Below are 115343 nucleotides of genomic sequence, written 5' to 3'. Positions count from 1 at the left end.
GCATTTCGCCCCTGGTAAGAAAATTTGATGAGTATCCCCCACCCCTAAAATAACCGAGGTTTGCAGGATACCAAGTGGTCGCCTTCAAACTGGCGTCCACCTCCCGTTGTTCAATTTCCCAAAAGGGTTTCATCACAGGCCGGCCGTTCCTTTCCTGCCTACCCGTTCCATCAAGGGTGGCGGAACCCGAATTGATCAAATGAATGAACCCCTCAGAGGCCATCCCGTCGGGCTTCCATCCGGTCACCCGTCTCACGGCATCCGGGCTCCAATAGGTCCTGACGTCGGCAAAGATCTGTGCCGTACCGGTCAACAGATAATTGAACAGCATCGAAACCCCATTGAGCGCATCGTTTTCCGTTGCGACCATATAAGGCGCCCGAATGCCGTTCCAATCAAAAGAAGAATTGAGTATGGCTTCGGAAAAATCCCCATTGGGCAAAAAATCAGTCCATTGGCGCTGCCCTTGAAAACCGGAAACGATGGCATCATGCCCCATGGCTTCCTCCCCATGGCCCATTTCCTTCAATTTTGGATTGCCCACCATCAAATCCCGGATAATAAGAGTCATCTTCACGACAAATTCCCAATCCTTGTCCTTTTGTTCACGGGATCTCTGCCTTTCCGCTTCGTTGTAATCCTTTCCCTCCTTGCAATTGGCCTTTGTCCATTCCAATGCCCTTTGAAATTCCTCCTTATCGTAGATTTCCTGTTCGATGCGCCTCAACACTTCCGTAGAATCCACATACGCGTTCCGCATCCCAAGATAGTCCTGAAAAAAGTCGGGATCGATCATCGATCCCGCTATGCCCATGGATACACTTCCGATGGCCAAATAGGAACGATTTTTCATGATGGATACCGCCAATCCAGTCCTGGCGAACGACAATAATTTTTTTTGGACATCAGGAGTTATCCGTGAGTCATCCAAATCTTGGACATCTTCCCCATAGATTCCAAAGACGGGCAGTCCTTTTTGGTTGTGGGCGGCCAAAGTGGCCGCCAAGTATACAGCTCCCGGGCGTTCCGTGCCATTGAATCCCCATATTGCCTTGGGCAAATGTGGCTCCATATCCATGGTCTCTGTACCATAGCACCAGCATGGGGTGACCGAAAGCGATACCCCAACATTGTGCAGTTTGAAGTATTCTCCGCAGTCCCCTGCTTCTTTGACTCCCCCAATACAGAAATCGGGGATCACACATTCAACAGGACTGCCATCCGGATATTTAAGTTTTTCCCCAAAGAGCTTGGCCACATTCTTTGCCATATTCATGGTAGTGCCTTCAAGGGATTCCCGTACCCCTCCCAATCTTCCGTCTATTATCGGACGTATCCCTATTTTAGGATATGTAGGTTTTTTTGTCATTGTTTGTTTATAAAGAGTTTGTGATTTCTTCGATCGTTGTTCCAAAAACTTTTCCAACGACCTTATCAAGATGTTGGGGCCCTCCTGTGAAATGCAATACCGTGTGGTCATGCGACAACGATTCCATTGGGGCCAAAAAAGCTGCTGGCGAAACGCTTTCCAGTTCATAGAACGGGCCCATTTGTGCCCCATCCTGCAAAGGGCCATCATTGTATGCATTGATGGCATCCCCTTTGAACGGATCCGATTGTATGTTCCATTCCTGGTTCAGATAAACAGCATTGGGATCAATATCAAAAACAGTGATGGTCAATACATGGTTCACAGCGTCATAGCTGCCGGCCAGATGGGTTGCCCTTATCGGTGGAATCCCCAATTTTCCCCTTGACTTGCCATCCGCCTTGAAAAAGAGCATTCCACGGTCATAGCTGATCCGATCATTCGGTATTTCACCAAAATAATCGGTTGTGGCCACCTTGCCCCCAACCCCATCTTGATAGGGTATAAAGATCATGGTATCATCAGAAGGGGGAAACATGTCCAACATCCAGATGCATGGCGCTCCTGTTTCTTTGGTCCAAGGCCCTTTGCCCATATTGGTTATCTTGTTTTCTGTCTTGTAACCGACAGATTGGAGCCCATCCACTTTAACTTCCAGCAAGTCTTCAATTTCCGCTGTGGAAAGCAAGGCCACCCTTCTTTCCGCTTTGATCTTAAAGTCATGATCGGCATAATTTTTCAGTTCCATTTCCAGTTCCATGGCCACTTCGGTCCCGGTCAGTTCCTTCAAATTCCACGGCTCACTATCTATGGGTGGGGGGGTTCTCCAATTCTCAAAGGAGAACTCCTTGCCCGGGCTGAAATAAAAGGAGAAAGCATTGCCTTCCGGGCCCAACCAAAACCGGTTCTCCCCCCCATAAGCATTCATGTGGGGGTCTTTTTTGCCAAAAGCATCATAATTGATCCAGCCCAAGCTTTTGCCATGGTCTCCCGATGCCGTGGATGTAAACACTTTTGCCTGATACTTGGGGGAAACCGCCACTTTGGCATCATTGGAATGCAATATGACCATATCCGGGTCCCACTGGGTCAAAAAGGCCACGTCCCTGCCGAAACTGTCTTCCTGAGAAGTAATGGTTGATTTCATCTTATGGGCATCATCTGGTTTGGGATCGTTCTTTAGTCTGCACGATAGTATCGTTCCAAACACTAGTACAAGTACCGTTATTCTTGTTTTCATGGATGTAATATCTAATTGACCTCAAGGTCATTCTTTGAGGGAAGTTTTGGAAAATGGGCATGGGGTTCGGTCTGGTACCAAAACACCACTGAACTTATATCGGATTTCTGTTGTAGATACCTGTGGTCGCTCCTCCATCCCAAATCCTGTATCGTGATCTTTAAATCTTTATCGAACCGTATGGGATCTTGTACATGCCATCGATAAAGTCCAAAACGTTGTTGGGAATCATAGAGACCATCTGGCTTTATGATCTGGTGGAGTCCTGCATAGGGCGTGGAGTAGCTTTCATACGCTTTTTCCCTCTTGTTCTCAAAATTGTACGACCCCAAAAAATAATCTTCGGTCCCGGTTCCCGCAATGGTCGGGAACTTTTTATCCCCGTCCATATAAAATTTGATCTCCCCTTCTCCCCACCAACCCCTGTTGTTGACCTGCCATGCCATATAGGTGCCCACATAATGCCCTTTCCCCTTTATACCATCCACCAAGGTATGGATGGAACCCACCGTGGGGCTGCTCCTTCTAAATTGTGCATGGAAGTACGCCGCATCTTTTGGCACCTTGGTCAGTGTGTAATCTACCTGGTAGTACAGGTACATTTCTTCGGTGCCAATATTCTCCATTGTGATCCTGCACTTTTTTCGAAAGGGCATGGGCCAATAGGAATTGAAAGCGCTTCCAGGGTTCACCGTTATGGGCAAGGAATTCAAAGGGGCATATTCTCCCCATCCCATTCCGAAAAAATCCCCTACCGGAACTTCCACCGAAGGCTCTTCCTCCCCGTCCCAGTAAAACCGCAATATCGAAAAACGCCAGTTTCCAGTAGGGGTCATCCAAATATGCTGTATGGCCCCCTCCTCTTCTATTTCCGCCAAGGTAAAGGTCTCCCCCGGCCCTATCTTTACAGAGGGACTCACTTTCCAACCTTGGCCCAGTTCCCGGGCCGCATGGCTTCCCGTGCCATCTCCCAATTCAGCCATACCGCCCTTACCTGGGGTACCGTCAAAATTTTCAGGGCTTATGGATCGTGTTTTTGCATCGGACAATCTATATATATTGCCCAAATTTGGATTCAGGCCATTGTACGAATCGTTGGTCTGTGCCATTGAAGCCATAGAAAGAAAGGATAGGGCCAAGGTCAGGGAAAGATTAATAACTCTGTATTTTTTAATGGTCATTGGTACGGTTTTGTTCAATAATTCAATAAAATATTATCAATGTCGCATTCAAATATATTATTTAAACGTTTAAGTAACAAATTATTTTTTTATAATTTGATTTTAACATAGGGTATTTATTGAAGATTGATCGGGATCAAGCGCAGGAATCGCCCAGTACCAGCTTTGCTCCCAACTTGATTTTATGGAATCCCTTGTTGGGATCGGCAATTTGTTCCACCAGTACCTCGACCGCTTTTTTCGCCATATCATGGAGAGGTTGCTTTACATAGGTCAATGGGCAATAAAAAAAGTCGAATGCCTCGCTTTCATCAAATACGATCACTGAAACATCCTTTGGTATGGATACTTTCAATCTGTTCAGATATTTCAATCCTATGATTCCAAGTGTGTTGGTGGCAAAGAATATGGCGTCTACAGGGTCGTTCATGTTCAGCATTTGATCGACCGCCCCCTCCACTTCACTTTGAATGGCAGAAAACTTGATTTCATGTACAAATGTATCTGATATACCATCTTGGGCCAGGGCATCCCGATATCCCCTTATACGTTCCTGCATGTGCTGCATTTCAGTTGCATAGGCCACCATCCCGATTCTATTGTTCCCATTGGCCAATAATCGTCCGGTCGCCTCAAAACTTGCCAAATAGTTCTCTATAACCACATAATTGGTCTCAAGCTTGGGAAAATAACGATCGATCAAAACTAGGGGTACATTTTGTGCCTTCAAATATTCGATTTGGTCTTTGGATCCTTCAGCAGGTGCAATGATAAAACCATCCACTTGACGATTGAGCAAAAACTTGATCAGATCGGCAGATTTGGAAGCCTTTTCATCAGAACTCCCAAAGATGACGGTATAGCCGTGCTTCTTGGCCTCGTCCTCAACAATCCTGGCAATCAGTGCGAAAAAGGGGTTCGAAATATCCGCAACTATCAATCCTATGGTATGGCTCTTGCCACTTTGGAGACTTTTGGCAATCTGATTTGGCCGGTAATTGAGTTCTGCGGCGATCCGTTTTATCCGTTCGGTGACCTCACGACTGATTCCCGTGTTGTTCTGCTTGGAAAGAACGTAGGATACCGTAGCTATGGACACTCCTGCTTCTTTTGCAATATCTTTTAAGGAAACCCTTTTTTTCATGCTACGAATATAAATATTTAAACGTTTAAAATTATTTTTCCCTCACAAACTGTAAGAAGTCCGTGAATTGGAAAGGTCCTGCATCCCCTAGTTGAGGGCGTACCCCCCTCTCTACAGATTGTCAATTTCCGTTATCCGGGAATCTATGGTCCCTGTCCCTATCTTCCATGACAGTTTCCGGTGATATCCATAATCAAGGTAGGGCTTTTGGACGGGATACAGTATCGTCGTCACCTGATTGTGCTACTTCAACTAAAAGTATACTATTTAATAATAAATCAAGAAGCACTTTTAACTTGGAAATGACTATGGAAATTAATCAGTGCATAAAATCTACATACTGGCACCCTTCGGGTGCTTTTTTGTGGAAAGGGAGAAAGAAAAAAGGGGTGATATTTCTCCCTAAACTTTATCATAAATCGTATAATCTCGAGACCCAATCATCATAGTGTGAACAGGTACGGCTAACCAAAATCATTTCTCCCACCTTTCGTAAATAAGATCACGGAAGTATGGGCGGACATTTATTTCCTACAAACAGACCCCTTATTTATTCGGCTCAATTCATGTGAAAGGAACATTGCTAACCCTGCATCCTGCACCAATGTTCCATGCTCCCCAATTCCGGATTACCCTTTGATAGACTGAAAGTCCATATGGCCAATTCAAAAATAACATTGGAACAGTGTAATTGTTTATAAATAATTACATATTCATAGGTTTATACGATCGTACATTTGTACAATCATACATATATATGTCCATACGAATGTTCATTTGTTTAAATAATCCTATTTATAGTGGAAATGGACATAGTCTTTAGCGAAATCCACCTAATAACCGAGTATACCAATTACCTACGTAGAATCAAGGGGCACTGGTGTTTGGCCTGTCCATTTCATCTTAGTTATCATGGCATACTATGATATGGAATATACTGATCAAGGATGGATCATATCATTGCTTTAAAGATGGTAAAGATGTTTTGAGTTCTGAACTGCGGTATTTGACAAGTTTGAAAGCAAGTCTTTTTGGATCTGTGTTCCGCCACGGTTTTGGATAATGACAAATTTTCACGTTTCCTTTCACCCCATTTATATTTTTCTCCCTTCCCATTTTTGGTCCATACGAAAATTAAGATTGTCTCGGATGAAATAATTCAGAGTCTATCACTGTCAATATATTATTCATTTTGCTTGATCAAGACAAAAATTGGACCGTCGGCACAATAAGGCAAAACCTTGTAAATAGGAATGTATTGGCCGTTTTTTCGACTTTCCCCGGAAATCCCTTGGTTCGTTTACTTTAGTTTTTAGATTTTTCCTTCTGAAAATGCCCTCCGATGATTTGCCGTACATAAGACCGTGTACGGCAAATCCCTTGCAAACAAACCATAGGCCATAGGTTTGTCATATAATTAATCGGAGGTCACGAAGCAAGTTGTGTTTTTGTAAACAAAAACTGCGCACTTCGTTTACAAATGACCTTTTGAGCAATACCAAATTCATGGAAAATGGCAAGACCTAAAAAGGACATATCAAAACAAAGGACGATTGTCATCGCCTTCAGGGTTTCACAAAGCGAACACTTGATCATTGGAAACAATGCGAAGACAATTGGATTGTCCATAGCCGAATATATCCGAAGAAAATGTACAGGAAAACCCCTACCAAAGAAAAAGGTAGATCCGTTGGACCGGAAACTGTTTGTCGAGCTGAGTCGGATGGGAAACAACCTGAACCAACTCGCTAGGGTCTCGAACTCAGGTATCCGTGACCCTTTCAGCATCCATATACAATTGGAGGAGGTAAAAATGTTATTGAAACAGCTCAAATCAAATATCTCGAACAATGATAGGTAAGATAACAATAGGGAAGGATTTTTATGGTGTTCTGGTCTACAATGAAAAAAAGGTAAACGAAGGAGTAGGATATGTCATCGATTCCAATATAGAGCATTCCACAGCGGTAAACATGACACAGGAATTCAATTTGATCAGGCAATTGCGTCCGGGACTTGGGAATGCGGCCCTCCATGTTTCCTTGAACTTGCCGTACTCTGACCAATTGGACGATAAAGAATTTGCTTCATTGGGATGCGACTATCTGATGAAAATGGGTTTCGATAACAACCAGTTCATTATGTACCGCCATACCGACACAGAACACGAACATATCCATATAGTGGCCAATAGGGTAAGGTATTCGGGTAGGATAACAAATGATAGTAACATTAAAAGAAGAAGCCGGGAAGTGCTCAATGGTCTGGAAAGGAATTATGGACTGACCCAAATTTCAACAAAAGCCAGTGCAAAAAAATCACTTGATCATAAGGAAATAGAGAAAACCCTTAGAACAGGCGATGTACCTATCAAACTTATCCTACAGGAGCGGATTGGTTTGGCAATTTCAAGGGCAACGGATACAACTGAATTTGTCAAATTACTGCAAGAGCTAAGTATATCGCCAAGATTCAACATTAGCATAACCACAGGAAGGGTTTCGGGCATTTCATTCAACTATCAGGGCATAGTATATAAAGGCAGTACCCTTGGTAAAAATTTTTCATGGAACAGTATCGTAAAACAAATCGATTATGAGCAAACAAGAGACCGTTCAGTTATACTGTCGGCTAATGGAAAAGAACGAGGAACTGATAAAATTGGCGAAGGAAACGATGATGGAACAGTCAAGGTTGAACCAAGAAATAATGGGATTGCAAAAAGCACTGAAAATTCTGCTCAACAATCAAAAAGTTATGTGGGAGAAATTAAAGGAAATGGAGTAGTCGAGCCTTTATTGGAAGAAGCTGAGTGGAATCCTTTCAAACTGGAACTCAAGGATGATATTAACAAGAAAAAGTCCAAAAGAACAAAGAAAAAGAAAGGGTTGAACCGGTAGAATTTAGGCATATGAAAAACATAAATAAACAAGAATCATTAGAACTGGCCCCCTCCGAGATCCAAGTGTTGGAAATGATACGGAACAAAAGGTTCATATCCATCAAACTGATTATCAAAAATGGAGAGGTAGATGTTATTGAAGGTCTTGAGAGGATGCATACAGGAGAGCGAATTATAGACCTGTTGAAGCAACATGATTTTCAGAACTTGGAAATCAAACAAAGCAATGGTAAGATTGTTTGTGTAAACAGGATATTCAGGAAAAAAGTCTCCCCTTCAGGAAAAACTAAAAGAAGTTAACCAACCATTAATATTCAATGGATAAAATTGTCATCCGATACTGGATTTAAATAGTTTAAAAAGGTAAATTAAAGCCTGCTTATACAAATACGGTAGTGACCATACAAGATAAAGGAGCTACTGCTATTTAATGGAAATGTCCAACACAATCATTGAACAAAGGCAGAAAAACAGAACATTCAACAGCACATGGCTCAAGACATTTAAAGGGTTTGAGGATTATTCGGAGGAAGAAGCGGAAAAAATCTTGGAGCAACTCAGGGAACTCGCCAACATAGTTTGCCGCCATGTCCAAAAAGGGAACATATGAACTTAGAGGTATTCAGTCAATTTGCCAAAAGGGAAAAGGGAAGGATTATAGGGAAAAACAATACGGCCGTTATCTACACCCGTGTTTCTAGTAAAGAGCAATTTGACAAAAATGCCAGTCTCAGCACCCAACTTAAATATTGCCAGGAGTATGCACTTCGAAAGGAATTGGAAGTTCTGGAATATTTCGGGGGAACCTATGAATCCGCAAAGAGCGATGAACGTAGGGAATTTCAAAGGATGTTGAAATATGTCAAAAGGAGAAAGAACATTGGCTATATCATTGTCTATTCCTACGATAGGTTTTCACGTACGGGAGCGAACGGAGCCTATATCAGCGAACAGTTAAAAAAGCAGGGAGTGGCCGTTATTTCGGCCACCCAGGAAATCGATGTAACCACGAGTGCTGGGACCTTTCAAGAAAACCTATACCATATGTTCTCCCACTTCGACAATCAGGTTCGTAGGGACAAATCCATTACGGGAATGCGGGAGAAGCTACGAAGAGGGCATTGGACGGGAGCCTACCCATTTGGATATACCAATACAAATCCTGGGAAAGGAAAGGTCCCGAATTTCGTAATTACCGAAGAAGGAAAATTGTTGAAGCAAGCTTTTTTATGGAAGGCTAATGCCAATATGTCCCATGTCGAGATTGCAAAACGGCTCAAAGAAAAGGGCCTGGACATACATGCAAAGAAATTGACCGATCTTTTTAGAAATCCATTCTATTGTGGACTTATTGTCAATAGCCTAATTCCTGGAGAAGTGATTCAAGGAAAACACGAGGCCCTGATATCGAAAGAAATCTTTTTAAAGATCCATAATCTACTTCACGAGGGAGATACACCCAAGAAATATTCGTACGACGATGAAAATCTGCCATTAAAACAGTTTGTCAGATCTTCGGTTTGTGGGACACCTTATACTGGGTTTATCGTGAAGAAAAAGGGGCTATATTATTACAAGAACAGGCGTAAGGGAAGCAGGGAAAGCAGAAGTGCAAAAAAGCTTCATGAAGAGTTTATAAATGTTTTGAACAGGTATACCATAGCCGATAAAAAGTATATCGAACCTTTGACCGATATCATACACGATACCTTGTTGGCTAACAATCAAGAAGCACTTAACGACCAAAAACGATTGACCAAAGAACTCGCTCAAATCGGAGAGCAGATAAATACATTGGAAAGAAGATTCGTTTTGCTGAACGAAATCACAAAGTCCCAATATGATCTTTTTATGCCTGAACTGAAAGCTAAACAAAGGAAATTGGAGATGAAATTGGAGAATAGCGGGATAAATAGTTCAAACCTCAAAAAGTCAGTAAAAATGGCACTCGATTACGCTTGTAACTTACCGTATTTATGGAAGTTAGGGGATTTGGAAACAAAAAGGGCTATACAATATATGGTGTTCCCCGACGGGATTGTGTATGACTTCAAAAACAAAGCAGTTCAAACTTTTCGGGTCAACAAAATTTTTGGCGCAATCAATTCGTTTTCAGGTAATTTGAAGGAAATAAAAAACGGGAATTTCCACTCAATTTGTGAAAAATCCCGTTTAGTGAACGATATGGTACAAAACTCGAACCAATTAATAGAGGATTTAAAGCTTTTAGCTGATATACTAGCTGCTTAAAAAATCAAACCACTTATTTACAAATGGTTTAAGAAGTAGTTTTGTTAAATTGCTTCTTTATTGCCCCTTTAAAGGCGTTTTTGCCCCTTTATTGCCCCTTTGAAGAATTATAGTATGTTCTTTCAATGAACTCTTTATGGACTTCATATATTGGACTAAAGAATATTTTATCACAATTTACTACTATCAGTATTAATCTCATTGTGCCTGGTATCTACACTTGGAATGGAACAATAATTTGATGGACAAGATTAATTGACATTATTTATCATTCCAAGGTTGGGCAGATATTAAATCTTTGGATTTCCATTCTTCTAAAACGGTTATTGCATTTTTGTCGGGCACATATAAGAAATTAATTTTACGCTCATTGGCACTTTTTCGTAATTCATCAAATATAAATGTATCATCAAACCCAACTTTAGCGGCATCAGCATTTGTATTCGCATAATAGACTTTGTTAATTTTTGCCCAATAAATAGCACCTAAGCACATAGGACAGGGTTCTAATGTAGTGTACATTTGGCATTCAGATAATTGAAGATCATTGATATTTCTGCAAGCCCTTTCAATAGCGACCATTTCTCCGTGTGATGTTGGATTGACCCGCTCAAAAATTTCATTATGTCCCTCTCCAATAATTTTACCATTTCTAACAATTACACAGCCAATTGGAAGACCTTTGCCGCTCTTGTATGCCATTTTCGAAAGCTCAATTGCTCTCAACATAAATTTAGGATGATAATCCTGATCCATAATTTCGTTCATTACTTTAGCATTTGAGTTGCAAATTTATTCAATCCTTGCAGGTATTACTCTACTATAAATGAATTTTCCAGTTTACAAAAGGTATTTACCAACACCACAAACATACCTTGCGTGAGCGTTTGGATTTTGGAAATCGGAACAAAGTAATTACCTGTGTGGAGACAGAAGTAGATTCAATATATATAGTTTTTGTACAATTGCTCCTTTATTGCCCTTTTGGAGACTATTTTACCCCTTTATTTCCCCTTTGGAGAATATAGTAGGTTCCCTTTCCTGTGGAACCTATTTTGGTTATAAAATTCCTATCAACAAGCATTTGTAAATCATAAGACACCATCCTCTTGGAGATTTCAAAAAATTCCTGGTATTGTTTATTATTAATTCGACCATTCTCTTTTATAAACAATAAGGCCTTTATATGTCGAGATTCAAGATTGTATGTTTTCAGAATTTCTTCAGTATAAATATCTTTTAGAAAAATAACACTTACTCCACCTTGATCTTCCTCAATAATCGGCTCAGGCAATCCTGCCTCTTTACAGGCATCTATGATTTTATTTATCCCTCGCCCCCAGGATTCGATATAACCAGCTTTAAAAAATGCATTGGCTATATTTCGATTTCGGGGATAGGATGAATGTTCTTGTTTTAGTTTATCAATTGTCAATTCCTCTGGTAAAGTTCCCGGATTCCATAAATGTAATCGGTCATCGTACACTCGAAGAAAGGTATATGTGCTGGAATAATCCTTATGAATAATAGCATTCAAAACCGCTTCCCTTAATGCCGTTTCCGGATATTCCAACGGTTCCATACGTTCCAATCCTCTATAGGAAATAGGTCTAACCAAATATTTGGTTTTAAGCATTTCGATTACCTTATCAGCCATCTCAAAAATATTGGTTTCAACGATGTCTTGAAACAAAAGATCATGGCTGGATTTTCCGAATCGTCCAATCTTGAAACTTGCCGTTACCGATACCTTGATTAGATTTTCCCCAAATAATAAAACGGCGGCATTTGTTAGCTGCCCTTGTTCCGTAAGGAGTCCGAGGTTTTTGAATAGCGTTTCTTTGCTAATGTTTAGTGTATTTGGAGGAATACGATCTTTCTCAATTGCCTTAATAATAAATGCTTGAATGCTATTACCATTAAGGTCGGAAAAGGTTATTCCTTCAACAGCCATATCCTCCCATTTCTTTCCCATTTTATTGAGCAACAGGTTTTGTAAAGCAATTCCTTTAAGTTCTTGTTTGGTGCTTCCGCTTCGGTAGTGATAAACTCCATGATAAGCAATGGGTATATTACTAATCGGAACAATAATTTCAAGATAGTTTTTTCCTTCATCCGCATGTAGATTTACATCAACCACAAGTCCTAAATGATTTACAGACTTATTTGGAATGTCTTCCATCAGCTTTTTATAATTATCTACACCGGTAATATTTCCATTATCATCAATGCCTATATAAATATGGCCCCCTTTTGCATTGGCAAAACCACAAATCCATTTCAGATATTCATCTCTCCAAACTAGCTTGTATTCAATATTCTGAGTTTCTCCTCGCTCCATTTTCGCTCTGCATTTTCTCAAATACAAAGCTACCTATTATGTGCTTTTCCATCCTACTCAAAATATGGTGGGGAAATAAGATCATATTAATTTAATAAAAGCCTAATTTTCTATAATGTTTATTATACGATTGATAAACTCTTGCTCTTTAATCGATGGATTTTGGTCTTTTTCATTCTCTTCTAATTCTATTCCATCAATAATGAAACTTATGTTAGCTCCTTTCTCATTAATTAGATATGGGCTTTTATAATCGTTAAAATTTGGATGGTTAGAAATTGGATATAATAACCCTCCAACTTTAACAGTCTTATAATTTAGAAAATTTTGAATGTAAGTATGTATCTGAAAGAAATCAGAACGATCAAGGTCAAAGTATCTACCTAGCATTTTCTTATATTTTGCATCCCAAATAGCAATTTCATCTCCTTTTTGAAACATAAGATCAGGTATTAATTCTCTTTTATAAAAATGATTCGGATAAGCTATTTGTTTCTCATTTATATAATGCCAACCAATTTTAGCTAGATTTCCTTTTAAAATAGTTCTTAAATATTGTTCCCAGACTTCTGCCATATCTATAAAGAAACCAAATCCATTTTGATTTTTGTCTTGTTTTAGGCTGATTTGTTTCCGTTGGATAATGTCCCAAGATAAATCCACAAAAGGTTTCCAACCTAGATAAATCTCTTTATAACTTATTCTTCTATAATCGTCATAGCTTATATGTTCTTTGCTTTGTATTGCGCTATGCACTTGATTAATTGCCTCTTGAGCAGAATCAGGAATATTTATTTGACCAATTGCAAATTCTGTTTTAAGGATATTATGCGCTTGAAAAATAATTTGTGCAATTGTTTTGTCAATTTCCCTCTCTCTATATATTGAAACAATTTCTTTACTTTGACAATACGGCTTTATAGACTTTCTTACATCTAATCTGCCTCTTATTATTTCTCCCTTATGTTTCTTTTTTACATGAACTTTAGGTAATCCGTGTAAATTGGCATTCGCTAATTTTTGTAGCCAAATAAAAGCAATGATACGTTTGATATAGTGTTGCCAATCATTATCTTTATTTGCCTGACTTATGGAAGAAGTGATGCGAATATTAAAGATTTCTTCTAACATTCTAAAAAGCATTTTTTCTCCAAATCGAGGTTTGATAGTGATTTTATAGTCCTGATCTTTAATAGAGAAAAAAGCCTCTCCCACGAATCTTCCTGCTATCCAGCAATGATTTCTATAGTCGTATTCAGCTAATTTTGAATCTTCATCAATACGGTACTTTTTTGAAAACCAAAATACACTTTCACTTTGTGAAGCGATAAATGCCTGTAAAACATTAGCAGATACTTCGTTTTCTGGAAAAGGTAAGCAATCAAAAGCTTCAATATGAATGTAATCATTAATCATTAATGAATACTTTTTGCAATTGGTTTATCTTTTGGTTCTTTGAATCAGCATCCATATTTCCTAAAAATGCTTGTAATATTGGCTTAATACTAACTTCCCATAAAATATTTACAGGTTGATTTAGGAAATAACGTCTGCCTGAATGAATATTCTTAAAGGAATTGAATATATCGACTATCTCCGCAAAAAAAGTATGGCCTATTTGATAATTTTCTCCTAATTCAGGAATTTTAGAAATTTCATTATTTAACTGCTCACATTTATTTATAAATGTCACTATTTCCGTGTTATTAATGCCAATTTTTAATGAGTTTCTTTTCTCGTTGATTATCTGCCATAATATATTTCTATCAAATCCCTTAAACTGCCATAAGAATCTTCGTCGTAAAGCAAAATCTACTCTTTCCAATGAAAAATCAATTTCATTCATTGTTCCAATGAAATATAAATTATCGGGTAGAGCGATTTCAAAGTTGCCCACTGAAAGTTTAATTTTTTTATTTCGATATTCTAACGCAGAGAATAATTCTCCAAACAGTCTGGATATATCTGTTCTGTTTATTTCATCTAATATCAAAATATGAGGTAAATCATCTTCACGGACTTTATCAATAAGATTCAGCAAATAACCAGGTTTTGCTATACTTTTGCTCTCTTCAATATGAAGACCTACTATAAAATCTTCATAATTGTAATTGCTATGTAATTGCAAGTGATGTATCTGTTTTTCAAAAATTTGATCTGAATTTTCAAAATATTCTTTGATGTTGTGTTTGTTCCTGAAATACTGCTTGGTGATGATTAATTCTGCCAACCGAGTAGCTGAATAAGTTTTCGACGTTCCTGGAGGGCCATAAAAAATCATTGCTTTTTTGTATTCAAATAAAGTTTCGATAGAAACAAAATCATTTTTATCTTCTCCAAAATTCCAAGCGTCTTGAATTTTTTTGTCATAAAAGCTAAATTCATTTCCTACATAATCTTTCAACTCTTCTCTGATTAACAAAATGCTTCCATCAATATCACCCCATAAACCGTCAGTATTTTCTTTGTCCAGTAAACTGAAAAAAGTATTTATGATAGCGTCTTTGTGTTTTTGAGCTGCGATGGCTTCATACTTCTGTGGATTACACAAATGCAAGATTATGTGATGTAAAGCAAGAAATTCTTTGCTTACCTTTTTTAGCCTTTTATCTGTTGTTAATTCTGTATCATCATTCTTATAATACAATTCCTTACAAAGGGATTCAATATATTCCTTTAAAGATTGAATATCATTTATCTCATTAGATAATAAATTGATTTTTACATCTCTAAATAACAAAAGCAAATATGAAATCTCAAAGGGCTTGTTCAGTTTATGCCGTTGTCCGGCTGACCCAATCCCACCATCCACAAATACATCGGATAATAAATCATTATATTCCTCTCCTAAAAAGCGAATAACGGCACTTTGTTTGCCCCAACTTCTCATATCTGAAGTAGATAAACCCCATAGCCATATAAAATGGGCAAAAACTTCTTTTGTTTCTTTAGAAGCATTTGCAAATTGATCTTTTGATTTTTCGTCAAAATTTCGCGCACTTGTGTCAGGATTATCGACAAAGGCAGATACACAATTATTTAAGTTTTCAATTGAAAAAATTCCACTACCCTCTGTTATAAAACTATTATTGCTTAGAATGCTTTGCTCTAAAAATGAATCAAAGTAATCGTATACTTCTTGTTTAGCCCAATGTGGTTTCATTTAATATTTTTGATTAATAATTTGTTACCATTAGCCCCCTCTAGTTGGTTTAGGCGCTTGTTATTACTTTGAGGTTAATATCAGCAAACTCTTTGATATAAGTAGCCGTAACACCTAACAAAGCTAAAATATCATTTGATGCCTTTGCTTTTGAGAGACCTGGTTGGACAATCAAAATTTCATATTCTACAGGAATTTCATTTTTTAATATTCCTAACAATTTTACCAAATCACTTCTTTTACCCTTTTCAAGTCGGGAACAGGATAGGCCCTTTTTTGATTTAGTTTCTCGCCTAAGGAGGTGGTTGATAAATTCTTTGCCGGATTTATGTTTCCAATGCACGGATTTTTGAGCTTGTCCACAAACCTCATAAAAATTCTTAATCTGGTTACTTACTACGCCATCCAAAGCGAACTTCAAGTGATAGAGTTTAATCTCAATTTTATCACTATGTGCTTTTATAGTAACAACATCGGCGATTTCCCCAGAATAGTCATCATCGTAGATGATATCAAAATCTTCTTGCTTTAATTGTTCAATGACTTTGTACTGAATAGAATCAACATTCTTAGGTTGTATACCTTGTGCTTCATTTCTTAGATTCACACCATCCCAATTCCAAGATATAAGTTCATCTTTCGGATAAATGCCTATTTGCTGTTTGAGTTCATAGTATTCATTTCCTGTAAGCGCAGAACCGTCAGCATACCAAACAGTGGGGATGAATTTTTCAAAGAAAGTAACTCCATCTATTTTAATACGCCCATACTGAACTTCTATCTTTTCTTTTGATTGTTGAGTTATTTTAAAGTCTGCAAATGACTCATCACCATCTTTTCTTTCAAATAGTTCAAGCTTAAAAACAACTTCTTTTGTGTCAGATTTAAGTGAGAATAATAAATCCCCGCCCACAGAAGGATTGACCAAACACAATTCTATGTTAGATAAATCATATTTTATTCCATCAATAATGAAATTATATTTGGTTTCAACATCTAAATAGATATCTGTGTCCCAATCTATCCATACCGGAAAAACAGTCGGAAGGTCAGTTTTAAGTGTTGGTATTAATGTTTCTCTAAGAATTTGATTTGGATCAATATTTTCATTTACTAATTTATCTCCTAAGGCTGTACACCAGTTTTTAAATTGTTTTAAATCTCCCTGAAGTTTTGTCCATATCCTACCTTTATATGAAGCTCCAATATTCACGGGGTTACCAACTTCAAAACCAGTTCCCATTACAAAGGCTTTTTCACCACGTTGTTTTTCAGCTAGGCTCAACGCTTCCCCAACATCACTTCCCACCATCATCCTGAAACGTATGTTCTTGCCCAAAAACTGTCTCAATCCGACATTTTGCAACTTTACTCTTTTGATGTTATGAAAGGATTTAAAAACGTTTATTCCTCGGACTAGTTCAGCTTTATCGCCAATAATTGACTCAGCCAAATCTGCATAAAGACTTCCATTATCCGAACTATTGATAAATAATAGGTTGTTTTCAGTTTCCCAATAGACGATAATAATATCCCATTGGATATTATAAATCTCCCTTTTGTCATGTACCCAATCTACTTCAAACCTTTTGCCCGTTACAATAACAAGCATATTATGATCCCTATTAATATCGTGGAATTTAAATTCAAGATTATCATAACCTGAGATTCCTTTTTGAAAATTTTTTGGGTACCAAGAATCGGTTTTATTCTTATAGACAACTGTACTTAATTTAGGTCTGATATTTTGAAAAGGAATGTTAGCATTGCTCAACTTCTTAAAACCACTCATAAAATCTTTGAATTCTACCTGTTCATTTACCTGTTCTGAGCTCGCATCTGATAGAATCTCATTCCAATCGGCATCCGAAGCATATAAATCAGCCAATTCCGCTCTTACCTCCAAATCAGCAATATTGGCAATAAAAGATGCGTCACCAAGCTCTTCGTCAAATTTGGTTCTTGTGAAACGTCCAGCTAATTGTAGCGTAATAGGTAGACTTTTTCTAATATCATGAAATGCTGCAATTTTTAGTTCCGGTAGATCGAAACCTTCCCCAAGCATATCTACACAAACAATTATTCTCGCTTGTTTTTGAAGTATTTTGTTATATGATTCTTTAAAACTAGGTACTCCAGAATAGATTAAAACAGGATTAAGGTCTGTATTCTCTTTATACAATTTAAAGATTTCATCCGCTCGGTTCTTTGTGGCACAACGAGCCATAAGGATATGATTATAAGATTTTGCCATATCTGAACGTAAGCGTTCAACAGCCACATCAGCAATTTTTTGATCTGCTTTATTTTTGTCATATTCTCGAATGGAAATGAATTCAATCTTTTTATAATAGCCTTGTTCTTGTGCGTTTTTTAAGGGAAAGTTCGAAATAATTTTTCCATCCAATCTTTTCCCATCATTTCTAAATGGGGTTGCTGTAAACTGAATTATTTTTTCACTATCGAATTTATTTCGAAACTCATTCCATGAAGAGGCTTTTATGTGATGAGCCTCATCAATAAAGATATGACTGAAACTTTTTGCAAATAGTTCTTGAGTCGCATTATCCTGATTAGTAAGCCAACTCATGGTAGTTACTACCACATTACATTTTTCTAAAAATCCAGTAATCTCCTCTATATTTTCAAATCTATTTTTGATAACACCAATAATCGGGTATAGCGACTTTTCCCCAACAACTCCAAATTCTTTCAATAATCCCAAGCTAAAGAACTTTCCAGCTATTTGATTGCGTAAGGAATCAGATGGAACGGTAACCAATAGCTTTTCACACCTATTAGCTATAAGTGTAGCCAACATTGTTTCTGTTTTACCTGTACCTGTTGGCATTACCACTGTTGCCGCATCTAGAGGAAGTTTCAGATGCCCCATAATCATATGTAAAGCAGCTATTTGCGGTTGTCTTAATCCAGGGTTACCCGTTTCCTCTTCTTTATATATGAAATCATTCTTCCAGGATTGAATAACGTCTGAGGTCTGGCACTCTTTCAATTGAGGATGCTGAATCCATTTCTTTATTACTATCTTACCATCTTCAAAACGTTGCTTACTCGGTAGAATATTTGTTATAAGTGCATACTCTATTCCACGTGGCAGATACTTTTCCTTGGTGGTGAAACATATTTTTCTTTCATTATCTTCTATTACCAAGTAAAAGCGATTAACTTCTGAAATATTAAACTCAATTGATTGTTCAGGAATAATCAATTGTTTTATAATATTCTTACTTTTAATTTTCTCATAAACTATACGTTTTAAAGACGGTAATGTTATTTTCATAATGTAGATGTTTAACTTATTTTGTAAGGATTCAAATAAATAACATTGTAGATACCTCAAAAATCATGGCTCTTTGTTTATATTAACCCTAGTACTATTATCAAAGCATACTTCCCATAAATTTCATTTTATAAATCTCTTAAAATCATATCAAAGACGTTTCAAGTCTTTCTTTCCATTTTTTCCAATCTGGCATGATTGCTTCTTGTAAAGCATAAAATGCTCGGGTATGATTATGATGAACCAAATGGCATAATTCATGAATAATGACATATTCAATACTTCCTTTAGGAGCCTTTATCAATTCAGGGTTTAAAATTACTTTGCCTTGAGAGGTACAACTTCCCCAGCGAGTGGCCATTAGTCTAATTTGGAGCTCAGGTTCATCAATCTCAAATCGTTTAAAAAGTGGAATTGTTTTTTTTAATGTTTCCGCAAAATGAACGAATGCTTTTTCTCTATACCACTCAGACAATAGACTTTTAGCGGATGTATTATCCTTTTTCAACACTAATAATCTTCCTCTAAATAACTTTACTTCATTAGTTTCCGACTTCTCTATTCTAAGTTTATATTGCCTACCTAAATAAAGATGAGTTTCTCCATTAACATATTTTCTTGGTGGTGTTAATGGATGATAGGATAAAAATTCAAGCTGCTGTTTAATAATCCAAGGTGCTTTTTCCCGAAGTTTGGCATCCAGTTTTTCCTCTGTGGTATTATATGGAGCAATCACCCTTACTTTACAATCAGGATACACCTTAATACCAAGGGTTTTACGATTCTGATAAGAAAGCTCAAAGGTGATTTTTCTCGAACCAAAATCTATAGATTGTATGTTAAGTGTTTCAGACATATTTCAATTTAGCTACTTTAATTCCTTCTTCAACCAATTCATCTATTAGATCAAAGGGCAATTCTATACCTTGCTGCGTCTTTAAATCGAATAAATAATCATCAATATCAATTTTTATTCTTCCTTCAATATCTGATTTATTTACCCAATCAATTATTGGCTTCCCGTTTTCAAAAACAATAGACTTAATAACTTCGTCAATACCTTCAGCCATCAATGCTGCAATGTTTTGTGAGCCTTCCGAACGCTTTAAGTTTCCTTTAAAAATCTCATTCACTAAATTGTAAATGGCAATACCTGTATCATTTCCAGTAAGGTTCTCTGGTACATTGTCCTGTCTACCATTATGAAATCGATCTTCATATTCTCTCGCTTTATTTAAATAGTCAGCTTCTGAAATACGATGCTGGTGATAGTCTTCAATAGTATCTCTAATAAGTCTTGAAAGTTTTTTATAGTAAACTGGGTCTTCATTTATTTTCACATTGATAGCTTTTATAGTCCTGCTAGCAATATGATCGGCTTTGGCTGCCTTACTTGTTATCTTCTCAACTTCTCGATCCCTTTCTTCTTTATCGAAAATATTGACCATTTCAGTAATACGAAGAATTTCACCTTCTGTGGTAATATGCTTGTCAATGAGTTTCTGAACTTGTGGCTCGTATTCCTTATATTCCAGATCGTCAAAGTATCTTCGTTTGACCGCAATTCTTAATCCAAGGAAAAATTTAGCATCCTGTTTGTACTTATTTATTTGCTGCTCCGGAGTTTTACTGATAAACTCAAAACTCGATAGGGCTAGCTTTAACAAGCGAGAAAAAGCCGATACTTTTTCATAAAAAATGTGTCGAATAGCTTCATCTTGCAATAGTTCTTCGTAAGCAGGTTCGTCATACTTATTTTTCACTTCCTTGAAAATATCCCATACTTCTGAGTGAGCCTGAGGTAATCTCTTTATTTCTTCACTAATATTGGTTAATGTCCCTTCCAAATCCGCTGCATCATAGTTATCTGCTCCAGAGTAGGTCTCTAATGCCATATCCAGATTTTCCAAATTACCATAATAATCAATAATCAATCCATGCTCTTTGCCTGGAGCTAAACGATTCACTCTAGCAATAGCTTGAAGTAAAGTATGCTCTTTAAGTTGTCGGGTGAGATATAAAACGTAGTTATTAGGAGCATCAAATCCAGTAAGTAATTTATCTACTACTATGATGATTTCTGGTTGATCTTGCTTCTTAAATGAACTTATTAGTGACTTTTCATAATTCTCAGGACTACCATATTTATCCATCATGGCCTTCCAAAACTTTAATATTAAGTCGTCACTTTCTTCAAAGGCATCTTCGTAATTCTCTCGAACATCAGGAGGGGAAATGAGGACTTCACAGGTTATTTTGCCTATTTGCCTGATAAACTCACGGTATCGTATAGCCGTCGTCTTATTTGGAGCTACTAACTGACCTTTAGCCTTTAAACTTCCAAAAAGTATGTCTTGAACATTTTGCTCGTAGTGATCTGAAATATCCCAAGCACGGGCGTAGATAATCTCTTCCGCTTTATTAAGCTGATTGGTGGAACTAAACTTTCTCTTGAGAGCAGCTTTACCGTAAGGGGTTAGAGGTTCGGATATTCGATCAAAATAATTATCCAAAGGCTTTTCATTCACTTCAATTAAGTTGTGGCGACCTTCATAAAGTAGGGGGACTACTGCTCCATCTTCAACTGCATCGGTAATAGAGTAAACATCTATCAAACCTCCAAAGCGATTTGCAGTACTTTTCTCTTTCTTCATTAAAGGGGTTCCTGTAAAGGCTATAAAACAACCTTTAGGAAATACCTTTTGCATTTTGATATTGAATGTACCATATTGACTTCTATGCCCTTCATCTACCAAAACAAAAATGTCGGGTGAATCAAACCCTTCTTTGGCCTGATTAACAGCCGCTTCAAATTTATGAATCAAAGTAGTGATAACTGTATCACCTGTGCCGGAAAGAAGCTCTACCAAGTGCTTGCCTGTTTGAGCATTCTCTACTGGTATTTGACATTTTTTAAACGTCTCTGTGATTTGATCGTCCAAATCAATACGGTCAGTAACTAAGATGATTTTAGGATTCTTGATTTGAGGATGCGTAGCAATCAGTTGAGCCAACATGACCATAGTGAGAGATTTGCCACTTCCCTGAGTGTGCCAGATTACACCGCCTTTTCTTAATCCTTCGCTATCTGTTTTTACAACCTTATCCAAGGTATTGTGAACGGCAAAGTATTGCTGATACCTAGTGACTTTCTTGATGCCATCATCATAGAGAGTGAAGTTGAAGAATAGGTCTAAAAGTCTCTCTGGCTGACAAATGCTAAATAGTAGCTTGTCCTGCTCTGTTACCGCCTGTTCTTCCTTTTCGAGGTTCTGGAAGAAAGTCCAAACGTTTTTATACCGTTCTTGAAAAAGCGTTGTTCTTTCGTTGGTAGGTAGTGGCTGATTTTTTAAAGCTTGGAGCTTATCGAGCCAAGCAGTTTCTTCCGCTTTTGTTTTAAAGAGTTCTTTCCAAAAACTCCAAAACTCTTTCTGAGTGGCAGTTGTGGCGTATTTGGCTTCATGGGTGGCCAGTCCCATGGCCAAGTTGGAGTATTGATATAATGCACGTATTCCATCTTCCTGCTGATTCCTTAGATGTTGCTCAATTGATTTGTCGATTGGGTCTTTGATCTTTGGACTCTTACACTCAATAACCACAACTGGAATACCATTGATAAACAATACAATATCAGGGCGGTAATGTTCACTGCTGCCACTTCTGAGCACACTAAACTCTTCTGATACGTGATAAGTGTTGTTTTCAGGATGTTTCCAATCTATATAATGAAATGAGAAACTTTTTTTGTCTCCTAAAATAGATTGCTCAAAGCTTCTGCCTAATGTGATCAGTTCATAAAAGGCTTTATTCGCAGCGATAAAACCATCCTGAACCGGTAGGTCACGAATGGCGAGAATGGCGTTGTTTACATTGGCATCAGAAAAGGGGAACTCTTTTCCTTTATATTCAATGGTGTTGATAATTTGAAGTTGATCCTTCAAAATGGTCTCCAACAGCACATTGGATGTCCTACCTCCACGGGCTTCTAAAGCCTGCTCGGGAGAGAGGTATTTCCAGCCCATATTAATAAGCAGCTTAAGTGCGGGAAGCTGCGATATATGGTCTTCTTTGAATGATGGTACTGTCATAGTTTTACTTATTGAGATGTGGTTTAAACCATTTTGCGAGTCTGGAGTCAATGACCTTGTTTTTGTAGGTAATTGCTGGTGCACTATCTTTTGCTTCTATGTATTCGTTATCTGGTAACAAGGGATTTACTAGAATATCGAACTGTAAATTATCAATATTACCAATCTTCAATGCAAACCCTTTTTCTGCTTCATTATGAAGCCTAATTACAAAACGAAATTCTTTCTCATACTTGAATGCGTATTCTTTTCTAAAAACAGACCTTTTCATCAGGTTTTGTTGACTAAGATCAGGGCTTTGAGTTATCATGTTTTTATATCGAACTGACCCATGCATGAACTCATCAATTTTTATATTTGGGTATTTGCTAGATGAAGTGGATGTTACATACTGTATTAGCTGGTCTTTCTTAAATCTAATGGCATACCTTCTTCTCCCTTCTTTAGATACTGAATATGTGTCCCACATGGCGACAGATTCATAAGTAGCTTCATGCCAGCAGCTTACTAAATATTTCTTCTTTCTGGAATCAACTTTCTTAAAGTCAATTCCATATGATTTAAGATCATGAGCAGTTATACATTCTAAAGGGTCTCCAAAATCAATGGCTCTTGGAAACCAAATAGATCCGGATTTTAAGAATAAATTCAATTTCTCCTCTGATAAGAATCTTAGGAGATACTTACTTTTTGGATTTGATGTGTTATATGCTTTCCAGTTACTCATAGAAACACTTTTGTCAAGTTATTTAAAACCGATTACCAAATATTTTTCGCCACTTAGTTGTGGCTTTTAATTTATTAGGAGCACTAACAGCATCTGCTGCCAATGAAACCATTTCGCCTATTTCCTCATAAAATGCGTCCTTCTGAGATGAAGTAAGACGATGCATAACGTCATCACCTGGGGGGACAGGCATAATTGCATTCCAGGTCTTCTTATTGTGTAAATACTCCATGATCGCTGATGACGTATTAAAAAATGCTACATCATCACGACCGTTTTTTTCATAGCACTGTATAGCCCAAAGAGTCAATGCAAGACCACTCGGGAACTTTTTCCCAGTTTTAGCTTTAGTGTGATCAGACCATGCTTTCAAGTAGCGAATGATCCGAATTAGCTGTGGCTTATTGCTGGTCTCTTTTTTAAACCATTCAATAAAAGCCTTCGGCTCAGAATGCTCCCATTCATATCCCCTTGACCCAAAGTATGTTTTGTTTGAATAGGCATCTATATAGTAGATAGGAAGATCTATGTGAAAGTCTCTAACGTAGTTTAATCGTACACAATTCGTTTTAATGGTCACCCCTTTGCTGGTATGCCCTATGAGAGCTTTTTTTAAGTGATTTTGAATAGTTTCAACATTCATATTTGGGTGTTGGGGAAAAAACACACCGAGATCGACATCACAAATTGTGCTTCTATTTTCAATGACAGTTCCCATCTTATAAGAACCTTGTATGTAGAAATTTGGGATTGGAAGGTTTGTATACTTTTCAAAGTAAGCACTCACCTTTGAACGGATTGTATTGTGCGCACGTCTTAGATTGGCCACTTTATCAGGATGTATGGTTATGGTATGATTAAACTTTTTGAACAAGTCATCACAATTGGAGTCATCTGTTATCTCGAATTTTTCATCAGATTTAAATACCTCTTTACCAATCACGTAGGCAATTCCTAGAACTATAAGTCGTATTAACCAAGGATTCATTTTTTCTCGCCTTTTTTGTGTCGTACTTCAGGATGCAACCATTTACCTGTGAACTGGTACAGTTCGTAAAAAACGAACCACTCGTGAGTCCAGGGAATTATAGTATCATACAAGTGATGTGAAGAGCAATTCCAAGTCATATCTTCAGGATAATAAAGACATAAACTTGTGTCGGTATACATGTGTATATCGTCATTGTATGCAATTAAGGGGCTAGTAACCGTAACCTTTGGCTTACTTAATGGGGCATACTTTATTCTGTAGGAATAAGTGATCGATTCCTCAGTAGGCTGATAATTTCCATAACAATAAAGGATGCCGTTGTTGATCTTGCAGTCTAGAAAATCATAATGCTTTTCAATGAGCTTTTTCTCGACATTGACAATTACAATTGGATTAGGGCGATATTTTTGGTGAAAAGCCATTTATCCTCCGTAATTTCTATGTGGTTTGTGATCAACTCCTTGTGATTCCTGAATTTTACCATCTCTATCCGTTTTGGCACGCTTATCCAGTATGCTCGTTGCAAGGGCGGCCAATGAATTGGCTTGCTTGTCAACATCTTTATCCTCACCATCAGGAAAGTATGAACCCAAATGTTTTTGCCATAGCTTACTTGCCTTCAATTGGTTTGTTTCTTTATCAATTGCTTTATCTGCATCCTCGATAAACGCATCAATCGCTTCAAAAAAGTAGTCCTTGTCTCCGGTGTAGTTTTCAAGAAGATCGTCTTTTGGTGTTGTTGGCATTATGCATGTCCAAGACGATTTTAATGTGCTTCTAATTTCTTTGAGAGTGTCTCTCAATGCAATGTCGTCTCGATCATTGTATTTGATATGGTTGCTTGCCAGAACAGTCATAGTTAGTCCATTCGGCATCTTCTTAGCCCTATTATCACACCATGCTTTTAGGAACCTAACAGTTCGTACAAGCTGACCTTTTGTATCTTTCTTTTTACTGAACCAATCTTTAAACTCTTTCGGATCACTTTTTGACCATCCGGTATTTTTAACCGCCAGATGTGGATTTTCGGTATCATTAGTTTCGCTTTCCTTGTAGTAAACTGGAAGGTCAATATGATAGTCTCCTTTATAAATGACTCTTATGCATTTTGATCTGTGCTGAGGTTTTTCAGATGTTGCATCTTCCACAGCATCCCAAATCCAATTCTGCATAGTAGTTGCGGTTTCTTTGGGCTTGGGAAAAAAGTAAACGCCATTATCCAGGTCACAAGTGTCCTCCTTAGTTCGGATCATTGTACCCATAGAATATGAGCCCTGTCCTCGAAATTTTGGTGTGTATTCAGGATGATTTTTCTTAAAATGATTCCGAATCTTATCCCGTAACGTATTACGAGAAGTCATGAGTTTAGACTTCTTGGTAGAAGTGATATTCAGATTACCATTAAAGGTTTGAAAAAGATTGTGGCAGTTTGACATATCTTATTGGGTTTTGTAAAGTTTCTCTTCATTGAAAAATTCCAGAATTTCATCTTGGATGGCGTAGTGATAGCCATCTTGATCGCCCATTCCTTTGAGGGTCTTTAATGCTTTTTGGTCGGTTCTATCCATGTCGATAATTCCGATGTGTTCTTTTGAGAGTTTGGGTGACGGGATTCGATAATATTTACCTGGCGGATTTATGTTTTTAATGACTTTTTTCAGAAAGAAATCATTAAAGAAGGCTTGACCATCCATTGATGCTTGAAAGAGTTTATTTCCCCAGTGTCTAAAAGATCTTGATTTTTTCGAAGTAGACGCCCAGCCACTCGGTTGTTCAACGCTTGCTACTGAAAGTATGCTGAAGCTATCAAATGCTTTTCCGTCACCCACAAAATGGTCTAATGCCTCAAGAAGGCCACATAAGGAAGGATTATTAGCCCAAATACCACCATCAGCATAGAGAATATTATTTAACTCATGAATGGGCAGATATGTGGGCGCAGCAGATGTAGCCAATGCTACATCTACCATTGGAATGTCCTTATCCATGAAAAATTTTCCTTCTTTGTGAGGAAATTTGAAAACTCTTGGTTCGCCTTTGATTAGGTTGAAACTTGGGATACATAATAGAGTTTCAGCTTGCCCCATTGTTTTATTTTCAAAAACCTCCTCAAGAATGCGTCTTAATGCATGGTTAGAAAACTTACCTCTAAGTATAAGTTGTTTGATAAACTGCCATTTACGCTGGATAAATCTTACTTGTCTTACATTAGAGACAGGGAATATTTCATTCCCTCTTTTGTAGTACAGGTCGGCTAATTGTTGAGCAGAAATACCAATACTAAGTCCAAGTGCAATTAATCCTCCTGTTGAAGTGCCACAAATCATATCAAAGTGGTCTTTTATCTGCTTGCCAGTCTTCTCTTCAATACGAGCAAGTACCGAAGCACTATAGAGACCTTTAATCCCACCTCCGTCTATGGACAATATTTTAAAATTCTTCTTATCCATCATTCATTACCGGGTTTAACTCTAATCTCACCTGTCAACAGCTTTTGCATTAAGCCTTTCTTTTGCTTTTTCAGGGTATCTATTTGTTGTTGCAGTAGTTCTATTTCCTTGTCTGCTTCTGAAAGTACTGCCACTATCTTCTTTTGCTCTTCGATAGAAGGCACAGGTATTTTTAACTTGGCAAACTCTGATTGCCCCAAGGTTTTGTTTCGTCCTGCTCCGCCAGGAGAGGCTAAACCTAATAGGTGCTTTCCTCTGGCTGTTTTGAAGTAATAAAGCAGGTAGTCCAGATCAAGAACTCCTTTCTTGGGCTTGTACATAGGGAAACGATGTGAGGCGATCATGCCAACCTCTGCTTCTGTGGTTTTGGCAATGGCGTGTTCCCATGCGAATACAATATTGACAACAAAGCAGTCGGGTTGAATCCAGAAAACGGATTTGTTACCAAGACTTGCTCCATTGACTTCTTCTTTATGAAAAATCCCTTTGCAATGAGAGCGTATGCCGATTTCTCGATACAACTTTTCAAGTTCAGGCTTAAATGGTTTCCTGGCACGCTGAACTATATCCGATATGTGCTTTAGTTCCCAATCTTCTGGCAATATACCCACAGGTGTTTTAACAGAAGTCTTGCTTTTTACAAACTCACCAAACCTTACTTTGCCAGATAGTAAGTGTTGCTCTAATCCTTTCCTATTTTTTAGTGATTCTGATAAAAGAGATTGATTTAGATTAATTGCTTCATCCCAACAGATGAATATTTGAGAAATTTGTTGTTGTTCAACTATTGAAGGGAGAAGAATCTGTTCTTTTAAGAACAGATTCTTGGAGAGATTGTATCGTGTTGCTCCTTGGGCAAGTCTAGACATAAATCTTCTGCCCAATGAACTTCTGAAGTAATAACTTAAGTATTCTGGTGTGGCAAGCTTAAAATCATGCAATCGAAACCCAAAGCAAAAACTATTTAAATAAAGTTCTTCATTATTTCCTAAATATGCAGATGACATCCCAACTTCCTTTGGTGTTTCTGAAGAAGTGGTGAAGAATAAATCACCATAGGAGACTTTGTTTTGATTTTTCTCTCCATTAACTCTGACATAGTCAAATGATTCATTGTCAATTATAGCATTTCTGAAAATATTTAAATAGGGTATATATGGCTTTCCTCCTCCAAAATCTTCCTTAGTCTTTCCTGTTAATCCATTAAATGGATTGCCTAATTTGTTTAGCTTGTATAGCTTCCAATCTGACGGGAATTGATTTGATTTAAGTTTATCCATTTTCAAAGTTTTGTATATCAAAATCCGAGCTGTTTTAAATAATCGTTCATTTGTTTTTCAACTGCAATCAACTCCTTCTTTAGATACAAAATATTACTCTGAGTAGTTGGAATATCAATTTCCTCATCTTCTTCAAACGTATCTACATAACGAGGAATATTAAGGTTATAGTCGTTTTCAGAGACTTCTTGGATGGTTGCTCTATAAGCAAACTTTTCCTCCAACTCTTCACCTTCATCAGTATTCAGAGGAGCCGCTTCTTGAAATGCTCGGTAGGTACTGACAATCTTGTCAATGTCTTTATCACGAAGGCGATTCTGATTTGTGCTGGATTCATATCCTACACTAGCATCTATAAAGAGAATGTCTTTATTCTTTCCCTTTGCTCTATTAAAGATGAGGATAGTAGCAGGAATACCAGTTCCATAAAACAAATTAGCTGGCAATCCAATCACAGCTTCCAACAAGTTTTCTTCAATTAACTGCTTTCTTATTTTACTTTCACTGCTTCCTCTGAAAAGCACCCCATGAGGCAGAATAACACCAACCCTACCTACGTCATGATAGGTAGACTCTATCATATGAGAAACAAAAGCATAATCTCCCTTGCTCTTAGGTGGAGTTCCCCTATGAAATCTGTTGAACTGATCAGAAATAGCGTTGTCAGCTCCCCACTTATCTAATGAAAATGGAGGGTTTGCTCCTACTATATTTCCTTTAAGTAAGCTATCTTCTTCCAGTAATTTAGGATTGTTTAAGGTGTCACCCCATTCAATAGTAGCATCATCTATCTCATGTAAAAACATATTCATACGGGCAAGAGCCCAAGTGCTACCGTTGATTTCCTGACCATAAAGGGAATAATTTTTATTCCCTACCTCTTTAGCAAGTTTAATCAACAAAGAACCTGAACCACATGTCGGGTCAATAATACGATCACCAGGCTGGGGATTAAGTAGCTTGGCTAAAAGTTTTGAAACTTGAGCAGGCGTATAAAATTCCCCCGCTTTCTTTCCGGCATCACTGGCAAATTTTTCAATTAGATATTCATATGCATCACCAATAACATCATTATCCTCTAAATGGGAAGGCTGTAAATCTAACGCAGAAAAGTCAACCAATAGATTTTTGAGTCTTCTGTTTCTATCTTTAGTCTGACCAAGATTTGCTTCTGAATTGAAGTCAATATTTCGGAATACACGCTCCAGTTTACTTCGGTTGGCATCCTCCATGCTTTCCAGTGCAGTGTTGATCAATTCTCCAATATTTGCCGCATTCCTATTCTCAAACAAATAGTCGAAAGTACAGGTATCGGGCAATTGGAAACGCTCATTCCTCAAAGCTCTTTGCACTCTGATTTCATCACCGCTATACTTTTCTGCATAGAAATTCTTTTTATCTTTCCATACATCTGATACATATTTCACAAAAAGCATAGTAAGGATATAATCCTTATACTGTGATGGATCAATAACCCCTCTAAAGGTGTCACATGCCTTCCAAACAATATTGTTAATCTCGTTTTGTGTAATTGGTTTTTTACTCATGCTTTTTTATAAATTATATTTTTAATGATAGCTTGATATACTTTTTGTTTTTCTAAAATGATCTGTTTTGATATTTCCATATCTCTATAATGCAAGGACTTAATAGCTATTGCTTTTTGTTGTAACTCCAAAGGAGGAAGTTTCACTGCAAAAGCCTCCAATTCAGACTTACGAATGGAAGGAATAGAGCTCCCTGCACCAAGAGTCTGAAAATAAGCCTGCGTTTGTGGCATATTAAATAGGGTAGTCAAGAATTCAGGTATTACTTTTAAAGGATCAGGTTTGATAACAAAAAAAATTGAAGACGCTATTGCTGGACCGAATTCTTTATTATAAGTCCAAGCAAAGTTCCTCATTCCTTTTCCAACCAACAGAATATCTCCATCTTCAAGAAGGTGAGCTTTCTTTTTTTGATCTATCTGAACAAAAGTGTCAACCTCATCCGTTTGATTCCCCCAATCATCAAAATGCTTAGCCTGCAAATAGACCGCATCACCAATACTCTTAGGCTTCACGTATAAACCAAATTGTAATTGAGCGATATCCCCTAATTTTACCTTCATTTAATTTGTAGCTTATTTCAAATTTGATACAAATATATAAAAAATACCCAATATTCATTAAAATTACTTTGTAGAGTTTTTCAAATATGAAAAACTCTACAAAGTAATGATTCTTACCCAAGGATAAAAAAACGAATATGCTATTATTTCCTTACCACCAAATGGCTCAATCCCGGATCATTCAGTAGCCGCTCCATTTCTGACTGTATAATGTCCTGAATATCCTGTTTGATTTGGAAATAGTTACGCTGTACCATACCTGAATCCAACTTTCGGATGATTTCAATGTCCTTATAATTTTGTTCCTCACGCTTAAGGCTATCATGGTCATTAATGATCTCACAATGGAAAGCTTTTAAGTCAATTTTACAATTGGGATTATCGGCCACCATACCTACAAATTCACCGGAACTTAACCCTGATATTTTAGAAGGTGGTATTGCTGCTTCCAATTGTTTGGATCGGCTGATAGAAGTGTCCCCACTATTAATGGAATAACTCTCCCTGTCCTGCATGATTTTCCCAAAGCGTTCCGATAGTTGTTTGGCCGTATCACCTGTAACCTGACCGCTAACGATATTCCCCGTAATATTCATAATCACATCTGCCTGCTCACGTCCATAATCTTTACGGAGCTGACTAAAATCCTGAATACCCAAACAGGTAGAAACTTTATTGCTCCGGGCAGTAGCAATCAAACTATCCATATTGTTCAGGTAGATGGTTGGGAACTCATCAAAAATTAGGCTGCTCTTTAACTTTCCTTTTTTGTTCACCAGCTTAATTAACCGGTTTACATAGAGGGATAATACCGCTCCGTAAATCTGTATTTTTTGCGGGTTGTTCCCCATACATACAATCTTAGGATTATCTGGATTATTGATGTCCAGATTAAAATCATTACCCGATAACACATAATATAATTGTGGGGATGAAAGCCTTGCCATTGCCACTTTTGCCGAAGCGATCTGACCTTCCAATTGCTCCATGACATCATTTAGGTATGCATTAACAAAAGGATTAATCAGTACTTCAATTTCCTTCTCGGTTCGTAATAATGAAAACAGGCTATCATAATCTACCTGCATCAATTCAATTACATGTGGTAAAGTGCAGAATTCTCCATCCTTGTATTTTTTTAGATACCAAATAATAGCGGTTAAAAAATTAATTGGGGATTCCACAAAGAAATCCCCCTGACGTTTAATCCATTCCCTGTTTAACCCCATCAAAATAGTGCGGGCACTTTCTGCTGCATCGGTAATATCAGTCATAGCAGAAGGCTCCAAAGGATTGCACCGATGACTGCGGGTAAGATCATCGAAATTAATCACATAAAATGCCGGGGGCTTGGTATAGCGGTGTTGGTTTTTCAGCCAGGTGTTATAGGCTATTTTAGAAAGGTCATCAAACTTAAAGTCGTACACAAACATGGTAAATCCTTTTCGAATATGTTGGGTAATCACATGACGTATCACAAAATAGGATTTACCGGAACCGGGTGTTCCCAATACCATAATCGCCCGAAACGGATTAATGATATTGACCCAACTTTTCCGCTGCTTATCTTTTAATTGGTATTGGGCAGGAAGATTAATGGAATATTCATTTTCCAGCAATCGTTCTTCCTGTGGAAAGGTTTCATTTTCCTTATTAAAAATATCCTTGTTATTAATTCTATCCCTGATAATTCGGGAAAGCAAGGTGCCTCCTGTCAATACCAGCAGAAAGCCTACTCCTGTAAATGCCATATACAGAATAGCAGTCGTTATTAAAGGTGTATTCAACTCCATACACAGATAACTGATAAAATATATAAGCAATCCGGTAATCAAGTAGGCAAAAGCCGTCCTATGGTTCAGTTTTTCATCCTTTTTCCCTTTAGCTCCTAAAAGGGATATTCCTAAAAAACCAAGTGCAATTAATTTCGATTTATGAAAATTGCTGAACAATCCCGTCTTATAAATATTGCTTAAAATACGGTCACTAAAAGTGCTTTGCCATCCCCATAGTTCAAAAGCACTGTAGCAGTAATAATAGAAATGGATGATTAATATGGTAATACTGATAAGCCTGGTCATATCCAGTATTTTTCTCAACGCCTGTTCATTTTCTCCGGTATGCATTGCCATAGCTTTATTTTTTTACTGATTATTATTCAGATTTCTTTTTTTCTTCTTTTTGCGTTTCTTTTTAAGCTGATTGGGTAAATAATCTGAGGTGTTTTCTGCCTGGGTTAAAACCTCCAATACGTTTTCTTTTCCTGTTAATATGGAAACAAATTGAAAGTCTTTATCAGCTTCTTTGGTTTCTGCCGCAGTGGTAGCCTGTGGCTGTAACCCAATGATCTGTTTCGGTTCGGGATGCCTTAGCAAATCCTGTCCCGAAACTCCTTCCGGCAAACACCTTTCCTGAATAGCTTTGGCACTATAGGCTTTACCCAAAGCACTTCCGTTAAAAACACATTTGGTTTGGTGATCCACATAGGTAATGCCATATAAAATTCCGTTAGTGTTTTGCCTGAGTACAACATAAATCCCTTGTTTTTCTAATGCTTTTATTAGTTCTGGAATGGATATCTTTTTTGACAACAATTCCTTGTCCACCACATTTTTAACCCGTCTTTTAAAAGGTGTTCTTTTTGCTACATTTTCTTTGAATTTCTGCTCTAGAAATTTCAGGGTAGGTTTATTATAAAACAAGCTGGATTTGATAGGGACGCCTACCGGATTACCATCAGTATCCAATACCCGATATAACAATCCGCCAGTCTGATAAACTTTTGAATTTTCTGTTCCCCGTTCTGCCTTTACATTGTATTGATTGAGTACTGCATTCAGCTCCGGAAGACTGGTATATTTGTATGGATTCAACACATTTTCCAGAATGTTTTGGATAGCCATTTTAGTTTGCGATTTACCATACATTGCCTTGCCGACGGCTATAGATTTTAACTTATAATTTTCATCCTTTTTTTGAGCTTCAGCCTGCACCAAACCAAACTCTTTTTCCAATGCTTTACGAGCGGGTTCAGATTTACGGATACCCAAATGGTGCAAGTCAATTCGTTTGCCATCCGCTTCAATATTGGTAGTTACCAAATGGATGTGCGGATGTCCTGCATCATGGTGTTGATAGACCAGATAAGGTTGTTCACCAAAACCGATTTTATCCAGATAACTGTCGGCAATTTCAAGCAGTTTTTGCTTTGATAAATGGTGCTCTGAAACATCAAAATTGAGTGAAATATGGACGCTATTCCGCTTTGTTTTTTCATTTAATTCCATCTGTTTCAAGAAGCGGTTTAGCTTCATGGTAAAACTCATTTTATCCGGATCAACGGGATAATTTCCTGCCCCGATACATTCCGCAACTCCTTGTTTTACCTTGTTCTCATTGTAGTTTAAAATGCGTTGAATGGAGTTTCCTGTTTTAATTACTGCAACCATTTTTCTGCCATTTTTTGGATGTGTTTTTTAATCTCATCCACCTTATTGAACAGGGTTCTTTTTTCTACTTCGTAGGCAATCAGCCAGCTTTTAAATTCTGTAACTTTTTGAAGTGTATGGAGCTTTTTTACCGCCTGATTAAAGTTGTTGCCTACGTGGTTAAGTTCTTTTCTAAGCTGAGCCATTTCTGCCATAAAATCATCGGCAGATTGGTTGCGATATGTAGTTACAATAGTCTTTTCAAAAAGACTGTGACGAACATATTCGCTTAGCTTTCGGCAGGTGCTGTGTTGCCATTTCTTTTCGATTTTCGCATACTCATCGGGTGTTAAACGCAGCCCGATAATGCGTGTTCTGTTTGATTTTTTTCCTTCCATCTCATTTTCCTTTATCCTGTTATCAAACTCAAAAAATTCATTCTATACGCCCTGCCCACGAGTTCCGAGTGATAGGCAGCAAGATGTCGGTTGTTTAACAACCGTTCATCTTGCCGTTTGCAGGAACGTAGCAAACTCATCGTTTTGCCAAAGTCTCCCAGAGGCTTATTATGTACTTTCAGGGATTCTGGCGATTTACTAAATAGTGAAGTTTTCAAAAATGCTTAGAAACACTATTACAGTTTATTCCCTAAGCGTTTCTTCTGCTGCTTTCCAATATGCACCAACCATTCATTAAGGTCTTTGTGGTTTTGGTAAAGCTTGCTATAATCGTTATATTTTTTGCTAATAGACAATGCTTCCCTGGCAACTTTTTTCCCGGCAGCATCATTGTCCAAATACAGGTTTATTGACTTGTGCGATTCCAGAAATGGACGTGCTTTTTCGAACAGGGAAAGGGAATTTAAAATGACAAAATCAGGAGTCTTATTTAGCTCATTTCTACTGATACATTTGAACGAAAGAAAATCCATAAAGCCCTCGAATACGGTCACCTCATCGGAAGCATTTTTTACTTTGGTAATGTCCTTTGGAGAACTGCTTGCTTTGAAATAAGGATTACGTATTTCAAATCCACCGGAATCATTTTTAAAACCAATCCCATAATAGTCTTTTGCATTCAATTCATAATATACTTCCCGGCAATATTGGGTTGCAATTTCAACAGGGATTTTTCGCTGTTCCAAATAGTGAATCAATGCATATGAATTGAGCTCATCATCCTTTACAATTTTAAGTGGATGCTCCGGTTGATTTTCTGTTTTGGAGCGATTTTTAAATGGCTTTTGAAAAGAAATACCGCTATCCAATTTTTTTAGAAATTCTCCAACGGAACAACCAAAATATGCAATCCCAAAATCGATAATATTGCCTCCTTCACCAAGGCCATGATCGTACCATCGGTTCAGCTTTCGATTTACCTTAAATGAGGCTGTATTTTCTTCCCTTAACGGAGAATGATACCAGTAGTCATTGTTCCTGATTTTCGAAGGTTCATGACCTAATGAGGACAAGTACTGAACCATGTCCATTTCTTTTGCTTCCGCAATGGAAAGTTTTTGTTTCCTGAAATCCATAACCACACATTTTCACCTTCACTATTCAGTTTACTGACGTAAAGTTAAACAAGTGGTATGGCTTCTACCTATCCTCTCTATATTTTGAATGGGATGGTAATCAATAGGTTAAAAGATAATTAAGAATGAATTTTGCTCTTTTTAAAACTGTAGTTTTAGGCAATTCAACCAATTCATATCCCAAGAAAGAATAGGTTTCCTTCATTATATGATACGTGGCAACCGCTTCTTCAAAAGTCTGTTTTCTCTCGGCATCATTAACATAAATTGATTTCCAAGGTGGGGTAATAAAAACCTTAGGATAGTATCGCTTTTCTTCCGCTGCCTGCCACATTGTTTCAGGAGTGGAAATATTGCACAATTTTAGGTATCCGATAACATCGGGAATACCACGGTCAAAAAATGTTAATCCACACTTCTCCGACACATTCTGAAAATCTTTGAGGGATTGCTGAAACATAGCCATTGCAAACCCTTCTTTATCAAACCAAGGTAAACGATTTCCATCTGTTTTAAGTTCTTTTTGGATAATGCTTCTACCGGTTTCTTCAACGGAATGATATCCCATAACTGAAAGTTGTTCTATCACGGATGTCTTTCCCATCCCAGGACCTCCGGTAATAATAACGTTTGACTTGTTTTCCATAGTTCTTATAATTATCTCCTTCATATTTTGATGAGGATGATTTCTTTTACTCTTAATACTTTTGTTATTAATGTTGAATGATTTAAAACGTGTGATTATGTTGACAACAAATGATGTAGCCAAAGTTTATGATACGATCTTAAGTATCCCTGGCATGAATGACACAGTGAAGATTGATTTGAGGATCTCACGTAAAAATGTGCTATTACTAAACCATGTAATTGAGCGTGGATTGGTCGTGAAAGATGATGAGAAAAATGATGGACTTCTATCTAATGTACCCGAAGAAAACCTGGTAGAATTGAAAAGTATTGCCGGTCAATATCTGGAAAAAGCCGGACTTATTGAACTCAAAGAAAAGTTGAATGAGTTAGGAAAAGGGAAGTAAAGTATTCAGGCTGGTCATTCGGTTATCCAGCCTTCTTCTTTTCTGATATTTTGAACCTTATTTGCTATGAGCCAATCTTCAAATAATGAATCGTTAATAGGAGTAAATTTAATAAATTCTCCTGAGGATAGCATTAAAGTAAAATCTTTAGCTACGGTAATGTATTTGAGGAGTTCTGAAGCTGAATAATGAAATCCGGGAAAATGCTGGGCGGCTGCTTTCATATCAATATTTTTATGGATTAATACCGCCTGATTTAAAATAGCGCAGGCAGCAACTTATAGCACTGAGGTCTTAGGAAACCCAACAACAATAAGTGCGCCCACGCAATAGCATGAGCGTTCTTCACTTGTTGTCCTGCTGTTATCGAAATTTCCTAAGTTTCAGTGCCGGACTCAAAGCAAAACGCTTCAAGAATATTTTTTACAAAGATAGCTTTTTGGGTTCAAACTTTATATAAAAAGATGTCCTTACAAATAGCTATCTATACCTAGTAAATCATAGAAGAGATTATTTAACAATTACGACATTCTTTTAGCTATTCTTCCTAATTGTTTTAGTTTGTCTTCTATATGTTCTGACCAACGTTGTCCATAGCTTAGACGCATACAATTATTAAATTGATTTTGTAAGGTAGACATCCTGCCCGGGGCAATGCTTATATTTTGGCGGATAGCCTTTTCGTATAGTTCTACAGTATTTATTTTTTCTTCCAATTCTACCCACAACATGAATCCTCCCTGAGGGTTGCTGATTTTGGTTTTCTCCGGAAAATATTCTGCTATTGCCCTGGCATAGTGCAAACTATTGGAGTGTAATGTTTTTCGCAACTTTCTCAAATAATTTTCATAACGTCCTTTCTCCAGAAAGTTGGCGATTGCTTCTTGTGTTATGGTTGTGGAAGAAACGGTATGGATTAATTTCTGATGAATGATTTTTTCTTTGAATTTTCCGGGGGCTATCCAACCTACCCGGTAGCCTGGAGCAAGAGTTTTAGAAACCGATCCAATCCATAAAACCAATCCTTCTTTGTCAAACGCCTTACAGGGCTTAGGGCGGTTGCTTCCAAAATATACATCTCCATACAGATCATCTTCTATCAAAGGAATTCCATACTTGGCTAGCATAGAAACCACTTCCTTTTTATGTGCTTCAGGCATACAACTGCCCAAGGGATTATTAAAATTAGAAATCAGGATACAGGTTTTTATTTTAGGAATTACTTTTTTTAAAGCTTCCAGTTCCACGCCGGTTATAGGATTTGTAGGAAGTTCAATAACATGTAGCCCTAAACTTTTTGCTAATTGTAATATTCCGAAATAAACAGGGCTTTCTACTGCAATGGTATCTCCCTTTTTGGTAAGTGCCATCAATGCAAATGAAAGGGCATTCATTGCTCCTGCGGTAGTAATAATGTCTTCTTCCTGTAAATTACCATTCCAAGTATAGGTGAACCGGGCAATATCCCTGCGTAGTTTCTGGTTCCCCTGTATATTTTCATACTCAGTTCCACCTCCTTTAAGGTTTCGCATGGCATTCACCAGTTCCTTGTTCAATTTTGCTATAGGCAACAATTCATTCTCCGGTACTCCTAAAGAGAATCGGGTAATCCTGGTATCATTTAATGAGGTATATACTTTAGCGATTAGGCTTTCCACACATTCCGGCTCCTCAATTCCTTCTGGATTACTGGTTGAGGGTACAGATAATTGATTGGGTTTGTAATTAACAAAATACCCTGATTTAGGTCTGGAGATAATTAACCCTTGTGATTCCAGTTCCAGGTAGGCCTGAATAACCGTGTTCATACTAACCCCATATTCTCTCTTTAGATCTCTAAGAGAAGGCATTTTTTCCCCGGTCTTTATAGTGCCGCTTTGAATCTGATCTGATAATGTTTCGGCAATTTTTTGATATAGTGTAGTCTTCATTATAAAATCTGTATCCGTCAAAATTAATAAAATTGTATCTGTAACCATTCATTTTTTCTGCTTTATTTTGTTATAAAAATTACCTACTTGCTATGAATAAAAATCTATTAGCATATTTATCTCTTATTATCGTATGCTTAGTATGGGGCTCTACCTACTTTGCAATCCGAATAGGCGTAGCCACTTTTCCTCCCTTTCTATTTTCTGCTATTCGGCAAATCATGGCAGGAGGCATCATGCTGGTCGCATTAAAAATCATTGGAAAACTTCAGCTTAGAAGATCGGATTTACTTAATCAATCCATTACCGGTATTTTAATGGTCACTTTAGGCAATGGCGTAATTGGTTGGTGCGAACGTTACATTACCAGTGGACTGGCCGCATTGATATTATCACTTATTCCTGTATTTGTGGTAGTAATCAGCTATCTGTTTGGTTTTGATAGAAGAAGACCGCATATTTTGATCTTATTTGGATTGATATTGGGTTGTTTGGGAATCATACTCATTTTCAGGGATAATCTAAAAGATATTGCCAATCCTGAATATTTTCTAGGAATGCTTATTGCATTTGGAGCCTGCCTGGCATGGGCTTCGGGAAGTGTCTTCAGTAAGTTCAAAATTTTAAATCATAAAAATGTTTTCCAAAATGCAGCCTTACAACTGCTCACGGGAGGGATTGCATTAGTGCTTCTTAGCCTCTTTTTAGACGACTACACAGAACTAAAAGTAATTTCAGGCAAAAGTATATGGGCATTGGCATACCTTGTCGTATTTGGCTCTATTATCGCTTACTCCAGTTTTGTATATGCCCTGAAACATTTACCCATTGGTGTATCCTCTTTATACGCATACATCAATCCATTTATAGCCATTATGCTAGGGTATTTTTTCCTGAATGAACCCCTTACGGATATAACGCTATTAGCTTTAACCGCTACACTTTCCGGTGTGTATTGTATTAACAGAGGATATCGAAAAATGGTAATACAATGAGAATAGAACAAACCATCATAACAGATATTTCCATTGTTGAAAAAATATACACAGAAGCAATTGCATATCAACATCATCAAACTGGTTACAGTTGGTATCCATTCAGCTCATCTTTCATAAAACAAGAGATTGAAGAGAAAAGAAATTTTAAGGTAGTGACTGACGAAGATGAAATTGCAGGCGTTTTTTCCGTAATGAATGTTGACCCCATCATTTGGAATGATGATAAAGGAAAGGAAGCCATCTATCTACATCGAATGGCAATTCTCAACAATTACAGAGGGAAAAATATAGCTAAAAGAGTTGTAGAATGGGCTATGATTGAAGCCTTTAAATGCAAAAAGAAATTTATAAGAATTGATACCTGGGCCAGTAATAAGAAATTGATAACCTATTACCAAAACTTAGGGTTCCGGTTAATCGGGAAAAAACAATTGCCCCCTAAAAGTAATCTTCCTGCCCATTACAACAATATTGAAGTCAGCTTATTTGAAATAAAATTATGACAAACATACACATAGCACCATACCGTCCTGAATGGCAACCTTACTTTGAAAAATTCAACAAAGCTTGGATTGAAAAACATTTTGTATTGGAAGCTATTGACAACTATGTCCTAACTCATCCTGAAGAAGCTATTTTAAAAGATGGGGGAGAAATTTTATTTGCGCTTCATAATCAAACGGTAATAGGTGCAGTGGCACTGAAAAAAATAGACAATGCTACTATGGAACTTACCAAAATGGCTGTGGACGAGGCTTTTCACGGACTTGGGGCAGGTACAAAACTATGTAAATCAGCCCTGGAAAAAGCAAAAGAACTAGAAGTAAAAAAATTAGTGCTCTATACTCAATCTGCTTTAAAACCTGCTTTAAGCATTTATAAAAAATTTGGGTTTCAACAAATACCCATAGAACAGGGCATTTATAAAAGAGCAGACACTAAAATGGAATTAAACATAAAATAGTAAGCTATGGAAACAATGGCAATAGACATTCACAAAAATGATCAGAGTAAACAATCAGCATTCAATTATGATGATTTTAATTTTGGGACACAGCCTACCGATCACCTATTCCTGAGCGAATATGATAATGGAAACTGGACGTCTCCAAGAATTGTACCCACACAACATTTTTCATTAAGTCCTTTTGCGCTTTGTCTTCACTATGGGCAAACCGTTTTTGAAGGAATGAAAGCTTTTCGTCAAGATAACGGTCAAGTACATATTTTTCGCCCCGAAAAGCATCACCAACGTTTCAATCTTTCTTTGGAGCGTATGTGCATGCCGCCCATAGAAAAAGAACTTTTCATCAATGCTTTGGAAGAATTAGTAAGGCTTGAACAGCATTGGATCCCACAGGATAAAGAAGTAAGTCTATATATCCGCCCGTTTGTTTTTGCTACGGAGCCACGTTTGGGGGTTAAAGTGGCTGACAACTATACGTTTTGTATTACCTGTACCCCGATGGGGCTATACTATCCCAAACCGGTAAAGGTAAAAGTTGAAACCGAATACGTTAGGGCGGCAGAAGGCGGTGTGGGCTACGTAAAATGTGGCGGAAACTACGGAGCTGCCTTTTACCCTACACAACAGGCAAAAGAACAGGGGTTCGATCAAATTATCTGGACAGATGCCAAAACACATCAGTTTTTGGAAGAAGCCGGAACTATGAATATGATGGTAATGCTCAAGGATACACTCATCACTCCACTTTTAAGCACTTCTATCCTGGATGGGGTGACCCGAAATTCCATTATCCAAATTGCCAAGGATAAAGGAATAAAGGTGGAAGAACGGGCTATCGGCTATCAGGAACTGGAAGATGCGTTTAATGCCGGAAATCGAGTGGAACTTTTTGGTGTGGGTACCGCAGCAGTCATTTCCCCTGTATATAGCATTCAGATACAAGACAAAGACTATTCCCCTTATATAGGGGACGATGCTATGATGTTTCAACTGAAAACAGCTTTGGAGAACATTCGAAAAGGAAGGGCAAAAGACACCCACTCGTGGAATCACTTTATCTAAAATAAGCATCGTATGAATGAAAAAGATCAATATCCAATAGGTCTATATAAAGAAAACTTGGAATTGCATCAGCAGATGCAACAACAATGGATTGCTACTATTGCATCATTGCCTTTCCGTATCAAGGAAGAAGTACAGTCGCTCACGCAGCTTCAATTGGACACCCCGTACCGGGAAAATGGTTGGACAGTCAGGCAAGTTATTCATCATCTGGCAGACAGTAATATAAATTGTTTTGCACGTATCAAATTTGCATTGACCGAAGAAAATCCAAGTATTAAACCTTTTGCAGAAAAGCCTTGGGCAGACCTGTTTGATGCCAAACTAACAGACATTGAACCTTCTCTAAAAATTCTCGAAGGGATTCATGAGCGCTGGGTTGCTCTTTTGGAAAATCTGAAAGAAAAGGATTGGCAAAAATCCTTTTTTCATCCTGAACTCCAAAAAAACCAGACTATAGCTCAGGCAATGGACAAATACAGTTGGCACTGCAAACATCATTTGGCGCACATTGTAAATACAAAAGAAAAAATGGGATGGAATTGAAGAAAAACTACAGCATAAAAACAGGGTATAACAATATGGATATCCATGCCATTCACCAATTTCTATGCATGGAGAGCTATTGGGCAAAAGGAATTTCGAAGGAACTGGTTGAAAAAGCGTTGCAGCACTCTTTTTGTGTCGGGGTATTTCTAGCCGACAAACAAATAGGCTTTGCCAGACTAATTACGGATTATACCACATTTGCTTATTTGGCAGATGTGTATATTCTGGAACAGCACCGAGGAGAAGGACTCTCCAAAAAACTGATGGAATATATAATGAGTTTAGACAACGTAAAAGGAATGAGAAGGATATTATTGGCTACACTCGATGCACACGCACTATATAGCAAATTCGGTTTCCAATCTCCTGAAAACCCGGAAAGACTTATGGAGATAAAAAGAAATAATTTATACAGCAAATAGCTGTTGAAATAACATAAAAGGTCGGATGGCTGAGTGGTTAGGCAAGGATACGCAATATCCTTTACAATGGTTCAAATCCATTTCCGACCTCAAATCAATAACCTTGGGGCGATTCCACAATTTATGAATCGAACCGCCTTTTTAAAATTTTGGGGCAGGCCTCGAAAAGAGAAACCCTCAATTAGGGATTAAAACTTTAGAAAATACAACCAATATTCATTTTCGAAAAATGAATATTTAGAATAGCAATAAATTTATGAATGTATATGATCTGCTTATAAATGATAAAGAAAAGGTTCTCCTTGATGAGGTCTTACTTGACTGTGAAAATCAAGATCAAATAAAGCAACTCATTAGGGAACACAAACACATTAACGAACTATCAAAATACGGGCTGCCTGTTAATAATAAAATTTTGCTTCACGGCAGTTCAGGATGTGGTAAAACAATGACTGCAAAAGCTATTGCAAGTAGTTTGGGTAAAAACATCCTTATACTCAATTTGAGCAATATTGTCTGTTCTCGAATAGGGGAAACATCAAAAAACCTCAAACAGATTTTTGATAAAGCAGGCAGGGAAAAGTCGGTGTTGTTTTTAGATGAATTTGACCAGGTAGGCAAAGCAAGGGGAAACGATGAGAAGGATGTAGGGGAAATGAGAAGATTAGTAAATACCATTATCCAATTAATGGATTATTTGCCTGAAAATGCCTTGTTGATTTGCGCCACGAATCATAAGGAAATGATTGACACAGCATTGATAAGGAGATTTCAGATTAGGATTAAATACAGCTTGCCTAGCAAGGAATTATTAGACAGCTATTACAACAAATTGCTGGCTGTATTTCCCGAAAATATACAAACTATTAAAAGGGATTATAATCTATCATTTGCTGAAGCTAAAGATTATACCTACACACTTATAAAATCTATGTTGCTGGATGAGTTAGAGCAACAGGAAAAAGCAATGCAATATGAACAGTGAAATAATACATAACCTGCAAACTATTCAACAGCGAATACAAAACGCCTGTACCGAAAGCAATCGTGATTGTAGTGAGGTAAAATTACTATTGGCCACCAAAACCGTTTCGCCAGAGCGTATTAAAGCAGCTTTAAATTCAGGACAAACATTGATTGCCGAAAATAAGGTGCAGGAATTAAAAGCTAAATACGATGCCTTAAAAGGCACCCCGCACATCAGTCATTTTATCGGGCATTTACAGACCAATAAGATCAAAGAAATTTTAAAACATGAGGTCTCTTGCATTCAATCCCTTGACCGGTTGGACTTAGCAGAGAAATTACAACAGCGATTGGAATTTGAGAACAAGGAAATAGAGGTTTTTATACAAGTAAACACTTCTAATGAAGAAAGTAAATTCGGTGTACATCCAAGCAAAGCTATTGACTTGGTGCAACAAGTAGCAAAATTCGATAGACTAAAAATAAAAGGATTAATGACCATAGGATTATTTAGTGCCGAAACGGAAAAAGTCCGTCAATGTTTCCGCTTACTGAAAAACATACAGCAGGAAATTATTGCTTTAAATATCCCCAACGTCGTAATGAAGGAATTGTCAATGGGAATGAGTGCAGATTTAGAAACAGCCATAAAAGAAGGGGCTACAATAGTCAGGGTGGGCACAGCAGTCTTCGGGCAGCGTATGTACCCTGACAGTTATTATTGGAATGAAAATAAAGCATACCTATGAATGTCCATTATTTACAACACGTACCCTTTGAAGGTTTAGGAGCTATTAAAATCTGGTTGGATGACAAAGAACACAAAATATCCTCCACAAAATTTTATGATCCCGGGTTTCTACTACCTGATATTTCAGAGATAGATGCCTTGATTGTACTGGGAGGCCCAATGGGTATTTACGAAGAATCGGTATATCAATGGTTAAAGGCAGAAAAATTGTTTATCAAATCCTGTATAGCCGCAGGCAAAAAAGTATTGGGAATTTGTTTGGGTGCACAACTCATTGCGGATTGTTTAGGTGCAAAAGTATCTCCTGCCACTCATAAAGAGATAGGTTGGTTTCCGGTTTTTCCTACCGAAGAAAGTAAAAAGCTACCTTGGTTTTATAAGCTGTTCAGCAATAACCCCATCGTCTTTCACTGGCACGGAGACCGGTTCGATATTCCTGATAACGGAAGTTTAGACCTATTGTATTCAGAAGCTAATGCGCATCAGGCTTTTTACTACAATAAAAATGTAATAGGACTTCAATTTCATTTGGAAGTAACACAAACCAGCTTATTGCAAATGCTTGAAAATGGAAAAGAAGACATAGAACCGCTTTCTTATGTACAATCTGAAGCAGAAATCCATACAGGGGTACAAAACACAAGTACGTGCAACACACTTATGAATGAATTTTTAAATAATTGGTTCTATGAAAACAATCAGTAACGAACGAAATAAGCAATTACAGGAAAGTTTTAACCGTTCCAAAATGATGGAATTATTTGGAGCAGAAATAACCGGAATTGGCGAGGGCTATTTTGAAATTACCGTTGCTAAACAAGAATTTATGGCTCGCCCCGCAGGAATGTTCAACGGCAGTACCATTGCTACTTTAGTAGATGTTTCCTCTGGTTATGCAGGAGCTTCGGCAAAACCGGAAGACAGTTACTTTACTACGGTTGAATTAAAAGTGAATTATCTAAATCCCGCTTTTGGAGAACAATTGGTGGCTAAAGCGCAGGTGGTAAAAAACGGAAAAGTACTTACTGTGGTACGTTCGGATGTATTTAGTATTACGAATAAAGGCGAGGAAACACTAGCGGCAACTTCATTAGTAACCTTAATGCAGTTATCTAAAAAAGCGCCTGACAAACAAATAGACTGAACGAATTATGGAAATAACCAATATCAACACCTTTCTGGACTATTACGGAAAAATCAGGGAACGGACGAACCGATTGATAGCTGTTATTCCACCAGAATACATGGATTGGGCGTATAGACCCGGAAAGTTTACCATAGCCGACCAAATACGTCATATTGCAGCAATAGAAAGATATATGTTTGCCGAAACCATTTTAGGAAAGCCATGTAGCTATAGCGGTTGTGGTAAAGAATTAGCAGATGGATACAATGAGATAATCGGGTATTTTAATGAGAAACACGAGGAAGCATTAGCCATTTTAAAAAAGCTTAGCAATGATGATTTGCAACGAAAATGCCTGACACCAGCCAATACACGTATTACGGTATGGAAGTGGCTTCGTGCAATGACCGAACACGAAATTCATCACAGAGCACAGCTTTATATTTATCTGAACCTGTTGGATGTAAAGACACCGCCAATGTTTGGATTGAGTTCAGAAGAAATTATTCAAAACAGTCGATTAAAATAAACGGATATGAATACAGATTTTGCACAGGAGTGGCTCATGGCGTGGAACAGTCACGATTTGAATAAAATAATGGAGCATTACAGCGAAAAAATTGATTTTGTATCTCCTATTATCCAGCAAATGGGAATAAACGCAGAAGGTAAAATTTCCAATAAAAGTGATTTAAAGGATTATTTTTCAAAAGCCCTGCAAAAATACCCCGACCTGCACTTTGAATTATATCACGAACTCAAAGGATCTCATTCAATCGTTTTGTTTTACCGAAGTGTAAATAACTCCTTTTCGGCAGAATATATGGAATTGAATAATGAAGGAAAAGTAAGTAAAGTAAGAGCACATTATAAAATCCAGTAAGAAAATGGAATACACAAAAATGAATTGGAATAGGAGTGCCTTGATCATCATTGACATGCAAAAGGATTTTGCAAAAAAAGATGGTGCATCATATATACAGGGAACCGAAGACGTTACGGAAAATATTGCCAAACTGGCATCTGTATTTCGTAACTGCCAACTTCCGGTCATCCACGTCATTAGACTTTATAAAGAGGATGGCAGTAATGCTGAGCTATGCAGAAAGAGCTTGTTTCAAGATGGTAAAAAAATCGTTTCCCCGGGTAGTAATGGAGCTAAAATAGTTACGGAATTATTACCCGAAAATGCAGAAAATTATTCAGATATATCGCTGCTAAACGGTCAGATTATACCAATAGCCCCTTATGATTTTATAGTCTATAAACCTCGCTGGGGAGCTTTCTATAGCACACAATTAGATGATTGGCTTACCAGTCATCAAATCAATTCGTTGTTGATTGCAGGCTGCAATTTCCCCAATTGCCCCAGAGCTACCATATATGAAGCTAGTGAAAGAGATTACCATATTAGTATTGTTCCTGAGGCTATCTCCGGAATTTACCCCAAAGGTATCGATGAATTGAAAGGGATAGGTGTAGGTATTTGCTCCGTTAAAGAATTAAAAAATATAATCAAAACCAAAAGAGATGAATAGTTATTTGGAAAGCATTAAAAAACAGTTTCTCTATTATAAAATGTTAGGAGAAAAAGCGATGGAACAACTAACTGAAGAACAATTGTTTTGGCAATACAATGAAGAAAGCAATAGCATCGCCATTCTAGTAAATCATATTGCTGGAAATATGTTATCAAGATTTACCGATTTTCTAACCACAGATGGAGAAAAGGGCTGGCGTAATAGGGATTCTGAATTTACGAATTCATTTTTGAACAAAACAGAAATGATGAACTATTGGAATAAAGGATGGGAATGTCTCTTAACTACGCTTGAACAATTATCAGAAAAAGACTTGGAAAAAATTATTTATATACGGAATGATGGCCATACCGTAGTAGAAGCCATTAATAGACAATTAGCTCACTACCCATATCATATTGGTCAGATGGTTTTCATTGCCAAAATGCTGAAAAACGAAGCGTGGAATACATTATCCATAGCCAGAAATAAATCAGGAGATTACAACAATCGAAAATTTTCACAGGAGAAAAGCAAAAGACATTATACAGATGACTTATAACCTCTAAAAATTATGATTACAAATACAGAAAATACCCCTCACTACACATGGGGAAATCATTGTGATGCCTGGACATTAATACAATCAGACCAAGTCATCATCAAAGAAGAAAAAATGCCACTAAATACGGAAGAACAAACACATTATCATAATGAAACTGCGCAATTCTTTTATATTCTTGAAGGCGTTGCAACATTTCTACTCAACAAAAAAGAAATTGTTGTAAAACAAAATGAAGGGGTTAAAATTGAAAAAAAACAATTTCATAAAATTTGTAATAGACACTCAGAATACCTACGTTTTTTAGTGATATCATTTCCTGGCAATCCTATGGATAGAATCAATTTATAATCCTATAAAACAACCTGAATATTATAAAAAAGAAGAATATATAATTAACTGTAAGAATAGAGTCCGCAAATGAATTATCTTGAAAAATGCAAACAAATCATATCCACTTGAATGGCTCGATCTACTTATTACAGTCACGCTCAACCCCTCCAAAACAGATATAGGGGCAATTACCGATGTGCAGTTAAATAATATTATCCTTCGAATTTCTGAAGAAAATCTTCGTTTACAACTACTCATAAAAAGCCAGGTCTTTTCCACAAACAAGGAAAATGAAATAAAACTGCTTATCAAACAATACCACTCTTCCTTTATCATATTATTAAATCAAACTCTAGAAAATCAAAAAGCGGCAATCCCAAGGAAATTAATTTTAAAGAATACCTATAAGAGCTTACTTGTAAATATTGACGAACTTCTTTCTTTCATAGAAACCCACTTTGCCAATTATCTAAGCCCTGAAGAAGAGGTCCCGGAAACCTATCTTTCGGTAACACGTAAAGAGCTCAGGAAAAAATTGGATAGATTAAAATCAAAACATAAAAGAATTACAAATCCTGTTATGGATATTGTATTAAAGAGATTATATCGTTTTACAGACACCAACTTGAGATATAAAATATCTTTTAGAGATATTTTTTACAAAAAAGATCTGGTACGGGGGTTGGAAGAAATAGATTGGAATTCAGTAAATAATAAAGCTTTTTCTCCTATTGATGAGCTACTAATCTATTTAAATTTCAACAGTAAAGGCTACATTAATTTACTTACGAAACGTATTTCTCAATGTATTAATAGCTGTGATAATTCTATTGAGAAAATGGATAGATTGCTATACTATTACAAAGCTTTCAACCAATTACATCGCAAGCCAAGTTTAGTACTGAACCCTAACTATCATGATCTGGAAACAATTTTGGGAAATTGGTTTACACAAGAGATTCTTTACCTAGAAAAGAAATTACATCTATCAGTTGTCCCGCTGCAAAGTAAAAAGGAAAACCCAGTAGAAAAGCAATCAACCGCAAAGGAGAAGCAGAAAGTGCTTTGTATGCTTTCTACTGACCAGATAGGGCTTATCCTTCGTGCTTCCGATGAGCTACGAATATTGGTTGCAAAGTCAATGAGCCAGGTATTTAAAACTATAGTACCCCATTTATCAACCCCTTATAAAGAAGACCTGTCCTACGATGGCATGCGTAGCAAATCGTATGTAGCAGAAGAACGAGACAAACAAATAGCCATTGAAACCCTGGAACGAATTATTAAAAAAATCAAAGAATATTAAAACCACTATACTATGAAAAAACTATTTCTCATATTCATTATCATCCCTGTGATTGGATGTCAAACAAATCAAAAACCTGAGAAGGAGACTGTCTTAAAAAGAATCAATGATGATCTAAACTTTCCACGTACTATTGATTATGAAATCTTTTGTAGTGATCCTGCTCATGCTAAAAAGTTGCTGGATTTAAAGCTTGATGAGAAAGGAATGGTTGCCATTCAAAAAACACAAAAATTAAAAGATATCGGTTCACCGTTAATCTCTTTTACCGAAGCAGCCCAACCGTATCTGATTAAACCTACAGCAAAGGAAAGGAAGCTCGACATTCAAAAAGTAAAGATTGCAGAAGAAACCATAGATAACATCAAACTCGGAAACAGTTCTGAATCCAATGGAAAAACATCTATCCCGGTGACTTATACAGTAACCTGTACCAATATCACCCCATTTTCTGTCTTGATGAAACGTGATTTTTCCAAACCGATTGATCGCTCCGCTACACTACGTTTCACAGATGGCAAATGGAAACTGATAAAGCCATAAAAATCATTTTTCCATATCATAGTTACAAAAGAGAACTTTTTAAGAATGTTCTCTTTTTTTTTGAATAATCTCTTCACGAAAGACATCTATTTCATTAAGGTTCCAATGGTTACAAAAAGGTTCCAGCCAAAAGTTGGACTTGTAGCGCCCTGCCTGCCTTCGTTTCTTTGCTATCGAGATTAATGTAAACGACCCGACATTAAATGCCGAGTTGAATTGTAGAACGATAAAATGAGAGGCGTATGTTTACCCAGATTTCATGGACAGACTACCTGTTGGCGGTCTCCATACTACTAGCTATTTATTATTTGTTTGTTGGGGTACGGTATTTTTCCGGTAACCTTAAAGCCCTGTTGGCAGGAAAACGAAAACTCCCCCAAAAGACATCCCCGTGTCCCGGTTTTCCTGATCATCATCCCACTCTGCAAAATGAAGCTTCAGAAAATGTTTCGGTATCTACAGATGAATATACCGATGACGAATTCGCAGAAGTAGAATACTTGATCGAAAAGATCCAAACGGTGATTGCCGATGCGCTCGGCAAACAACTTGTCAAGGAAGAATTCAGGAAGTACCTACGCCTTGTCCTCAAAGAATTTCCCACCATAAAAACATCCGTACTCCGTCCTTCGGTCAATGAACTGATTGTATCGGAGTGCGAAAAACAAGGGATTGGTGCCTTTAATGAAGATGAAGTGGATGCGTTGTGGAGTGAGGAAAGGTAGCAATCCCAGCGGAACGTGTTTCCCTGTTCAACCCCGGGCGTAAGGCGATGTGTGACAGAATGGATGGGTCAGTAACGGCGAAACCGTTCCGCTTTTTATTTCTAAAAAACTTTTGATTTTAAACTTTAAAAATGTGAGTTATGAAAATGTGCAGTAAGAAAACAACAAAGTTTAACCGAAAAAAGGTTATTACCATTTGTGCCGCTATGGCATTATTAGCCATTCAATACAGTGCTTATGCACAGGATGGTATTGAGGGGATCAACGAAGCCAACACCAAAGTACGCAGCTACTTTGCCGCAGGCACCAACCTGATGTATGCCGTAGGTGCATTGCTAGGCTTAATCGGCGCCGTAAAGGTCTATCAAAAATGGAACAACGGCGATCAGGACACAGGAAAGGTAGCGGCCGCCTGGTTTGGTAGTTGTATTTTTCTGGTGGTTGTGGCTACCGTCATCCAGTCGTTCTTCGGTATCTAAAATCCCTGAAGTATGCAGACGCAATTAAAAGAAAAGTTGTGGGCGTTTATCGTCCACAACAATCCCGAATTGATGTTCAATTTGCAGGAAGACTATTCGGTGACCAGCTATCTGGATTCAAAAATAAAGGACATTATGCCTTTGGCGGAACAATTACTTTCTGAAAACCGACCCGATTATGTTGTGGAAGAATTATGTCTGGAGCAGATGACTGAAGAGCTTAAACCTTCCCGTTACCACTACCTCCTTTCCATACTTGAAGAAGAATTTTCTGCCGACTATGAGCGGTTACGGGAAAGCGGCACGCTCACCTATGAAGTCGTCAACCTGATTGCTTACTGCAAGGACATTTTTGACGGATACGGATTCAATGCAGCAAATGAAGAGGACAGGCAGCTACGGTACACTGTCATCGGACAGGTACACGAATATCTGAGTTAACTACCAATACGAAAAAGCCGGTCATTAGGAAAAGAGGACGGCTTTACAGCCATAAAGGAATTGTGAGAATGAAAAATGTGTGGATATGGCTTACAATATTTCAGAAAAACTACAGGACAATATCAGGGCGATCCGAATCGCCCTGAGCCATCAAGACGGTAAAGAACTAAGTCCGGATGAAGTCTCGAACCTGAAAAAATTCTCAGGTTTTGGAGGGATCAAGGCTATCCTATACCCTTATGGTACACAGGAAGAATGGTCAGCCAATGGGGCTACCAAAGAAGACCTGAAACACCATGCAGATATTATGGAGCTGCATGACCTGCTAAAGGAAAACTATACCGAAACTCAATATCGGGAAATTATTTCTTCTTTGCGCAATAGTGTGCTGACCGCCTTTTATACCCCGCAGGTAGTTCCCGAAACCTTATACACTGTTCTGGCAGCACAAAATCTGCAACCCAAACGATTGTACGAACCTTCGGCAGGTTCCGGTATTTTTATCAGTGAAGCGGTAAAGGCTTTTCCTGAATTGGAACAGATTACCGCCGTAGAGAAAGATACCCTTTCCGGGTTGGTACTCTCTGCCATCAACAGTACGCTTCCTGTTCCGGCAGAAACCCATATCACCGGTTTTGAAGAAACCCCGATAACCGAAAATTCCAGCTATGACCTTATCGTCAGCAATATTCCGTTCGGCAATTTTTCGGTATATGATGAGGTTTATCCCAATAAAGCACTATCTGGAAAAATACACAATTACTTTTTTGCCAAGGGATTAGACAAACTAGCTGATGGCGGTCTCATGGCTTATATTACCACCGATGCTTTCTTAAACAGCCCGTCCAATCAAAAAGCGAGGGAATACCTATTCGAAAAAGCGGATTTTATAAGCCTATCAGTTATGCCCGACAACCTGATGAAGGATACCGGCAATACCGAAGCTCCCAACCACCTATTGATTGTTCAAAAGAATGCAACAAAAGAAACCCTATCCGAAGAAGAAACCTTACTGGTGACTACCGTATCATTAGAGAATGAATATGGAACCTACCATAGCAATAGCTATATTCAACAGCATCGGGATATCATTACGGGAAATACCCTCCAACCGGGTAAAAATCAATACGGACAGGCACACGAAACCGTATGGCAGCAAGGCGACCTCAATGACATTCGTGAAAAACTTGGACAGACGATTACCGAAGGTTTTAATACCCGTTTAAATCGGGAGCGTTATTTCCAAAGTCAATCCCTACCAATAGAAAAACAGGAATTTGGTGGCAGGAAGCTCACTTATCTTCCGATGCCTGAGAATAAAGCAGAAACCGTTTCGGTACAGTTAGGGCTTTTTGATACGGCACCGGCAGAACAGATCAACCGTGCCATAGCCTATATCAACCCTTTGGATGCAACCGTCGTTCGAAAAGAAAGTGCACGGCTTATCAGTACCATTCGTACTACTGATAAGCCTACGCACGAGAGTATTGTACTCTTGGCAGCCAAACAACAAAAATCCAATCGCTACCTATATAAACTATATTCCAACGTCAAGGAGATTGATCATTTCTCCGCCAACTGGATGGATGCCCGCTTATTGGGACATGAACTGCAAAACCTGTCCGGGGAATTGCAAGGGTTTGGCCATGCGTTTACTTACGAAGGTGATCAAACCTTAGAAGGAGTATTTCAATTAAACGGGCAGGCAGCACGTCCCTTTACCAATATACACCCGTTTCATAAAGAAGGTACACTGATCGTTTATCAGGGACAGGTGGGTACGCTTTCCGAAATTGATAATGATTTTAAAAATGCGGTGTTCCAACCCCTGGGTATGCAAACCGATAAGCGTTTCTATGAACACTATATAACCCTTCGGGATGAGTACCTAAAAATCTCCGAAAAAGAAACTACAAGAACTCCGGTTCCCCAAACCGAACGGGATGAGTTGAACCAGCGTTATGATCAATTTATTTCCCAATATGGGCAGTTAAACAGCCAAGGTAACCGTAGACGCATATTGGAAGATACCGCTTTCGGTTTGACCATGTTATCCTCTTTGGAACGCAGGGAAGGTGAACATTTTGTCAAGTCCGATATGCTGACCAGCACTGCTCAGGTATCCGTAAAACGTTTTGTCACCGATGACCCGATTGAAGCCCTGGCACACAGCCTGAACGATACCGGAAAGGTGGATATTGGGTTTATTGGTGCAGCCATGGGATTGGAAGAACCGGAAACGATTGCCCGTTTGGGCGAACATATTTACTTGAACCCGGTAAGCAAAGATTGGGAGACCGCAGATCAGTTCCTGAGCGGTAACGTAGTGGAAAAATTGCGACAGGCAAAACAACAAACGGCTACTGAAAATGATATCCCACAAGCAGAGCGAAGCCTAACCGCTTTGGAAAAAGTTCAACCCGAACGCATCCCTTTCGAACTATTGGATTTTAATCTGGGGGAACGCTGGATTCCCGTAAGCTATTACGAACGTTTTGCAGCGGAACTCTTCGAGCAACATACGGATATCAATTATTTTCCTTCCCTGGATGCCTTTAAGGTAACCACCGGGATGAACACCAAAGTAGCCCGGGAATTTGCGGTTACTCCGAAAAGCGGACGGACTACTTACGGTTATACCTTGCTCGAACATGCTTTGGAAAATACAACACCGTTTTTCACCTATGAGGTATCCGTTGGGGATGGCAAAAGCATACGGGTTCCCGATAATGAAGCCATTCAACTGGCACATCAAAAAATCGACCAGATACGCAACGGTTTTATAGACTGGCTCAAGGAATTGCCGGATACCGATAAAAAGCATATCGAAAACCTGTACAACGACACTTTCAATTGTTATGTACTGCGGGAATTCGACGGCAGTCACCTGAATTTCCCGGGACTCGATAAAAAGGCTTTGGGTATTGAAGATTTGTACAGCAGTCAGAAAAATGCCGCCTGGCGCATCATCCAAAACAGGGGCGCACTGATCGATCACGAAGTGGGGTTGGGCAAAACCCTTACCATGATTGTTTCCGCTCAGGAAATGAAACGTCTCGGTATTGTCCAAAAACCGATGATCCTTGCCCTGAAAGCTAATATCAATCAAATTGCGGAAACCTATCGCAAAGCCTATCCCCATGCCAGGATATTGTCCCCGGGGCAAAATGATTTCACCCCAGCTAAAAGGCTGCGCTTATTCCACGAAATCAAAAACAACAACTGGGATTGTATCATCCTGACCCATGACCAGTTCGGTAAAATACCACAGTCTCCGGAAATGCAGCAACAGATCTTCCAGACGGAACTGGATCATATCCAGCGTGACCTGAATACTGTCAGGGAGTTGGGCGGGGCGATTTCCAAAAAGATGCTCAAAGGACTGGAAATACGAAAAAACAACCTCGAAGGAAAATTAAAAACGGTACTCAAAGACATTGAAGAAAAGAAAGATACGGGCATCAACTTTAAGGAAATGGGTGTTGACCATTTGTTTGTGGACGAATCCCATAAATTCAAAAACCTGACCTTTACCACACGTCATAACCGAGTGGCCGGACTGGGGAATATGGCGGGGAGCCAAAAGGCACTCAACATGCTTTTTGCCGTGCGCACCTTGCAGGAACGCTTCAATTCCGATCTCTGTGTGACCTTCTTATCAGGCACACCGATTTCCAACAGCCTGACGGAAATGTACCTTCTTTTTAAATACCTGCGACCTAAAGAAATGGAACGTCAGCGTATTGAAAATTTTGACGGCTGGGCAGCGGTATTTGCCCGTAAAACCACGGACTTTGAGTTTAGTGTCACCAATGAGATCATTGCCAAAGAACGCTTCCGTCATTTTATCAAAGTTCCTGAACTGGCTTTGTTCTATAACGAGATTACCGATTACAAAACCGCCAGGCACATCAACCTGGATAAACCGGAACTGAGTGAAACCCTGGTCAATATTCCGCCTACACCGCAGCAATCGGTCTTTATAAAAAACCTAATGCAATTTGCCAAGACCGGTAATGGAGAACTGATCGGGCGTGGCAGGCTGACCCCGGAAGAAGATAAAGGGCGTATGCTTATAGCAACTAATTACGCCAAGAAAATGGCAGCGGATATGCGATTGGTAGATGACTGGAAATACGGAGACCACCCGGATAACAAGGTGAATACCGCCGCAAGAAAGATTGCTGAAATTTATCACCACACCCAACCTCATAAAGGGACGCAGATTGTTTTTTCGGATATAGGGACACCCAAACCGGATCGGTTTAATATTTATGATACCCTGAAGGAAAAACTGGTGAGGGATTTCCATATCCCTGTCTCGGAAGTCACTTTTATCCACGACTGGACGGATCGCAAGAAACCGGAACTCTTCCGTAAAATGAACCGGGGTGAAATCCGCATCCTGCTTGGAAGTACGGAAAAAGCGGGTACCGGTTTGAATGTACAGGAGCGTGTGGTAGCGATGCACCACCTGGATATTCCCTGGAAACCTTCGGAACTGGAACAGCGCAATGGCCGTGGGGCGAGACAGGGTAACCGTATTGCCAAAGAACATTACGGCAATCAGGTACAGAATTTTGTCTATGCCGTGGAGCAATCGCTGGACAACTACAAATTCAACTTGCTTAAAAACAAACAGACCTTTATTTCCCAAATGAAAAACAGTGAACTCAATGTCCGTACCATTGATGAAGGGGCTGTAGATGAAAAAAGCGGTATGAACTTCTCCGAATACATCGCCATCCTTTCCGGGGATACCTCCCTTTTGGAAAAAAGCAAACTGGAAAAGAAAGTGGCGGTAATGGAAAGCCTGAAACATTCCCATTTTAGGGAACTCACCCGTCATAAATACCAGTTGGAAAAACTGCAAAACGATCATGCTTCCACGGAAAAAACACTCGGAAAGCTTTCTGCCGATGCAGCCGTGTATAAAGACCGTCTCCAGATGACCAAAGAAGGTACTAAAGCTAACCCCATTCAATTGGACGGGAAAACTGGTCGGGACAGTGAAGCTATAGGCAAACACATTATCCAGTTGTATCAAAACTGGAAGCCAAAAGCCGGGCAGCACGAAGAAAAAATTGGTAACCTGTACGGTTTTCAGCTATACATCCGCAGGCAACAGGAAGCCTACGAAGAAAACGGATTGTTCGAATACCGGTATTCCAATAGCTTCTATGCACAAAGGGAAAGTGAGGGGATTAAATATACCTACAATAACGGTTTGCCCAATACGGATAATCCGAAACTGGCAGCACGGCATTTTTTAAATGCCATTGACCGGGTGGAGCATCTTAAAGAGCGGTATGAACGGAACCTTTTCGATCTGAAAACCGAACTTCCCAAGATTGAAAAACTCACCTCCAAACCTTTTACCAAGGAGCACGAGCTGCGGGAACTGAAAACAGAACTCGCCAATCTGGAACGGCAGATCGCCATTAAGATTCAGGAAAACCAGTTAAAGCAACACCAACCCAATGAACCGGATGAAGAACAAACCCCGGTCATCAAACTCGGGGAACATCAAACAAACGGGCATGCCGTCAAAGAGTCTGTAGTAGCTGCTTCGGCATCGGAGCGTCCCCGTAGCAGGATGCGATTGTAACATTAAAAAAGAAACGTATGGCAAATAGTGTGTATCAGGTCAATAAAGGAATTAACCGCAGTATCGAATTTAAGGGATTAAAAGCCCAATATATCTGGTATTTGGGTGGCGGTGTGGTAGGATTGCTCATCGTATTTGCCATCATGTATATCATCGGGCTGCCCACACTGGTATGTATCGGTGTCATTCTCGGCTTAGGCACCCTGCTGGTGATGAAGATCTACCGAATGAGCAATCAATACGGGGAATACGGACTTATGAAAACCCTGGCACGAAAACAGGTTCCCAAAGCGCTCCGCTCCAGAAGCCGCAGGGCATTTTTAAAACGATAAAAAAATAAGTAATAATCCGGTAAATACTATAAGAATGGAAAAAATGTTGGATAATCTATTACCGATTATGGATGTGGAACACGACAGCATCCTGAGCAAACAAGGCGATGTCACCGTCGTGTTTAAAGCAGAACTGCCGGAGATCTTTACCCTTTCCGATCAGGAATATGAAGCTTTTCATCAGGCCTGGGTAAAAGCCATTAAGGTATTGCCCAAATTCAGTGTACTGCATAAACAGGACTGGTTTTTGCAAACCGGGCATCAACCCGATTTTACCAAAGCCGATACCAGTTTTTTAAGCCGGGCAAGTGAGCGGTTTTTTAATGAACGCCCCTTTCTGGATCATAGCTGTTATATCCTACTGACCAAAAAACCGGATAACCGCAAAACGGCAACTTCTGCCTATTCCAGCCTGCTGCGCAGAAGCATCGTCCCGGAAGAAACATTGAAACCCTCTTTGTTACAGGATTTTCTGGACGCTGCCGGTCAGTTTCAACGTATCATGGAAGATAGTGGCTTTGTGAAACTGACCCGATTACGGGAAAAGGAACTTTGGAGTGGCAAACGGACAATGGGTATCATTGAAAAGTACTGCTACCTGTCGGAGCACAATGACCAGTATCTCATGGGAGACATCAACTTCCAGGAAGGCTTACAGGTAGGTTCAAAGCATTGTCAACTTTACACCCTGGGGGATGCTGCTGACCTGCCTGCACTTTGTGGCAGTCGTATCAATTACGATAAGTACAGTACGGACAAAACCAAATTCAGTATCGGCTTTGCCTCTACGCTGGGTCAACTACTGCCCTGTAATCATATTTACAATCAGTATCTCTTTCTTGAGGATGCCCAGAAAACGATCACTAAACTGGAATCCAAAAGGCTACGGTTGCAATCCCTGTCCGCTTACAGCCGGGAAAATATGATTGCCCGTGATGCGACCAATGATTTTTTAAATGAAGCTATCAGTCAGCAACGCCTTCCGGTAAAAGCCCATTTTAATGTACTGGTTTGGACGGAAGATAAGGAAGAACTCAAAGACCTGAAAAACAAAGTATCCTCTGCACTGGCGCAAATGGATGCGGTAGCCAAACAGGAAACCATCGGAGCTCCCCAGATTTTCTGGGCGGGTATTCCGGGCAATGCTGCTGACTTTCCCATGAATGATACCTTCGACACCTTTGCCGAGCAAGCTACTTGTTTTCTCAATCTGGAAACGGGTTACCGTACTTCCTTAAGTCCTGTCGGGATTCGTCTGGGAGATCGGATGACGGGCAAACCTGTACATGTGGACATTAGTGATGAACCCATGAACATGGGGATTTGTACCAACCGTAACAAGTTTATACTAGGCCCCTCCGGGAGCGGAAAATCCTTTTTTACCAATCATATGGTACGCAGCTATTACGAGCAGGGAACCCATATTGTACTGGTGGATGTGGGACATAGCTATAAAGGCTTGTGTGATATGGTCAACGGCTACTATTTCACCTACAGTGAAGAAAACCCAATCCGTTTCAACCCCTTCTTTATCGGGGAGGGTGACAACCTGGACACGGAAAAGAAAGAAAGTATCAAAACACTGTTGCTCGCCCTTTGGAAAAAGGATGATGAAGCCTTTAAACGCAGTGAGTATGTGGCACTTTCCAATGCCATTACAGGATACTACCGGCATCTTGAAAAAAATCCATCGGTGTTTCCTTGTTTCAATAGTTTTTATGAATTCCTGCGAGATGAGTATATATCTGTACTTCAACAAGATCGGGTAAAAGACCGGGATTTTGATATGGATAATTTCCTGTATGTACTCCGCCCGTATTACCAGGGCGGTGAATTCGATTACCTGCTCAATGCTACGGAAAACCTGAACCTCTTACAGGAACGCTTTATCGTATTTGAACTGGACAATATCAAAGATCATCCCATACTCTTCCCGGTAGTGACCATCATTATCATGGAAGTCTTTATCAACAAGATGCGCAAAATGAAAGGCATCCGAAAGATGATCTTAATTGAAGAAGCCTGGAAAGCCCTGATGAAAGAAGGTTTTGCGGAATACATCAAATACCTCTTTAAAACGGTACGGAAATTCTTTGGCGAAGCTATCGTGGTGACCCAGGAAGTAGAAGATATTATTTCTTCCCCCGTGGTCAAGCAGGCAATCATCAATAACAGCGATTGCAAGATACTGCTCGACCAAAGCAAGTACCAAAACAAATTTGACCAAATACAGGAACTCTTAGGGTTAACGGAAAAAGAAAAAGCCCTTGTGTTATCGGTCAATAAAGCCAATGACCCTGCCCGAAAATACAAAGAGGTCTTTATCAGCCTGGGTGGAATGCTCAGCAAGGTGTACCGCACCGAAGTGAGCCTGGAAGAATACCTGGCGTACACCACCGAACAGACTGAAAAGGTAAAACTGATGGAATATGTGGCAAAATTTGGTGGAGACATCCGCAAGGGCATTGCCGCAATGGCTGAAGATCTAAAACTTAAAAAATGATGAACCATGAAAAAATATGCAAGAATGTTACTGCTTGCCCTTTGTATCTCTTTTACGGTGCTACCGGTACAACAGGCGAATGCTATGCAGATACCGATCGTAGAAATCATCAAGGCAGGCATTAAAAAAGTAATCAAAGCCGTGGATTTAAAAATCCAGCGTTTACAGAACAAGACTATCTGGTTACAGAACGCCCAGAAGACATTAGAAAATACGCTTTCCAAGCTCAAACTGGATGAGATTTCCGAGTGGACGGAAAAACAAAAAGAGCAATACCGGGAATATTATGAAGAGCTGGCTAAGGTAAAGGCTATTATTTCCTATTACCAGCGCATCCGGGATATCACCCAAAAACAGGTTCGGCTGGTCAATGAATACCAACATGCCTGGCAGCTCATTCAGCAGGATGAACACTTTACCTCGGATGAAATTGAATATATGTCAGAGGTGTACTCCGGTATCCTGGAAGAGAGCCTAAACAATATTGACCAGATTACCCTGATCGTTCAATCCTTTACCACCACCATGAGTGATGCCAAACGCCTGGAGATCATCAACAATGCCGCCGATCAGGTTGATGCCAATTATGATGACCTGATGCGCTTTAATCAGCAAAATGTATTGCTGAGCCTTTCCAGGGCAAAGACTTCAATTGAAGTACAAACCGTGAAAAAATTATATGGACTTCCTCAATAACACGAACTATGAGAAAGATAATTTTAATAGGACTCATGCTGTTTCTGGCAGCAGGAACCGTTCAGGCACAGACTTTTTCAGAGTGGTTCCGCCAGAAAAAGACACAGAAGAAATACCTGCTTCAGCAGATTGCCGCTTTACAGGTATATATCGGATATGCTCAAAAAGGCTACCGTATTGCCAAAGAAGGTTTGACCACCATCGGAGGGTTTACCAAAGGGGAATTCGACCTGCACAGTGATTTTATAAAATCCTTAAGTACAGTCAACCCTGAAATCAAACATTATGCAAAGGTCGCAGACATCATTGCCCTTCAAATACGCATTGTAGAGGATTACGGGAAAACCTACGGACAGCTTGACAATAGCGATGCTTTTACCGAAGCAGAACTCAGCTATATCGGGCGGGTTTTTACCCGGCTCTTGGAGGATTGTGAACAGGTACTGGATGAACTTATTGCAATAACTACGGATGCCGAGTTGCAAATGGAAGATAATGAGCGTATGAATCGCATCGACAAACTTTACTTGCGGATGCAGGACAATTACACCTTCTCCCAAAGTTTCGGCAATGAAGCCAAGGTCATGGCAGCCGTTCGGATCAGGGAATTCCATGAAGTACAATACGGCAAAACACTCAGGAACCTTCAAAACGAAAACCCATGAAAAAAACAGGAATACTTATAGGACTTGTGATCTGCGGGCTCTTCTGCTCGTTTAGGGCATCAGCGCAATCCGCAGAGATACAACAGCTCTTGCTCAATGTAGAAAAACTGACCCAGTTCAAACAGATATTGAGCGATATGAAAAAAGGCTATCAGATATTGGAAGGGGGTTACAATACCATCAAGGATATATCGGAAGGGAACTTTAGCCTACACAAAGCTTTTTTGGACGGGCTGATGGAAGTAAGCCCCACCGTTCGCAACTACAAACGTGTGGGCGATATTGTGAATTATCAGGTGATACTGGTCAGGGAATACCGGAATGCGTATGACCGATTTCAAAGTGACGGGAATTTCAATCCGCAGGAACTGGCGTATCTCGGACGGGTGTATGATAACCTCTTTGATGAAAGCCTGCGAAATCTCGATGAATTACTGGTCATCATTACGGCAGATAAAGCCCGTATGAGTGATGATGAACGTTTACAGGCCATTGACCGGATCTATGCCGATATGCAGGACAAACTAATGTTCCTCAGACACTTTAATAATAATACGACCATTCTTGCGGTGCAAAGGGCAAAAGAAAGAAATGATGCCCGCACCATTCGCAATATATATGGTATAAACAACTAAAAATCAAAAATTATGGCAACATATAGAAAAACCGCCTGGCTGGCGGTTATAGGATTGCTATTGCCTTTTATGGGTAGTGCACAGGGAATTGCCGGTGAGATGAACGCCTTGCATAGCGTATTGGAACAACTTTATGATGAAATGATGCCACTGTGCAGTCAGCTTATCGGCGTGGGACAGGCACTGGCGGGATTTGCCGCCATGTGGTATATCGCTTCCAGGGTCTGGGGACATTTGTCAAGAGCGGAACCTATCGACTTTTACCCGCTTTTTCGCCCATTTGTCATCGGGTTTTGTGTGCTGATATTCCCTTCCGTTCTGGGATTGATCAACGGGATCATGAAACCCACGGTGACCGCTACCGCTTCGATGGTGGAAGGCTCCGACAGGGCAATTGCGGTGCTTTTGGAAAAGAAGGAAGAAGCTATCAAAAAAACGGATGTATGGCAGATGTATGTAGGTGAAAGCGGTGACGGTGACCGGGACAGGTGGTATAAATACACCCATGATAATGCCAGTCCTTCCGATGAAGGCTTTTTTGAAGGGATTGGCAACGACATCAAGTTTGCCATGTCCAAAGCCTCTTACAATTTCCGCAATTCGGTCAAGGAATGGATGAGTGAAGTACTGCGGGTACTCTTTGAAGCCGCAGCCTTATGTATCGATACGCTACGAACCTTTCAATTGGTGGTACTTGCCATATTGGGGCCGCTGGTATTTGGGATTGCCGTCTTTGACGGGTTCCAGCATACCCTGACGGTTTGGATTGCCCGCTATATCAATATTTTTCTCTGGCTTCCGGTAGCCAATATTTTCGGGAGCATTATCGGAAAAATCCAGGAGAAAATGCTGGAAATGGACATTGCCCAGGTACAGGATTACGGGGATACTTTTTTCAGCCGGACGGATATGGCGTATCTGGTCTTTATGATTATTGGCATTGTGGGATACTTTACCGTGCCTTCGGTAGCCAATTACATTGTCCATGCAGGAGGTGGTGGTGCTTTGGGACAGAAAGTCACCAGTATCTTCAGCAGTTCCTCCAGAGCGGTTATGGGAGCAGCTACAGGCGGAGCCAGCATGGCGGCGGATGCAATGGGTAATGCTGCAAGTCGTATTTCCCAGAGTATGGCCAGCAATAGTACAACCAATCCTTATTTCAAGGATGGCAATTCGGATGGCGGTGGCTCCGGCTATATGAATGACAAACTCAAAGGTAATTCTTAACCCCAAAAAGGAGAAATCATGTTTAAAAAAATGAAAAATATCGATACGGCTTTTCGGCATATCCGGGGATTTACCATGCTCATTATTGCAGGCTCAGTGCTATTATCCTGCTTTGCCCTATATAAGAGTTTCAGTCTGGTATCCGAAATGCAGGACAGGATTTACATTCTTGCCAATGGCAAGGCACTGGAAGCCTATTCCGCCGGACGTAAGGACAATATCCCAGTGGAAGCACGGGATCATGTGAAAACCTTCCACCAATTGTTCTTTACCCTTGACCCGGATGATAAAGCAATTGAAACGAATATCACTAAAGCTTTATACCTGGCGGATGGCAGTGCCAAACGGATTTATGATGACCTGAAGGAGAACGGATATTATGCCGGGCTTATTTCCGGAAATGTTAACCAGACCATCCATGTGGATAGCGTGGCGGTGGACATCAATGAATACCCCTATAAATTCCGGTGCTACGCTACCCAGCGCATAATCCGTCCGACCAGTATCACTACCCGAAGCCTGATTACCGAAGGGGCGTTGCGTAATGTATCCCGAAGTGATAATAATCCGCATGGTTTTCTGATAGAACGCTGGGCAACCATCGCCAACAAGGATTTGAAAACGACCGCCAGACGGTATTAAGCCCATAATGGACATTTATTCAAAATTAATACAAACAAAGTCAATTGAGTGGCTTATAAAACTTTGTACAAATGAAACGAAATACAAAACAGAAAAAGGAGGCTCCTAAAAACGGACTGTTAATTCTGGGATTACTTGCCTTATACAAATGGCTGCAAAAAGCATGGGCAAAATGGATGTCGAATAAGACAAAGAGTATTTCCAAGCGGGCAGTAACCATAGCACTGGTCGTTTTTATAAGCCTCACCAGTGGATACTGTATCTACCTTGGGGTACACGCCATCACGGGAAAAAGTAAGGGCAATGCCTTTACAGTAACCTCGATCAAACGTCCCCGGCATCTTACGGAATCCGGAGCTATAGCATCACCGCTCCCTCCGGTATCCAAACAGGATTACAGGCGCATCCAAAAGTTCCGGTTGTATATGGATAGCCTTGCCCGAAGTCCATCGGGCAGAAATATCTATGACAGTATTATAGCAACCCGTCCGGGACTGATGGATTCGGTTCGCTATATCGAAAAAGAATATCAAAACTTTAAAAATCAATAACCATGGAAAAACAGGTAATAACACCAAAAATGAAAAGACAACGCAAGTTCCTATTGGTATTGCCGCTGCTCGTACTTCCTTTCACCACTCTGATATTTTGGGTATTGGGAGGCGGACAGGTACAGGAACTACAGGCACAGGAAACTCCACAGAACGGGTTTAACCTTCACCTGCCGGAAGCAAAACTGACCGATGACAAGCAAATGGATAAGATGAGCTATTACAACCGGGCAGAACAGGATTCGGCAAAATTCAGGGAACTCCGTAAAAATGATCCGAACTATAAAAACAGTGTGATTTCAGATATGGATGATGTATTACCCCAACAGGAAGTAAAACCCGGTCAACTATCTTCCGGTGGACTGAAAACTTCCCTCTACGGAAGCGGTCAGGGCAACGATCCGAATACGGATAAAATTTATAAAAAGCTGGAAGCTTTAAACAGGGAATTGAACAAACCGGTGGAACGAACCCAGCTTCCTGAAGATTCCCCGAAACAGGAAACAAAAACCAATTATGGTAATACATCGGTGAGTTCCAGTGATGTGGACAGGCTGGAAGAAATGATGCACACCATGACCCAGCCGGAAGCACCTGACCCGGAACTGGAACAACTCAACAGTATGCTGGAAAAGATTCTTGATGTACAGCATCCCGAGCGGGTTCAGGAGAAACTAAAACAACTATCGGAGGATCGCAGGGAACAATTGTACAAAGTATCCACTGCACAGAAAGATGATAGTATTTCGCTGATGCATACCGGACGCTTTGTTACTCCTACGGCAAATGGATTTTATTCCCTGGACGATGACCAAATTGCTGAACAACCAGAAAATGCCATACAAGCGGTTATTCACGAATCACAGACCGTAGTGAACGGGTCTACCGTAAAGCTTCGCCTGGTCAATGATGTATTCATTAATGGGGTGCATATTCCCAATGACAACTTTGTGTTTGGAATTGCTTCCCTTAGCGGGGAAAGGCTGCATATCAAAATAAATAGCATTAGAAGCGGTAATTCCCTCTTCCCGGTAGAACTCTCCGTGTACGATATGGATGGATTGGACGGGGTTTACATTCCCGGTGCCATTACCCGGGATGTTGCCAAACAATCGGCTGACCGCTCTATGCAGAACATTGGATTGACTTCCCTTGATCCTTCCTGGCAGGCACAGGCCGCAGGTGCCGGTATAGAAACGGCTAAATCACTGTTCAGTAAAAAAGTAAAACTGATAAAAGTAACCCTGAAAGCAGGCTATCAGGTATTGCTCCGTGATGAAAAACAAAAACAGATCAATAAGTAATAACCATTTAAAATTCCATAAAGATGAAAAAGATAAATGCACGTATGGTAATGGGATTTTTCCTGTTCCTTTTCGTTTTGAATGTAAATGCTCAAAGCATCACTAAGCTTGAGCCCAAATCCATCGCTCCCTATCCTTTGGAGATTACCTATTTTAAAACGACCAATATTATATTTCCAAGTGCCATTGTAGGTGTGGACAGGGGCAGTAAAGATGTATTGGCACAAAAAGCCAAAGGATCTGTCAATATCCTACAGCTCAAAGCGGCAAGGGATAGTTTTCCGGAGACCAACCTGACGGTAATTACCGCAGACGGCAAATTAAATTCCTTTGTGATTAACTATACTCCCAAACCGTCCGTGTTGAATGTTTCCATAAAGGAAAGGGATAACAAAAACAGTATTTTCCTTTCACCCGGATCGGTTAATGAGGCTGAAGTCACTACTTATGCTACACATGCCTTGTATTCCAAATACAAAGGGCATAAGGTAAAGCACCGCAAATATGGTATCCGTTTCGGATTGAACGGGATATTCATTCGGGACAACCTGATGTACCTGCGGTTAACCATTACCAACACATCCAATATCAGCTATGATATTGACCAATTACGCTTTTTTATCCGTGACCAGAAAAAAGCGAAACGTACAGCTTCACAGGAAATTGAAATTACCCCGGTACACATCCAAAACAAGGTAACAAAAATTAACGGTCGGTCTTCACAGACCATGGTTGTTGCGGTTCCCAAGTTTACCATTCCCGATAAGAAATACCTCGCTATTCAATTGTTTGAAGTAAACGGGGGAAGGCATATCGAGCTCAGTGTAAAAAACAGGACGATTATTAAAGCGGCAGTACTTCCCCCATTGCAAATCAACAGGAAATACACCTATCAATAACTTTTAAATCAATTATCATGAATCATAAGAATTTAGAATACCTGAAAGATCAGATTAAATATACCGGTTTCGGGGAAGGTTTTGAAGCTCCCTTAAAGCGGATGATGGAAATAGAAAAACCTGTCTTTAAGCTGGTACATGAAACGCAATTTGGTACCGATAAGGTGGAAGCCCGAATGAATTTTAGCAAATCCAAGCAAACGGATATGTATTTCTTTAACTCCTATCAGGTGAGTGTACAAAAGGAAAATAATCCCGATGAAGCCATGAAACAGACCTTCTATATCAACAAAGGGAATAACATTACCCTCAAAGAAGCCTACAACTTAATGGAAGGCCGGTCGGTCAATAAGGATTTGACCAACAAGGAGGGGCAACTCTACAATGCCTGGTTACAGATGGATTTTAAACAGAGTGATGACAATGGAAATTTCAAAATACAGCAGTATCATCAAAACTATGGGTATGATCTGGAAGCAACACTCTCCAAACATCCTATTAAAGAACTGGAGAACGAAACCTATAAATCCAACCTAATCGATTCCCTGAAAAAGGGAAACCTGCAATCGGCAACTTTTCAAAACGAAGGTTCGGAGCAAAAACAGTACATCGAGGCGAATCCACGGTTTAAGACTATCAATATCTATGACAGTAATATGCAACGGGTGGATAACCGCCAGTCCAAGACGGAAAAACAATCCGAAGCACAAAGCCGCTCTGCTAAACAGGAGCATAAAGGTCAGCAGCAGCCGATTGCAGATGAAGCTCCTGACATACCGAAGGCTAAGAAGAAAAGAAAGAGACCCATCATAACCTAAATGATATGGAAGAGTTAAAGCCTTTATCTGATTTTTTTACGGCTATTGAGCAAGATGGCCGTATCAGTATTACACATATAGGGATATATGCTGCCCTGTTAGAGTACAGGGCAAAGATGGGCAATAGCAATCCGATAGTGGCATTCAGTTATGACATTATGAAGATTGCAAAAATATCATCTGCCATGACGTATCATAAATGTGTAAAGGATCTCAATGCCTACGGGTATATACGGTATGAACCCTCATTTAATAAAAACAAGGGGAGTAAAATCTACTTTCCCGAAAGCGATGGGTAGCATGAATTAATTTTTCGGTATAAAGCCCTTCGGGGCTTTTGCTGTTTTAAAGCGGAGGTGTAAGATGGAAAATGAAGTAAAGAGAATTCCGCCGGAAAAAGCAATAGCACTATTAAAAGAAGACGGTATAGAAGTAACAGCTGAACAGGTGAAAGTAATACTGGATTTTATGTATGAGATAGCGGATATTGTAGTAGATCAGTATCTGGCAAAACCTGCCTGAATTTCGTATATTTATAAACGAAATCAGTCTGTTAGATGGTACAACCTTAAGACACTCAAAAGATGAAAATTGCAGATTTATACATACGGGTAAGCACGGATGAACAGGCCGATAAGGGATACTCACAACGGGATCAGGAAGAGCGTTTGCGTAAGTATTGTGAAATCAACCATATTCAGGTACGGAAAGCGATTTATGAGGATCATTCTGCAAAAACCTTTAAACGTCCTTCCTGGACAAAACTGTTGGGCATCCTTCGTAAATCCAGAGGGCAGTCCGATTTGATATTATTTACCAAATGGGACAGGTTCAGCCGAAATGCGGGAGATGCTTATCAGATGATCGGCACGTTGAGAAGATTGGGGGTAGAACCGCAGGCAGTCGAACAACCGCTCGATTTATCAATCCCTGAAAATAAAATGATGCTCGCCTTTTATTTGGCTGCTCCTGAAGTGGAAAATGACAGAAGGGCATTGAATGTATTTCATGGGATGCGCAGGGCTAAAAAAGAAGGTCGCTGGATGGGAACAGCGCCGATTGGATACGTCAATAAAACCAACGAAAGCGGTAAAAAATATATTGCCCCAAGGGAAGTTCAGAGCGATATTATGAAATGGGCGTTCAAAGAGTTGGCAAAAAATATGTTCAGTACCGAGCAGGTTTGGAAAATGGCAAAGGAAAAGGGGCTGAAATGCAGTAAGAATAATTTCTGGACAGCTATCCGTAATCCTATGTATTGCGGTAAAATATTTATTCCTAAATACAAAGATGAAGAAAGTCAATTGGTAATGGGGCAACACGAACCCCTGATATCTGAAGCCTTGTTTTATGATGTACAGGATGTGCTTGACGGTCGTAAAAAAGTGATGCGGGCTAAAATGAAGGTGGATGGTCATTTTCCATTACGTGGATTTGTGATTTGCCCGGATTGCGGACGTATGCTGACCGGTAGCAAGTCGAAAGGGCGTTCCCAGTATTATTACTATTACCATTGCTCTGGTGGCTGTAAATTCAGACACAAGGCTGAAGATATGAATGAAAAGATCGTTTCCGAAATTGGGAAATATGTGTATTCCATTCCTAAGCTGAATCTATTTAAAGAAGTCATTACTTCGGTATATAAAACAAAAACCAGAGACAGGATTGGAAATATACAGCAGTTGAAAATCCGTTTACAGGACGAAAACAATAAACTGAGTAAAGCAAGGGAATTGCTTTTGTGTGGTGATATTGAAGCGGATGATTACCGAATGATGAAAGCGGATGCCGATAAAAAAATAAACAGGCTGGAAGCTAAACTGACAAGCACGATAACCGACACTCAAAACGTAGAACCCCTGTGGGACAAGGCGATCAGCAATCTTTCACAGTTGGGCTACTTGTATGAAACCGGGACGATTACACAAAAAAGAAAGATCATTGGTTCGGTCTTTCCTGAAAATCTGACTTTTGACGGATTTGAATATCGAACCACCCGGGTTAATGAAGCAATCAAGTATATCACACTGATTGACAAAGATTTAAATGGAAATAAAAATGGGACAAACTCATCATTTTTGAATTTGTCCCATCAAGTGACCTCAAGAGGACACAGTTCAAACTTTTTGAAGGAAGATATTGAAATCATTATCAAAGAATCATTTCATATTAGAAGTGCTTGATTTTAATTTTTCAATGAGTTCTATGCTATAAATAATGAATGTGGTGGCATTTTTGATTAAATTTTTAATATCTCTTAGCGATCTACGATTGCAAATAAATACTATTTATCTAAATGTGGAATGACCATAAAGGGAAAGGTAATATGAAACCCTATCTTTTTAATGGTAGGCTCAATGAACAACCGCTCCAAAAAAGTATGCCTGTTCTGTACCATGACCAAGAGGTTCGTTCGTTTCTTTACCTGAAAACCGTTAATGGCAGTAATTATTTCCTGGCTCGGCAAATCGTGGAACAGGTGGGCAATCCCGTTAAGAACATCCTTTAGTTTTTGTTTGTTCTTCAGTTGATTTTGTGTCAAGTCAAAGCCCGAGGAAACGTGTATTATCTCTATATCGCCACTATGGCTTATAGCAATGTTCAAAAGTTGTTGCAACTGTTCTTTTTGATAATCGATCTCATAATCGGTCGGAAAGAGGATTTTCGTTGGATTTTCATACTCATGGCCTGAAGGTACCGCGATAACCGGGCAGGTCGCTTTTTTGATGACATGTACTGTTTGCGTGCCCAACAATAATTCTTTCGCCCCCGTTGCCCCTTGGGTACCCATGATAACAAGGTCGGCCTTTTCGTTTTTTACGGTCTGAATTACTTCGTCTACCAAAAAATTCAAGGCGCTATGGGGTATAAAAATATGTGCTGGATCATCGAATTCTTCTTCGAGCTTGGTTTTCAGTTCTTCCAGTCGGCTTTGGGAACTTTCTTGGTATGAATCGCCCAGCCCGATCTGACCGGGACTTTGCAATACATATTCCGTCTGGTAGATGGCCGGGGTATAGGTGTGGAGCAAATAAAAAGTAGTCTGCACATCATTAAACAACTGTACTGCATAACGGATGGCATTATACGCATTTTCGGAAAAATCGGTTGGTAGGATTATTTTTTTCATCGTTTTAAAATTCTAGATTGGGCCAAAATAATTGGGGCACCAGTCAAAAACCGTGATATTCGTCAGTTTAAAAAATGGGGCGGTCGTATTCAGGGTACCCCCCTTTAATAAAGCCCCCCTTACTATTGACCAACTATTTTTCTTGATCTTAAGCTTGAAACCAGGGAAACCTGAAATATTTTTCATTCATGTAGCACCAAAAAAGGCACCTCGGTATGATAGCTGATCTTCTCCACTTCCGGTCGAAATAAAATCCGTTGGAAGAAATTTAGGTTCTTGGCAACCATAGCAATCATATCAATATCCCTGCTTTCGACAAAGTGTTGGATAGCAGTTTCAAGACTTTGGCCTGTTACCGAATGAAAACTATGATCGACATCTACGAGATAGTCGTGAAGAAAATTCTTGTTGTTATGTTGCTCCTCGCTCAACTCCTTTACAGTTTTAGAGATATGCAAAATGCTGAGTTTGGTCTTGTTCATCGCAAGCATTTCGATCAGAGTATCCAATACATTCATATCGTAACCGATCTGGTAATCGGTAGGAAATGCGATTTCCTTGAGAGCGGCATATTCCGCATTTTCGGGAATTGCCAATAACGGACATTTTACCCTAGTGATCACATCGCCGGTATTGCTTCCGATGGTAGCTTTTTTTAACCCCGTTGCGCCTTTGGTACCCATAATGATCAGGTCGATCCTTTTGTTTTCAGATTGCCGTTTTATGGCATCCACAAAAATATCGAAGAGGGCGAGGGGAACAAAAGTATGTCCGGTATTCAGGGGGATCTCCTTTTTTATGCGATCCAACAATCGCCGAAGTTTTTCTTTGCTATCCTTTAGAATGATAGTATTAATGTTTTCACCCGCTGCACCTACCGCCATCCCCGCACCAGAATAGTGTGGAATAGTGTTGACGTGCATGAGGTAAAAAGTACATCGCGTTTTTTTGAACATTTCAAGGCCGTATTTTATGGCGTTCCATGCGTTGTCGGAGAAATCGGTGGGGATCAAGATCTGCTTCATTCCAGCCTAAATTTTGGTATTGCCGTAAAATTAAAGCCTTCAAAACCCACATAATATGATTATGGTCATGTTCGGAAGGAGAAAAATTTAATCCACTCGCCTCAACCTATCCACATCAACGATCCTGAGATTGCGGCCCTCGATCTGGATGAGGCCTTCCTTTTTAAAACTGGAAAGGGTACGGATCAAGGTCTCGGTGGCCACACCTGCCACGCCGGCAAGATCGCTACGTAGTACGTGTAGGTTGCCCTTCGGGTCTTTTTGCAATTTTTCGGCAAATTTGAGGAGGGTACTGGCCGTTTTCCTGCGGACGGACCCGTAGGCCATTTCTAGCAATTGTTCTTTGGTTTTGGAAAGATTCCCGGAAAGAAATTGCATCAGTTCCATCGTCAGGCCGTGGTTTCTTTCCAGAAGATGTTTAACTTCTTTCGTTGTTATACCGACCAACTTGGTCGTTTCCATAGCGGTGGCATATTCGGTATGGGTGGTGGGCCCCGTAAAGCAAATAAAACCGAAAAAATCATCGGGCCTGTAGATGCCCGTAATCAGTTCCTTGCCATTGCTGTCCAGTTTATGGGTCTTTACGATTCCCTTTAGTACCAAATAGAACGTAGTGGAATACATGCCCTCTCGGTAGATGTTTTCTCCCACACCGAAACTGTATTCCTGCCCATGGTCGTCTATGTAGTTTTTGAGGTGGTGAATGGTCTTGGGCCATGTGCCCAAAGACTTTTCTGAACGGGGTTTTCCTGTACTTCCGTCTTTTAATATCGCCATTTTCGCCAGCCTACTCTCGATGGCACCTATCAGTTCGGCCTCCTCAAAGGGCTTGGTCAAGTAGTCGTCGGCGCCCAGTTGCATGCCCTTTCGAACATCTTTTCGCTCCGTCTTTGCCGAAAGGAAAATAAAAGGGATGTACTTTGTCTTGGCATCTTGTGATAGCGCCTCCAAAACCCCATAACCGTCCAGTTCGGGCATCATGATATCACAGACGATTACATCGGGAAGGTATTCCATGGCCAGTTGTACGCCCTTTTTTCCATTGGCCGCCGTTCGTACTTCATAATTGGAAAGTTCCAACAGTTCGGCCGTATTTTCCCGTAGCACGGTATCGTCTTCGATAAGTAATATCTTCTTTAAACGCATAATTCTGAACTCCTAACTTTTTCACAGCCAACTGCAACTGCCCACTTTTTAAAAACCGTCATTATTTCCCCTTTGTGGGCTAGGGGGCTTTTCCCAAAGGTAGTTCCACTGTAAAAGTACTCCCTTTGTTTTGTTTGCTAATAAAGAAAATACTTCCTCCTAAATTCTCCACATGCGCCTTTATCATATTGAGCCCGATGCCCGTACCTTGGGTCGTCAATACGTTTTCAGCCCTAAAATAGCGGTCGAAAATATGTTTTTGGTCTTTTTCAGGGATGCCGATGCCTTGATCCTTAACATGAATAATAATCTTATCCGCCATTAAATCTACCTTTAAATCTATTTCTGTATCTTCTTGGGAATATTTTACGGCGTTGGTCAAAAGGTTGGTCAGCACAAGGGCCATTATTTTTTCGTCCTGGCAGATACTTACATCATCGATATTCTGCGGATAGTTGATCCGTTGCCCGTTTTTGAGCAGCATATTCGCATTGTAGATGACTTCGTTGACCAGCTTGCTCAACGAAAATTCGGAATGGTGGTAGACCTCCTTACCTTTTTCCAATTGCTCCATGGACAGGAAATCGTCCAATATTTGGGTCAGGTGGTGTACCATTCCAGTGATGGTCTTCAAGTGCTTTTCCCTTTTTTCTTGCTGGTCTTTCTCGGTATATTTTCCCACTAAAATGGTGGAAGTCAAAATACCGCTCAGGGGCGTTTTGAATTCATGCGATACCAAGGAGAGGAATTTGGTCTTGAGATCGTTCAGTTCCTTTTCGGTTTCCAGAGCTTTTTTTAGCTGTTCCGTTCGTCGCTCAACGGTCTTTTCGAGTTTTTGGGTGTAGTCTTTACGATCTGAAATATCCAGAATAATGGCCACGATTACCTGCTTGTCGCCCAACGACGATATTTGCAGGTGAACCTCTACTGGATAGGTGGTACCGTCCTTTCGCCGATGGACGGTCTCAAAATCCATTTTTTCCATGGAACCGTCGAGTAGAGGGGATATCAGTTTTCTGAACTTATCCTCAGAGAATTCCGGTTTTAGGTCAAGTGGGGTCATTTTTTTACACTCCGCCATTACATAACCCGTATTTTTCTGTGCGCCGTAATTGGCGTTTATAAATTGCAGCGTATGTGCATCGAAGACATAGATTTCGTTTAGCGATTCATCAAAGATGCGGGCCAAATGCCCGATTTCCTGTTCGGCCATCTTGCGCTCGGTAATATCGTTCTGAATGCCCACATAATGGGTTATCCGTTCCGATTCGTCGGCGATGGGGTTGATAGAGACCTCGTTCCAGAACAACGTACCGTCTTTTTTGTAGTTGCGTAGCTGTACATGGCAGCCCTTGCCCTCTTTTATGGCACCATACATTTTTTTTACGGCTTCTTGATCGTGGTCCCCAGCTTGTAGGAACCGACAATTTCTACCGAGTATTTCCTCTTTTGCGTATCCCGTAATTTTTTCAAAGGCGGTGTTTGCATAGATGATGGGATTGTCCTCTTGTAACGCATCTGTAATGGTAATACCGTTAAGGGCCGCTTCTAGGGCAGCGGTCTTCATTTTTTGGCTTTCCTCGATTTTTTTCCGTTCGGTGACATCGATGACCAGGGCCAGCACATAGGTGTTTCCATAGAGCACAAACGGATTGAGACCGACCTCCAACGGAAACTGGTCTTTGTTCTTTCGTAACCCGAAGAGGGTACGACCTTCTGCCATTCGCCTCTGTTCGTGTTTCCGATAAAATCCGGAGACATGGGTTTGGTGGGCTTTGCTATAGGTTTGCGGAATCAAGACCTCCAAGGGTTCGCCAACGAGCGCTTCGTTTTCATAGCCGAACATAGCACTGGCCCGCGTATTGGCGGCCACGATCAGTTGTTCCTCGTTGATGACGATAATGCCCTCTGAAACCGCTTCGGACAATAACTTAAAAATGTTGCTATTTTTTTCGAAAACGCGCATAGCTTAAAATTACTTCTTTATATTTTATTTAACGAAGCAGGGCCAAAAATTGAGGCTCGTTTAACAACTAGGTATCGAACTGATTGGAATAAAGGACGAGCCGGATGCCGGCCTTGGGAATAAGTACCTTGATCTTTACAATCTTATTTATCGTATGTCCGGTACGGGGCGGATCGACATCGTTTTGGCCACGGCATTGGCCTTTTTGCCTTGGAGATGTTCCATTTTATCGGTGAGTACAACCTTGGCCGATCACGTAAACAGATTAAGAACCCGGTTTGGGCATTGCAATGTTGCCCACTTTTTATCGCGACCCAAGACCGCGATTATCATGAAAAACCAATAGGATTATAGAAATGGAGGAGCGGATTGTGTTGCAGTAGATGGTTATCCTTTTTTTAAAGGTATTCCAATGGGAGGTATTTCGATTTCTGCTCCGTTACCGGCGTTCCTCCCAAATCAATGCGGCTGCCCCACAAATGGCAGCGGTCTTTCCCTCCATACCGGAAGTCAGGATTTTTACCTTCCCCTTGTACACTTCCAACAGATATTCCTCAAAATAGGTCTGAAGGGGTTCCATCAACCATTTGCCGGTATTGACCAGGCCGCCCATCAAAAAGAAGGCCTCGGGCTGGGTAAAGGCCGTGAAGTTGGCCAATGCCAAGGCCATGGTTTTGGCGGTAAAATCAAAGGCTTTTAAGGCGATGGGATCGCCTTCCTCGGCGGCCTTGGTAATGTCCTCGCCGTGCAGGTCGTTATAGGCGATGTTGCGGAACCTGCTCTCGTCCATATACTTACTTTGCATATGTGTTATGGTGCGTTTTAGGCCTGTGGCGGAAACATAGGCTTCCAGTCCGCCCCTTATACCGAGACCAGTCAATCGACCATCTCCCAAGGTCATATCGATATGGCCTAGCTCTCCGGCAAAACCGTCGTAGCCCTCGATGAGTTTTCCGTTGGCGACGATGCCCGCGCCGAAACCGGTGCCCAAAGTGATGACGATAAAGTCATTCATGCCCTTGGCGTTTCCGAAAAGCATTTCTCCCAAGGCCGCTGCACTCGCATCGTTCATGATCCTCATGGGCAGGTCGATGCGTTGCTTCAATTTTTCGAGTAGCGGCACCGAACCTTTCCATTTGAGGTTGGCGGCATTTTCGATGGTGCCGTTCCGGCTCGATGCATTGGGCGCTCCGATACCGCAGCCGATCAGGTTGACTGGCGACTTTATCTTTGCCTTAAGTTCATCGATGCCATCCTTTATCCTAACCAAAAAATCATCGAAACTCTCAAACTCCTGTGTTCTGAAAAATAGCTGTTCGTGGCACTCGCCGTTTTGGCCCACCAGACCGATCTTGGTCTTGGTACCGCCGATATCTACTCCTGCTACTAAATCCATATTTCGCTAATTTACCTTCCCTGTTTTCAAGAATCAATTATAGCGTAAATTTTTTCAACAGTGTATGACCATGGTCATTTTTAGAGCCTCAATCGACATGTAATTTTGTCTATAACAATTAATAAAAACCCTTGCATCATGGATAAAATTTCGACTATTCTCATTCCCTTCGATTTTTCGGAAAGTGCAAAAAGGGCACTGGAATACGCTGTAGCCTTCATAGGACGAAATGGCGACACAAAGATTATTTTGGCCTATATCTCCGGACATAGCAATTTCGAATTGCTTCCCGAAAATTTCACAAAGCTTGAGGAGAAATACAGGCCGATGCTCAAAAACAAATTGGAATGGAAAATACAAGGTGGATCGTTGACGCAGTCGCTGTTGGATATTCAAAAAACCAGGCAAATCGACCTAGTCATCATGGGTACTTTAGGCTCCCGAATGGATGGTAATTCGGATGAGACAAACACCTCAAAGCTTGTCTTGGCAGCTGACTGCCCCGTTTTGGTAGTGCCCAAAGGCAACATTGACTTCCGGATGCGGTGCATTGCCCTAGTGCTGGGAAAAGAAGAAATAGACGATACCGAAGCCTTGGGAATATTGTTAAAGTTTGCCCGAAGGTTCAACGCCAAGGTCCATGTGGTAACGGTAAAGAACCGCCCCGGCAGCTACGGCTATTCCGAGGAAGAGGAAAAAAATGAGAATACGGTGGAGTACTATCTTGAAAATTTTTATGCGGAACGTGTTTTTATCAATAACAAGGACGTGGCCAAGGGGATATTGACCTATGTGTCGAAAAACGATATCGATCTCATCGCCATCCTGCCCAGAAACCATGCAATGCACGGCGAACCTTCCGAAGGACAGTTGACACGATTTTTGGCAGTACACTCCCAAGTGCCCGTACTGGCCATTGATTAAATTAAAACGATTTAATCAATAAACTATGTCCCCATTCGCTCAATGGGCTCAGCTGTAATGACGACAGGATAACGACACTGAAACCTAATTATTATGGAAGAAACACCATATAAAAACAGCTCAAAACAAAGACCTTAAAAATCCGGGTTGTAAGACATCACTGCACATTGAAATTTGGACGGGGATACCTTTTAAAAATTGACGGTGGATAAAGGTATGGGCACCGAAACCGAAAACGGAACGCTCTGTATCGACCCCGTAAAGTTTACCGGGAGGTCGCCCAAGGACCGATTTTTGGTTTTGATGGTCGTCCCTTAAACAACCCTTACTCCATCCTGTACTGATATTGCAGTACGAGCATCCATTTGCGATCTTGCGCCGCTAAACCATTTCCCGAATCGAACAAAATAGGCCGGTTCTGGGCGTTGAACGAAAGTTTGGACAGGTGTCCGTTAAAATACCAGTTTACGCCAAGGTCATATTGAACGATGGAATTTGCGAAACCCTCAAACTCCGAATATTGCCCTGAAAGATAAGGTTGTAACCGCCCCATGCTACCGCCGGCACCCATTTTGGGAAAAAGATAACCGAATTGCCCAAAGACCGCCTCGCCCGTTCCTGATACAGGGAATGCATTACCCCTCCCGTTAAAGGAGGCCATTTCGGGCCGAACGCCATTTGTGGGGTTGTTGGCTCCTAAAAGCCGTATGTAATTCGGCCCGAAATTAAAGTTGAAATATCCCAAATAACAGGTAATAGCCTTTTGTTTGTTGGAACCTAGGGGAAGATCTAAGAAAATATCCGAGGCGAAAAGCTTTAGATCGTGATAGCGTTCGTCGCCATCTTCCAATGACCAAAGCGCATCGGCCTGAAACGTAAAGCCCGCTCCGAGGTTCAACACTTTTTTACCACCGAGATAAGTGCCGGTGTGAAAAGGACTCGTATTGCTCTCCCGTTCCAAAAACTCATATTTTAAGTAGCCTGAATACTGTAGCTTCGGCCGGTTATCGGTAAAACGTGCCAATTTCTCCGCAGGTTCTGGGTTGAATGAACTGCTGTTCCGCACCGATAATGGCTTTGCCAGCACAAGGCGATAGTCAAAGGCACCTATCTTTCCCTTGGCAAAGAGGCTTAATTTTCGGATCAAGTCATCGGTACTGTCAAGGGTCGGAAGGGCAACGAAAGTGAGGTCGTACCCCATAAGTTTGGAAGAACTGGGTGAGGTATAGCGCGATAGCCCGTTCCAAGCCGATTTGCCGGCGCCTATTCCCAAATATTCGGAAAAATCGTATTGTACGTAGGCATCCAATAGATCGACCGACGTGCCGCGGGGGGAAAGATAGTTCAGGTTATTGACCCCTAATTGAAACGAAACATAGGTTTTCGCCCAAGGCGAGGAGGAAACCCCCAATCGAAATCGGCGTATCGAGATATCGGTGGTTACGTTTTCCAATTCATCGTTTACGGTGCTACCAGGATTGTTCTCGTTGACCCGCCCCCAAAGTTGCAAGTACGAACTGAACTGTAGCCACTGGGTTCCATTGGCATTCAAGTATAAACGTAGCGGTTCATTGCCCGATTTCTTTTGGGACATAACGGAAACTGTTCCGGCACTGTTCAGGAAAAGAAAAAGTATCATATAAAAGATTCGGTTCGGTCTCATTCCAATCGTATGATATATTGCAGTACCGCCGACCAGTTTCGATCATTCGATTCGAGACCTTGTGCGGTCGATTGAAAAATGGGACGGTTCTGAAGATTGAGGGAAAACTTGGAAAGATGCCCCTTGAGCAACCAATTGATTCCAATATCATAGTAAAACATAGGGTTTTTCAGTCGTTCGAAATTGGAGTATTGAAGAGATACGTAGGGCTGTAGTTGCCCACGGTCTTCGCTATTGCCCATTTTTGGAAATAAATATCCCGCCTGGCCGAAAAAAGAGCTTCCCGTACCCACTACGGGAAAGGCATTTCCCGGCCCGTTGAACGAGGCAAGGTTGGCATCGACCTCTTTTATAGGGTTGTTCGCGCCGGTATTCCGAATATAGTTGGGTCCAAAATCGTAATTATAGTAGCCCAAATAGGCTGTCAGTACCGTATTCTTTTTGGTGTCGATAGGTTTATCCAAAAAGATATCTACGGTCCATAGCATCATATCGTGGTCTTGTTCCCTTCCGCTTTGTAAGGATGACAGTGCATCATTTTGAAACTCCGCTCCTATACCAATACTCAATACGTTTTTTTTGCCGAGGTAGGTACCGTCGGAAAATGGAATGTCGTTCGGTTCGGCGTCTAGGAATTCCCATTTTAGATAGCTGGAATAAACACCCTCATTGCTCTTATCGTTGAACTTGGCTACATTTTCTGTCAGCTCCCCGTCAAAATTGGGACTATTGCCCGGAGAAAAAGGTTTGGAGGCCACCAACCGATAATCCAGTTGGCCCAGTTTTCCTTTGGCATATATACTCAGCTTTCGAATAAGATCGTCGGTTTCGTCATCCGTTGGCAGGGCGAGCAATACAAGATCGTAGGAAAGCAGTTTTGAAGTATTGGGGGCGGAGTATCTTGAAAGTCCCGTCCAAGCCGTTTTTCCCGCACCAATGGATATCGATCGCGAAAAGGAATATTCTGCATAGGCATCCAAAAGGTCCAACGATGTGCCGCGCGGCGATAAATAATTGAGGTTGTTGATGCCCAGTTGTGAATAGATCAAAAGTCTTTCGCTAAGCTGCGCCTGAAAGCCCAACCGGAATCGCCGTACCGAAATATCAAAGGTTCGGTCTTGAAGCTCTTCGGAAACAAGGCTTCCCGGATTGTTATCGTTCAGTCGTGTCCACAGTTGGGCATAGGTATGGAAAGCGAACCAACGGGTCTTATCGTATTTCAGGTAGAATTGGAGCGTTCGGGTTTCCGATTCGATTGTTTGAGTGGTTTGCCCTGAAAGTTTCGCCGTGATAAGAAGCAGGGAAGCCAATACAAAAATCCCATTGGGCCAAATGAATCGAAAAGGGTGGAAGAACATGGTAGGCTTCATTTATGGCGGTTCATCGCGTTCGGGAATAGGGGTTCGATTACTTTTCCAAAAACCCATAAGGGCAATGCATCCAAAAGGTACTTAGTCCAAATCAAAAGAAAGCATTTTACCATACGTTTTTAAATGTTTCCGAAATCGTAACCCCTTCATAACCTAAAATTTAAAGAAGGCATATAGACCCTATATCCATTGAAAATTCCTGCGCTAAAATGAAGTTTTCTTTCTCGAACACAATACTAAAAAGACCTATTTTCCTATGACATGATAATTGTCATATTTTCTGCAAAAGTCACTGACTATTTTTTCTTGAACCATTAAAAAGTGTGGATCATGAAGAAAATCGCGACCATTCTCGTTCTTTTCGATTTTTCAAAAACGGCCAGATCCGCCCTTGAATGTGCCGTACAGTATATGGGCAAGTGACAAAATACAACGCCCCCAATGAAAAGCTCCCTTGGAGAGCTCCGCCAATAAACGGTAGGCAAATCCCTATGCAATCAAGAGCTGGAGGGAGAACTGGGACGAACTTACCGTGTTCTTCGAGTTCCCCTTGGAGATACAGAAGATTATCTATACCACCAACCTTATCGAGAACCTCAACCGAAAGATCAGGAGGTACACCAAGAACAAGCTCTCCTTCCCGACCGACGACGCGGAAATGAAATCCGAATATTTGGTCACAAGGTAGGCCACCAAGAAATGGTAGATGCCCATCAGGACGATGCATCATCCTGAACCAGTTCCTTGCGATCTATGAAAAAAGGATCCGGCTTTAAATAAAAGTCAAACCCCTGTTAGTCTAAACTTACACACTTGTTGGGATAGTGTCCTTTGGTTACGTCTTTTCCCTCAGTTTTTTTCACTATTTCGACCGCACATACTCCGTAAATTCGTAAATGACCCCTTCCGGTTCTTTTGTACCCGATTCTTTTCGAATACGCAATTGTTTACCCGTTAATAAGACTACGATATAGGGTTCGCCAACATCCGAATAAAAGCGGTTTAGTTTCCCTGATTCCTGAATAGTCCAAGTGCCAATTTCTATAAATGAGTTGGCTATCTGGTTATGACATGCCACTTCCCCGATTCCCCAGAAATAAGTGTTTCCTTCTTGCTGTGTTGCCTTGACATATCGGATTATATCATCTTTTCGGCAATTTTCGAATTGGGCAAATAGATCTTCTGTTGGTTCCGACAATCCCAATGAATCATTGGGCCGCCCTTTAAATTCGGCCATCCTTTTCCAATCTCCTGCAAGATTATCTTCAGTAAATAACAGATTAACCTGTTCTGGACTTTGGTCATCGTCGTTACATCCCCATATAACCATCAAGGAAATTGATAATTTGTAAATTGTTTGTTTTAGCATGACTTAACATCTCAGTTTGTTCTTACCGCCATAGTGCTCTTGCAGCTTTTTGAATTATTTTAAGAGCGATCATTCTGATTATTTTAAGGATTTCTAAAGTAGTTGTTTCCCTATTTTAATCGGTGATGATTCAATATGTTCAGATTGCCATCAAATTCATAGAGATGAGGAACCCCAGTATTAACTTCCACTTTTTCAATATCGAGAGTCGAAATATGTTCTAGATGCGCTATCAAGGCGCGCAATGAATTTCCGTGTGCGGAGATAAGTATAGTCCTATCCTTTGCCAATTGGGCCGCAATTGCCTCAAAAAAGTAATTGACGACCCTTTTCGAGGTATCCTTTAATGATTCGCCCAAGGGCAGCACAGAGGGATTTACCCGGCTATATTTCGGATCAAATTTCGGATTTCGCTCATCTTCCTTGGATAGAATCGGGGGCGGCGCGTCATATCCCCTTCGAACATTCAAAAAGTAATCTTCCCCTATCGAATTGCGCACCTCTTCCTTATTCTTACCCTGCCAATCCCCGTAGTGCCGTTCGTTCAGTTTCCAATGGTAACGGGTGTCCACGTGCATCTGTTCGGCCGTTTCCAATAAAATCCAAGCCGTGCGGATGGCGCGTTTTAGGTAGGAGGAAAAACATATATCTATTTCAATAGTATTGCGTTTCAAAATCTCACCCGCATTTTTGGCTTCTTCAATGCCTTCCGCGGCAAGGTCGATATCCGTCCATCCTGTAAATATATTTTTCAGGTTCCACTCACTTTTTCCATGTCTTACCAATATCAATTTTCCCATTTTATGTTTTTTTAAATTACGTTATTACTCTGTCCCATTATTGATGTGGCGTTCATCTTTCCTCTGTTTTTCCATAAATGACAGTATTTTAATACGGGAATAAATAAGAATTCCTCCGTACTATAATTTACTTGAAATTTCGTTGCTAAACTCGACTTTTTCCTGTTTTATAATGTTTTTAACGCCTTTGATAAATAGGTCTAGCTTTTGCTTTGCAATGCTGACTTAAAGTTTTTCAAAAATACCATGCACCATAGCCGACTCCCAATTTAACTTAGATTGTATTTCTTCTAGTTGTACGGTGGTGACCATGTTGTTTTTCGCAGCGTAGAGATTTTATAACCATCCGATGTATAGCTGATAATTGTATTGTCAGTACGATTAAAACAAAAAGTTTTAGGAATTAAATGGGATTTCCTCTGCAATAGATGGGCTAAGTGTTCGTGGTAATGGTTCATGAGTACTCTTGCACTTGTGCTATTTGTTAAATCTGCTGTAATCATTTATTAAGACTGCGGATTTTGATTCATATTTTGCTAGGATCAAGTACCGCCAATAACCGGCTAATGATGATTTCCTTCTCCATCGGGTAGCGGGCAATTTTTAGGATTGTTTAGAGGTTCTCGCTCAATGTTCTTGCACCGAGCTCTTCTAGTTTTATAGAATATTATTGAACATATAACACTGATGAATATCATAGTATTCAACGTGTTTGAAGCATATTTTTAGTCCTTTGGTTTTTCTGAAAAGAAATTCAGCACATTCAAAAAAAATTATTGATCTCATAATCAATTGAATACGGGTACATATAAAAACTTGGTTTTTTATTTTGGATATGTTAATGAAAAAGAATTAAAAACACGAGCATGAAAAAAGTCAAAAATTCTAAGTATATACAGATCGTCCTGTTATTTTGGCTCTCTTTTAGTGCCTTAAATGCACAAGATGAGACTGAAAACCCTACAGAAGCAGTTTCCTATAAACCTATTGATTTTAATTTACAGGTAAAAAACATGCACTTGTGGAGAGGGCTTAGGGTTACCGACGCTCCTATGACCGGAGCTCTTTTACATTATACTTCAAAGAACGGTAAATTCGATACGGGGTTTTGGGGCGGTGCAGGATTCAATGGAGACTATACCGAGGTTGACTATTATATTAGCTATGCTACTCATGGGTTTTCAATAGCGTTATGGGATATTAATAATTATAGTGACTTTCCGGATGCAGAAGTTTTTGATTATGATAGATCCACTACATCCCACTTTGTAGATTTGACATTAGCATATACATTTCAAAAGATTCCTTTAAAAACTTCCTGGAGTACTATTCTCTTAGGTAGAGACACCTATGTTGCAGATGGCGGAGAATTAGAAAATGCATTTACCAATTATGTAGAACTTAGTTATAATATTTTTAAAAAGAAACATTCTTCTTTTGGAGTGTCCATTGCAGCAGCATTTTCCTTCGTTAATGACGCCCACTTTTATGGAGATAAAGTCCTAAATAATTTTGGGATTATTTATAGCAGGGATGTAAAAGTTTACCAGGATATTTATCTCCCCGTGTCTGCAACGGCTTTGTGGAATACCGATCAAAAGTTTGCAAGTATACAAGTAGCCATAGACCTTTTTTAAACCCCTCGTAGAGGGTTTGATTACCCGAGGTTCGCCTGCGAAAACAAAATATTTTTTTGGAAGCTTACTTCGTGGGTTTGCTCGAAGTTGTTGACTCAATTTAGCCAAATAATTTTGCTTTGGTATATTTAGCGTACATTTCTGCTATGTTGGTTATTGAAATCCCCTCTGGACATTCTACCTCACAAGCACCTGTAAAGGAACAACTGCCAAATCCTTCCAGTTCCATTTGATAGGTCATTTCCTGTACTCGTTTGTGCGCTTCAGGATGTCCTTGCGGCAAGTTGTTAAGATGGTTGATTTTAGCCGATGCAAATAAGGCCGCGGACGCGTTCTTACAGGTAGCTGCACAAGCACCGCATCCAATACAGGCCGCGACATCCATAGCACTGTCGGATACCTCTTTAGGAATAAGAATGGCATTGGCCTCTGGTGCGGTCCCTGTTTTTGCGGTTATATATCCCCCTTGTTCCATGATTCGGTCAAATGCAGAACGATCTACGATCAAATCTTTTAGTACCGGAAAAGAAGCAGCCCTCCATGGTTCTACAACAATAGTATCCCCATCTTTAAAACTGCGCATGTGCAGTTGGCATGTTGTGATATTATCATGTGGACCGTGAGCACGACCATTTATAAAAACACCACATTGCCCGCAGATACCTTCCCTACAGTCATACTCGTATGCGATAACTTTTTCGTTTTTAAGAACGAGTAATTCGTTTAAGTGATCCAATGCTTCTAAAAAGGACATATCTTCTGTTAACCCATCTACCTTGTATTCTTTTATTGCTCCTTTGGTATTCCGGTTCTCTTGTCTCCAAATTTTAAATGTAACTTTCATTATATGTCATTTATAACTTCTTACCGAAGGTTGTACAAATTCAAATTCCAGTTCTTCTTTGTGTAATTTAAAATCACCTTCATCGTACTCCCAGGCAGACACATAGGAATAGTTTTCATCTACACGTACAGCTTCACCGTCTTCGGTTTGAAATTCTTCCCTAAAATGTGCTCCACACGACTCTTCACGTTCTAGTGCATCTGTACACATTAAAATTCCCATCTCCATAAAATCGGCCAGTCGCAGGGCTTTTTCTAGTTCGGTATTAAGTTCATTACCGCTTCCCGTAACTTTTACATCACTCCAGAATTCATCCTTTAACGTTTTTATTTGGAGTATCGCTTTTTCCAACCCCTTTTTATTACGGCTCATTGCACATTCTTGCCACATGACTTTCCCTAATTCTCTATGGAAATGGTCTACAGTTTTGGTGCCATTGATATTCAAAACTCGGTCTATGATAACCCGTACTTCCTTTTCGGCCTTTTCAAATTCGATATGGTCGGTGGTCGGAATATCTTCTTCTAAAGCACCTGCCAGATAATTATTGATCGTATTCGGTAATATAAAATAACCATCGATACTGGCCTGCAATAATGAATTTGCTCCCAGACGATTGGCACCATGATCGGAAAAATTACATTCTCCCACTGCATATAGTCCAGGGATGGTAGTCATTAATTCATAATCTACCCACAACCCGCCCATGGAGAAATGCGCGGCAGGTGAAATTTGCATGGGTTCTTTATACGCATCAATCCCCGTGATTTTTTTATACATGCCGAAGAGATTTTCATAACGATCTTTTATAGTTTGAATACCTAATTTATCGATTGCGTGCCTGAAATCTAAGTAGACGGCATTTTTTAATCTTCCCACACCGTATCCGGCATCGATGCGTTCTTTTGCAGCTCTTGATGCAATGTCACGAGGTGCTAAATTCCCAAAACTCGGATAGCGGCGTTCTAAGTAATAATCCCGTTCTTTTTCCGGTATATCATTTGCTTTCCTGATGTCTTCCTTTTTTTTAGGCACCCAAATACGCCCGTCATTTCTAAGGGATTCTGACATTAAGGTAAGTTTGGATTGTGCCTCACTGGTTTGAGGTAATGCAGTCGGGTGAATTTGCGTAAAACTAGGCGCTGCAAAAAAGGCTCCTCTTTTATGGGCTTTCCAAATCGCACTACCGTTACATCCAATGGCAAGTGTAGATAATCTAAAAACACGAGAATAGCCACCAGTTGCCAATACAATTGCATCTGCAACATAGCGTTTCAGTTCACCTGTAACTAGATCACGAACAATGATCCCTTTTGCTTTTCCGTCGATAACCACTAAATCGATCATTTCACTGCGTGGAAACATTTTTACTTTCTTGGCACGTATCATTTTATACAGCTGCGAATATGCGGCAAGTAATAATTGTTGCCCTGTTTGCCCTCTGGCATAAAAGGTTCGTTGTACTTGTACGCCCCCAAAACTTCGATTTACCAATACACCACCATATTCCCTGGCAAAAGGAACGCCTTGTTGCACAAAATGATCAATAAGGGGTGCAGAAAGCTCGGCCAATCTATAGGTATTGGCTTCTCGTGACCTGAAATCACCTCCTTTCAATGTATCATAAAACATCCTCCAAACGCTATCGCCATCATGTTGGTAATTTTTTGCGGCATTGATACCTCCTTGGGCAGCAACGGAATGCGCTCTACGGGCAGAATCTTGATAACAAAAACATTGCACGTCATAGCCTAGTTCGGCAAGTGTAGCGGCAGCTCCAGCTCCAGAAAGCCCTGACCCTACAACGATAACATTTAGTTTCTTTTTATTGGCAGGGTTGATCAATTGCGCTTTTATCTGGTAATTACGCCACTTGTCTTCGAGTCTTCCTTCCGGGATTTTTGAATCTAATTTCATCTTAATGAGTTATTTGAGATATACAAAAAATGGAATAACCCCAAATCCGATGGAGATTATAACTGCATATATGAGGGAAACTTTCGCCGAAATCCGCAATCCTTTTTTATGATAAAACCCGAGTGTTTTGAATGCACTTTTAAGTCCGTGATTTAGATGAAGTCCTAGTGGAATCATTAAAACAGTATAAAAAATTACATAGTAAATATTGTGAAACAGCGAAAAGGTTACTTTATATACATCTAAATTACCTGTAGCATCCAGTTCTATAATTTCACCCATTCCTAGTTTTACACGTGCCCAAAAATTAGCAAGATGGACTACGATAAAAAGTAAGATCATCGTCCCGATAAGTCCCATATTTTGAGAGGTCCACGTACTATTTTGCAAAAAATGATTGACCACATATTTCTGTGGTTTGGCTTTTCTATTATGTATTGTGATGAGCAAAGCATAGATTACATGCAATACGATAAAAGCATACAGAATATAGGATATCGACTTAATGAAAAGGTTCTCCCGCAATGTGGTAGCGTACGAATTGTACAGTTCGCGTGCTGTTTCCTCAGGCAGTAATAGAATCCAATTTGCAGAGAGGTGTACAATTAAAAATAAGCATAAGAAAAGCCCGGTTCCTGCGATAATTGTTTTCCTAAAAACCAATTTATTTGCGGCCATATCTCTTATTTTTTAAATTGACTGGTCCTATAAATGGATTACAGCTATTCAACGTTTTTCGAATAAAAGTTATTTTTGAAACCGACTATTCTCGAGGCACGGCCATAGAGGTATTTGCCGGTTTCATTTTAATTAAAAGAAATCAAAATTCTGTTATTTTGATTCCTGCTTTGATGGGAACGATAATTTTAACGGAAACCCCGAGGCAGAGCCTCGAGGAATTCGTTCCGATTAAATATGATCTAAAATCTGATGCGCGTCGATCAGCGGCCCTCCGTGTAAAATTTCATTGGAAGCTTGATTGATAAACTTGTCAAAATTTAAATGAAAAGAATGTGCTAACTGAATGGATTTGCTAACATAGGCCCCTTTCTGCAACCAAGTATTCATAGGGTCCAACATTTCAGAGGGAACACCAGGGACATATTTTGGCATATGCAACCCAAAAATTGGATGTTGCTCATAATCAATATCATTAAGCTCACCTTCCATTGCCGCTGATATCATAGCTCGTGTATATTTAAGTTTTATGCGGGATCCAACGCCGTAAGGCCCACCGGACCAACCGGTATTGACCAACCAAACATTTACGTTGGCTTCGGTCATTTTTTTGCTCAGCATCTCTGCATATACCGTGGGGTGTAATGGCATAAAAGGCTCCCCAAAACAAGCGGAGAACGATGGAACAGGCTCTACAATCCCTGCTTCCGTACCCGCGACTTTTGCGGTATACCCCGATATAAAATGATAGGCCGCCTGTGCCGGTGTTAATTTTGATATTGGAGGTAAAACGCCAAAAGCATCAGCGGTTAGAAAGAATATGTTTTTAGGGTTTTTTGCATAAGAAGGGACCGCAATATTGTCGATATGATCAATAGGATAGCTCACTCGTGTATTTTGAGTAATACTACTATTTTTATAATCCACTTCTTTGCTTCCTTCTTTGAATACAACATTCTCGAGAATAGCACCCGGACGTATCGCACGGAAAATATCAGGTTCTTTTTCTTCGGTAAGGTCGATCACCTTTGCATAGCATCCTCCTTCAAAATTGAATATTGTATTCTCAGCTGTCCAGCCATGTTCATCATCACCGATCAACCTACGTTTAGGATCGGCAGATAGTGTTGTTTTTCCGGTACCGGATAATCCAAAGAAAATAGCCGTTTCTCCATCTTCACCTACATTTGCGGAACAATGCATTGGGAGTACATTCTTCTCTATTGGTAAAATAAGGTTTAATGCTGAAAAAACACCTTTTTTCATTTCACCAGTATACGCAGATCCTCCCACCAAAGCTATTTTGCGCGTGAAATCAAGTATGGAGAAATTCCCTTGACGAAGCCCAAAAGCTGCGGGATCTTGAGCTTCATATCCAGGGGCGCAAAGTACCAACCATTCTTCTTCAAAATCTGCAATTTCATTTTCCGCCAATCGAAGAAACATATTGTGAACGAAAAAGTTGGACCAGGGGTATTCTGTAATGGTTCTTACATTCATTCGGTATTTTGGATCGGCACATACATACCCATCATGAATGTATATTGACTTTCCAGATAGATAATTGGTCACTTCATGGTATAGTTTACTAAAATTATCTGGAGTAATTGGTTTATTCGTACGCCCCCACCAGACTTTATCTTTTGTATAATCGTCATCAACTAAAAAGCGATCTTTCGGGGATCTGCCCGTAAATTTACCGGTATTGACAGCTAGTGTGCCGTTTGCAGTTTCTTTTCCCATTCCCTGTTCTACAGTGAGTTTTTGCAATGTCTCCGGGGAAAGGTTCCAAAATGTAGTAACATCTTTTAACCCATATTTATCAAGGTCATTATTTTTTGGTGCTTTCGATAGTATTTCCATAGGTGTAATTTTTAAAAGTTTTTATAAAGTTAAAAATGCGAGGTCAGCATAAACATGAGCATTATCATGAAAAAAAATCAATAGTATAAAAGATCTCTTATTGATTTACATAGTTGTATTTTAAATTTTAACGGTAGCGTAATCCTAGGTGAAGCACCTATCAATCCAAAGTCAGTAAAGGTATTTGCGAACGCAATGTCAGGAACTTGGTGAGTCTGCCTTCAGAGGGCCGATTCTTTTTGGAATGGTTAGAAGGCAGTATCGCTATCATATCTATCTCCTTTTTATTTACATAATCAAAAATACCGTCGGTCACATCTGTGTTTTCCATAAACATGTGATGGGAATAAAACTTCTCCAAGTAATAGCTGATTGTATTTTCGTTTTTCTCGTCGGTTACCGAATACCCGTAAGTACCGTCTTCATTACAAATCGTCAATACATGAACTTGAGTGTCAAACCTTCTTGCGATTTCCAATAATGTCCCTAAAGCAGTAGGGTCATCAATTTCATCTTTACCTAATACCAAAGCAATCTTACCAACTTGAAACTCTCCGACTTTTTCCGGGACTACCAAGACAGGACAATCCGCTTCTAAAACAAGTCGTGAAGTATTGGTGAAGGTACTTTCTTCATCCTCAGCACTACCTTTAGTTCCCATAATAATGAGATCTATGTCGTTCTCTTTTTGTTCTTTCAACATACTATCGACCAATAATTCTCTTCGTATTACTAATTCGATATTGAATTTTGATGCATAAGGAAATGGTTTCTTTATATCTGAAATCTTTTCTTGTAGTACTTCTTTCAATACGTCATCATCCGATGTACTGGAAGCATATAAGGTTATGATTTCAGGGGTGTCATTTTGGGTTATAAAATGAAGCGCATATTGTAAAGCACGTTCCGATGCCGGGGATAAATCAAATGGAACAAGGATTTTATTTATAGTATTCATAATTCTTGTGAAGTTAAAAAAGGTTAAAATTGAATTTTCGGGTTGTCGCAAAGCGACGTTTTAATAAAATACAGAAGCTCGTTAAGCAATAACATCATCTTTAAAAGGAATTAAGATTCTTCTCTATAGCAGCATCTATTATTTTAAATACAAATAAATTAAACTGGCAATTATCGCACCTGTAATGGGCCCCAAAACGGGTATCCAGCTATATTTCCAGTTGCTTCCACCTTTTCCCGGAATGGGTAGGACGGCATGTACAATTCTTGGTATCAAATCCCGTACAGGATTAATCGCATAGCCAGTAGTGCCGCCTAAGCTTAGCCCTATTACAGTAACCAATAAGGCTACTGGTAAAGCGCCTACTGATCCTAAGCCAACAACATTGCCTGACATGAAATCAGCATTGAACTGAGGCTCAGTGAAATAGAGAATCACGAACATGAGTACAAATGTCCCTGTCATTTCACTTAAAAAGTTGATCGGATAATTTTTAATGGCAGGACCGGTAGAAAATACGCCCAATTTGGTGCCTTGATCTTTTGTAGATGCAAAATGATCTTTAAATACCAACCACACCAATGTAGTACCAGTGGCACCGCCAAGTACTTGCGCCAGTAAAAAAGAGGGTACTTCACTCCAGGCAAATAGGCTGGCGGATGCAAGACCGATTGTTACTGCCGGGTTGATATGGGCGCCGCTATACGGACCGGCTACCGCAACGGCGGCAAAAACACTAAGCCCCCACCCAAAGCTAATTACGATCCAACCGCTATTTTGACCAAACGTAGTGTTAAGTGCAACATTAGCGTTAGTTCCAAGGCCGAGCAATAACAATAGAAAGGTTCCGAAAAATTCCGCTGTAAATTCAGACATAAATTTTAATTATAAATTAAGATAAAATCATTGTGTCAATCCAAAATATACCCTTTGGCCAACTCTTTATAGGCCTCTATTTCTCGAGAAACCTTAGCATCGTCCCAATCCAGCTCGGCAGCTATCAACCTAGCAACTTCTGGTGCCATTTCAATACTTGCCCGGGCATCAAGGAATAGCGCTCTTACACGTCTCGCCAAAACATCTTCTATGTTTCTGGCCATTTCCTCTCTTACGGCCCAAACCACTTCGGCCTTTATGAAGTTCAATTTAGGGTGCAACTTTTCACCCAACGACGGATTGCTATTCACAAGTTTAAGTATCCGAAGTCGATCTGTTCCATAGAACCTTAAATCATCATCTTCTTCCAAGTGTTGCACAGAACCATGAATAGGCATATTCTTGGTCACACTAGGTCGCTCGTCAAGACCAGCCACCATGGATGCCTTGTCAATTGTATCCTCTCCCATACGGCGATAGGTAGTCCATTTACCCCCTGTAATGGTAACCAGACCAGATAGGGATATTGAGATTTTATGGCTACGCGATATCTCCTTGGTGCTTTTCCCTTCGTCTTCTGGAGCTGCAAGCGGTCGCAATCCGGCAAAAATGCATAACACATCTTTTCTAGAAGGTGCCCTGGTCAGGTATTTACTAGCTGTATTTAGTATAAATTCAATTTCATCCTTAAGGGCCCTAGGTTCTAGAGCAGGTTTTGAAATTAAGGTATCAGTGGTACCTACAACTACTTTATCGTGCCAGGGTACGGCAAATAACACGCGACCATCATCTGTTTTAGGAATCATGATGGCCGAGTCACCCAACAAGAACTCTTTCTCAAGGACAATGTGGACACCCTGGCTTGGAACTATGGTTTTACGGGCATTTGCATCATCCATTTTTAGAATGTCGTCCGCAAAAACGCCCGTGGCATTGATAACGGCTTTTGCATTTATTTTGTATTCTTTACCAGTCTCCTGATCAATGGCCATAACACCATTAACCAATTGAATGTTATTTTTCAATAGTTGGGTAACTTTCATATAATTGAGAACAATACCATTATTATTCACGATGGTCTGTGCTAGATTGATGGCCAGTCTAGAATCATCGAATTGACCATCATGGTATATGACACCGCCATGTAGTCCTTTTTTCTTGAGATTCGGTATTGCTTTTAGTGTTTCTTCTTTGGTAATATGAACAGAAGGCCCCAATCCTAGTTTTCCGGCCATCATATCATAGACTTTTAACCCGACGGTGTAAAATGGGCCGCCCCACCATTCATAATTCGGAATAATAAATTCCTGATCGTTTACCAAATGCGGAGCATTTTGCTTAAGCAGACCCCGCTCATGTAAAGCTTCAAGTACAAGAGAGATATCTCCCTGTGCCAGATACCTAACCCCACCATGTACAAGTTTGGTACTTCTGCTTGATGTACCCTTTGCAAAATCCGCTTGTTCCAGCAGCAACGTTTTATACCCCCTACTAGCTGCATCCAAGGCTGCTCCCAGCCCTGTTGCACCACCTCCGATTACTACAATATCCCATACCTCATCGATATGTTGCTCGAGTTTCTTTACCATAAATTTTCTGTCCATCTTTATGCTATTTTTTTGTTCTAATTATAACCAGTCTTTTGATCGTTCGACTGCTTTACTCCAACGGGAGTATAACTCTTCCCTATCTTCAGATTCCATTTTTGGTTTAAATTTTTGATCTTCTTGCCATTGATTTTTTAAGTCTTCTAATTTCCAGAATTTTACAGCTAAACCTGCTAAGTAAGCTGCTCCAAGTGCTGTAGTCTCATATACTTTGGGCCTCACTACATCAATATTAAGGATGTCCGATTGAAATTGCATTAACGTGTTGTTTACGGAAGCGCCTCCGTCAACACGCAATTCCTTTATGGCTATTTTAGAATCACCTTGCATAGCGTTCATTACATCTTTGGTCTGATAGCATATGGCTTCAAGTGCTGCCCTGGCTATATGTCCCTTGCTAGTGCCACGTGTAATCCCTACAATAATTCCTCTAGCGTATTGATCCCAATGAGGCGCCCCTAATCCGGCAAACGCCGGTACCAGAAAAATACCGCCATTATCCTCTACAGAATTGGCCAGTTTTTCTATTTCACGAGATTCCCTAACAAGATCTAACCCATCTCGAAGCCATTGTACTACAGCTCCTCCAATAAAAATGCTACCTTCCAAGGCATAGGTCGTTTCACCGTTTATCTGCCAGGCTATAGTCGTAAGCAAATTGTTTTTTGAGGAAACGGGAGTACTTCCTGTATTTGCAACGATAAAGCATCCTGTACCATAGGTGCTCTTTACCATTCCCAATTCTAGTGCCATTTGACCGAAAAGACCGGCTTGTTGATCTCCAGCAATACCAGCAATAGGGATTCCCCAACTACTTACCCCATAAACCTCGCTACAGGATCTTACTTCAGGCAACATACTTTTCGGAATGTCCAGTAGTGTCAACAACTCATTGTCCCAATCAAGATCGTGAATGTTGTAAAGCATCGTCCTACTTGCGTTGGTGACATCTGTAATATGTAATTTGCCCTTCGTCAGGTTCCAGATGAGCCATGAATCAACCGTTCCAAATGCCAGTTCTCCAGCCTCCGCTTTTTTTCTGGCACCTTCTACGTTATCCAGTATCCATTTAATCTTGGTTCCCGAAAAATAGGCGTCTATGACCAAGCCCGTCTTTGATTTCACCTTATCGGTGTAACCAGCTTCCTTAAGTTGGTCACAAGTTTTTGAAGTTCTTCGGTCTTGCCATACAATGGCATTGTAGATAGGTTTACCGCTTGCCCGATCCCAAACAATTGTCGTTTCTCGCTGATTGGTTATCCCGATTGCAGCAATATCCGAGTTTTCAATGTGCAACTTTGCCTTTGCTTCTGCCACTACACCGCGTTGAGAGGACCAAATTTCCATGGCATTATGTTCTACCCAACCGGGTTTGGGAAAAATTTGTTCAAACTCTTTTTGAGCAATAGCTTCGATTTGACCTTTATGATTAAACAAAATGGCTCTGGAACTGGTAGTTCCCTGATCTAGCGATAATATATATTTAGACATAATTAGTATAATTAAAATTTATATGGAAAAAAGTAATATGGTCTTTTTGAAAGGTTTATTATCATATTCATTTTTTAAGTTTAGAATGTATTTTCTATTTAGCTTCAACTACCCTTGCGAGACTTTTAATAGGTTAAATTAAAAATATCAAAATCAGTTGCTATATAGTATGATTTTAGTCAGTTCAAAACGCAAATTAATTGCTTATCAGTAAGGTGTCTTTATAGCAATTTCGCTCTTATCGAACAGCCTAAGGCCGAATAGTTTTCTGTTGATCCTGTAACAGAGCTCATCTGGGCGGTTCTGTAAGTGCTTCCCCTTTGTTTTTGGATTCTTCAATGCCTTCCAGGGCAAAGTCGATATCCGTCCATCCGGTAAATATATTTTTTGCCTCCCAATCGATTTTTCATGCCTTACCAATATCAATTTCGCATTTTTATCTTTTTAAATTGTCTTACAGTTCTATCATAATTACTGATTTCATCTTTACGTTTCCCTTCGTTTTCCGATAACTTCCCGTATTTTAATACGGTAAACAATTGGAATGCCCCTGGAGTATATCTTACTTGAAAATTCATTGATGAACTCAACCTCTCTCCGTTCTTTTCTACGAATAATGCTCTTGACGCCTTCGGTAAATAGGTGCAATTTTTGCTTGGCAACGCTTCCTTCAAGTTCTTCGAATGTTCCGTGCACCATGGCCGATTCCCAGTTGAACATCGATTGTATTTCTTCGACCTGTACGGTAACTGAGTTGTTTTTTCGCATCGCATCGATTTTATGGCCTTCCGAGGTATAGCTAATGATCGTATTGTCCGTAGGGTCAAAATAATAGGTAATGGGAATCACATAGGGCTTCCCTTGCCATAGATAGGCCAAGTGTCCGAGATAATTGTTCCTGAGGACACGCCCGATCGCGCTAGTTGTTAAATCTGTCATTATTATTGTTTTTGTAATTTCAAATTGTTAAAGACTGTTTTGGAACAGGGCGATTATTTATAAGGACCATGCTATACTTCCGGTAAGTTTTTGTGCATCCTCACATGGAATATATTCTGCCGGAATGGGGAGATAGGCCAGTACTTCCTCGCCTACATATTCCGAAATCTTGTAACCCCAAATAGTGAGGCCTCTAAGGTTGTTGGCAAATGCAAAGCGTGAGATACCATCGTCCAACAAGGGCTCTTTTCCTTCGGCAATGGCTTCATGGTATTGCTCTATGGCCTCGAAGTTTTTCACATCATCTTCCTTGGTCACTTTCAGGGCTGCCGCGAGCACGGGCTCCAAATCTCCTGAAGTAAGATCGCCCGCTTTTTCCTTTCTGGAATCCTTCAAGGCTTTTTCCAAGAATTGGCCCATGGACATTTTCACAAAATCCTGTTGTTCCTTTTCCATTACTTGATCAATGAACTTGTCAATGAACAGGTGTACCTGAACTTCCGAAGCGGAAGGGGTATCGGTTTTGGGAAGGATAATATCCACCAATTTTGTCAATGCCTCCCCTTCATCCGGGGTAAGGAAAACCGGGGTCCATTCCAGTGCCTTATCGTTTTTGCAGCTTTGGACCATACCTATCAATGTCGGGGTGGCCACGGAATATCCCAAGGCCAGCCCCATATTCTTAAGTGCTTTTCTTCTATCCATTATATGTTTCCTTTTTTAAGTTCTTTTGCCGCATGGTCTGCCGCCCTTGCCGTAAAGGCCATATAGGTCAGTGACGGGTTTACACATGCCGCGGAAGTCATGAACGCACCATCCGTTACATATACATTGGGAACATCATGAACTTGATTGTTTCCGTTGAGTACCGATGTCCTTTTGTCCCTTCCCATACGGGCGGTGCCCATTTCGTGGATTCCAAGGCCCAAGGCCCCGGGATTGTCAAAAGGCTGCACATCGCGCAGCCCAGCTTTTTCGAGCATTTCGACGGCTGATTCCTTCATATCCTTCCGCATGGCCCATTCATTCTCCTTGAATTCGGCATCGAAAGTTACCGTGGGTAGCCCCCAACCGTCCAATTTATCATAATCCAGGGTCATCCTGTTTTCTTCGTACGGAAGCACTTCGCCGAAGCCCCCAATGCCCATGGTCCATCCGCCTGGTTTCAGGATGGCCTCTTTTAGCTCTTTCCCGAAGGATAGTTCGGCAACGGCATCGTCCCAATTGCCCCTTCCGGCACTACCTTGATAGCCAAAACCTCGCTTATAGTCTTTGCGGTCGGAATCACCACCAAGGTTTCTAAAACGTGGGATATATACCCCATTCGGTTTTCTCCCCTTATAATATTTGTCTTCAAGTCCGTCAAACTTGCCCTGTGCACCCACTCCCAAATGATGGTCCATAATGTTCCTTCCCAACTGATCGGAATCGTTACCCATACCGTTGGGGAAGCGATCGGATCTTGATTGCATCAATATTGATGTAGAGGCAACGGCCGAGGCGCATAGGAAAATTACTTTGGCGTTGAATTCATACGCTTCCTTGGTGACACTATCGATGACCTTTACGCCGGTGGCCCGTTTGGTATCGGGGTCGTACATCACTTCATGTACTATGGAATCGGGTCTTAGCGTTAGGTTTCCGGTTCGTTCGGCGGCGGGCAGGGTCGAGGAATTACTGCTAAAGTACGCCCCAAATGGGCAACCACGTATACAGCGGTTTCGGAACATGCAATGTTGCCGCCCTTCAAATTTTTTGGTTCCAGTGATATTGGCCACCCTTCCTGCCGTCACGACTCGGCCATCGAAATTCTCACTTACCTTTTCCCGAAAACGTTGTTCGACACAATTGAGTTCCATCATCGGTAAAAACTGGCCATCAGGCAATTGTTTCAACCCCAGGTTTTCCCCCGATACCCCGATGAAGGTTTCTACTTTATCGTACCAAGGGGCGATATCCTTATATCTAACGGGCCAATCCACTGCGATTCCATCACGCTGGTTGGCTGTAAAATCGATATCGCTCCAACGGTAACTATGTCGCCCCCACATGATGGAGCGCCCTCCCACGTGGTAGCCCCGCATCCAGTCAAAACGTTTGATTTCGTTGTAGGGGTGTTCCAGGTCGTTCACGAACCAAAGTGCACTTGCCGCATTGGTCGTGTAACCTGTTCGATTTTGTTTTGGTTGTTTTTTAAGGTCTTCCAGTGTCGGCTCCCCTCCGTTCGGAAAATCCCAAGGATCTTTGTAAGCCGTGGGATAGTCCGTGATATGGCGCACCATTCTTCCACGCTCCAAAACCAGGGTCTTAAGACCCTTCTCACATAGTTCCTTGGCGGCCCAGCCTCCGCTGATGCCAGTGCCTACAACAATCGCATCATAAGATTCCTGTTCTTCGTTGTAATAATATTTTTTCATCGTCAAATCTTTTAATAAGCCATTCATTCTTTCGCTTCCTTAAAAAGTATAAATGACTTTGGGTTCATAGTTCGTATCTAAAACCAACAATGGCTTATGTCATATTCGTATATAGATTATGGTTTCCTTTGTTTTCCTGTAATTTCAACTATTCTGATTCGAAAGACTATAGGGGTTTTAGGTGAATTCAGTTTACTTGAAAATTCACTAATGGATTGGGGAATTATTTTCTCCTTACGGAGGATAATATTTTTGACACCTTGGGCAAACCGATGCAGGAGAAATTTGGCCTCGCTTCCTTGCAATTCTTCAAAAACACCGTGTGCCAAGATAGATCGCCAATTATTTACGGAACTTATTTCATCTACTTCTAATGATACCGATCGGTTTTCCCGCATAGCATTCATTTTATGTCCTTCAGCAGAATATCCCAGGATACTATTGCTGGTTTCATCGTAATAATAGGTAATCGGAACAACGTAAGGATTTCCTTGGGATATAAATGCCAAGCGTCCGATATAATTATCCCTTAGTAGGCGGATGCCTTCCTTTGTCCTTAAACTTTTTATCATAACTTTTCTTTCATTGTCCTGAAACATCTCGTATTCTACCTTGGCACATTTAATCACTTGACCATTAGCAGCACCCTATAACCTATAATTTTTCAAAAACCTTAAATGCGGAAGAAAGGTTAGAAAAAGCATGGCTGTGCGTACCATATGGTAAGAAATCCAATTACCCAACTTATTGAATATACCGGCTCTTTGTCTTAGACTCCCCTTTGTAATTTCGTTACACTGGCTTATAACCATTTCAAAGTCGGCCCGAAGAATTTTGGCAAAATTGACCGAGTGAACTTCTACGTTCATTTCAATACTGCCATAGCAACTAAGACTGTTCAGGTTAAATGAGCCTATGGTAGACCATTTGTTGTCAACCACCGCAGCTTTACCGTGTACTACGGAATTATTCCATTCAAAAATTCTCATATGATGGTCTAGAAAAGACGAGTACAAATGTTCGGTGGCCCTACGCACCAACGGCACATCGCTAATACCCGCTAAGATCACCGTTGTTTTTATTCCTCTTTTACACGTCTTTTTCAAAGCCTTTGCCAATCTGTTTCCAGGTAAAAAATACGAGCTCACGATTACTATTTCCTCTTTGGCATAAATGAAGGCGTTCGTGTAGGCATCACAGACTTCCGTTTTTCGCTGCAGCCAGTCGTTTTGTAAAATTCCCACGAGTGCGCTACCTGCCGAATGTAACACGGGTGGTATTTTTTTTGAGCTTCCCCTTTTATAAAAATAATCGCTACACAATATTTGTAGATTCTTAGCTGCCGGGCAATTCAACTGAACGGCATAGTCCAACCAAGGTTTAGAAGCCTTGGTTCCGCGGTATTTATCGGCAATATTGATTCCGCCTATCAGTGCTATTTTTTCATCGACGACCGCAATTTTATGGTGCATCCGCCTACCGATATAAAAATTGTTCAAGGAGAATAATGGCGAAAAAAAGCGAAGTAAAATACCATGCTGTACCAAATCCTGGGCAAAACTATTGGGTAATGCAGCGCTACCATAGGCATCCAATAAGACATATACCTCTACTTTTCGTTGAGCGGCTTTTTTTAAACAGGAGGCTATACGGTTTCCTGTTTCATCGTTTTCAAAAATGTAGGTCTGTAAATGGATTTCCTTTTCTGCCTTATCTATTAATTTTTCAAGCCGCAAAAAATAGTCTTCTCCCGAACGGACCAACTCAATATGTTCAGTATTGTCGGTGCCATTTTGAAATAGCCTATCATGAGGTTTTAGGGTTGTCCGTTTATGCTCCATATTATTTTTTCAGCTTACGTTCATTATTGTCAATAGGCCCAAGGATACTTAAAATATGTTTTTAGCTTCCCCAGTTTTTATATCTAAAACAATTCCCTTAAATATTTAAGATTGGATTTTGCCGTGTCTATTACCTCGGCACTTTGGCCGTTCAGCATCATCTTGCCCATGCTTGTTGCAAAGCCCTTTACCTGTTCAAAACTCACTTTGGGCGGCATGGCCAGGGCTTCGGGATCTGTAAAAATATTGATCAGTGCAGGTCCCTTGTGTGCAAAGGCTTTTTTTAATGTGGGTTCTACATTTTCACATTGTTCCACGTTCCAAGATGCTATGTTCATCGCCTGCGCCACCTGGGCAAAATCAGGATTTTCCATATCGGTTTGCCAATCTGGGTAGCCGGCCACATTCATTTCCAGTTTAACCATTCCCAGCGACCGATTGTTAAAAACGACAATTTTTACCGGTATATCATATTGGCTTATGGTCATTAGATCGCCCAAAAGCATGCTTATGCCCCCATCGCCGCATAAGGCGATAACTTGCCGGTCTGGTCTTGAAAGCCCGGCACCAATGGCCATGGGCATGGCGTTTGCCATGGAGCCATGGTTGAACGAGCCGGTAAGGTAGCGGTCTCGCCGGCCTTTTAAATAGCGTGCCGCCCAAACTGCGGACATGCCGGTATCCACGGTAAAGATGGCATCGTCTGCCGCCACTTCATCAACTACCGCTGCCACAAATTCAGGATGTATGTTTTTTTCACTGGATTTGGCTTTTACGTAAGAGGCGTATTTTTCTTCTTGTTGTTCGTGGAGTTTACGCATTTCATTTAAAAAATCCTTATCGGTTTTTTCCTCTATCATGGGCAGCAAGGCTTCTATGGTGTCCTTTATTTTTCCGGCATAGCCATAATCCACTTTAGCGCGCCTCCCGATACGTTGCGGTTTGTCGTCTATTTGGATGATTGTATTTTTCTCCGGCAAAAAGTCGGAGTAAGGAAAATCGGTACCCAGTAATAGCAACAAATCGGCCTCCTGCATGGCCTTAAATCCGGATTTATTCCCCAATAGGCCGTTGAGTCCCACGGCAAAAGGATTGCTGGACTTGTCAAAGAATATTTTTCCACGAAAACTGAAGCCCATGGGAGCCTGCAGTTTTTCGGATAATTGCATGACTTCCCCTTGGGCATCCTTGCACCCATAGCCGCAGAACAGCATGATTTTCTTATGGGAATCGATTACCTGGGCCAATTCTTCCATTTCCAATTTCCCTGGGATGAGCCGGGCACTTGTATAGTAGTTTTTATGTGACGTGGTGATTTCCTGTGCATCTGCGGCGGCCACATCCCCTGGAAGCCCCACCACCGCAACGCCACGTTTTTCGATCGCATGCTGAATACCCGTTTGAAAAGCATGTGCGGCTTGCTGCGGGGTATTGGCCATAAAACAATATATACTGCAATCGTCAAATAATTTGACCACGTTGGTCTCCTGAAAATTATCCGTACCCAGTTTATCGGTATTAATCGTGGAGGCAATCGCGATCACGGGGTTTCCCGACCTATTGGCATCATATAGCCCGTTGATCAGATGTACGTGGCCTGGGCCGCTACTGCCCATACAGCAGCCTATACCATCGAGTTCTGCATCCATAGACGCGGCATAGGCGCCTGCCTCTTCGTGGCGAACGTGAATCCACCTGATCCTGCCGTCCCGCCTTACCGCATCGTTTATGGGGTTCAAACTATCACCGGTTACGGCATACAATCTTTTAACACCTGCATTCACGAGGTTTTCTACCAATAGGTCTGCAACTTTTTTTGACATAATTCACTTTTTTTAATTAACAAAATAGCATTCCAGATGATGTGCTATGTTTAGAATACTTTATATTTTTATTACCCATCTTTTGATTCTTTTATAAATACATTGTAGGCATTTTGATTTTCATACATCCGCCTTTTCTTATTTAGGCCCTGTTCGTGTTGGTGTACCGGTTCAATGATCCATCATTACAGTTTTTTATGCTGGTCGGCCAATAAGGGCCCGTCAATCCCTTCATTTGGTCGCTTCAAAAAGTAAACCAGTCCCATAGCACCCAAAATGGTTGCACCGGCAATAATGAAAGGGTAATAAAACCCTCCGGCAATCAGCCAAGTCCCCAATACCGGACCCAAAATTTGACCGATACTGTTCGTGGAACTTTGAATGGATATATTCCTTCCCGTGTTTTCCTTGGATATCAATGAAACTGCCGAAAGCAGGTTTGGTGTCACCATGGCTCCCCCGGCTGCGAAAATTATTATAGTAACATAAATGTATAGTTCACCGCTCACAAAAGGCAAGACGATTAACGAAACACCGGATATCAATAACCCCAATGTTATTTGCTGTTTAGAGGTCAATATTTTTTCGCCATAGGTTGCGAATACGGGTTGCAAAACGGCCATTACAGAACCACAAAGCATAAAACCAATACCCACCTGATTGGTTGTAAAGGCCAACTCATCCTTCCCATAAATTGAAAACACGGCCTCAAACAAGGTAACCACAAACTGTATTGCAAAGGATAAGAGCAACAAAATGATAAAATAGTTACTAAGGGAAAAACTGAATTTGACTGCCTCAGAAGCAATACGATTTTTTATTACGGTATTCTCCAGCCATTTTATGATTATCAGCAATACCACAAAGCCCAAAAGAGCGGCCAAAATAAAGGGAACCGAAAAACGGTCTAAGTGGAACACTCCAAAAGAGTATGTATAGTGTAGGTTCGTTTGCGACAGAAATCCCCCCAGAACAGGGCCAAATATCACACCGGAACTGATAGCGACCCCAGACCATGCCATTATTTTGGTCCTTCGCTTTTCTGAGGTAATATCACTTAAATAGGCATTACTGACAGGAATGACCGCTGACGTAAAGATGCCCCCAATGATACGGGCCATATAGAGCATCGACAGGGAAGTGGCAAGACCCGTTAGCAAGTTCATCACTACAAATCCTACGAGCCCCAATAGTATTATGGGTTTACGTCCGTATTTATCGGAAAGCTTGCCCCAGACGATAACGAACAAGAGCTGGAACAACGGATAAATACTGGTCAACATTCCGATATGGAAGTTGATAAGGTCCGTATCCAGATTGTCCTTTAACGCCAGTCTTTCCGTGTAATAGGGGAGGGTAGGCAATAAAATACCGTACCCGAGCATTACCACAAATAAACTCAACAGCACTAAAAATATCCTGCTGAGTTTCTCTTTCTTCTCCATTATTTTTTACCGATTTTACGCTTCAGCAACTGAGCGTTTATAGCTACGATGATTGTGCTCAAACTCATAAAAACGGCAGCTACCGCCGGGCCCAAAACAAAACCTGTTGTATATAAAACACCCGCAGCCAGCGGAATGGCAACCACATTATACCCGGTGGCCCATATCAGGTTCTGGATCATCTTATTGTAAGTTGCTTTCCCGAACAATATGAGGTTGGCGATATCCTTTGGATTGCTATTTACCAAAATTATATCAGCGGTCTCGGCAGCAATATCAGAACCAGAACCAACAGCAACTCCAACATTGGCCTGTGCCAATGCAGGCGCATCATTTACCCCATCACCCGTCATAGCTACAAATTCCTCCTTATCCTGTAAGTCTTTTACAATTTCCACTTTCTGGTGTGGTAATACTTCCGCATAATAACCGTCCAACCCTAATTTATCGCTGACAGCCTTGGCGGTTTTTTCGTTGTCCCCAGTTGCCATATATACCTTGATATTATTCTTTTTAAAGGTTTTTATAGCTTCTGCCGATTCTGGCCTGATCTCATCGGAGAGTGCGATATAACCTGCCAATTTTCCTTCTATCAATACAAATACCACGGTTTCGGCGGCATCGCTATAGGCATCATCTGGAATGGCAATCTTTTCGTCACGCAGATAGCCCGGGCTTACTACTTTTACCTGTTTGCCTTCTACATTGGCCTCTACGCCTTTTCCGGTAATGGCATTGAATTTTTCAGGTTTTGGAATAGTCACCTTATCGGCTTTTACCTTTTTAATGATACCTACGGCAATAGGATGTTCGGAGCTTTGTTCCAGGGCACTGGCAAGCCGTAAGACTTCATCCGTGGAGTATTTTTCATCTACCGATTCTATTCGGGTAACCCCAAAATCGCCTTTGGTCAAGGTTCCTGTCTTGTCAAAGAGCAATGCCGATATTTTGCGTGATTCTTCAAAGGCAGTTCTGTTACGGATCAACAAGCCATTTTGGGCAGATACCGCAGTAGAAATGGCCACTACCAAAGGAATAGCAAGACCCAATGCGTGCGGACAGGCGATGACCATAACGGTAACCATTCTTTCCAATGCGAAGACAAATGGGAAGCCCAAAATCAACCAAACTGCTAGGGTGCCAAAACCGATAATGAGCGCAATATAGGTCAACCATTTTGCGGCCCTATCGGAAAGGTTCTGCATTTTGGACTTCGTGCGCTGTGCTTCGTCGACCATCTTGATGACCTTGTTCAAGTAGCTGTCCTTGCCTGTATGCACTACCTTCACTTTTAGGGTACTGTTGCCGTTTATGGCACCACCAATGACCTTGTCATCCAGTCCCTTTTTAACCGGTTTGGACTCTCCAGTAAGCATAGATTCATTAAGGTAACTTGAGCCTTCTGTTATCACACCATCTGCTGGAATTTTTTCACCTGGTTTAATCAGGATGATATCATCTTTTATAAGGTCGTCCAGCTTCACGTCCTGAATGGCATCCCCAACGACTTTATGTGCTTCGGAAGGTAACATGCTTACCAATAATTGTAAGGCTTTTGAAGCTCCTAAGACCGATTTCATTTCCAACCAGTGCCCCAAGAGCATAATCACGATAAGTGTACTTAATTCCCAGAAGAAATCTTCGCCTTCCAGTCCGAAAACCGTAGCGGTACTATAGAAATAGGCCACACTTATAGCCATTGAGATTAGGGTCATCATGCCGGGGCCCTTGGATTTTATTTCATTATAAAATCCCTTTAAAAATGGCCATGCGCCCCAAAAGTAGACAAAGGTAGAAAGCGCAAATAGGTAATATGGATTGCCGGGAAGTAGAAAATCATAACCAAAAAACTCTTGGATCATGGGTGAAAAGAAGAGGATCGGGATGGTAATTATCAACGATACCCAGAACCGTTTTCTAAAATCCTTCACCATCATTTTATGGTGGTCGTGCCCTGCCATTCCCATTGGTGCATTGCCGTCATGACTGGAATGGTCCATCCCTGCCTCGCCGGCAGGCAGGTTTGAATGGTCTTTTTTGTCATGATTCATTCCTGCCTTGTCGGCAGGCAGGTTCGAGTGGTCTTCTTTATCGTGGTTCATCTTAGAATGGTCCATTTTTTTGTCCTTGTGATCTTTGTGGTTTTCCATGTTTATTAAATTAAGTTTTCTGTATTATTCTATTTTTTAAAAATTCCATTTTAAACGGGTATATATTGTATTGAACAATAAATCAAAATTATTTGTATTTCCAAACAAACTCTGTGAAATAATGGACAAATCAAATTGTTCGCCCATTATGATATTCAGGGACGGGTTTATAAAAACCGCATTATCGGCGGGGGAATACAGAATGTTCATTGCTACGTTTGTTATGGCACTGAATTCATAGGATAGCTGGGCAAAAAGGTTGTGCGTAAAAGGAGACAGGTTTTTTACATCCAGATTTATTGAAACCAAATTTTCAATGGCATTTTGATTCGCCCCGGATGAATTGTAAAAATACGCCCCATACAGGTACAGCGAATTTGGAAGGGCATAGTCCACCGAGACCGAAGAAATAAACGTTCCGGAATCCCCGGCAAAGTTTTGGTAATTCCTAAAATAAGAGAGTTCCGTCTTAAGTCCCGCGTTCCTGATATTTCCCGCCCATCCGGCCCCGGCCACAATATCGCGTTTATAGATCCCTCCGAGCAATTGTATATCGTAATTCCATTTATTGAACTTGTACAGTGCCGCGGCAATCAGTTCATCCGGGTCATCGGTGATCTTTACCGCCATATCCAATGTATAGTCCGTATCCTTAAAATACTGTACTCGCAGGGCATCGCTGCCCGGCCGTTCCTCATAATCGAAATCAATAAAAGAATAGGCGTTGAAAATGTCGTTGGGGTTGAATATCCTGTCCACGCCCCAATTCACCCTTTGCCTACCCAAAGTAACCTGCCAACTGGTACCCTGCCATTGTGCCCAAAAACGGTCCAGGGTTGTGTTTAAGAGAACATCCTTTTTTTCCACAATATTGGCCGAGAGGTCGATTATCCCATCGTCCTCAATCCCGGTCAACAACGGATTGGCCGTAATTTGGTCCCCCACAAACAGCCTGTTCCTTACTTCAATGCCAACTTTCCAACTATCGGACGGATACCACCTGAAGTTGAGCCGGTTATGGAGCAGGGAGTTGGTGGTAATGGAATCCAGATCCGTAAAGGAAGTGGCCTGGAGCCCTTTTACATAACCGTTCAGTTCCCATTTCTTTTCTTCGGCCTGCGCCATTGCCTTGCTGTTGTATAACACTATCAATAATAGGGTATAGAGGTAAAACTTCATTGCCTTGCTAATGCCTGCTCGGTATTTTGTTGTATGTCGGACACTACTTTGCCGTCTTCGAGCGTTATCACCCGCCTCGCTCTTTTTATCACCCGTGGGTCGTGGGTTGAAAAAATAAAAGTGATATGCTCTTCCTTATTTAATTTCAGCATAATATCCAATAAGTTTTCCGCCGATTTTGAATCCAGGTTTGCCGTGGGTTCATCGGCCAGCACAAACCGGGGTTTGGAAGCCAGGGCCCTGGCCACGGCGACCCTTTGTTGCTGCCCGCCTGAAAGTTGTGATGGTTTTGAGCCCGATTTATCTTTTAGGCCAACGGCTTCCAACATTTCTTTTGTTCGGTCCTCACGTTTCTTCGTAGGCCAGTTTTGCAACAGCATTATAAACTCGATATTCTCCTTGGCCGAAAGCACCGGTATCAGGTTATAGGCCTGAAAGACAAAGCCGATGTGCCTTAACCTGAAATCGATCAGTTTGCCCCCGGATAATTTCAGGATGTCGCTGCCATCGATCATTACCGAACCGTTACTGGCATCGTCCAAACCACCGATAACATTTAGTAATGTGGTCTTGCCCGAGCCCGATGGCCCAACAATGGCGGTAAATTCCCCTTTTTCAAAGTTTAGGTTTACCTTATTTAGGGCATACACCGGAATGGTATCCGGATTGTATATCTTGCTTACGTCTTTTGTTTCTATGACATTCATGACTTTTTGTATTAATTTTGTTTGCTAATAGCTTCGTTAGGATTTAACATTAAGGCCTTTACGGCCGGATAGATGGAAGTGAGCACAGCTGTAAGGATGACCAAAACGGTTATCAACACATAGACCCTGGGTTCCAATGTTGGATAAACAACGTCACTAAAACCCCAACCTGATAAGGCTTCAGAAAACAGGCTCAAGTTGATACCGTTATAACTAAGGATTGAAACGGTAACAAATCCAATAAGCATCCCCACGGCACCGCCCAAAATAGAAAGGTAGGTGGTTTCCACAACAATCATGGTAAATACACGCCGCCTGTTCATTCCAATGGCCATTAATATCCCCAATTCCTTGTAACGTTCCAATATGGACATCAACATGGTATTTACTATCCCAAAGGCAAGTGCAATAAGCACAATTATAGTCATTATAATATCCATTTGGTAAATCATATCGCTGATAAGTTCCAATTCAGGATTTGCCTGCCGCCAATCTTGGACCAATACATCCGGTTGGCTGAATTTTGACTGTAGGAAAGCAAGATAAGTGGCTAATTGTTCAGGTTCTTTGAGCTTAATAACTATCTTGTTGTATTGCCCTTCAATTCCTGCCAGTTTGGTGACATCATAAAGGTCGGCATAAACTAACATTTCCTCATCCCTAGTTTGGGTGGCATTGTATAGGCCTGTAATCCTGAACGTTGAGGATATCAATTCCCCGCTTTTGCCTTCAAAGCCCAATACTACTTTATTCCCTGGTTTTACATTGAGTTTTTTGGCCAGCCTTTCGCCAAGGATAATTGGGTTCCTTACCTTCTGGCTAAGGTATTCCCCAGTAGCCAACCTTGATTTTAGCATTGTGGTTTTTTCTTCTGCCCCGGGCAATATACCTATAAGGATTACATTGGAAGAATTGCCGGCCGAGGCGATGATACCTGATACTTCGGTACGAGCCGTGGCGGCTTTTACTTCATCATCCGTTCTAATTTCCTTCAGTATTCTTTCCCCGTTAGGGATGGTTATGGTCAATTTTTCGTTCTTTATAAAATCGGGGTTCTGGATTTGTATATGCCCGTACTTATATTCAATACCATCCTTTAAGGCTTCCATGTGCAAACTATCCGAAACGGCCAGAATAATAACCGTTGCCCAAATACCAATTGCCAATGAAATGACCACGACCAGGCTTCGGGTCGTGTTCCTCCAGATATTTCTCCATGCTATTTTTAAAAGTGTTTTCATGTGTTTATATTTATTGTTTTTTAACTGTCACATGCGGTTCGCTATTAATCATTCCCTTGGGTGATAACGCTTTTAGCATGCTCGTTTCATCTGTCGATATTTATTTTTTTGATGCCACAGGCTTTAAACTTGAAATCTGATGTATGGCATAAATTGACAATAGGATCGAAATGACAAGTATGATCAGGGTATGTTTTGTGAAAACACCAAAATCGACCGTAGTGGGCATTATGGGGTCAATCCCAAACGATTCCCAACCGTCCGCTACCTTGCCACGAAATTGGATGGGATTTACCTTGAAATAATTAACAATAGGATAGCTCGCTAAAAAACCCAGGACTGCACCAAAAAGTGCCATAAAAAATGTTTCGATCAATACCATAAGCTGCATTACCTTTTTCCGCATACCAATGGACAATAATATTCGTAACTCGGTCATCCGTTCGTGCGCCATCATTATAATGGTGCCGAGAATGCTAAAACTAATAAGTACATAAAGTAGCACTACTATAATGACGCGTAGCGCGTCTATAAGGCCGATGGACTGGGTGAGCATTGGCAACATTTCCTGCCAGGGTTTGACGATAAAATCAGTATTCAGGTTAGGTTTCAAGTTCGCTATAGCCTGTTCCTGGGGTTGGTTTGGCCTCAAAAAGACCGGGATGGAAGTAACCCTGTCATAGGCACCATACAAGAATTGGGCATCCTCAAGTTTTAGTATCACAATATTGTTGTCCAGGTCCGGGGAGCCCAGCCTTATAATGCCGGAAACTTCATATTTATCGGCAGCACTGGCACCGTGATAGCCTTCGCCCACCAGCACCAGGCTGTCCCCGACCGAAATATTCATTTTTTCGGCCAACCCTTTGCCTACCAAAGCCTGATTGTTGGTTTCGCCAAGATAGTTTCCCTGGATGATCTTTTTATCAAAACCTGTTATATTTTTCTCCTTATCGGGATCTATGCCCATTACCAATGTGCCCTTGGTCATCTTATTGGTAGCTGCCAGCGCAACCGATTCCAGGCGGTATGAAAAGCCTTTTATTCCTTCCGTGCCTTCAAGTGCCGTTTCCAGGCTGTCATTTGGCACAAAGGAATTGTGGAGCGATTTATCCTCCCAATACCCTTCCTGCTGAATTTGAAAATGCCCGCTGTACACGCCCACCAGGCTATCTACCATCTGTTTGTTCAGGCCCAGTAGCAGGCTGTCCATTATATTGGCTAAAATTATTGCGAAAACTATGGAAGCTACTGTTATCAGGGTCCTTCGCCTGTTTCTCCATAAGTTTCGCCAGGATAGTTTAATAATCATTTATTTAAGGTTTTTTAGGTTTCTTAAAGAGAAAAAATTATCATCCATAGGTTGGTCAAATGCTATGGATTTATATTCCAAAGTGGTTTTATTGCCAGGTTCATCGGCCGGGGTTATCTCCAAAAGGCTGGTTACGGTGCGGCCTCCCATTGTTTTAATGTTCTTGCCCAACAGGGTGTTTACCAGTTCCCCTTCTTCATCGTAATAGGCCAGTTTCAGGAAAAGGGATTCTTCCACATCTACCCAGGCTTCCACCTTTCCCCAGACCACGGAGGCTTCCTCTTTGGGTTTTAAAAGGATCTTGTAGGCTTCCCTGCCGCTTATTTCTTCCTTCCCTATCAGTATATGGTCGTAATCATTGACCATGGAAGATTGCTTTACCAGATCGTCATTGGTAAAATCGGAGCCCATCCAACTTTGCATCATACTGGATGGCGGAAGCTTTATACTGCGCTCTATACGGGGCACCCAGTTGTAGATCTCGTCCCCCCTTTTCAGGAAGGCCGTTCCCTGGTCCCTTGCCGGACCTGTTATTAAAATCATCATAAGATCGTTTCCCTTTGTCCATAATTTTAAATCTATTTCTCGGGTCCATTTGGGCCGTATGATCTTTAAGGTCATCGTGCTGGAACTGGTCTTGCCGAGTCTTTTGTTGTCGGCTTTTTCTATAATATCCCTGGCGTTGTCCTGGACAGGGGCTGTGCCACTTATAAGGAACAGGGTAATGGTGGCCATGGAAGCAAGTTTGATAAATGATTTAGTTTTCATATGTTGATATTTATTGTTTTTCAATGGTTATATGGAATCGCCTTATATCTTCATTGGTGTTTGCTTTCGCAAACTTGTTGTTAATGGCGATTTCATACTGTTCTATTTAAATGTTATCGTAATTTTTTTCTCATTGCTTCTGAAATGTTTTCAGCATATACGCCATAGGCATCCACCAGAAGGCCCTTAATTCCATTTTTTGATGAAATGGCATAGAGAACGCTATTGTCATCGGTACTCCTCATGCCTTCAAAAGTGGAAAATGTATCATTAGCCCTACTATTCGTCAGGTGTTATTTGGCATTCTTAAATGCTTTCAAACCGGCAAATTGTGATGATTTGCCCAATTCATTTTCAATACGCATAAGTTGATTGAATTTTTCAATACGCTCTCCACGGCAACCGCTTCCTGTTTTTAAATGTCCCGCGTTTAGGGCAACGGTTAAATCCGCAATAAAACTATCTACTGTTTCGCCGCTCCTATGCGATACAAAACAATTGTATGAATTTTTATAAGCAAGCTCGGTTGTTTCAAGCGTTTCGGTTACGGTTCCTATTTGATTCAATTTGATCAGGATCGAGTTTGCCACCCCTTTTTCGATACCTTTTTCTAAAATCGATTTATTGGTGCAGAACAAGTCATCGCCTACAATTTCAATTTTATCGCCTAATATATCCGTTAAGTTTTTCCAACCTTCCCAGTCATTTTCAGATAGACCATCCTCAAGCAAGACAATAGGATATTGAGTTGTCCAACTTTCCCAAAGCTTCACCATTTCATCGCTTGAAACTAACTTTTGGGAACTTTTAAAAAATTTATACATTCCATTTTCCCACATTTCACTGGCAGCGGGGTCAAGACAAATACTTACATCTATTCCCGGTTTATAACCAGCTTTATGAATTCCTTCTAAAATCATTTCGACAGCCTGTTCATTTGATTTTAAATCGGGGGCAAATCCACCTTCGTCACCAACTCCAGTGCTTAAACCTTTGGTTTTTAACACATTTTTTAAGGAATGGAACACTTCTTCGCCCATACGAATGGCTTCTCTAAATGACGGCGCGCTATGAGGTGCGATCATGAATTCTTGAAAATCCAATGTATTGTCCGCATGTTTGCCGCCGTTTATGACATTCATACAAGGTACGGGCATTATGTGGGCATAGCTTCCTCCCAAGCACTCATATAACGGGATTTTAGCACTCTGGGCTTTTGCTCGCGCATAGGCCATAGAAACACCAAGTATTGCATTTGCACCTAGTTTGGCTTTGTTTTTTGTTCCATCCAGTTCTATCAATAAATAGTCAAGCTCTCTTTGTGTATGGATACTTTTATCTTTAATGGCTTTCGCAATTACAGTATTTACATTCTCAACTGCCTTCAAAACGCCTTTTCCTCCATAACGTTTTTTATCGCCATCTCTTAATTCGGTGGCTTCCCTTTCTCCGGTTGATGCGCCACTTGGGACCATTGCACGGGAGGTAGTTCCATCTTCCAACTTTAGATTCACTTCTACGGTAGGATTCCCTCTTGAATCGAGTATTTCGATCGCTTCAATTTTTTGGATTTTCATAATTTTTGTATTTCTTTTTTCTAAGTATATATTTTTATAAAATCGAACAACTTAGTTGATGCTGATTCTTTCCTTTACTTTGTACACAATTCTGATTGGTGGTTTTAATTCCAACCATTTAATGTCGTAAGGCTGTGGTACTTCAGCTTCCCAGCCATAAGTATCTTTTATAGGTTTTTGGGGCGAGTACGGGAATGGTTCTTCGGTGCGGCAAATATCGCCCCAAAACACCAGCGGCTTGTCGTTTACCTTCAATCCTAAAAAGTTGGAGGCCAAGAGGATACCGTTGTAATGATGACCACATTCAATGGGAATTTCCTTTTTGGTGGATTCCATCATATACTTTGAACCGGTAACCGTTCCTGCATCTCCTAATAAGTGAATGTTTACTTTGTTATTTTTCATTTTTTTTACAGTTTATTAGGTCATAAATAATTCTAACGGATCTTCTAAATTCTCTTTATTGTATAAAGAAAGAATCACTATTATTTTACCGATTTCCTGTACTCACGGTTCTTGACTTCATGTGCTAACAAACCCATTCAATGGATCCAATCGGTTTTTGAGGTCTTGATCATTTATCAAATTTTAAAGTCCCCCACAACAGGAAGGTGTGTTCCCTTTATCTTGGTCCGGTTTGCATAGCTCCGCTATTTCCTTGTACAGATCGTGAAAGTCCTCTTTGATAAGAAGGGCTAGTTTCTTGGCGGATCCGGGCTCGGAGTTTACCATCTCCAGTAATGTTTCAAAGGCTTCTTCCAGTAAGCTTGGATCATCTTCCATTGCTTGGTAAAATGGCTCTAGGTCCATGCTGTCCTGTTTTTTTAATGTTTTAGTTTTCATCTGTATTCTTTTTTAGGGTTAATAGATGTTTATTGGTTTAATGTGCTTTACATAATTCTTCTGAATCTTCGAGAATTTTTTTACCGTTACTCGCGAACGCCGCAAAGAGCCAATAAGCTGGTTTAGGTCAAAGACTTGCAATTCGCCCGAATATTTTGTGACGTTCACGACATTCATGCCTTTAGATTTTAACCGTCATTACCGGAAGTGCGGAATGATTGGCCACACCTTCGGCGATACTTTTGGAAAACAAGCTTAAAAAACCTGTACTGCCATGGGTGGACAAAGCAATCAGATCCGCAGGTTCGTGTCTTAGGAACGTATTTATTCCCGTTTCCACAGAAGGTTCGTTAGTGACGTACATCGAATAATTTTTCAAATCAGGAAACTTTTCCAAGAATTTCTTAATTGGATTCAATCCAGCAGTAATGCTATTGGTATCCGTTTGGGTGTTGATACGCAACAAACGAATATGTGCATTGCATTTTTTTGCGATTGAGATTACATGCTCGAAAGCACCACTTACATCCTCCATGAAATCAGAGACAAAAACTATATTTTTAAAAGGGAAGGAGACCTCTTCCTCTTTCACCACGATTACGGGCACATCGGATTTTCGCACGATTTTTTCAACATTGCTACCAAAAAGTTCACGGGCGGTGCCTTTCGTACCGCTACTCCCCGTGATAATAAAGTCATGATGGAAATGACCGGAATGTTTTAGAATATTACTGGTCTCAACCTGATACTCCAAGAAGGTCTGGCATTTTAGATTTTCCTTCTCCGCCTTTTTCTCAAATTCCCGCAAGGCGGATTTGGCCGCCCCGATTTCCCTAAGCGTCTTGGGGTATCTTTTCTCCTTTAACTTGTCCAGTTTTACCCAGTCTACGGGAGTATGTATCAAGTGAAAGAAATGAATTTCCGCATCGTATAGTTTAGCCATTTCAATGCCCAAATCAGCGGCTTTGTCGCAATTCTCCGAAAAATCGGTGGGTACGAGTATATTTTTCATCCTTATTAAGTTTTACAAGTTGTTGTAATTTATTTTTACTTCATTCCCTGAAACCGTTGCTTTTTCAAAACTATCAAGGTTATGTATGGTCGTATCTGCAATGTTGGTCAAGGCTGTATCGGTCAAGAATGCCTGATGGCTCGTTATCAGAACATTGCTGAAGGTCATCAAACGTGCAATGACATCATCCTGTAGTATTTCGTCCGAATGATCTTCAAAGAACAGTCCTTCCTCTTCTTCATAAACATCCATCCCAAAGTATCCGACTTTTCCTGTTTTTAAACCTTCAATGACCGCTTTGGTATCCACCAAGCCACCCCTGCTGGTATTGATAAGCATTACCCCTGGTTTCATCAATGAAATACGCTTGGCATCGATCAAATGTTTGGTGGAAGGCACTAAAGGCACATGCAGGCTTATAATATCAGCTTGGCGGCAGATTGTTGAGCAGTCGGTATAGCGGACCCCGTACTTTTCGATGAGTTCTCCATCTTCAGAGTTGTCATAGGCCAAAATATCACAACCAAAACCGTGCAGTATTTTAACAAGGATAGCCCCAATTTTTCCGGTGCCTATTACACCAACTGTTTTCCCGTTCAGGTCGAACCCTGTAAGTCCGTTCAGCGAGAAATTCATATCCCTGACCCTATTGTGGGCCCTCATCAGTTTTCTGTTCAATGCAAGTATCAGCGCCATGGTGTGTTCTGCGATGGCATATGGGGAATAGGCTGGGACACGGGCTACTTTTATGCCAAGTTCAGCAGCCTTTTCGACAGCTACGTTGTTATATCCAGCGGTACGCAGGGCGATATATTTGATTCCTATGTCCTTAAGTTTTTCAAGTACTACCGCCGAGGCATCATCGCTCGTAAACAAACTAATGGCCTCGGTGCCACGGGCCAAGGAAGCCGTGCTTTCGGTCAACCGTACTTCAAGTAGGTTAAGCTCGTGTTTGCCTTTATTTGCAGATAGCAAATGGGGATCTTCAAATTTATGGGTGCTGAATACGGTTGTTTTCATTTTCGTTTCTAGTTTTAAAATTTCAATTTATCCAAGAATTAAGCAGGATATAAAGGATGCCAAGAAGGACGACCGCCCCAAAGGCATAGCCCACGAGTCGCCCTGTTTTTTTAGAGCCCTTAAAAAAGGCAATTCCCAATTTCACGGTCATATTGCTCAGGGTCGCTGCAATGATGACATTGGATGCCAAAATCAATTTTTCATCCAATAAGGCAAATTTAGCCATGCTGATGGTTATCGCATCGGTATCTGCCAGACCCGCAATCAATGCCGAATAGTACAGACCACTTTCTCCAAAAAATTTATTTCCATAGAAAACCGCAAACAGGATGGCCACATAGATGCCGCCAAAACCGATCGCATTCCAAATATTGAGCGGATTCCCCAAATTAATGTCCGTGTTCGGCTGATCGGTATCCTTACGTATCAAAAGCAGGGAAGCTACCAGACAGACCACCGTAAGCAGGGCAAAGGGGATTGCCAAATAGCCTAGGATGGCACTATTAAAAATATAGGCGAGAACCGAAAGTCTAGGGAACATGATTGCCGATGCTATGATGATACCTGCTGCGTATTTTTTTGAAAGCTCGGGAGACTTCTTGCTTCTGGAGGCATAGATCCAAGCAACTGCCGTACTCGATATCAAACCACCCAGAATAGCGGTCAACAAGATTCCTTTTTTTGACCCAACGTATTTGACCAAAAAATATCCGATGAAGTTCAGAAAGGAGACAATGACAATAATTGCCCCGATCTCAAAAGGGTTCAGTAGGCCTTCAGGCCCATAATCCTTGTCGGGCAGAAATGGTAATATCAACAGGGCAATGATTGAAAATTTGATAAAGGCAAAAAGTTCTTCGGGCGTTATATTCTTAATGAACGAGCGGAAGGTGGTCTTGAGCGATAACAACGTAACCACAATTACAGCAGTGGCAATGGACTCTTTGTACAAATGGCCCGAAACCATAACACCAAGAACAAATGTGGCAATCAAAGCGAGATTTGTGGTATTACCGGTCATGGAATGTTTCTGCACAATGGACAAATGGCTGATGGCAAAGAACAAAATAATGGTCGCCAAACTAACAATGACAAGCCAAGAGGTATAAGTCTCGTTCAAACTGCCCAACATAAAACCGATTATGGCCGTTATCGGAAATGTTCGAATACCGGCAAACCCCTGCTCATCCTTTAGCTTGTCATATTCCCTTTCCAGTCCAAGGATAAGACCTATACCCGTGCTTAGGAGTACCCCCAGAATGTAGGGGCTTAATAGCTCACTTATGTTTTGATGTGTTTGCATTATTTTTTTCTT

108 protein-coding genes and 1 pseudogene (1 of these 109 running past the window's edge) are annotated in these 115343 nt (G+C 40.4%); 46 read left to right on the top strand and 63 right to left on the bottom strand.

Going from position 1 to position 115343, the window contains the following annotated elements; translation table 11 throughout:
• From D2V05_RS16965 to D2V05_RS16950, 4 genes are all read right to left on the bottom strand, one after another.
• Positions 1-1369: the 5' portion of an L-fucose isomerase gene (locus D2V05_RS16965; RefSeq protein WP_119648715.1), read on the bottom strand. Its footprint begins 413 nt before the window's first position; the window shows 1369 of its 1782 coding nt (coding positions 1-1369); the start codon lies at positions 1367-1369; its stop codon lies beyond the left edge, outside the window.
• Between the two features lie 7 nt (positions 1370-1376).
• Positions 1377-2609: a DUF6786 family protein gene (locus tag D2V05_RS16960; RefSeq protein ID WP_119648714.1), complete on the bottom strand. Its 1233-nt coding sequence runs from the start codon at positions 2607-2609 to the stop codon at positions 1377-1379.
• An 11-nt stretch (positions 2610-2620) separates the two neighbouring features.
• Positions 2621-3790 (bottom strand): glycoside hydrolase family 172 protein, encoded by a 1170-nt coding sequence (locus tag D2V05_RS16955; RefSeq protein ID WP_119648713.1) that lies wholly within the window; start codon positions 3788-3790, stop codon positions 2621-2623.
• A 136-nt stretch (positions 3791-3926) separates the two neighbouring features.
• Complete coding sequence (locus D2V05_RS16950; RefSeq protein ID WP_119648712.1) at positions 3927-4934, bottom strand: LacI family DNA-binding transcriptional regulator; 1008 nt, start codon at positions 4932-4934, stop codon at positions 3927-3929.
• A gap of 1513 nt (positions 4935-6447) precedes the next feature.
• On the opposite strand from D2V05_RS16950, the gene D2V05_RS16945 reads away from it, so the two are divergent.
• The 5 genes from D2V05_RS16945 (at position 6448) to D2V05_RS16925 (ending at position 10086) form a co-directional block, all read left to right on the top strand.
• Positions 6448-6795, top strand: coding sequence for a plasmid mobilization protein (locus D2V05_RS16945; protein ID WP_119648711.1), 348 nt, complete (start codon positions 6448-6450; stop codon positions 6793-6795).
• The gene (locus D2V05_RS16940) at positions 6785-7834 is read left to right on the top strand and encodes a relaxase/mobilization nuclease domain-containing protein (protein ID WP_119648710.1); all 1050 of its coding nucleotides are present in this window, start codon (positions 6785-6787) and stop codon (positions 7832-7834) included. Before D2V05_RS16945 ends, D2V05_RS16940 begins: the two co-directional genes overlap by 11 nt.
• An 11-nt stretch (positions 7835-7845) precedes the next feature.
• Positions 7846-8136 carry a hypothetical protein gene (locus tag D2V05_RS16935; protein ID WP_119648709.1) on the top strand — a complete coding sequence of 97 codons (291 nt, stop codon included), beginning with the start codon at positions 7846-7848 and terminating at the stop codon, positions 8134-8136.
• Between the two features lie 136 nt (positions 8137-8272).
• On the top strand, positions 8273-8446 hold the full coding sequence (locus D2V05_RS19740; RefSeq protein WP_183114854.1) for a hypothetical protein: 174 nt from the start codon (positions 8273-8275) through the stop codon (positions 8444-8446).
• Positions 8443-10086: a recombinase family protein gene (locus tag D2V05_RS16925; RefSeq protein ID WP_119648707.1), complete on the top strand. Its 1644-nt coding sequence runs from the start codon at positions 8443-8445 to the stop codon at positions 10084-10086. The genes D2V05_RS19740 and D2V05_RS16925 overlap by 4 nt, the downstream gene beginning before the upstream one ends.
• A 261-nt stretch (positions 10087-10347) precedes the next feature.
• Here D2V05_RS16925 and D2V05_RS16920 read toward each other — a convergent pair whose 3' ends face one another.
• The 20 genes from D2V05_RS16920 to D2V05_RS16825 all read right to left on the bottom strand — a co-directional run bounded on the left by D2V05_RS16920 (position 10348) and on the right by D2V05_RS16825 (position 36169).
• Positions 10348-10854, bottom strand: a complete 507-nt coding sequence (locus D2V05_RS16920) for a nucleoside deaminase (RefSeq protein ID WP_119648706.1) — start codon at positions 10852-10854, stop codon at positions 10348-10350.
• A 223-nt stretch (positions 10855-11077) separates the two neighbouring features.
• Positions 11078-12427, bottom strand: a complete 1350-nt coding sequence (locus D2V05_RS16915) for an ATP-binding protein (RefSeq protein WP_072319125.1) — start codon at positions 12425-12427, stop codon at positions 11078-11080.
• Between the two features lie 102 nt (positions 12428-12529).
• Positions 12530-13843 (bottom strand): 5-methylcytosine restriction system specificity protein McrC, encoded by a 1314-nt coding sequence (locus D2V05_RS16910; RefSeq protein ID WP_119648705.1) that lies wholly within the window; start codon positions 13841-13843, stop codon positions 12530-12532.
• A complete protein-coding gene (locus D2V05_RS16905; RefSeq protein WP_119648704.1) occupies positions 13836-15590 on the bottom strand; it encodes an AAA family ATPase in 1755 nt (584 codons plus the stop codon). Before D2V05_RS16905 ends, D2V05_RS16910 begins: the two co-directional genes overlap by 8 nt.
• Before the next feature lie 49 nt (positions 15591-15639).
• A complete protein-coding gene (locus D2V05_RS16900) occupies positions 15640-18891 on the bottom strand; it encodes a DEAD/DEAH box helicase (protein WP_119648703.1) in 3252 nt (1083 codons plus the stop codon).
• Positions 18892-19036: 145 nt separating this feature from the next.
• Positions 19037-19747, bottom strand: coding sequence for a M48 family metallopeptidase (locus D2V05_RS16895; protein ID WP_119648702.1), 711 nt, complete (start codon positions 19745-19747; stop codon positions 19037-19039).
• Positions 19740-22979, bottom strand: a complete 3240-nt coding sequence (locus D2V05_RS16890) for a type I restriction endonuclease subunit R (protein ID WP_119648701.1) — start codon at positions 22977-22979, stop codon at positions 19740-19742. Before D2V05_RS16890 ends, D2V05_RS16895 begins: the two co-directional genes overlap by 8 nt.
• Positions 22980-22983: 4 nt before the next feature.
• Positions 22984-23706, bottom strand: coding sequence for a DUF2971 domain-containing protein (locus D2V05_RS16885; protein ID WP_119648700.1), 723 nt, complete (start codon positions 23704-23706; stop codon positions 22984-22986).
• 22 nt (positions 23707-23728) lie between these two features.
• Positions 23729-24694, bottom strand: a complete 966-nt coding sequence (locus D2V05_RS16880) for a CBASS cGAMP synthase (protein ID WP_119648699.1) — start codon at positions 24692-24694, stop codon at positions 23729-23731.
• Positions 24691-25119: a type II CBASS E2 protein gene (locus D2V05_RS19995; RefSeq protein ID WP_119648698.1), complete on the bottom strand. Its 429-nt coding sequence runs from the start codon at positions 25117-25119 to the stop codon at positions 24691-24693. The genes D2V05_RS16880 and D2V05_RS19995 overlap by 4 nt, the downstream gene beginning before the upstream one ends.
• Positions 25120-26133 (bottom strand): CBASS cGAMP synthase, encoded by a 1014-nt coding sequence (locus D2V05_RS16870; RefSeq protein ID WP_119648697.1) that lies wholly within the window; start codon positions 26131-26133, stop codon positions 25120-25122.
• Positions 26134-26136: 3 nt separating this feature from the next.
• Positions 26137-27150: a CBASS cGAMP-activated phospholipase gene (locus D2V05_RS16865; RefSeq protein WP_119648696.1), complete on the bottom strand. Its 1014-nt coding sequence runs from the start codon at positions 27148-27150 to the stop codon at positions 26137-26139.
• A complete protein-coding gene (locus D2V05_RS16860) occupies positions 27147-28427 on the bottom strand; it encodes a restriction endonuclease subunit S (protein WP_119648695.1) in 1281 nt (426 codons plus the stop codon). The genes D2V05_RS16865 and D2V05_RS16860 overlap by 4 nt, the downstream gene beginning before the upstream one ends.
• Positions 28428-28444: 17 nt before the next feature.
• Complete coding sequence (locus D2V05_RS16855) at positions 28445-29974, bottom strand: type I restriction-modification system subunit M (protein WP_119648694.1); 1530 nt, start codon at positions 29972-29974, stop codon at positions 28445-28447.
• Positions 29971-30537, bottom strand: coding sequence for a restriction endonuclease subunit S (locus D2V05_RS16850; RefSeq protein ID WP_119648693.1), 567 nt, complete (start codon positions 30535-30537; stop codon positions 29971-29973). The genes D2V05_RS16855 and D2V05_RS16850 overlap by 4 nt, the downstream gene beginning before the upstream one ends.
• A 143-nt stretch (positions 30538-30680) precedes the next feature.
• Positions 30681-32663, bottom strand: a complete 1983-nt coding sequence (mobC, locus tag D2V05_RS16845) for a conjugal transfer protein MobC (RefSeq protein ID WP_119648692.1) — start codon at positions 32661-32663, stop codon at positions 30681-30683.
• Positions 32664-32681: 18 nt separating this feature from the next.
• On the bottom strand, positions 32682-33986 hold the full coding sequence (locus D2V05_RS16840) for a relaxase/mobilization nuclease domain-containing protein (protein WP_119648691.1): 1305 nt from the start codon (positions 33984-33986) through the stop codon (positions 32682-32684).
• Positions 33974-34363 carry a plasmid mobilization protein gene (locus D2V05_RS16835; protein WP_119648690.1) on the bottom strand — a complete coding sequence of 130 codons (390 nt, stop codon included), beginning with the start codon at positions 34361-34363 and terminating at the stop codon, positions 33974-33976. The genes D2V05_RS16840 and D2V05_RS16835 overlap by 13 nt, the downstream gene beginning before the upstream one ends.
• Before the next feature lie 236 nt (positions 34364-34599).
• Positions 34600-35499 carry a toprim domain-containing protein gene (locus tag D2V05_RS16830; protein WP_119648729.1) on the bottom strand — a complete coding sequence of 300 codons (900 nt, stop codon included), beginning with the start codon at positions 35497-35499 and terminating at the stop codon, positions 34600-34602.
• Positions 35500-35599: 100 nt separating this feature from the next.
• On the bottom strand, positions 35600-36169 hold the full coding sequence (locus D2V05_RS16825) for an AAA family ATPase (RefSeq protein ID WP_235855486.1): 570 nt from the start codon (positions 36167-36169) through the stop codon (positions 35600-35602).
• Positions 36170-36242: 73 nt separating this feature from the next.
• On the opposite strand from D2V05_RS16825, the gene D2V05_RS16820 reads away from it, so the two are divergent.
• A complete protein-coding gene (locus D2V05_RS16820) occupies positions 36243-36533 on the top strand; it encodes a hypothetical protein (protein WP_072319141.1) in 291 nt (96 codons plus the stop codon).
• A gap of 14 nt (positions 36534-36547) precedes the next feature.
• Here D2V05_RS16820 and D2V05_RS16815 read toward each other — a convergent pair whose 3' ends face one another.
• Complete coding sequence (locus tag D2V05_RS16815) at positions 36548-36757, bottom strand: hypothetical protein (protein ID WP_119648689.1); 210 nt, start codon at positions 36755-36757, stop codon at positions 36548-36550.
• A gap of 297 nt (positions 36758-37054) precedes the next feature.
• Complete coding sequence (locus tag D2V05_RS16810; RefSeq protein WP_235855485.1) at positions 37055-38512, bottom strand: aminotransferase-like domain-containing protein; 1458 nt, start codon at positions 38510-38512, stop codon at positions 37055-37057.
• Between the two features lie 44 nt (positions 38513-38556).
• Between D2V05_RS16810 and D2V05_RS16805 the strand changes: the two genes are divergently transcribed.
• The 35 genes from D2V05_RS16805 to D2V05_RS16640 all read left to right on the top strand — a co-directional run bounded on the left by D2V05_RS16805 (position 38557) and on the right by D2V05_RS16640 (position 69277).
• Positions 38557-39459 carry an EamA family transporter gene (locus D2V05_RS16805; protein WP_119648688.1) on the top strand — a complete coding sequence of 301 codons (903 nt, stop codon included), beginning with the start codon at positions 38557-38559 and terminating at the stop codon, positions 39457-39459.
• Entirely contained in the window at positions 39456-39965 is a 510-nt protein-coding gene (locus D2V05_RS16800; RefSeq protein ID WP_072318732.1) for a GNAT family N-acetyltransferase, read from the top strand. Before D2V05_RS16805 ends, D2V05_RS16800 begins: the two co-directional genes overlap by 4 nt.
• Positions 39962-40426, top strand: a complete 465-nt coding sequence (locus tag D2V05_RS16795) for a GNAT family N-acetyltransferase (protein ID WP_119648687.1) — start codon at positions 39962-39964, stop codon at positions 40424-40426. The genes D2V05_RS16800 and D2V05_RS16795 overlap by 4 nt, the downstream gene beginning before the upstream one ends.
• A 6-nt stretch (positions 40427-40432) precedes the next feature.
• On the top strand, positions 40433-41491 hold the full coding sequence (locus D2V05_RS16790) for a branched-chain amino acid aminotransferase (RefSeq protein WP_220473569.1): 1059 nt from the start codon (positions 40433-40435) through the stop codon (positions 41489-41491).
• Between the two features lie 12 nt (positions 41492-41503).
• Entirely contained in the window at positions 41504-42037 is a 534-nt protein-coding gene (locus tag D2V05_RS16785; protein WP_119648686.1) for a YfiT family bacillithiol transferase, read from the top strand.
• A complete protein-coding gene (locus tag D2V05_RS16780) occupies positions 42028-42462 on the top strand; it encodes a GNAT family N-acetyltransferase (protein ID WP_119648685.1) in 435 nt (144 codons plus the stop codon). Before D2V05_RS16785 ends, D2V05_RS16780 begins: the two co-directional genes overlap by 10 nt.
• A 256-nt stretch (positions 42463-42718) precedes the next feature.
• Positions 42719-43447 (top strand): AAA family ATPase, encoded by a 729-nt coding sequence (locus tag D2V05_RS16775; protein ID WP_119648684.1) that lies wholly within the window; start codon positions 42719-42721, stop codon positions 43445-43447.
• The gene (locus D2V05_RS16770) at positions 43437-44177 is read left to right on the top strand and encodes a YggS family pyridoxal phosphate-dependent enzyme (RefSeq protein ID WP_072318739.1); all 741 of its coding nucleotides are present in this window, start codon (positions 43437-43439) and stop codon (positions 44175-44177) included. The genes D2V05_RS16775 and D2V05_RS16770 overlap by 11 nt, the downstream gene beginning before the upstream one ends.
• Positions 44174-44884: a type 1 glutamine amidotransferase gene (locus D2V05_RS16765; RefSeq protein WP_072318740.1), complete on the top strand. Its 711-nt coding sequence runs from the start codon at positions 44174-44176 to the stop codon at positions 44882-44884. The genes D2V05_RS16770 and D2V05_RS16765 overlap by 4 nt, the downstream gene beginning before the upstream one ends.
• The gene (locus D2V05_RS16760; protein ID WP_119648683.1) at positions 44868-45323 is read left to right on the top strand and encodes a PaaI family thioesterase; all 456 of its coding nucleotides are present in this window, start codon (positions 44868-44870) and stop codon (positions 45321-45323) included. The genes D2V05_RS16765 and D2V05_RS16760 overlap by 17 nt, the downstream gene beginning before the upstream one ends.
• A 7-nt stretch (positions 45324-45330) precedes the next feature.
• Positions 45331-45834, top strand: a complete 504-nt coding sequence (locus D2V05_RS16755) for a DinB family protein (protein WP_119648682.1) — start codon at positions 45331-45333, stop codon at positions 45832-45834.
• A gap of 6 nt (positions 45835-45840) precedes the next feature.
• Positions 45841-46188: a nuclear transport factor 2 family protein gene (locus D2V05_RS16750; protein WP_072318742.1), complete on the top strand. Its 348-nt coding sequence runs from the start codon at positions 45841-45843 to the stop codon at positions 46186-46188.
• A gap of 4 nt (positions 46189-46192) precedes the next feature.
• On the top strand, positions 46193-46843 hold the full coding sequence (locus D2V05_RS16745) for a cysteine hydrolase family protein (protein WP_119648681.1): 651 nt from the start codon (positions 46193-46195) through the stop codon (positions 46841-46843).
• Positions 46836-47387 carry a DUF1572 family protein gene (locus D2V05_RS16740; RefSeq protein ID WP_072318743.1) on the top strand — a complete coding sequence of 184 codons (552 nt, stop codon included), beginning with the start codon at positions 46836-46838 and terminating at the stop codon, positions 47385-47387. The genes D2V05_RS16745 and D2V05_RS16740 overlap by 8 nt, the downstream gene beginning before the upstream one ends.
• Before the next feature lie 12 nt (positions 47388-47399).
• Positions 47400-47738 (top strand): cupin domain-containing protein, encoded by a 339-nt coding sequence (locus tag D2V05_RS16735; RefSeq protein WP_119648680.1) that lies wholly within the window; start codon positions 47400-47402, stop codon positions 47736-47738.
• A gap of 79 nt (positions 47739-47817) precedes the next feature.
• Entirely contained in the window at positions 47818-49026 is a 1209-nt protein-coding gene (locus tag D2V05_RS16730; RefSeq protein WP_119648679.1) for a hypothetical protein, read from the top strand.
• A 12-nt stretch (positions 49027-49038) separates the two neighbouring features.
• Positions 49039-49569 carry a hypothetical protein gene (locus D2V05_RS16725; protein ID WP_119648678.1) on the top strand — a complete coding sequence of 177 codons (531 nt, stop codon included), beginning with the start codon at positions 49039-49041 and terminating at the stop codon, positions 49567-49569.
• A gap of 242 nt (positions 49570-49811) precedes the next feature.
• On the top strand, positions 49812-50294 hold the full coding sequence (locus D2V05_RS16720) for a hypothetical protein (protein WP_119648677.1): 483 nt from the start codon (positions 49812-49814) through the stop codon (positions 50292-50294).
• Positions 50295-50434: 140 nt separating this feature from the next.
• Positions 50435-50773 (top strand): DUF4134 domain-containing protein, encoded by a 339-nt coding sequence (locus D2V05_RS16715; protein WP_072318748.1) that lies wholly within the window; start codon positions 50435-50437, stop codon positions 50771-50773.
• Between the two features lie 12 nt (positions 50774-50785).
• The gene (locus D2V05_RS16710; RefSeq protein WP_072318749.1) at positions 50786-51214 is read left to right on the top strand and encodes a hypothetical protein; all 429 of its coding nucleotides are present in this window, start codon (positions 50786-50788) and stop codon (positions 51212-51214) included.
• Positions 51215-51299: 85 nt separating this feature from the next.
• Positions 51300-56822: a helicase-related protein gene (locus tag D2V05_RS16705; RefSeq protein WP_235855484.1), complete on the top strand. Its 5523-nt coding sequence runs from the start codon at positions 51300-51302 to the stop codon at positions 56820-56822.
• Positions 56823-56839: 17 nt separating this feature from the next.
• Positions 56840-57154: a DUF4133 domain-containing protein gene (locus D2V05_RS16700; RefSeq protein WP_035133596.1), complete on the top strand. Its 315-nt coding sequence runs from the start codon at positions 56840-56842 to the stop codon at positions 57152-57154.
• Positions 57155-57188: 34 nt separating this feature from the next.
• Complete coding sequence (locus D2V05_RS16695; protein ID WP_119648675.1) at positions 57189-59657, top strand: TraG family conjugative transposon ATPase; 2469 nt, start codon at positions 57189-57191, stop codon at positions 59655-59657.
• 6 nt (positions 59658-59663) lie between these two features.
• Positions 59664-60353 carry a hypothetical protein gene (locus tag D2V05_RS16690; RefSeq protein WP_035133600.1) on the top strand — a complete coding sequence of 230 codons (690 nt, stop codon included), beginning with the start codon at positions 59664-59666 and terminating at the stop codon, positions 60351-60353.
• An 8-nt stretch (positions 60354-60361) separates the two neighbouring features.
• Positions 60362-61018: a hypothetical protein gene (locus D2V05_RS16685; protein WP_235855483.1), complete on the top strand. Its 657-nt coding sequence runs from the start codon at positions 60362-60364 to the stop codon at positions 61016-61018.
• On the top strand, positions 61015-61653 hold the full coding sequence (locus tag D2V05_RS16680) for a tellurite resistance TerB family protein (RefSeq protein WP_119648673.1): 639 nt from the start codon (positions 61015-61017) through the stop codon (positions 61651-61653). Before D2V05_RS16685 ends, D2V05_RS16680 begins: the two co-directional genes overlap by 4 nt.
• A 12-nt stretch (positions 61654-61665) precedes the next feature.
• Positions 61666-62880, top strand: coding sequence for a conjugative transposon protein TraJ (gene traJ, locus D2V05_RS16675; protein ID WP_119648672.1), 1215 nt, complete (start codon positions 61666-61668; stop codon positions 62878-62880).
• Between the two features lie 18 nt (positions 62881-62898).
• On the top strand, positions 62899-63522 hold the full coding sequence (gene traK / locus D2V05_RS16670) for a conjugative transposon protein TraK (protein ID WP_035133605.1): 624 nt from the start codon (positions 62899-62901) through the stop codon (positions 63520-63522).
• 71 nt (positions 63523-63593) lie between these two features.
• Positions 63594-64073 (top strand): hypothetical protein, encoded by a 480-nt coding sequence (locus tag D2V05_RS16665; protein ID WP_035133607.1) that lies wholly within the window; start codon positions 63594-63596, stop codon positions 64071-64073.
• 2 nt (positions 64074-64075) lie between these two features.
• Positions 64076-65377 carry a conjugative transposon protein TraM gene (gene traM, locus D2V05_RS16660; RefSeq protein ID WP_119648671.1) on the top strand — a complete coding sequence of 434 codons (1302 nt, stop codon included), beginning with the start codon at positions 64076-64078 and terminating at the stop codon, positions 65375-65377.
• 23 nt (positions 65378-65400) lie between these two features.
• On the top strand, positions 65401-66276 hold the full coding sequence (gene traN / locus D2V05_RS16655; protein WP_119648670.1) for a conjugative transposon protein TraN: 876 nt from the start codon (positions 65401-65403) through the stop codon (positions 66274-66276).
• A 17-nt stretch (positions 66277-66293) separates the two neighbouring features.
• Positions 66294-67094, top strand: a complete 801-nt coding sequence (locus D2V05_RS16650) for a hypothetical protein (protein WP_119648669.1) — start codon at positions 66294-66296, stop codon at positions 67092-67094.
• A 5-nt stretch (positions 67095-67099) separates the two neighbouring features.
• The gene (locus D2V05_RS16645; protein WP_041579029.1) at positions 67100-67393 is read left to right on the top strand and encodes a hypothetical protein; all 294 of its coding nucleotides are present in this window, start codon (positions 67100-67102) and stop codon (positions 67391-67393) included.
• A gap of 64 nt (positions 67394-67457) precedes the next feature.
• Positions 67458-67616: a hypothetical protein gene (locus D2V05_RS19735; RefSeq protein WP_013072897.1), complete on the top strand. Its 159-nt coding sequence runs from the start codon at positions 67458-67460 to the stop codon at positions 67614-67616.
• A 62-nt stretch (positions 67617-67678) separates the two neighbouring features.
• Complete coding sequence (locus D2V05_RS16640; protein WP_119648668.1) at positions 67679-69277, top strand: recombinase family protein; 1599 nt, start codon at positions 67679-67681, stop codon at positions 69275-69277.
• Positions 69278-69378: 101 nt separating this feature from the next.
• Here the strand turns inward: D2V05_RS16640 and D2V05_RS16635 are convergent, their stop codons facing one another.
• From D2V05_RS16635 to D2V05_RS16620, 4 genes are all read right to left on the bottom strand, one after another.
• Positions 69379-70224: a universal stress protein gene (locus D2V05_RS16635; RefSeq protein WP_119648667.1), complete on the bottom strand. Its 846-nt coding sequence runs from the start codon at positions 70222-70224 to the stop codon at positions 69379-69381.
• 182 nt (positions 70225-70406) lie between these two features.
• The gene (locus tag D2V05_RS16630) at positions 70407-71249 is read right to left on the bottom strand and encodes a universal stress protein (RefSeq protein WP_119648666.1); all 843 of its coding nucleotides are present in this window, start codon (positions 71247-71249) and stop codon (positions 70407-70409) included.
• A gap of 87 nt (positions 71250-71336) precedes the next feature.
• Positions 71337-72395 carry a response regulator gene (locus D2V05_RS16625; protein ID WP_119648665.1) on the bottom strand — a complete coding sequence of 353 codons (1059 nt, stop codon included), beginning with the start codon at positions 72393-72395 and terminating at the stop codon, positions 71337-71339.
• A 79-nt stretch (positions 72396-72474) separates the two neighbouring features.
• A complete protein-coding gene (locus D2V05_RS16620; RefSeq protein WP_119648664.1) occupies positions 72475-74361 on the bottom strand; it encodes a sensor histidine kinase in 1887 nt (628 codons plus the stop codon).
• Between the two features lie 154 nt (positions 74362-74515).
• Here D2V05_RS16620 and D2V05_RS16615 point away from each other — a divergent pair, with 154 nt between their 5' ends.
• A complete protein-coding gene (locus D2V05_RS16615) occupies positions 74516-74707 on the top strand; it encodes a hypothetical protein (RefSeq protein WP_119648663.1) in 192 nt (63 codons plus the stop codon).
• 93 nt (positions 74708-74800) lie between these two features.
• Here D2V05_RS16615 and D2V05_RS16610 read toward each other — a convergent pair whose 3' ends face one another.
• On the bottom strand, positions 74801-75757 hold the full coding sequence (locus tag D2V05_RS16610; protein ID WP_119648662.1) for an ROK family protein: 957 nt from the start codon (positions 75755-75757) through the stop codon (positions 74801-74803).
• A gap of 138 nt (positions 75758-75895) precedes the next feature.
• Here D2V05_RS16610 and D2V05_RS16605 point away from each other — a divergent pair, with 138 nt between their 5' ends.
• Both D2V05_RS16605 and D2V05_RS19775 read left to right on the top strand, forming a co-directional pair.
• On the top strand, positions 75896-76681 hold the full coding sequence (locus D2V05_RS16605; RefSeq protein ID WP_119648661.1) for a universal stress protein: 786 nt from the start codon (positions 75896-75898) through the stop codon (positions 76679-76681).
• A gap of 198 nt (positions 76682-76879) precedes the next feature.
• Positions 76880-76999: a phosphoenolpyruvate carboxykinase (ATP) gene (locus D2V05_RS19775; RefSeq protein ID WP_220473568.1), complete on the top strand. Its 120-nt coding sequence runs from the start codon at positions 76880-76882 to the stop codon at positions 76997-76999.
• A 7-nt stretch (positions 77000-77006) separates the two neighbouring features.
• On the opposite strand, the gene D2V05_RS16600 is transcribed toward D2V05_RS19775, so the two are convergent.
• Both D2V05_RS16600 and D2V05_RS16595 read right to left on the bottom strand, forming a co-directional pair.
• Positions 77007-78320 carry a hypothetical protein gene (locus tag D2V05_RS16600; protein ID WP_119648660.1) on the bottom strand — a complete coding sequence of 438 codons (1314 nt, stop codon included), beginning with the start codon at positions 78318-78320 and terminating at the stop codon, positions 77007-77009.
• Between the two features lie 20 nt (positions 78321-78340).
• Complete coding sequence (locus D2V05_RS16595; protein ID WP_119648659.1) at positions 78341-79714, bottom strand: hypothetical protein; 1374 nt, start codon at positions 79712-79714, stop codon at positions 78341-78343.
• Positions 79715-80204: 490 nt separating this feature from the next.
• Here D2V05_RS16595 and D2V05_RS16590 point away from each other — a divergent pair.
• Positions 80205-80490: pseudogene (locus D2V05_RS16590) on the top strand (transposase); the annotation flags it as partial.
• Positions 80491-80576: 86 nt separating this feature from the next.
• Here D2V05_RS16590 and D2V05_RS16585 read toward each other — a convergent pair.
• Together D2V05_RS16585 and D2V05_RS16580 are read right to left on the bottom strand one after the other, a co-directional pair.
• Positions 80577-81047: a hypothetical protein gene (locus tag D2V05_RS16585; RefSeq protein ID WP_147378304.1), complete on the bottom strand. Its 471-nt coding sequence runs from the start codon at positions 81045-81047 to the stop codon at positions 80577-80579.
• Between the two features lie 146 nt (positions 81048-81193).
• Positions 81194-81883, bottom strand: a complete 690-nt coding sequence (locus D2V05_RS16580) for a 2,3-bisphosphoglycerate-dependent phosphoglycerate mutase (RefSeq protein ID WP_119648657.1) — start codon at positions 81881-81883, stop codon at positions 81194-81196.
• Between the two features lie 866 nt (positions 81884-82749).
• On the opposite strand from D2V05_RS16580, the gene D2V05_RS16575 reads away from it, so the two are divergent.
• Positions 82750-83520, top strand: a complete 771-nt coding sequence (locus D2V05_RS16575) for a hypothetical protein (RefSeq protein WP_119648656.1) — start codon at positions 82750-82752, stop codon at positions 83518-83520.
• A gap of 100 nt (positions 83521-83620) precedes the next feature.
• On the opposite strand, the gene D2V05_RS16570 is transcribed toward D2V05_RS16575, so the two are convergent.
• The 28 genes from D2V05_RS16570 to D2V05_RS16435 all read right to left on the bottom strand — a co-directional run.
• Positions 83621-84364 (bottom strand): succinate dehydrogenase/fumarate reductase iron-sulfur subunit, encoded by a 744-nt coding sequence (locus D2V05_RS16570; RefSeq protein WP_119648655.1) that lies wholly within the window; start codon positions 84362-84364, stop codon positions 83621-83623.
• A gap of 6 nt (positions 84365-84370) precedes the next feature.
• Entirely contained in the window at positions 84371-86281 is a 1911-nt protein-coding gene (locus tag D2V05_RS16565; RefSeq protein WP_119648654.1) for a fumarate reductase/succinate dehydrogenase flavoprotein subunit, read from the bottom strand.
• A gap of 9 nt (positions 86282-86290) precedes the next feature.
• The gene (locus D2V05_RS16560; protein ID WP_119648653.1) at positions 86291-86959 is read right to left on the bottom strand and encodes a succinate dehydrogenase cytochrome b subunit; all 669 of its coding nucleotides are present in this window, start codon (positions 86957-86959) and stop codon (positions 86291-86293) included.
• Positions 86960-87190: 231 nt separating this feature from the next.
• A complete protein-coding gene (gene pckA, locus D2V05_RS16555; protein ID WP_119648652.1) occupies positions 87191-88822 on the bottom strand; it encodes a phosphoenolpyruvate carboxykinase (ATP) in 1632 nt (543 codons plus the stop codon).
• A gap of 160 nt (positions 88823-88982) precedes the next feature.
• Positions 88983-89780 (bottom strand): universal stress protein, encoded by a 798-nt coding sequence (locus D2V05_RS16550; RefSeq protein WP_119648651.1) that lies wholly within the window; start codon positions 89778-89780, stop codon positions 88983-88985.
• Positions 89781-89918: 138 nt separating this feature from the next.
• Entirely contained in the window at positions 89919-90656 is a 738-nt protein-coding gene (locus D2V05_RS16545; RefSeq protein ID WP_119648650.1) for an MIP/aquaporin family protein, read from the bottom strand.
• A gap of 35 nt (positions 90657-90691) precedes the next feature.
• On the bottom strand, positions 90692-92260 hold the full coding sequence (locus tag D2V05_RS16540) for a glycerol-3-phosphate dehydrogenase/oxidase (protein WP_119648649.1): 1569 nt from the start codon (positions 92258-92260) through the stop codon (positions 90692-90694).
• Positions 92261-92284: 24 nt separating this feature from the next.
• Positions 92285-93754, bottom strand: a complete 1470-nt coding sequence (gene glpK / locus D2V05_RS16535; RefSeq protein ID WP_119648648.1) for a glycerol kinase GlpK — start codon at positions 93752-93754, stop codon at positions 92285-92287.
• A gap of 486 nt (positions 93755-94240) precedes the next feature.
• Entirely contained in the window at positions 94241-94693 is a 453-nt protein-coding gene (locus D2V05_RS16530; RefSeq protein WP_119648647.1) for a pyridoxamine 5'-phosphate oxidase family protein, read from the bottom strand.
• Positions 94694-94750: 57 nt separating this feature from the next.
• Complete coding sequence (locus D2V05_RS16525) at positions 94751-95398, bottom strand: gluconate 2-dehydrogenase subunit 3 family protein (protein WP_119648646.1); 648 nt, start codon at positions 95396-95398, stop codon at positions 94751-94753.
• On the bottom strand, positions 95398-97110 hold the full coding sequence (locus tag D2V05_RS16520; protein ID WP_119648725.1) for a GMC oxidoreductase: 1713 nt from the start codon (positions 97108-97110) through the stop codon (positions 95398-95400). The genes D2V05_RS16525 and D2V05_RS16520 overlap by 1 nt, the downstream gene beginning before the upstream one ends.
• A 116-nt stretch (positions 97111-97226) precedes the next feature.
• Entirely contained in the window at positions 97227-97682 is a 456-nt protein-coding gene (locus D2V05_RS16515; RefSeq protein ID WP_119648724.1) for a pyridoxamine 5'-phosphate oxidase family protein, read from the bottom strand.
• Positions 97683-97757: 75 nt separating this feature from the next.
• On the bottom strand, positions 97758-98951 hold the full coding sequence (locus tag D2V05_RS16510; RefSeq protein WP_119648645.1) for a phospholipase D-like domain-containing protein: 1194 nt from the start codon (positions 98949-98951) through the stop codon (positions 97758-97760).
• Positions 98952-99034: 83 nt separating this feature from the next.
• Entirely contained in the window at positions 99035-100774 is a 1740-nt protein-coding gene (locus D2V05_RS16505) for a thiamine pyrophosphate-dependent enzyme (protein ID WP_119648644.1), read from the bottom strand.
• Between the two features lie 185 nt (positions 100775-100959).
• The gene (locus D2V05_RS16500; protein WP_119648643.1) at positions 100960-102219 is read right to left on the bottom strand and encodes an MFS transporter; all 1260 of its coding nucleotides are present in this window, start codon (positions 102217-102219) and stop codon (positions 100960-100962) included.
• Positions 102219-104369 (bottom strand): copper-translocating P-type ATPase, encoded by a 2151-nt coding sequence (locus D2V05_RS16495; protein ID WP_119648642.1) that lies wholly within the window; start codon positions 104367-104369, stop codon positions 102219-102221. Before D2V05_RS16495 ends, D2V05_RS16500 begins: the two co-directional genes overlap by 1 nt.
• Before the next feature lie 36 nt (positions 104370-104405).
• Positions 104406-105548, bottom strand: coding sequence for a hypothetical protein (locus tag D2V05_RS16490; RefSeq protein ID WP_119648641.1), 1143 nt, complete (start codon positions 105546-105548; stop codon positions 104406-104408).
• Positions 105545-106255 (bottom strand): ABC transporter ATP-binding protein, encoded by a 711-nt coding sequence (locus D2V05_RS16485; RefSeq protein WP_119648640.1) that lies wholly within the window; start codon positions 106253-106255, stop codon positions 105545-105547. The genes D2V05_RS16490 and D2V05_RS16485 overlap by 4 nt, the downstream gene beginning before the upstream one ends.
• An 11-nt stretch (positions 106256-106266) precedes the next feature.
• On the bottom strand, positions 106267-107496 hold the full coding sequence (locus tag D2V05_RS16480) for an ABC transporter permease (protein WP_119648639.1): 1230 nt from the start codon (positions 107494-107496) through the stop codon (positions 106267-106269).
• A gap of 100 nt (positions 107497-107596) precedes the next feature.
• Entirely contained in the window at positions 107597-108808 is a 1212-nt protein-coding gene (locus D2V05_RS16475) for an ABC transporter permease (protein ID WP_119648638.1), read from the bottom strand.
• Positions 108809-109576 carry an outer membrane lipoprotein-sorting protein gene (locus tag D2V05_RS16470; RefSeq protein WP_203583834.1) on the bottom strand — a complete coding sequence of 256 codons (768 nt, stop codon included), beginning with the start codon at positions 109574-109576 and terminating at the stop codon, positions 108809-108811. It abuts the gene before it with no gap.
• A 113-nt stretch (positions 109577-109689) separates the two neighbouring features.
• The gene (locus tag D2V05_RS19915; protein WP_262706560.1) at positions 109690-109821 is read right to left on the bottom strand and encodes a hypothetical protein; all 132 of its coding nucleotides are present in this window, start codon (positions 109819-109821) and stop codon (positions 109690-109692) included.
• A 48-nt stretch (positions 109822-109869) separates the two neighbouring features.
• Complete coding sequence (gene eno / locus D2V05_RS16460; protein ID WP_119648637.1) at positions 109870-111153, bottom strand: phosphopyruvate hydratase; 1284 nt, start codon at positions 111151-111153, stop codon at positions 109870-109872.
• 51 nt (positions 111154-111204) lie between these two features.
• Positions 111205-111558: an MBL fold metallo-hydrolase gene (locus D2V05_RS16455; RefSeq protein ID WP_119648636.1), complete on the bottom strand. Its 354-nt coding sequence runs from the start codon at positions 111556-111558 to the stop codon at positions 111205-111207.
• 183 nt (positions 111559-111741) lie between these two features.
• Complete coding sequence (locus D2V05_RS16450) at positions 111742-111996, bottom strand: hypothetical protein (protein ID WP_119648635.1); 255 nt, start codon at positions 111994-111996, stop codon at positions 111742-111744.
• A gap of 181 nt (positions 111997-112177) precedes the next feature.
• On the bottom strand, positions 112178-113008 hold the full coding sequence (locus tag D2V05_RS16445; protein WP_119648634.1) for a universal stress protein: 831 nt from the start codon (positions 113006-113008) through the stop codon (positions 112178-112180).
• A 12-nt stretch (positions 113009-113020) separates the two neighbouring features.
• A complete protein-coding gene (locus tag D2V05_RS16440) occupies positions 113021-114028 on the bottom strand; it encodes a 2-hydroxyacid dehydrogenase (protein WP_119648633.1) in 1008 nt (335 codons plus the stop codon).
• Between the two features lie 22 nt (positions 114029-114050).
• On the bottom strand, positions 114051-115343 hold a 1293-nt coding region (locus tag D2V05_RS16435), incomplete at its 5' end, for an MgtC/SapB family protein (RefSeq protein ID WP_235855481.1).

Source organism: Flagellimonas pelagia (genome assembly GCF_003584135.1).
Classification (GTDB): domain Bacteria; phylum Bacteroidota; class Bacteroidia; order Flavobacteriales; family Flavobacteriaceae; genus Flagellimonas; species Flagellimonas pelagia.
Note: the sequence above shows the minus strand (reverse complement) of the source record. Positions and strands in the feature narration are given on the sequence as shown.

Excerpts from the sequence above, each read along its gene's own strand:
- D2V05_RS16960 (WP_119648714.1), bottom strand. The coding sequence starts at position 2,609 with ATGAAAACAAGAATAACGGTACTTGTACTAGTGTTTGGAACGATACTA.
- D2V05_RS16955 (WP_119648713.1), bottom strand. The coding sequence starts at position 3,790 with ATGACCATTAAAAAATACAGAGTTATTAATCTTTCCCTGACCTTGGCC.
- D2V05_RS16950 (WP_119648712.1), bottom strand. The coding sequence starts at position 4,934 with ATGAAAAAAAGGGTTTCCTTAAAAGATATTGCAAAAGAAGCAGGAGTG.
- D2V05_RS16945 (WP_119648711.1), top strand. The coding sequence starts at position 6,448 with ATGGCAAGACCTAAAAAGGACATATCAAAACAAAGGACGATTGTCATC.
- D2V05_RS16940 (WP_119648710.1), top strand. The coding sequence starts at position 6,785 with ATGATAGGTAAGATAACAATAGGGAAGGATTTTTATGGTGTTCTGGTC.
- D2V05_RS16935 (WP_119648709.1), top strand. The coding sequence starts at position 7,846 with ATGAAAAACATAAATAAACAAGAATCATTAGAACTGGCCCCCTCCGAG.
- D2V05_RS19740 (WP_183114854.1), top strand. The coding sequence starts at position 8,273 with ATGTCCAACACAATCATTGAACAAAGGCAGAAAAACAGAACATTCAAC.
- D2V05_RS16925 (WP_119648707.1), top strand. The coding sequence starts at position 8,443 with ATGAACTTAGAGGTATTCAGTCAATTTGCCAAAAGGGAAAAGGGAAGG.
- D2V05_RS16920 (WP_119648706.1), bottom strand. The coding sequence starts at position 10,854 with ATGAACGAAATTATGGATCAGGATTATCATCCTAAATTTATGTTGAGA.
- D2V05_RS16915 (WP_072319125.1), bottom strand. The coding sequence starts at position 12,427 with ATGGAGCGAGGAGAAACTCAGAATATTGAATACAAGCTAGTTTGGAGA.
- D2V05_RS16910 (WP_119648705.1), bottom strand. The coding sequence starts at position 13,843 with ATGATTAATGATTACATTCATATTGAAGCTTTTGATTGCTTACCTTTT.
- D2V05_RS16905 (WP_119648704.1), bottom strand. The coding sequence starts at position 15,590 with ATGAAACCACATTGGGCTAAACAAGAAGTATACGATTACTTTGATTCA.
- D2V05_RS16900 (WP_119648703.1), bottom strand. The coding sequence starts at position 18,891 with ATGAAAATAACATTACCGTCTTTAAAACGTATAGTTTATGAGAAAATT.
- D2V05_RS16895 (WP_119648702.1), bottom strand. The coding sequence starts at position 19,747 with ATGTCTGAAACACTTAACATACAATCTATAGATTTTGGTTCGAGAAAA.
- D2V05_RS16890 (WP_119648701.1), bottom strand. The coding sequence starts at position 22,979 with ATGACAGTACCATCATTCAAAGAAGACCATATATCGCAGCTTCCCGCA.
- D2V05_RS16885 (WP_119648700.1), bottom strand. The coding sequence starts at position 23,706 with ATGAGTAACTGGAAAGCATATAACACATCAAATCCAAAAAGTAAGTAT.
- D2V05_RS16880 (WP_119648699.1), bottom strand. The coding sequence starts at position 24,694 with ATGAATCCTTGGTTAATACGACTTATAGTTCTAGGAATTGCCTACGTG.
- D2V05_RS19995 (WP_119648698.1), bottom strand. The coding sequence starts at position 25,119 with ATGGCTTTTCACCAAAAATATCGCCCTAATCCAATTGTAATTGTCAAT.
- D2V05_RS16870 (WP_119648697.1), bottom strand. The coding sequence starts at position 26,133 with ATGTCAAACTGCCACAATCTTTTTCAAACCTTTAATGGTAATCTGAAT.
- D2V05_RS16865 (WP_119648696.1), bottom strand. The coding sequence starts at position 27,150 with ATGATGGATAAGAAGAATTTTAAAATATTGTCCATAGACGGAGGTGGG.
- D2V05_RS16860 (WP_119648695.1), bottom strand. The coding sequence starts at position 28,427 with ATGGATAAACTTAAATCAAATCAATTCCCGTCAGATTGGAAGCTATAC.
- D2V05_RS16855 (WP_119648694.1), bottom strand. The coding sequence starts at position 29,974 with ATGAGTAAAAAACCAATTACACAAAACGAGATTAACAATATTGTTTGG.
- D2V05_RS16850 (WP_119648693.1), bottom strand. The coding sequence starts at position 30,537 with ATGAAGGTAAAATTAGGGGATATCGCTCAATTACAATTTGGTTTATAC.
- mobC (WP_119648692.1), bottom strand. The coding sequence starts at position 32,663 with ATGCATACCGGAGAAAATGAACAGGCGTTGAGAAAAATACTGGATATG.
- D2V05_RS16840 (WP_119648691.1), bottom strand. The coding sequence starts at position 33,986 with ATGGTTGCAGTAATTAAAACAGGAAACTCCATTCAACGCATTTTAAAC.
- D2V05_RS16835 (WP_119648690.1), bottom strand. The coding sequence starts at position 34,363 with ATGGAAGGAAAAAAATCAAACAGAACACGCATTATCGGGCTGCGTTTA.
- D2V05_RS16830 (WP_119648729.1), bottom strand. The coding sequence starts at position 35,499 with ATGGATTTCAGGAAACAAAAACTTTCCATTGCGGAAGCAAAAGAAATG.
- D2V05_RS16825 (WP_235855486.1), bottom strand. The coding sequence starts at position 36,169 with ATGAAGGAGATAATTATAAGAACTATGGAAAACAAGTCAAACGTTATT.
- D2V05_RS16820 (WP_072319141.1), top strand. The coding sequence starts at position 36,243 with ATGTTGACAACAAATGATGTAGCCAAAGTTTATGATACGATCTTAAGT.
- D2V05_RS16815 (WP_119648689.1), bottom strand. The coding sequence starts at position 36,757 with ATGAAAGCAGCCGCCCAGCATTTTCCCGGATTTCATTATTCAGCTTCA.
- D2V05_RS16810 (WP_235855485.1), bottom strand. The coding sequence starts at position 38,512 with ATGGTTACAGATACAATTTTATTAATTTTGACGGATACAGATTTTATA.
- D2V05_RS16805 (WP_119648688.1), top strand. The coding sequence starts at position 38,557 with ATGAATAAAAATCTATTAGCATATTTATCTCTTATTATCGTATGCTTA.
- D2V05_RS16800 (WP_072318732.1), top strand. The coding sequence starts at position 39,456 with ATGAGAATAGAACAAACCATCATAACAGATATTTCCATTGTTGAAAAA.
- D2V05_RS16795 (WP_119648687.1), top strand. The coding sequence starts at position 39,962 with ATGACAAACATACACATAGCACCATACCGTCCTGAATGGCAACCTTAC.
- D2V05_RS16790 (WP_220473569.1), top strand. The coding sequence starts at position 40,433 with ATGGAAACAATGGCAATAGACATTCACAAAAATGATCAGAGTAAACAA.
- D2V05_RS16785 (WP_119648686.1), top strand. The coding sequence starts at position 41,504 with ATGAATGAAAAAGATCAATATCCAATAGGTCTATATAAAGAAAACTTG.
- D2V05_RS16780 (WP_119648685.1), top strand. The coding sequence starts at position 42,028 with ATGGAATTGAAGAAAAACTACAGCATAAAAACAGGGTATAACAATATG.
- D2V05_RS16775 (WP_119648684.1), top strand. The coding sequence starts at position 42,719 with ATGAATGTATATGATCTGCTTATAAATGATAAAGAAAAGGTTCTCCTT.
- D2V05_RS16770 (WP_072318739.1), top strand. The coding sequence starts at position 43,437 with ATGAACAGTGAAATAATACATAACCTGCAAACTATTCAACAGCGAATA.
- D2V05_RS16765 (WP_072318740.1), top strand. The coding sequence starts at position 44,174 with ATGAATGTCCATTATTTACAACACGTACCCTTTGAAGGTTTAGGAGCT.
- D2V05_RS16760 (WP_119648683.1), top strand. The coding sequence starts at position 44,868 with ATGAAAACAATCAGTAACGAACGAAATAAGCAATTACAGGAAAGTTTT.
- D2V05_RS16755 (WP_119648682.1), top strand. The coding sequence starts at position 45,331 with ATGGAAATAACCAATATCAACACCTTTCTGGACTATTACGGAAAAATC.
- D2V05_RS16750 (WP_072318742.1), top strand. The coding sequence starts at position 45,841 with ATGAATACAGATTTTGCACAGGAGTGGCTCATGGCGTGGAACAGTCAC.
- D2V05_RS16745 (WP_119648681.1), top strand. The coding sequence starts at position 46,193 with ATGGAATACACAAAAATGAATTGGAATAGGAGTGCCTTGATCATCATT.
- D2V05_RS16740 (WP_072318743.1), top strand. The coding sequence starts at position 46,836 with ATGAATAGTTATTTGGAAAGCATTAAAAAACAGTTTCTCTATTATAAA.
- D2V05_RS16735 (WP_119648680.1), top strand. The coding sequence starts at position 47,400 with ATGATTACAAATACAGAAAATACCCCTCACTACACATGGGGAAATCAT.
- D2V05_RS16725 (WP_119648678.1), top strand. The coding sequence starts at position 49,039 with ATGAAAAAACTATTTCTCATATTCATTATCATCCCTGTGATTGGATGT.
- D2V05_RS16720 (WP_119648677.1), top strand. The coding sequence starts at position 49,812 with ATGTTTACCCAGATTTCATGGACAGACTACCTGTTGGCGGTCTCCATA.
- D2V05_RS16715 (WP_072318748.1), top strand. The coding sequence starts at position 50,435 with ATGAAAATGTGCAGTAAGAAAACAACAAAGTTTAACCGAAAAAAGGTT.
- D2V05_RS16710 (WP_072318749.1), top strand. The coding sequence starts at position 50,786 with ATGCAGACGCAATTAAAAGAAAAGTTGTGGGCGTTTATCGTCCACAAC.
- D2V05_RS16705 (WP_235855484.1), top strand. The coding sequence starts at position 51,300 with ATGGCTTACAATATTTCAGAAAAACTACAGGACAATATCAGGGCGATC.
- D2V05_RS16700 (WP_035133596.1), top strand. The coding sequence starts at position 56,840 with ATGGCAAATAGTGTGTATCAGGTCAATAAAGGAATTAACCGCAGTATC.
- D2V05_RS16695 (WP_119648675.1), top strand. The coding sequence starts at position 57,189 with ATGGAAAAAATGTTGGATAATCTATTACCGATTATGGATGTGGAACAC.
- D2V05_RS16690 (WP_035133600.1), top strand. The coding sequence starts at position 59,664 with ATGAAAAAATATGCAAGAATGTTACTGCTTGCCCTTTGTATCTCTTTT.
- D2V05_RS16685 (WP_235855483.1), top strand. The coding sequence starts at position 60,362 with ATGAGAAAGATAATTTTAATAGGACTCATGCTGTTTCTGGCAGCAGGA.
- D2V05_RS16680 (WP_119648673.1), top strand. The coding sequence starts at position 61,015 with ATGAAAAAAACAGGAATACTTATAGGACTTGTGATCTGCGGGCTCTTC.
- traJ (WP_119648672.1), top strand. The coding sequence starts at position 61,666 with ATGGCAACATATAGAAAAACCGCCTGGCTGGCGGTTATAGGATTGCTA.
- traK (WP_035133605.1), top strand. The coding sequence starts at position 62,899 with ATGTTTAAAAAAATGAAAAATATCGATACGGCTTTTCGGCATATCCGG.
- D2V05_RS16665 (WP_035133607.1), top strand. The coding sequence starts at position 63,594 with ATGAAACGAAATACAAAACAGAAAAAGGAGGCTCCTAAAAACGGACTG.
- traM (WP_119648671.1), top strand. The coding sequence starts at position 64,076 with ATGGAAAAACAGGTAATAACACCAAAAATGAAAAGACAACGCAAGTTC.
- traN (WP_119648670.1), top strand. The coding sequence starts at position 65,401 with ATGAAAAAGATAAATGCACGTATGGTAATGGGATTTTTCCTGTTCCTT.
- D2V05_RS16650 (WP_119648669.1), top strand. The coding sequence starts at position 66,294 with ATGAATCATAAGAATTTAGAATACCTGAAAGATCAGATTAAATATACC.
- D2V05_RS16645 (WP_041579029.1), top strand. The coding sequence starts at position 67,100 with ATGGAAGAGTTAAAGCCTTTATCTGATTTTTTTACGGCTATTGAGCAA.
- D2V05_RS19735 (WP_013072897.1), top strand. The coding sequence starts at position 67,458 with ATGGAAAATGAAGTAAAGAGAATTCCGCCGGAAAAAGCAATAGCACTA.
- D2V05_RS16640 (WP_119648668.1), top strand. The coding sequence starts at position 67,679 with ATGAAAATTGCAGATTTATACATACGGGTAAGCACGGATGAACAGGCC.
- D2V05_RS16635 (WP_119648667.1), bottom strand. The coding sequence starts at position 70,224 with ATGAAAAAAATAATCCTACCAACCGATTTTTCCGAAAATGCGTATAAT.
- D2V05_RS16630 (WP_119648666.1), bottom strand. The coding sequence starts at position 71,249 with ATGAAGCAGATCTTGATCCCCACCGATTTCTCCGACAACGCATGGAAC.
- D2V05_RS16625 (WP_119648665.1), bottom strand. The coding sequence starts at position 72,395 with ATGCGTTTAAAGAAGATATTACTTATCGAAGACGATACCGTGCTACGG.
- D2V05_RS16620 (WP_119648664.1), bottom strand. The coding sequence starts at position 74,361 with ATGCGCGTTTTCGAAAAAAATAGCAACATTTTTAAGTTATTGTCCGAA.
- D2V05_RS16615 (WP_119648663.1), top strand. The coding sequence starts at position 74,516 with ATGTCCGGTACGGGGCGGATCGACATCGTTTTGGCCACGGCATTGGCC.
- D2V05_RS16610 (WP_119648662.1), bottom strand. The coding sequence starts at position 75,757 with ATGGATTTAGTAGCAGGAGTAGATATCGGCGGTACCAAGACCAAGATC.
- D2V05_RS16605 (WP_119648661.1), top strand. The coding sequence starts at position 75,896 with ATGGATAAAATTTCGACTATTCTCATTCCCTTCGATTTTTCGGAAAGT.
- D2V05_RS16600 (WP_119648660.1), bottom strand. The coding sequence starts at position 78,320 with ATGATACTTTTTCTTTTCCTGAACAGTGCCGGAACAGTTTCCGTTATG.
- D2V05_RS16595 (WP_119648659.1), bottom strand. The coding sequence starts at position 79,714 with ATGAAGCCTACCATGTTCTTCCACCCTTTTCGATTCATTTGGCCCAAT.
- D2V05_RS16580 (WP_119648657.1), bottom strand. The coding sequence starts at position 81,883 with ATGGGAAAATTGATATTGGTAAGACATGGAAAAAGTGAGTGGAACCTG.
- D2V05_RS16575 (WP_119648656.1), top strand. The coding sequence starts at position 82,750 with ATGAAAAAAGTCAAAAATTCTAAGTATATACAGATCGTCCTGTTATTT.
- D2V05_RS16570 (WP_119648655.1), bottom strand. The coding sequence starts at position 84,364 with ATGAAAGTTACATTTAAAATTTGGAGACAAGAGAACCGGAATACCAAA.
- D2V05_RS16565 (WP_119648654.1), bottom strand. The coding sequence starts at position 86,281 with ATGAAATTAGATTCAAAAATCCCGGAAGGAAGACTCGAAGACAAGTGG.
- D2V05_RS16560 (WP_119648653.1), bottom strand. The coding sequence starts at position 86,959 with ATGGCCGCAAATAAATTGGTTTTTAGGAAAACAATTATCGCAGGAACC.
- pckA (WP_119648652.1), bottom strand. The coding sequence starts at position 88,822 with ATGGAAATACTATCGAAAGCACCAAAAAATAATGACCTTGATAAATAT.
- D2V05_RS16550 (WP_119648651.1), bottom strand. The coding sequence starts at position 89,780 with ATGAATACTATAAATAAAATCCTTGTTCCATTTGATTTATCCCCGGCA.
- D2V05_RS16545 (WP_119648650.1), bottom strand. The coding sequence starts at position 90,656 with ATGTCTGAATTTACAGCGGAATTTTTCGGAACCTTTCTATTGTTATTG.
- D2V05_RS16540 (WP_119648649.1), bottom strand. The coding sequence starts at position 92,260 with ATGGACAGAAAATTTATGGTAAAGAAACTCGAGCAACATATCGATGAG.
- glpK (WP_119648648.1), bottom strand. The coding sequence starts at position 93,754 with ATGTCTAAATATATATTATCGCTAGATCAGGGAACTACCAGTTCCAGA.
- D2V05_RS16530 (WP_119648647.1), bottom strand. The coding sequence starts at position 94,693 with ATGACAGATTTAACAACTAGCGCGATCGGGCGTGTCCTCAGGAACAAT.
- D2V05_RS16525 (WP_119648646.1), bottom strand. The coding sequence starts at position 95,398 with ATGGATAGAAGAAAAGCACTTAAGAATATGGGGCTGGCCTTGGGATAT.
- D2V05_RS16520 (WP_119648725.1), bottom strand. The coding sequence starts at position 97,110 with ATGAAAAAATATTATTACAACGAAGAACAGGAATCTTATGATGCGATT.
- D2V05_RS16515 (WP_119648724.1), bottom strand. The coding sequence starts at position 97,682 with ATGATAAAAAGTTTAAGGACAAAGGAAGGCATCCGCCTACTAAGGGAT.
- D2V05_RS16510 (WP_119648645.1), bottom strand. The coding sequence starts at position 98,951 with ATGGAGCATAAACGGACAACCCTAAAACCTCATGATAGGCTATTTCAA.
- D2V05_RS16505 (WP_119648644.1), bottom strand. The coding sequence starts at position 100,774 with ATGTCAAAAAAAGTTGCAGACCTATTGGTAGAAAACCTCGTGAATGCA.
- D2V05_RS16500 (WP_119648643.1), bottom strand. The coding sequence starts at position 102,219 with ATGGAGAAGAAAGAGAAACTCAGCAGGATATTTTTAGTGCTGTTGAGT.
- D2V05_RS16495 (WP_119648642.1), bottom strand. The coding sequence starts at position 104,369 with ATGGAAAACCACAAAGATCACAAGGACAAAAAAATGGACCATTCTAAG.
- D2V05_RS16490 (WP_119648641.1), bottom strand. The coding sequence starts at position 105,548 with ATGAAGTTTTACCTCTATACCCTATTATTGATAGTGTTATACAACAGC.
- D2V05_RS16485 (WP_119648640.1), bottom strand. The coding sequence starts at position 106,255 with ATGAATGTCATAGAAACAAAAGACGTAAGCAAGATATACAATCCGGAT.
- D2V05_RS16480 (WP_119648639.1), bottom strand. The coding sequence starts at position 107,496 with ATGAAAACACTTTTAAAAATAGCATGGAGAAATATCTGGAGGAACACG.
- D2V05_RS16475 (WP_119648638.1), bottom strand. The coding sequence starts at position 108,808 with ATGATTATTAAACTATCCTGGCGAAACTTATGGAGAAACAGGCGAAGG.
- D2V05_RS16470 (WP_203583834.1), bottom strand. The coding sequence starts at position 109,576 with ATGAAAACTAAATCATTTATCAAACTTGCTTCCATGGCCACCATTACC.
- D2V05_RS19915 (WP_262706560.1), bottom strand. The coding sequence starts at position 109,821 with ATGAGGAGTACCGATGACAATAGCGTTCTCTATGCCATTTCATCAAAA.
- eno (WP_119648637.1), bottom strand. The coding sequence starts at position 111,153 with ATGAAAATCCAAAAAATTGAAGCGATCGAAATACTCGATTCAAGAGGG.
- D2V05_RS16455 (WP_119648636.1), bottom strand. The coding sequence starts at position 111,558 with ATGAAAAATAACAAAGTAAACATTCACTTATTAGGAGATGCAGGAACG.
- D2V05_RS16450 (WP_119648635.1), bottom strand. The coding sequence starts at position 111,996 with ATGAAAACTAAAACATTAAAAAAACAGGACAGCATGGACCTAGAGCCA.
- D2V05_RS16445 (WP_119648634.1), bottom strand. The coding sequence starts at position 113,008 with ATGAAAAATATACTCGTACCCACCGATTTTTCGGAGAATTGCGACAAA.
- D2V05_RS16440 (WP_119648633.1), bottom strand. The coding sequence starts at position 114,028 with ATGAAAACAACCGTATTCAGCACCCATAAATTTGAAGATCCCCATTTG.